This window comes from Lunatimonas lonarensis, assembly GCF_000390185.1.
Lineage (GTDB): Bacteria > Bacteroidota > Bacteroidia > Cytophagales > Cyclobacteriaceae > Lunatimonas > Lunatimonas lonarensis.
In genome coordinates, this window is sequence record NZ_AQHR01000049.1 from 1 (window position 1) to 115,343 (window position 115,343).

Sequence of the window (115,343 nt, forward strand, 5' to 3'; positions counted from 1 at the left end):
TTTTTTAACTTAACCTCTGGTACCATTTTAGGGGAGTATTATATAGTTTCATTTTTTAGCGTTTGAACATAGACAATTTTATTGTTTAATTGTCTATGTTACTTTCATTGTAAGCAAACATCTTTTCAACATAGACAGTCAACCTGTCTATGTGTCTATGTTTAATATTTTCCTTTTTCTCGGTTTTGCTATCACTTTTTCTTGTAATGCTGATCCAACTCCTTCCAGATATAGGCACTATAATTTGGTCTCTTAAAAGACTATTGATTAAGCTTTTTGATCATTTCGTCAAAATCACTTTCATAGTTTCTTACCATCTTCGGCAGTATGTGCAAAAATTGCACATACTGAATCTGCTTCCAGCTCTTTGGTTACGGAAATATTTTTCACATGCTTCGTAACCACAGTCCTGTCCACTCCAAACAAAGACGCAATAGCTTTTTGGGACAGCCAAAAAGTACCTTTCTCAAAATAGACAGAAACCTGTACCTTTTTTTCGGCTACTTGGTATAAGAGTAAATTTCGTACCTGCATCAGTTTTTAATTTTCATATGTCTTTAATTGTTTTTCAATGGTCACAACCTGTCCCGGTTTATCGGGATGGAATCTCGCATGGTTGATAGTCCAAGTTTATATCGCTTGCGACTCGATCGATTTTAACTCTCCAATATAAACTTCAATATCTCAGGACTCAGCTCCTTAAACATCCCCATTCACTTCAGGATCAGACTGTTTGACTTAATCTCATTGATTACTTTTAAATGAACGGCGCCCTCATTTTCACAATGAACTGCCTCCTACAAACAGTTTTCCGCGACTTGTAATTACATACTGTTGATTAGGATCGTTTGCTTGTTCCATTGTGTAGTCCAACAATCTTTTTTCCCTTAGTGGCTTTTAATATAATCGTTCCGAAAGCGTTCCTTGCTTCTAAAACCTAACTTACCTGCTAATTCTTCTAAAGACATGGAAATAAGTGTCAGCAATAAAACGCTCAATAAGATCCTTGCACGTTTTTTTAAGAGCTTCCCACTTTTTTCAGTCCAACTCCCCTCTTTTTGGAGTTCATCAACCGCTAGGTTATTGTTTATCAGGAACCTAATATTTGTCAACTCCCCACTTTTTTCTGGCCAAGTTAGAATATTGAAAAAGGCCCGGATATTTGGATTCTTTGGTTCTGCGTCAAAAGTCTCCAGGTCTAAAGGCCCCGTAAATCTCCTCCGATTAAGAAAAGCGGAAACGGTATCATACAAGGTGTCAGGGATTCCATGTTGAGCCTCTTTAACCTCAATACGGAGTCCTTCACCTTGTACTAAAACTCGCTCTAATTCTCTTTTATCCATTTCTTCGTTTAGGTGGCTTTACGGTTTATTCCCTTGCTCGGGTTTGAACCCTGCTGATAAGTATTCGGGTTTTGGGCATTAGTTTAAGTTTTCTGTTCTAAACAATAGAAGTTAGTTTCATAGTTTTTGCCGTCTTCGGCTGTTTTTTCCAACAATGGGATAAATGAACTATTTTCCAACTTCCGTTGAAAGTAATCTAAGAGTGAAACTTTTTATCATCCAACACTTCTATATTGGTGCGGTCGTGCGCTTCTATTTTATTCCATAGTTTACTCATACGATTCGTCTTTTGGTCAATTAGCGGCCAATCACCGGCCCATTCGGCCCATTAGCGGCCAATTAATTCAGGGTATATTTTGCTCCTCGTCCTTTGGCAGTTGGAGCAGTAAAAATTCCTAATTCTACCAATTTACTCAACTCTTCAGTTGCTGTAGTTTTCCTAACGTCATTTAGCTTTTGGTAATCAGTATTCGAAATGGATGCATGTGCTTTAGCGAAAGTGACGGCCTTAATCTGTCTGTCATTCAATCCTAATTTTCTAAGCTGATCTTCGCTCAAATAATCTTTGAAAAGGGTGACGAGTACACCTCCATCAAGAGGCTTAATTTCTGGTTCAGGCAGCTCAGCATCTAAGCAAGATTTATAAATCTTCAAAGTTCCTCTACCCCAAGAATCAATATATCCTGCTTTAAAACAGGCATCTGCAATGATTGGATTACGCGGTCTTGAGCTATGGTTCCTTTTTAATGCTTCATAATCCAGCCCCTCTGGAAGGCTACCTTCATTCCAAATTGTGAGTTTGTCATCATACACCCGCATTTGGACAGAACTACCCATATAATTTCTGTGCACCAGCGCATTGAGTAGCATTTCGCGGATTGCTGCTACAGGGTATTCCCCTTTTTCAATCCGTTGTAGTCCTTTGAAGTCTATTCGTTTGGTGAGAAATTTCCTATTGAGTTGCTCTGTAACTCCTGATAAAAGCTGTATTAGGTTTCCTTCTTCAACCTCGTGAAAAATTAAATCTTCATCAGCTCCTGTAAATCGACCAATTTTCACTAAAATATTGGGATAGAATTTATTTGGATCTTTCCCGAATAATATGATAGCACCTCTCTTTAACTTTCCATCCTTTACTAAACGAAGCTTTTCTAAAATTTCAAAAGTACCCAGACCTGACACTTCCGGCATGCGGCCACTAATTACTGCGTCCTCTAAAAATCTCTTGAAACTGCTTTCGTCTATATCATCAATAGACGCTCCTTCTTCCACAACGTCATCCCAGGTTTTCCCGGCTTTTTTAAGAAGAAAGTCATTGAGTTGATTACCGGTTAATTCTAACTTGCTACTTCCCGATCGGTAATAATACCGTCCACGAAGTGAAACGGGCACAGAATAGGGTTTGGTAATGATTTCTATGAACTCCAAGTCATTTTCGGTTTGTAAATTTATATCACAAATAATCCCTAAACCATCTTTTATTCTATTGGGGAGTGTTTCTAAAAGCTGTTGGGCATCTTCCAAACCAATTACATTGCCGTCATCGTCCTTGCCAATATAAATAGTGCCGCCTTTGGCGTTTGCAAAACCACAAATCCATTTCAGATATTCCTCCCGCCAGGTTTCTTTCCATTCTATATGTTGGGATTCTTTGGTCATTGTTCTATAAATTACTTCAGGGGAAATCAACTCTCCAATATCACCTTCAATATCTCCGGACTCCTTTCCTTGAACATACCCATGCGCTTCACGACCTCATTTTCAGGATCAGACCATAGGGCATGCAGCTGCTCGATTATGGCTTCTTTTTCTGGATCAGACAAGACTTCAAAGTCCCTACCCTGCATCACTGCTTCTATATCCCGCTCCACAAATTCCAACACATCTATACCACGCTCTTTCATGTGGTCTGGGAAGTAGAGGTTTAGAATTAGTGAATCAATAATACTATCAAGTAGCGAGATTTGTATGCTTGAAATTTGTTTTGATTTTTCAATAAGCATAAAATCTACTAACTGAGTTAATGCTGGAATAAATTGATCATTAACCTTTATTGGCAACCTTTTTAAATTATTTGGATAAACATCAATAAAACCACCATATACGGACTCATAATAAAAATCAATTAGTTTACTATTCAATATCGAAATTAAATATTTCAAACTTAAACGTGAATCATTGTTGTAATTTGAATGTCTTAAAGGTAATGTACTTCTTTTTATTATTATCAAACACTTCTCAGAAGTATGTATTCCCAAATTATCAAGAATTGCAAGTATTCTTAAAAGACCTGAGCTTCTTCTAATTATAATTTTTTCACTATCAAATAATTCGGGGAATTTTGGTGATCGCATTAACTGTGGTGCACTATAATCTAACCAAGTATCTATTTTTGGAAAAGAGTATCTACCTTCTTTTGATTTCTTAATTGCAGACCCCTCAATATATGGTTTCAATCCTTGAGTAAAAGTGTTAGAAAGAACTTCAAATTTACTCCTTCCTGATATTGTAAGACCGTTTTCTCCTCTACTTTCCTTCCCGTGAATTTCAGCTCCTGTTGATATATAAAATAATTCATCTAATGGGAATGTATTTACTCTTATTTCATCTAAAATCTCAGCGATTGAATCCAAATTTTCAGTTCTAAACATATGTTGACTAGTTTTTCTATATTTATCAACATCAATTTGGTATTTCTCAAGAAAGTTGTTGTCAATAAAATCCCTTATAGAAACACTATAAGACATTTTATTTGTTTTTTGAATTATTGGTATGCAAGATGGAACTGTAGCATTCTCAAAAATTTTTTCATTATGTAAATCAACAATACTCAGCAAATGAAATTCATTTAATATTAATGTTCTAATTCCTTCGGCAAAGGGCTGATTCAAAAACCCAAACGGAATAATGAATGTGAAAATCCCATTTTGATTTAAAATATTAAGTGATTTCTCAGCAAAGGCTATATATAAATCCCACTTACCTTGAAGAGTCTTATAGGATGTGTCTTTATTGAAATAATTCCTGTCATGGATAGACATATTATTGGCGCTGACATAAGGCGGATTTCCAATTACCACATCAAAACCATCTTTAATCTCAGGATAAAAAATGGTTGGTTCAAAAAAACTTACGCTTTCATTGTTGAAGATATTTTCAAAGCTCTCCCAATTTTGAATATCCCTCTCATAATTCTGAATCTGCTCTACATATTTTTTCTGTTTGGCGGCAGTTGAGGTATTTTTTTCTTTTTCCAGCCTATTCTGAAATTGCCTAACAATGTTCTTATTGACTTCCACTATTTCATGTATTACCCCGGCTATCTGCTCCTTTTGATTGTTTTTTTCTTCCGGGTCACTGATGCTAAAATACTCTTTGGTAAGCTGCTGAAAGCGTGGCAATAAATTCCGTTCTACCATATAGGTTTCTGCCACTTCATTATTTGGCGCACCTATCAAGGTATTGGCCGCTATCAGTTTAAAGTCCATATTGGGTAGTGGCTCAAATCCTCTATTGGGTTCACTTTCCTTTTCTGTTTGGTCCACCAATAGCGAAATGAAAAAACGCAGTTTACTGATCTGAATGGCGATGGGCTGTATATCTACACCATAAATACAGTTTTGGATCAGGTAAAGCTTGCGCCCGTAGTTCAACTCATTATTGCGGAAGGCTTCCTCTATTTTGTTTTTGCTTTCCTTTAAGCTTCGTATCACCTGTTTTCTTACACCTGGGTCACTAAAGCCCTCTGCCTCTGCTATCAGTCGGTTTACCCGTTCTATTTGGGTTTCTTTCCAAAGTTCATTTTCAGGATCAAGTTTGTGCAGCACATCCACCAGCTTGAGCAATATACCCATAGGGAATGCCCCTGATCCGCAGGCAGGATCTAATATTTTGCAATGATCGATCAATTCCACAATTTCTTTGGTACTTTCCTGATCAAAAGGATTGACATCTCGATGCACATCAAATAGGGCGTTTAATTTTTCGTTTAGTTCTTCTTCTTTTCCCAGCCAAGGGGACTCACTTGTACCTTCTATTTGTTTTCGTTCCCTCCTTGATTCCTTGCCGGTAAAATCATAGATAATTTCTTCTGTATAATTCTCCTCTTTTAAGAGTCCGTTTTTCAAATAGGCCTTTAGACTTTCATCTACCATGTAATTGACGATCTCTCTTGGGGTATAAAAAGAGCCCGTTTGCTTTCTGGCTGTTTCTCCCGTTTCGGGATTATAACTGGCCAGTAGGTTTTCAAATACTTTTCCCAATAGTTCGGGGTCCAGTGCGATGTCCTCTTCAAGGGGTGTATTTTCTTCTATGGTAAATTTGTACACATCAAAAAGCGAGATGATACCTTTTGTCTTTACAGCTTTCCACTTATTTTTATCTGAGGCATCTTTAAAATATTCGCTAATGTCAGCCTGCTCTTCGTCTCCGAAAAAAAGCTGATTGGGGAAAACAGGCTGGTTTTTTTTATGTCTTGTAAACCCATCTTCTACTATTCCTTTTTTCTTGTCATCCAGGCAATCAAATAATCCGCCATTCAGAAATGGGACTTTATTGAACAGATTTTCTATTGTTTCTTCGGCATCCAAAAACTGGTCTTCATATCGATAATATAAAGGATTTCCATCTTGTTTAGGATTCTTTTTGTTTTTACTTATCCAGCTACGCTGCTCTACAGGCATGTTTAGCGTAGCAAAAAACAAGTTTTGCAGAACGGCGGTATAGTATTGGTTCGACTCATTATCATCAGCCTTAAATTGCTTAAGAATAGATTTGAGTTCAGCCGGATCAAATAATTTTTGGCTTACCAAGCCCTTTTCCTTCATAAACCAAACGAAAAGTATCCGTGAAATAAAGCGAATTAAAGATTCAGAGCTGTGTTTATCAGCATCAATGTTTTTGGAATTAGGGAATGTGACATTTTGCTTTGCCCACAAATACCATTTGAAAAGTTCATTATAGAAATCTTTATTAAGCTCCTTGGTATTTAACACCTTTCTCCAGTAGTCGTGCAACGCTTGGAAGCTTTTTATTTTTGTAGGGTCGATACGAAGACCAGAAGTATTCTTATCTCCCACAATAATTTTCCGATGGGCCGCATGGGGTTTATTTACGTCAATATCTTTTAATAAAGAAACCTTGCCAGCCTTTTCCCCTTCTCGGTTTTTATACACATAGGCAGTCCGCTCAGCATTGGCGAAGGTGATCTTTCCATTGTATCTAAAAATCACCGCTACCGGAGCTCCCAAACTTTTTCGGTTAAGCCAACGGGTAATTTCGGCCAAGCGGCTTCGGGTTGGTGTTTGAGCGCTCAGTTCCACGCCAAATACCAGGATGGATTCGTATTTCCCTCTATCCAGTTCCTGTTCGGCCTCCTCCAGGGTACTTTCATCTCCTTCTGCATGGAAAGTCTGATCGGATAATTTCCCTCCAAAATAGATGGCCTCTATATCGCTGAGCTTGTCGGGTGAAAGATCCTTCAATACTGCAGAAACAGGAAGGGCTCTTTCTGTTTGGGTTTTGAGATTTAAGGACAACTGTTCCTCAAAAAAACGGCGGATGCCTTTCCCTAAATTGGCTTCGTCTTGAAAATATATTTTTAAATCCATGTCTTCATAGTGTAATTATTGAACAGCAAACCAGCAGATCAGGTCAAAATTTTCTGCTTGGTACTTTTGATCCAAGAAAGCCTGCTCTTCATCATCCTGATCGTCTTTTTTGTCAAAATTCAAGTCTCCTGCAAAAATATTATCTATGGCATTTTCGACCTCCCGACCTGCCTGAATATCCAGCCAGCTTAAGAGCGTCTCTGAATAATGCTTCAATACTTTTTCCTCCCCGGCATCAAGGCCTCTTGGCAAAGATCTGTTTTGAGCCTTTTGGGATTGAAGCACAGCGAGTATTTCTTTGGGGTTTTTGAACACCATTTTCTTTCCCTTATCCAAGTACATCAAATGCAGTTCTTTATACTCGTGATCCATCACCCCTGCAGCTTTGGCAGGATATCCCATCAAGGCAATCATTCCCTCGGGAATGGACTGGTTAAACAAGTCCGGATTGGCTTTGAAGCCCGTGAAAACGCCATTGGGTATGGCTTCCAGTTCCTTTTTCTTACTTTGAAGCAATTGGAAGAGTTCCTGTCTGAAATTCTCCATGGACAGGTCCGCAAAAGAGAAATTTTTGATATCACCTTCCACTTCTTCGATCTTCTCCGTCATCTGACGGAGCATTTTGGCTTTCTGGATTTCCTGAGCCTGCTCACTTTTGGCCTTTTCCCCAATCCGCTCATTGAAACCTTTGGGCACCTCCGCACCTGCCAGTTTCATCGCAGCAACCCGTACTTCCACTCTATGCTGTAGATTGAGGTAGGTATTGATATCCTCCGTTGGCCAAAAGTTCACAGCAGAAACTCCATCTTGCATATTCGGCGAACCGATACGGTCTATCCTACCAAATCGCTGCACGATCCTCACCGGATTCCAATGCACATCATAGTTTACCACCAAGTCTGCATCCTGCAAGTTTTGTCCTTCTGAGAGGCAGTCTGTGGTAATCAGGATATCGATTGGGTTTTTAAGTTTTTCATTCACCGAGGACTTATGGCTGTCTATGTAATCTTTCCAGGCCAAAAAATTATCCCAAGAAGAAATGGCTTCATTGGGGTGGAAATCCGGCCATTCTTTTTCCATAAAGAGCTTGGTGTATGGGGCAAATCTTTCCAAAATGGGCTCGAAGTCTCCAAAAGGAAGTTCTTCGCCTGCTACATAGGATTTGGACCCGGTAACTACGGCCATTTTACCAAAGCCTCTCTTTTGGAGTTCTTCATACAGATACATGGCAGTATCTTTGAAAGAGGTAAATATGATCAGTTTTTTGTTGCTGTTGTTCTTTTGGGACTGCTGCTTTTCTCGAATGATTTTGATCAAAGCCTCCAGTTTGATGTCCTTACTTTGGTCACCAGTTTCAGCTTTTACTTCGTTTTCGAAGGTTTCCAGGTTTTCTTTTAAAGTTTTCAATTTGGCCACATCCAATTCCAAGTCTTCGATAAAGAAATCAAGATTGCCCAAGGCCTCAATATCTGAAAGCTTGATTTCTCTTTTGCCCAGCGTATATTCTTCCTCTTCTTCTTTTTCCTCTTCATCTAGCATGGATTCGATATCCAAGGTAACCTGATTGGTTGCCGTCTTCTTATTTTTATACTGAACTGCGATGTCCAAGGCATTCTCGTGATGGGCGAGGATTCTTCCCACAGTCACTTGGAAAGACTTCCAGGAAGATTCAAAACGCTTGATCATCAGGATATACATCATCTTGACCAAAAATCTATCCTGAATTCTGGCATCCTCTACGGCACTGACCTTGACCGAGGAGGAAATAGCATAGATACTTGGTTTATAACCTGCCAATACATCCGGAAGAGCAGCTTCCAGTGATTCAAAGCTATTGATATCTCCAATATTCCTGGGGGAGCAGTATTTATTGATGGAACCATTATTTTGAGGGAATTCCAGTCCGTCAATTTTGATCAGTTCCCTTGTCCTGGACACAACCATGGCATCTGTCATTCGCATAAAGCTATCTCCCAATCTACTGATCAGGTGGTCAACATTCTCATCGGCTTTATTGACCCACTCTATAAATTGCTTGTCCGCATCTTTGAATAATTTGTCCAAACTCGGCACACCGAGTGTTTCCCTGAATCCATTATTCTTGCCTTTTACAAAGAACTTAAATTGGTTTTTGATGTCCTTGAGCTTGGTATTGATGGGTGTGGCTGACAAGAGTAATACTTTCACATCCTGATTTTTTTTCAGGATTTCATCCATGAAAAACTGATACCTGGAAGAACTGTCATTTCTCAGGTTGTGTGATTCATCTATGACAATCAGTTTTGGCCGGTCACTTTGGAAATAATCCTCAATCTTGTAACCATCTGGTTTTCTTTCCAATCGGTCATCCTGAAGATCAGAATGCCAACGAATCACATAATCCAACTTATCAACTTCAAACCTTGAGTTTTTCTTTCGTTGATATTTGGTCCAGTTTTGATGTAGTTTTTTGGGACAGATCATGATGATTTCATAATTCCGCATCTGGAAAAACTTCATCACAGCCAATGCCTGCCAGGTTTTACCCAAACCTACCGCATCTGCCAATATTGCTCCATTGTAGGATTTGAGCATTTTGATCAGGCTGAGTACACCTTTTTGCTGGAAAGGGTAGAGCGTCTTGAATATGACAGTATTCTCCAGACTTCCTATCTGAGCCCTAAACTCTGGATCATGATCAAACTTCAAAAAATCGTTTTTAAACAGTTCGTACAGAACTTTATAGTAAAGTTGCTCAGGTGTGTATTTTTTATGATAATCTCTGATCAGGGAGATCAGGTATTCTTTAAAGGGAATTTTCTTTCCTTCAATCACGACCTCTTCTTTGGCATAGCTATGGTTCCAGAGGTCTTTGAACCAATCCTGTAATTCCCTGTAATCATTATTGCCGCCAAAATCAGCCGTGTTCAATTCAATATTCGACGAGAATTTAAGCCCCAAACCCGCCTCTGTCATATTGGAGCTTCCCACAACCAAGAAATTTTTTTGCGGATCATTTTTTTCTTCTTCAAATAAATAAGCCTTGGCATGGCAGAAATTCGGTTTAAGTGTTTTCACTTTTACCTTGTCCTGTTTCAAAAATTGGATTGCCAAATCAGAGTCCCTTAGAGAATTGACCCCGCTTTTCAGGCTGAGGTTATCTGATAGTAATTGATAGACTTTTTCTTTGGTACTTTCTGTGGTAGCCAAGTCACCTATCACCAAATTATACTCGGTCACAAACTCATCAAAATGTTCATGAAAGCGCGCCAGTCCAGATGGTGAAAAGTACCCAGTCACCACATTCATTTTGCCATTTCCCCTGAGATATTTTTTAAAGAATTCAAAAACCTTAGTTGGATGGTTCTTATTGGTGGATTTATTGTCAAGCAGCATAAAACAAAAGCCTCTAATCTCAAAAATTCCTTTTCGAACAAATCTAACCAAATTGCGGCATAAATCCCGCCGTTGGTATCGATATTAACCCTACGGAAAGGCAATTTTGCCGAACGTGAATTGCCTGACAAAGGCGTTCTTCTGGTAGAAGCTTTTTATCAGGAAGGAGCCACGCCCACTGAGCCCATTGCCCCGCCCCCTCCCAAACCAATAACCCCCTAACTTTTTGTCTCTAAGCTGTTTCGATTCCTGAAAAAAGTTGTAAATTTGCACTCCGTTCGGGTGAACGGCCCTTTGTGGGGAATTCAAAACAACTAAAAACCTCAACCCCAAGGCCCAAGGGTTGTTGATATTCAGGGCCATAGATTATTATGCCAAATAACGAAGATTTTAACTGGGACAAGTACGAAACCAAAGGTTTTGGAGAAGGCTACACCAAAGCAGAGCGCGCCGAAATGGAAAAGCTCTACGACAAAACCCTCAATGAGATCACCGAAAAAGAAGTGATCACGGGTACGGTGGTAGGCATCAACGACAAGGACGTCATCATCAACATCGGCTTCAAGTCTGATGGCCTGGTTCCCCTGAGCGAATTCCGGGACCTGGAAAACCTCAAAATCGGGGATGAAGTAGACCTCTTTATCGAAGAGCAGGAAAACGCCCTCGGACAACTTGTCCTCTCCCGTAAAAAAGCCAAAATGGTGAAAGCCTGGCAGCTGATCGAAGACGCATTGGAGTTTGACAATGTGATCGAAGGATTGGTGAAAAGAAGAACCAAAGGTGGTCTGATCGTAGACATCTACGGTGTGGAAGCCTTCTTGCCGGGATCCCAGATAGACGTGAAGCCAATCCGTGACTTTGACATCTATGTGGGCAAGAAAATGGAAGTGAAAGTGGTGAAAATCAACCACGCCAACGATAACGTAGTCGTTTCTCACAAAGTCCTGATCGAAAAAGATCTGGAAAAACAAAAAGCGGAAATCCTCAACAACCTGGAGAAAGGCCAAGTGTTGGAAGGTGTGATCAAAAACATGACCAACTTCGGTGTATTCATCGACTTGGGAGGTGTAGACGGCCTATTGCACATCACCGACATCTCCTGGGGACGTATCAACCATCCAGAAGAAGTGCTTAACCTGGACGACAAAGTTCAGATCGTGGTACTTGACTTCGACGATGACAAGAAGCGTATCTCCCTCGGCATGAAGCAGCTTACGCCTCATCCATGGGATTCCCTATCTGCCACCCTGGAAGTTGGTTCCAAAGTGGAAGGCAAGATTGTCAATGTTGCGGACTACGGTGCGTTCCTGGAACTTGCCCCCGGCGTAGAAGGATTGATACACGTATCGGAAATGTCCTGGTCGCAGCACCTGCGCAACCCAGCCGACTTTGTGAAAGTGGGTGACGAGATCGTAGCGGTTGTATTGACCCTGGACAAAGATGACCGCAAAATGTCGCTGGGCATCAAGCAGCTTACCGAAGATCCATGGACCAAAGCGGAAATGGGAAGCAAGTATGCTGTAGGCACCAAGCACAAAGGCATCGTAAGAAACCTGACCAATTTCGGCCTGTTCCTCGAACTGGAGGAAGGAATCGATGGATTGGTTCACGTATCTGACCTGTCCTGGACCAAGAAAATCAAGCATCCTTCCGAGTTTGTAAAAGTCAGCGAGGAACTAGATGTAGTGGTGTTGGAACTGGATCTGGACAACAGAAGGCTGGCCCTAGGCCATAAGCAATTGGAGGAAAACCCTTGGGATACCTTCGAAAGCGTATTCCCTGTAGGATCCGACCATAAGTGTACCATCATCTCCAAAAACGACAAAGGTGCGATCTTGGAGCTTCCTTACGGACTGGAAGGCTTTGCTACCACCAAAAACCTGGAAAAGGAAGATGGAACACAGGCAGAAGCTGGAGAAGCACTGGACTTCAAAGTGATCGAATTCTCGAAAGACGACAAACGTATCGTGCTTTCCCATACCGCCACTTTCAAAGAAGATGCTTCGTTGAAAGGCAAGAAAGCCGCCGGCAAGAAAAAACCTGCCGCGACCGAAACAGCTACTCCAGCTGCGGAAAAGTCAACCTTGGGAGATTTGGATGCACTGTCCGCCCTGAAAGAGAAGATGGACGAAGAAGCCAACAAAAAATAATGAGGCTTTAATAACAGTAATATGAAGCGCTGAGGGACTCCTTCAGCGCTTTTTTTTGGGGGTTAGGTTTATCTCACCAATCAGTTCGCCGTCGTCCCGGATCATTTTGGCTCGCAGATCATCCTTCGTACAATCCAGTTTGATAATCGTCCGGTTACCTGAGATGGGCCCTCCCCCTATCATCACCGGAAAGCGATGATCCCCATCGGAAGGATGTATGCCATATCGGTGGGTATGTCCGGACAGCATTAAATCTACCTCTCCTTGATTCAGCAAATCCCCAAACATCTCCCGGCAGTGGGTAGGTCCGTGCCAATCGCCGGAATGCCATAGAGGAATATGAATCAGCACCAACCGAAAGGATGAATTTCGGAACTCCTCCGACCTGATTTCCTTTTTCAGCCATTCCCGCTGTTCTTCCCGGTATGGATCAAAAGCCACCATCCCCTTGTACTCCCAGTTATCATCCGACTTATCCTCACCCCCATCCAACACAACAACTCTCAGTGGGCCTCGGCTAAACGCGTGGTAGTACTTTTCATCCACAAAAGAGAAGTACTGGGGTATATGACGGGCAAACGCGCCACGTACTTCGTGGTTACCCTGCACGAACAAAAAGGGGACTTCCTTGGCAAACACCTCCACACAGGGACGTAAAAACTGACGGATTACCTGCTCTTCCGACTCCGTATTGTCAAACACGTCTCCATTGAATACCACCAGATCAAAATCCCGTTCGTTTCCGTGGTATCCGAACCTATACAGCATCTCCGGGATCGTCTGTGATCGCTCGTGGTGATCGTTAAACACCAACATCCTAAAACGATCCTCCCGCAGCTCTGGCGTTTGAAAGGTATAAATCGGACTTGTATAGGTCTCGCCAAAGTAAAACTGCGAACCACTTACCCGCACGATCTCGGTAGAAACAATCCGGTACTTGTGGAACCTCCCGGATTTGATCCCCTTCAGTCGGATTTTATTTATTCGGTTGTTGCCCTGAATCAAGCCATTATGAACCTCGAAAAACTTCCTGTGAAGGTGATTCCCATCGCCATACTCCACCCAACTGAAACAGTTCCGATCGGTAATCCACATAATGGTGGCCTCGTCGTGCAGGACATTTTGGAGGTAAGGGCCCGCCTGCACATGCAAGGGGTCGCGATCCTCCCTAGCCGGGAGAGCCGAGGGAGATAGTACACTCAGCGAGCCCAAAGCGGTTATCTTCTGAAGAAAAGATCGCCGGCCGGCCGCCGTGATAGGAGAATTTTCAGCATTTTCTGGCATAACAAAACAATCAAAGACGTAAATTTACCTTTCCAAAATAGAAAATTTCCCTATCGAAAAAAACAAAGATTGGTTCTAAGGGCAAATTACTATCTTTAACAATTACCTAAAACAAAAAAAACATGAACTACCGTAGCATGCTGGCCTATTGGTTGGTGTTTTTGTGGCTGGGGCTTTCCGCTTCCGCCCAGACCCAATCCTACCAGGCTCCCGGGCTTGAAAAGGAAGGCGCCTGGACGATGGTATTGATCCCGGACACACAATCTTACGTCAAATTCAAACGGAATCAACCCCTATTGGACCTGATGGTCAATTGGGTGGATGAGCATATTGACCCACTAAATGTGAAATTGGTACTGCAAGTCGGGGATTTGGTGGAACAAAACGGTCTGATGAACCCGGACGGTACGGCCGCCAATCAAACCGGTACGCAGCAATGGGAGGCCGTTGCCAGGTCCTTTGCTACCATTGACCACAAAGTCCCCATGATAGCTACCACGGGAAACCATGATTTCGGTATCGTGAACATCGAAAATAGGCAGACATCCTACAACAAGTACTTTCCCCTCGAAAAAAACCACCATAACCACCGCATGATACGGGATGTCGCACTGGATGAAAACGGGATGCCTACCCTGACCAATGCCACCTACGAATTCACGTCGCCGGAAGGGAGAAAATTCCTGGTTTTGGTACTTGAGTTTGCGCCAAGGGAAGCGATGCTGCAGTGGGCAATCGAAACCATAAACAGAGACGCCTATAAAAACCATACCGTCATCTTGCTGGCACACTCCTACTTGGACAGAAACAGCGACCATATAGAGACAGAAGGATACCCCATCACAGACCGAAACTACGGCAAGGCCATTTGGGAAAAACTCGTCAAGCCCTCCAAAAACATCCAACTGGTTTTTTCGGGGCATATTGGTGCCCCGGATGATAAAGCCGGACATGTAGGATTCCGTACCGACACCAATGCCGGAGGGAAGAAAGTACATCAAATGACCTTCAATGCCCAGGCGCTGGGCGGTGGGTGGCACGGAAACGGCGGCGATGGTTGGTTGCGGCTGTTGGAGTTTCAGGGAAATCGGGTATCCGTACGTACCTACTCACCCCTGTTTGGTATTTCTCCCAGTACGCAGCACCTTGCTTGGGGTTCGGACGCCTTTGCTCCCTTTTCGTTTGAGCTGGATGACTGATTAATGGAAAAAAATGGCTACCAATGTAGCGTTGGGTAAGATTTTTGCGTCATAGCTTTAGAAAGCTAAACCAACTATACACAATCATGACGAAAAAGATTACCGTTGCGCTGCTGGCGCTTGGCCTATTGGCCTATGCCTGCCAACCGGACCAAGACCCACCGCAGATCCAGTCACTTGCGCATACCGAATGGGAGGTGACCGGTTATTTGACAGCATCCGCTTCAGCCATGCATAGCAGTCCCATTCGATATAAATTGGCCTTTTTGAGCGACTCCACCTTTCTGCTCAAGCTGGACGCCAATGTGTTGACAGGCAAATTCGCATATGGATCGGATGGAAGTTTCCAGATTTTGGAAACCAAAAAAACGAAAGATTGCTGTGACAACGAATACGCACTGGAAATGGAGGTCATTTTCAAAAGTGCAACCGAATTTATCATTCGCCAAGATAGAAGTACGTTAATGGGAGACGGTGAACTCTACCTAAGAAGAAAATAACGTTTAGTCGATGAACGTATACCGAATAGTCGCTTGGTTATTTTTGGTAGGGATATAGTTGTCCTGCGGCGAGGAGGACGATATCATTGCCTGCAATGCGTTCCCGACCGTTGACAACGCACTCTACGTGCAACTGGTTCACGACGTCCAGATATCCCAAGTGTCCATCCTGTCTGGATGCCTGGAAATCCGGTATGCGTACCAGGGCTGTGAGGAAAACAGGGCAGCCGCGTTGGTATTTGATGACCGTGTGGGCTATAGTTCCCCTCCAACGCGCTGGGCCAGACTATTTATGGAGGAAGCAGGCGACTGTGCACAATCCCATTCCAACATCTTGCGAGTGGATCTCTCACAGGTGCAGGCGGCTGATTTTAACAGTATGCAAATCATCTTGGAGGGATGGCCTGATCCGGTGGTATACACCTACTAGTTTATACAAAAAAATCCTATATGCTCGAACAATTTACTTGGATCAACGAACCCAAACACTGGGAAATCACCGAAGGCACATGCCATATGAGCACCGATCCAAAAACAGATTTTTGGCGGAAGACCCACTACGGGTTTGTTCGGGACAACGGACACTTTTTGTATACCGAACTCTTTGGCAGTTTTGAAATGAAGGTAAAAATCACCGGTAGCTACCGGGATCTCTATGACCAAGCCGGGCTGATGCTGCGCCAGGACGAAGCCAACTGGCTAAAGACCGGGATAGAATACGTACACGGACAGCAGCAGGTGAGTGCTGTAGTGACCCGAAACTATTCCGACTGGTCGGTCAGTCCGTATGCTGGCAATCCCCCCCACCTTTGGCTGAGGCTGACCCGCGAAGGCGACTTTGTGGAGATTCACTACTCGCCCGATAATATCCGGTACGACCTGCTGCGCATCGCCTATATGACGCCATCTGAATCGATTTTCGCGGGATTGATGGCTGCCTCTCCTGATGGGGAGGGATTTGACGTAGCCTTTTCTGATTTGCAGATTACGCAGTAACGGTACAAGATGATCGCATGTACGCCGGCCCGGTAAAGATCTGCGGAGTTTTTCACCATTATACCAGCTTGCTATGGAGAAAGGGAAGCCATTCTTCGGCATGTCGCTCGGCATATTCCGCCAAAAAGTAGGAAAGTGTGGGCCTAAAGGGCTGCTGCCGAAGGTGCATGCCAGCCTGTTCCGGTGTTTTGTCACCCTTCACCGTATTGCATCGATGGCAGGCAGTCACCAGGTTGTTCCAACTGGTTTTACCACCTTTTGATTTGGGCACGACGTGGTCAATGGTCAGGTTTTTGGACGACCCACAATATTGGCACCGCATGTGGTCCCGCTTAAAAATATTGATTCGATTGAGCATGACACCCCGGTAGGGAATGTTTTTGTATTCATACAATCGGATCACCGCTGGATAATGAAAATCCCTGTCCACCGTCCGAATCTTCAGGTAGTCAAACGTGGCGATGGGAACGGCCTTTTCAAGAAGAGTCAATATGATTGCTTTTTGAACATTTACCACGGCTACGGGTGTATGGTCTAGATTCAGTACCAATACTTTCTTTTCCATTCGCTCTATCATACAGACAATCGCTTGACGACTTGTTGAACCCGATTTTTAGGACAAATGTTTCGTTGTTAATGGGACTACACCAAACAGGTAATCCGTATTCAGCAGTGCAGCATCCCGGATTGATTTTCAACCAAATGACCTCATTTTTCTCCACAGCAGGTTATAGCACCATCCGCTGAAGATCCCGCTTGGCATCCTTCTCCTTGATGGATTGGCGCTTATCGTGGGTCTTTTTACCCTTTGCCAAGGCTATTTCAACTTTCGCCAGGCCACGGTCATTTATAAACACTCTCACAGGAACAATCGAAAGGCCTTTCTCTGAAAATTTGCTCTCCAATTTATTCAACTCTTGGCGGTTTAGCAACAGTTTTCTTTCCCTGACCGGATCGTGGTTATAGTAGACGGTAAGGCTGTAGGGTGCGATGTGCATCTGCTTGATAAAGAGCTCTCCCTTTCGAAAGTAACAGTACGCCTCCGTGAGTGAGGCCTTCCCTTCCCTCAGTGATTTGATCTCGGTTCCGCGCAGGGTAATACCCGCGACATACTTGTCTATAAACTCGTATTCGAAACTTGCCTTCTTGTTTTTTATGTTGATGGTTTTTTCAAACCTATTTGTTTTTGCCATGGTCTCCAATTTTCATTTTTGCAGAAGGACTAACGTCCAAATCACAAAATATTCCTTTTTGATACTTAAAATGCCCAGCCATGGCGATCATGGCTGCGTTATCTGTACAATACTCCAGGCGGGGAATAAACACCTGCCATCCCAGTTTCTCCGACAGCCCAGCCAACGCTTTTCTCAAGCCCTGATTGGCGGAAACACCGCCGGCGATTGCAATTTGATCGATCCCATACGTTGTGGATGCCTTCATCAGTTTTAACAGCAGCATTTTGATAAGCGTATATTGAATCGAGGCACAAATATCCGGAAGCCGCTTTTCAATAAAACCGGGATCACCCTGAACCCTGTCTCTGAGAAAATACAGCACCGCCGTCTTGATACCACTAAATGAATAATTCAGTCCTCTCATACTGGTGATGGGAAATACAAAAGCGCCTGGGTTTCCCGTTGCCGCAAGCTTGTCTAGGTGAGGGCCTCCCGGATAGGGTAATCCAAGCAACTTTGCCGTCTTGTCAAAGGCCTCCCCTACTGCATCATCCAGTGTTTCCCCAATCACTTCCATATCCAGATAGTCCCGGACGAGCACCAACTGGGTATGCCCTCCACTCACTGTTAGACAAATAAACGGAAAGGAAGGTTTGGGATCCTCTATAAAATGGGCCAAAATATGGGCTTCCATGTGGTTTACCTCGATCAAGGGAAGGTCTAGGGCAAATGCAAAGGACTTGGCAAAGGAACCACCCACCAGCAGCGAGCCCATCAATCCAGGTCCCCGGGTGAACGCGACGGCACTCAACTCCCCTTTGCTGATACCCGAATCGGTCAATGCTTCATGGACGACGGGTACCACGTGTTGCTGATGAGCCCTTGACGCCAACTCGGGAACCACCCCTCCATATTTCTCATGGACAGATTGTGTGGCTATTATATTATTGAGTACTTTGCCATCAGAAATCACCGATGCAGACGTTTCATCACATGAGGACTCGATAGCTAAGATATTTACCGTCATTTGGTTTTGCGATTGGAAAAGAAGGCGAAAGTTACGGAAATTTTGCGTAAAGCACTTAGGCTGCTTTCCAGGGTGACCCTGTTCTTTTTGCTGCTGTTTCTTTTGATTGTCGGTCTGCTCCAAATCCCCTATATACAAACCGCTATCGCCGGATACATCACTTCATTGATCTCCGAAAAAACAGGCTATAAATCAACCATCCAATCTGTGAATATCCGCTGGTGGGATGCGGTCAGTCTTCGGGATGTGACGGTTTATGACCTAAAGGACAGCTTGATGGCGGAACTGGACGAGGTCTATATCGATTTTTCGATCAAAGGCCTGTTGGATGCCCAGAATCCCGGACTGGACGAAATTTCCCTCAAAAAAGGGAATGTCCGCCTTATTACCCACCCCGGCGATATCCAACTTAACATCAACGTATTCCTCGAACGCTTAGGCCAATTGGTAAAGCGGAACAAAGCGGAAAGGAAATCTACCCGTTTCCTGATTGACGCCATCAATTTGGAAAATACCTCTCTGGATATTTTGGACTACAATGTCGTTTCGCAAGCGAATACTTTTGATTACAGTAGGCTGAGGTTTCGGAAGCTTGTTGCCAAAGCGAGGGATTTCCGCGTATACGCCGATACCCTGTCCTTTGATCTAAGTTTCCTAGAGGGAACCGAAGCCACCTCTGGGATTCCGATTGAGCAATTGCGTACGTCTTTCACCTACAGTTCTACAGGAATGGAATTGGCCAAGCTTTACCTCAAGTCCAACGAGACGGTGATCAAAGACTACCTCCGCTTTTCCTATGAAAGCGCATTGAGCCTTCGAAACTTCACGGAAGAAGTGCAGCTTTATGCAAGTTTGGACGCGGCGGCGTTGCATTTGCCAGATCTTTCCTATTTCTCTTCCAATTTTCCGGATATCGATGATGTGCTGTATTTGAGTGGTGACGTAGAGGGCAGCATCAAGGAGCTGCATTCCGATGAGCTGTTGCTACGTTTTGGTGAACGTAGTGCCTTGTTTGGAAAATTCAACATCCGGGGATTGCCCGATATCTCGGACACCTACTTTAACCTTTCCCTGGTTAATTCCACCCTCATTCACACCGATCTGAGCCCCTACGTAAGTGCGGAGGCCCAAAAAGAATTGGATAAATTCCGGGATATTCGTTTCAACTCGGATTTTTCGGGTTACCTGTCGCAGTTTTCGGCGAGTGGTGAATTCCGTACCCGCATAGGGACCTTGCGGGGGCGGGTTAACGTTAGGTATTCAGACAACAACACCCCTTACTACCATGGGAATATGGAAGCGGTCAATTTGGATATCGGTATTTTACTGGAAGACAGGAAGCTTTTCCAAAAAGCCAGTTTCAGGGGCAATTTCAAAGGGTCTGGATTAACTGCGGAAACTGCTCTGATTGAACTGGACGCAACTTTCAGAAACCTCGGCATCAACGATTACAACTACACGGGAATCAGCACAAACGCGACGGTCGGAAAAGAGCTGTTTACCGGTCGATTGAATGTCAAAGACCCAAATTTGGTCATGGAGCTTGATGGCACGCTGGATCTTCGAAACCAGAAAGATTCCGCCAACCTGATCCTAAAATTGGACACTGCCTTTTTACAGGAGCTAAAGCTTACCGAAAACAACCTGTTCCTAAGCGGAAGCTTCGAACTCGATACCAAAGGAATAGACCTGGACAACATAGAGGGGGTGACGCGGTTTAGGGATGTGCTTGTGAGTTATGAGGGCAGGGATTTGTTCCTAGACTACTTTCTTTTCCAATCTCTCTTCACTGACGACTCCCGCGTAATTTCGTTCAATTCAGACCTGTTGGTGGCTGGTATCACCGGCAAATTCAAGGTTGCCCAACTAATCAGTGATGTCCAAGAGCTTTGGGGAGACTACCTTGCCATTCTTACGAATGACGAGAGAAAGACACGGATCTCCAAAGGTGACGAAGAATACTACATTGACCTGTACGTGGACCTTAGAGATCCAAATCCCATTATCAATTTGCTGGAACCAACGCTATACATTTCCAATCAGACAATCCTGGAGGGGGCTTTCTACCAAACCACTGACAACACCGTATTCAATTTCTTTGCGGCCATCGACACGATATACTTCAACGGCAATTATTTCCTGGACAACAACATTGACTTCAACACATCCAAAACAAAGCGTTCGGACGATGTGTTGGCTTCGTTTTACCTGTATTCGAAGCAACAACAATTGCGGTCGGGCCTTACCTTCCACAATTTTGCGTCCGAGGCTATTTGGAACGAATCGAAAGTCGACTTGCGCCTCGGACTTGACCAGCTTGCTACGGATAGTTACGTCCGAATCAACAGTGAAATTCTTTTGGAACCCGGAAACACTGTGATTACGCTGGAACCTTCTGAAATCAAACTGTTGGAAAACTTTTGGGAGTTTGAACCGAACAACGGCATTCTGCTAAAAAAAGACGAGGTAGTCTTTGATAATGTAAAGCTTTTCAACGAAAACCAGTTTATATCCGCCAATGGAAAGATCAACTCCAATCCCGCCGAATCATTGGACATCATCGTCAAGGATGTCAGCTTGGATTTTTTGAATTCTTTCGGCAAACTTCAGTACCAGGGAATTGCAAATGGAGAGATCATTCTCACCGAATACCAGCGCAAAGAGGGGTCAGAAGGATACCTAACCATTCGGGACATCCACATAAATGATTTTTTGATTGGTGACATCGATGCTTCGGCATTTTTTGAAAACGAGTCCATCTTCATCCGGATAGACAATTTTAGAGAAGGAAAAAAGTCCATTGAAATCCGAGGTACCATGGACGATCTCGAAAACACACTCAATCTAACCGCCATCTTTGAAGAAACAAACCTCGCCATTTCCGAACCCTTCCTGACCGGCTTGGTCTCCGATTTGGATGGTACTGCTAGCGGAAGATTACAAATCTCAGGCACACTTGGCAAGCCTGAAATCATCGGTCAGGGAGCGATCAACGAAGGGCGGTTCAAGTTCGATTACCTAAACACTTACTACTTAGTGGACGGCGATGTATTGTTTGATCCAAACGAGATCAGCTTCCGCGCTGTTACCCTCCGCGACGTCAACAACAACCGTGCATCACTATCCGGAGGGCTGACACATGACAATTTCTCAAACTTTATCGTGAACCTCAATGCATCCCTGTCCAACATGCAGGTGCTCAATACGTCCCTGGCAAACAACGAACTATTCTATGGAACCGCATTTGCATCGGGGACTGTATCCGTTTTTGGTGCCTTTAACAACCTCGAAATTACGGCAAACGCCACCTCCCAACCCAATACCCGGATCTACATCCCCCTTACAAGTAGTGAAGGCCAGACCCAGGAAGACTTCATCACCTTCATCAATGTACACGATACAGTAGGTATGGTGTCCGCTGCACGGCAAGCCGACAATTCAGCCATTAGCAATCTCACGCTAAACCTAAATCTGGATATAAACCCCAACGCCTATATTGAGATTCAAATCGATCCGAGGACAGGTGAAACCATTCAGGGACGGGGAAGGGGTGTCCTTAACCTGAACGTAGATACGCAGGGGAACTTCAACATGACAGGCAACTATGAAATCGTGGATGCATTGTATAATTTTTCCCTATACAACATTATCAACAAGCGTTTTGTCATTGAGCCGGGTGGGCGAATCACCTGGTTCGGCGATCCCTATCAGGGAACTATGAACATACGGGCAAGCTACGAAGAAAACGTTTCTATGATCGGACTACAAAACAACCCGAACGCGTCCGAATTTGAAACCGCCGAATTAAAAAGACGGTACCCGGTAAAAGTCCTCATGACGCTGGAAGGGCAACTGCTGTCTCCGGATATTTCTTTTGCTTTTGACTTTTCGGCCTTTCCCGAGGGCAGTGAGCTGCAAACCACCATTTCCGCTTTCCAAAACCGGCTAGCAAATGACGAGCAGGAAAAAAACCGCCAAGTGTTCTCCCTAATCATGCTGCGAAGGTTTTCACCTCCGGGGCAGTTTAGTGGAGCAGGCATCGGCTTTTCAAACCTAAGCCAATTGGTGTCTTCCCAGTTAAACAGTCTAATTTCACAGGTGGACCAAAATCTGGAAATCGATTTTGACCTGACGGCACTGGACGAAAGTGCACTGGAGACTTTCCAGCTTCGCGTGGCCTATACTTTTCTTGACGGACGGCTTCGGGTAACACGGGACGGTGGTTTTACAGATCTTCAGGGAAATGCCGATTTCAACACCATTGCCGGAGATTGGCAGGCAGAATACCTGCTGACCGAAGATGGCCGCTACCGCGTGAGGGTCTATAACCGAAACAACTTCAATACGCTGACGGCCCTGAGCATCAACAACCGGGCACCCAACACGTATGGCGTGTCGATATCGCAAAATCTTCTGTTCAGTTCATTCAAAGAACTCTTTCAAAACATAGCCAGGAAAAATCGAATGTCCCCCTTATTTATAGACGACGACAATATCCTGAGAGACCGCATCGAAATCGACTTGGACGAGTTGGCACCCGAGCTATTTAAGCCGGATGTAGAGACAGAACGCCCACCAATACAGATTCTGGACCGTCCGGCAGATTTCTAAATAATTGAAACATTTCGGCAGAACAATGATTTATATTGGATGGAAAAAATCACTTTATTCTGGTTCAGAAGAGACCTAAGGCTGGAGGATAACGTAGGGTTGTACTATGCGTTTAGCCAAGAACGCAACGTACTGCCTTTATTTATTTTTGATACCGAGATCCTGAATAAACTGGAGGACAAATGCGATGCCCGGGTCGGTTTTATCCATGCCCAGCTTCAAAGACTAAACCAGGAATTGGCTGCTTTTGGCAGTACCCTTTTGGTAAAGCTTGGAAGTCCGTTGTCTGTATACGAACGTCTTATGAAAGAATACGACATTCAATGTGTGTACACCAACCGCGACTACGAACCCTACGCCAGAGAACGAGACAAAGCCGTGGGCGAACTTTTGAAATCCCGCCAAATTCCGTTTTATGACTTTAAGGATCAAGTGATTTTTGAGCAGAACGAGATCTTGACAGATTCGGGCCAACACTACAAAGTGTATACGCCCTACAGCAGAAACTGGAAAGCAAAGCTACAGTCGACCAAGCTGACCCCCCTCCACTTGGACGCCAACCGGAAGGGTTTTTACCAGACCAAGCCCTTTGCCATTCCGAGCTTGATGGATATTGGTTTCGAACCCTCACCTATACAAATCCCCCCGATCGAAATCAATAAGCCGCTCATTCGACAATACGACAAGACCAGGAACTATCCGGCGACAGCAGGCACAACTCGCCTAGGCATTCATCTTAGATTTGGCACTATCAGCATTCGAAAGCTGGTGTCTGAGGCCACTTCACTTAATGAGACCTATCTCAATGAGCTGATTTGGCGGGAATTTTATATGATGATCCTCTACCACAACCCAGAAGTGGTCACCCAATCATTCAAAAAAGCCTACGACGCAATCCCTTGGAGAAACAACGAAGCGGAGTTTACCGCCTGGTGTAATGGCAAAACAGGCTACCCAATTGTAGACGCCGGTATGCGTGAACTTAACGCTACTGGGTACATGCACAATCGGGTACGTATGATTACGGCCAGCTTCCTTACCAAACACCTGTTGATCGACTGGCGTTGGGGGGAGGCTTATTTTGCCAAAAAATTACTGGATTTCGAGCTGGCGTCCAATAACGGTGGATGGCAATGGGCCGCCGGAACTGGAACAGACGCCCAACCTTACTTCAGGATATTTAACCCCAGTTCCCAACAAGAAAAATTTGACAAGGACGGGGCTTATATAAAGAAATGGGTACCGGAATGGGGATCAGAAAGCTATCCCAAACCAATTGTTGACCACAAATTCGCACGCGCACGCGCGCTGGAAACCTATAAAGGTGCGCTTTAGCCGCTTGCACCGGCAAGCTTCTCAGTTGTCGTCGGGAAAAACCGTATATTTTTCGTGATTTTTTCTGTTCTTTACGAGAAGAAATCAACTTGCTGGTTACTGAACCGAAAGAAATGAATATAGGCGATAGAGTACGACTGCTTCACGGAAAAGAAGAGGGCATTGTTTCAAAGATTTTACTGGGCGGAGAGGTGGAAATTGAAATTGAAGAAGGCTTCCGCATTCCCGCGTTGAAATCAGAGGTCGTCGTGATCAGCGAAGTTGAGGATAGCTATTTCAAGAAAGAAAAAGCCCAACCTACCTCCAACCTCAGCAAAACCGCAGATCGGATCCCAGCGGACAACGAGGCCGGTCTTTTCCTTGCCTATATTCCCTACAATGATCAAAATCACGGCGTTTACCTTGTAAATAACCGAAAGAAAGACTTCCTTTTTTCGGTATCGGAAATCCATGGAGATAGCAGCAAAACCCTAGCTGCCGGTGTGGCAAAGACAAACTCCTCGAATCGGGTAGACGAGAAATCCATCAAGGATTTTGAAAGCTGGCCGACATTGTTGATCCTACTTATCCCCATAAACAGTAGGATCGAGAAAACCGAAAAACCATTTGAACGCCGGGTCAAGTTTAAGGCTTCCGCCTTTTTTAAAAGCAAAGGCAAATCCCCGATCCTGAACAAAGATGGATATGTCTTTCGCTTGGATCAGACCATGTCCGATCTGGATGTACAACAGTTGAACCGGGATCTCAACCCAACGGATTCCGGTGAAAAACCTATTGGCAGGCAATTTACCCGTCCCGAAAAAGAAATCGACCTGCACATCGAAAAGCTAAGCACAGGGCATGAATTTCTTAGCAATTCGGAAAAGCTTAGGTTACAAATGGAAACCTTTGAAAAAAACCTGAATTACGCCATCGCAACGGGAATGGATGAGATAACTTTTATTCACGGGATCGGAAATGGGGTTTTGAGAAAAGAAATACACCGCTACCTCAGTCAGCTAACCCATATCAGCTACTTCAAAGACACCCATAAAAGCAACTTTGGCTATGGTGCCACCCTAGTCAAAATCCACGAGTAGCCATGGAAAACCATCAGGTCAAAACCCTTGCCTATTTTGAAATGCACCTGGAGGAGGGCAAATCACTTTTTGAGGATCTCACACGCAAAATACGCTCGAAAAAGGCGATAAATCTTGAAAGCAAACTATTTTTCTTTCAAGTCTACCTGGAACTCTTGGGTAAAATCCATTTCAAGGAAAAAACGTTGCGTCTGACTCATTTTAGCCCATTTGACCTGATTTTCCGCAGTCTAAAGCGAATTCACCATATCAAGTTGATCGAGCAAAAACTGACTGATTTACAATCTACAACCGGGGAACATTATCCAGCTTACGGGCACGAAATCGGGCAACAGAAAAAGGCAATTTATACAGATGTATTCGATACCCTCGTAGCAGCCCCACTCAAAATTTGGGAGGATCTTTATGTGACCGTGTTTAGCTATTCAAAAGGCCTAACGCCTCTTCAGCTGAACACCGCAAGTACACAGATTATCAACGAGGAAACCGAATTTGCCAAATTTGACCTGTTGCAGGGGTCTACCCCTACCGCCCTCAAGAATGTCTACGAGACACTTCAGAAAATCACCCAGTTGGAGAACTTGCGACAACAGGGCAGGTTAAACCCTGTGTTTACGGACCTAGTCCACGAAAAAATCCGTATTCTCACCGAATCAAACTATGCCTGGTATCAAAACCATCTGTTTTTTCAACATTTCATCCATTTTCTCTCCGACACGCAATACATGGAGAAGAAACACCTCCTTCTGGCAAAAAAGGTCAAAAAGGAACATAAAGCACTTACCGAACAGGCGTTGAAGCTGAGTACGGAACTATTTACCCATATTCTCTAATCAGACAACCGGTTCATAACGCATCCAATGCTGCTGACAGATCCTTTTTGAGGTCTTCGGCATCTTCTATGCCAACGCTCAGTCGGATCAGCGAATCAACCAACCCCACCTTTTCCCGCTCTTCCTTGGGAATGCTGGCATGGGTCATAGTGGCCGGGTGCCCGCATAGCGATTCCACGCCACCCAGTGATTCCGCGAGAGAAAACAAGCGGAGGTTCTTCATGACGGTAAATGCGGACTCGGTACGGTTATCCTTTAACGTAAAGGATATCATCCCTCCAAAATCTTTCATTTGTTTCAAGGCAATCCGATGATTTGGGTGTATCTCAAATCCTGGCCAATACACCTTGTTAACCTTGGGGTGATTAATCAGAAAAGCAGCGATCGTTTTACCGTTTTGGCAGTGGCGTTCCATTCTTACATGGAGGGTTTTGATACCTCTGAGCACCAAAAAACAATCCTGTGGTCCGGGTACTGCCCCACAGGCATTTTGAAGAAATGCCAATTCCTGTCCCAACCGCTCGTCGTTTACCACAATGGCCCCCATTACCACGTCCGAATGGCCCGCTAGGTATTTGGTGACAGAATGCATCACGATATCCGCACCCAACTCCAAAGGAGTCTGCAAAAAGGGGGTCGCGAAGGTATTGTCTACGGCCAGCAGTATCCCTCGCTCCCGGGTGATAGCAGCTATGCCGGCTATGTCTACGATATTCATCATGGGGTTGGTAGGGGTCTCTACCCACACCAATTTGGTACTATCGGTCAAGTGCTGATGCAAATCCCCGACATTCTCCATGGAAACAAATCGAAATTTTATACCATACCGGCCAAAAACCTTCGTGAAAATCCGGTAGGTTCCCCCATACAGATCGTTCGTGCTTACCACTTCGTCACCGGGCTTCAGTAGCTTGACGATCGCATCTATCGCGGCCATCCCCGATGCGAAACAAAGTCCGATCTTTCCGTTTTCCAAGGCCGCCAGATTATCCTGCAAAACCGTCCGCGTGGGGTTATGGGTCCTCGAATATTCGTATCCCTTATGGTCTCCCGGAGCCTGCTGCACATAGGTAGACGTCTGAAAAATCGGCGTCATGATAGAACCTGTGGATGGGTCTGGGGATATCCCTGCATGTATGGCTTTAGTGGCGAACTTCATGAGTTGCGAATTACGGTTAAGACGATTTGAACTAAGCCAGACAAGGGGGCCATTAAGGCAATTCATCTGGTAAAACTTTCGTAGTTTTGCCCAAAGATGAAGAAAAAACCGACTTTTTTCAAACGTATCCAAGACATTTACCACACTAAACCGGATTTCTTTTGGTCGGTGGCGTGGGTAGCTCTCATGCCAAGTGTCGGTTCCTTGATAAGCATTCGGTATTTGCTTTCCAACTACGAAGACTGGTCCTACCCTTGGGTAGATTCTCCCTTCTTCATTTTTACCTTTACCCTGCTGGCCGCCATCTTTATGGGATTTGCGTTGATTCCAACCACCCTGCTTGCCGTATTGACGGGGTCAATTTGGGGGTGGCAGGCCTTTCCCTACCTGGTGGCAGCCTACACCCTGGCCTCAGTTCTTGGATACCTTTTGGGTAAAACGATAAGTGCGGATCTTTTGGAAACCTTGCTGGGGCAGTATCCAAAAGCCCAAAAAGTAGTCGCTGAGAAACAAAACCGGATGGGCAACCTGATATTTTTTATCCGTATCAGCCCTGCTATTCCATTTGCTTTTTCAAACATCCTATTCGCATTGCTTTCTACCGGATTGCAAAAAGTCATCTGGTTTGGCCTTTGGGGCATGCTTCCCCGAACTACCCTGGCTTTCTCATCGGGGGTATTTGCAGAAAGCCTCTATAACGCCATCAAAAACAGGGGCATGGATTCGACGATGGACCTGCTGCTGCTATTCACTTTTCTATTGATCGGTATCCTTGGAATTTGGCACTTCTTTCGAAGCAAGAGTTAAGGATGCTCCCTCGTCCTACTATGCGGCTTTTTTACTCTCTATCAAGTCTTTTGAGCCTGTACCCTTCGTTCCTCAGCAATTGGATCAATCCGTTTTCTCCTCCAAGGTGCCCCGCACCTACTGCGAAAAAAACCGACCCGTTCCGCATCCATTCCCCCATGGGATCCACCCAATTGTGATTGCGGTCGTTCAACAATACATCTTGGTAGTCACGGTATTCAGGACTCTCCGAAACCATCTTAACCAATACCTCAATATCTTCCTCTCGGTAAGCTTTGATTAGTTTCCTGAACTCCACCCGACCTTTGTCCAAATCCGACGCATATTCATAAAAACTTCGGTACTGTTCATCTAGTGGGATCTGGTCAAAAACCGACAGTTGATCTTCGACAGACTCCAATCCATAAATTTCTTTCTTGGCAGACTTGGCAAGTTTGATTAGCTCGCCCTCGTAGGATTTCGTCTCGCATTCCAAAAGGCTTGGATAAATCAGCGACATCAGCATGAAAGGTCGTAGCTTTTTCAGCATCCCTATATCCACACCGGTACGCTCCATAAGAAGCGACCGAATCTTTGCGTACTCATCTGCAGACAAAAAATCGGTGATGGATTCTCCCCCTTCATTATGCATCTTGGACATCATGGAAAGTGCCAATGCTGGGTCATCCAAATCTACCTCAAGCACCAGGGCATTCGAGTCGGCAAGCTTCTCCACTACATTGGCACCCATCTGAAATTCTGAGTCGCAAAGTAGATGTACTGTACCTAAAAGGTAGGAAGGCCTTGAAAGGCCTTGTCCGGATATTTCCCAGAAAACGCCTTGCGCTCCCGCAAAAAATGGAACCAAGAACGAAAACACCAACACAACCCTGACCAACACAACTGCCATACCTCTTTATTAATACAAGCCCTCAAAAACTCAGCCACTAAACGTTCGATCAAGGTGCTGATCCTTCGCCTTAACCTCTTCAAACTCCAAAAATTGCTCCCAAAAAGGTTCTCCGGGCAATGCTGCCCGCAGGTATAATCGCTCTTTCTTGATAGGATGGTCAAATATCAGGTGAAAAGCATGCAGATTGATTGAAGCATCTTGGTTCGGTCTTGAAAAACCATATTTAACATCACCGCGAATAGGACAACCCATGGATGCCAACTGTACACGTATCTGATGGGGTCTTCCACTGATGGGCCTAACCTCCAGCAGCCAATGATCATTCAGCTTTCCGAGGCGTTTAAAATTCAATTCAGCTTTTTTTGAACCCGAAACTTCGGATTTATGAGCCATTACCACATTTCGCTGTTCATCTTTTACCAGCCAATGGGTTAGTTTCCCTTTTTCTTCCTTTGGCTTTTGTTTTACGACCGCCCAGTAAATCTTGTGAATGTCCCTTTTCCTAAAAAGGGCCGTCATCCGTTCCAATGCTTTGGAAGTACGGGCAAAAACGACGATCCCGCTAACCGGGCGATCCAGCCGATGCACAGGATGCAGAAAAACCGCTCCCGGCTTCTGGTATTTCTGGGCAATATAGTCCTTACAATAATCTGTTAGCGTCTTGTCACCGGTCTTATCACCCTGAACAAGTATCCCAGACCGCTTATTGACTACTAACAGGTGGTTGTCTTCGTATATGATATTGAAAGGCTTCGTCATGGGTTGGTAGCTTGATAAGCAAAGGTACTGAAATACAGAAACAACTCCTGTTAATATTCGGAAGTAAAATGAAACGATATATCCGGGAAATTATCCTGAACCATCTGAAGCCAAGCTTTGCTCTCGGCCATAAAGACCCATTTACCATCTTTGTCCTTCGCAATGTGGCGTTGCTTTGACCGGATGAACTCATCCAGCTTCTTCCTATCCTTGCTGTAGATCCAACATGCCTTGTAGAGGTTCATGGGAACAAAATCAACGGTGGCGTTGTACTCGTTTTTCAAGCGAAACTGAATCACCTCAAATTGCAGCTGTCCCACGGTACCGACTACTTTACGGGATCCAATCTCAAAGGTAAACAGCTGGGCCACCCCTTCTTCCATGAGTTGCTGAAGACCTTTTTCCAGCTGTTTGGTTTTCATGGCGTCTTTGTTGACCACCTCCCTGAAAATCTCCGGTGAAAAGCTTGGAATCCCCTTAAAGTGAAGGTTCTCTCCCTCTGTGAGTGTATCCCCAATCTTAAGGTTACCGGTATCGTATAACCCGACAATATCTCCAGGAAATGCCTCGTCGACAATTTCCTTATCCTGGGCCATGAACGAGGTAACATTGGAAAACCGCAATGCCTTTGTACCCCTTACGTGGTTGTAGGGTTTGTTACGCTCAAACTTACCCGAACACACCCTCAAAAACGCAATTCTATTTCGATGCTTTGGATCCATATTTGCGTGGATTTTAAAAATAAACCCAGAAAACTGGCTCTCCTCGGGATTCACCTCACGTTGATCTGTGGACCTGGTCTTGGGAGTCGGTGCGATTTTTATAAACGTATCCAACATCTCCTGGATTCCGAAGTTATTGACAGCCGATCCAAAAAACACAGGCGCGACTTTTCCTTGCAGATACTCGCTTACTTCAAATTCCGGATACACCCCCTCGATCAACTCTACATCATCCCGCAATTGGTTAGATAATGTAGTACCAATATAGTTGTCCAATCGGGGATCGGATAAATCTTCTATCGTGATTCGATCATCGGAAACCTTACGCTGGCTCGGAGAAAACAGGTTTAGCTGCTTATCGTACAGATTATAGACGCCCTTGAAGGATTTCCCCATCGAGATTGGCCAGGATAGCGGCCTCACGCTGATGTTCAGTTTGTTCTCCACCTCATCCAAGAGTTCGTAGGGATCGCGTCCTTCTCTGTCCAATTTATTGATGAAACAGATCACAGGGGTATTCCGCATCCTACATACTTCCATTAGTTTTTCAGTCTGTATCTCTACGCCCTTAACGCAGTCGATTACCATGATCACAGAGTCAACGGCGGTCAGGGTTCGGTAGGTATCTTCTGCGAAATCCTGGTGACCAGGTGTATCGAGCAGATTGATTTTCATCCCCTTATACTCAAACCCCATAACGGAGGTAGCCACGGAAATCCCCCGCTGCTTTTCGATTTCCATCCAGTCGGATTTTGTGGCGGTATCGATCTTATTGGACTTCACCGCACCGGCGGTCTTGATAGCCCCTCCAAAAAGCAACATCTTCTCCGTCAAGGTGGTTTTACCGGCATCTGGGTGGGCAATTATGCCAAAAGTCTTACGCTTGTGGATCTCTTGAATTAAACTCATTTTTCAACAGGGGTATTTTAAGGCTGCAAAGGTACGGAAAATGACCATAAAAACAGGCTACCCCAGTAAGTACTTGTGCATGAGGAATACAGGCACCGAAAAACTGCTGTATATGGGCCCTTTGGGTTAGCCTACCAAATCGTTTCCTCTTTGAACTGAACGGGTTCCGAAACACCCCGAAGGACAATCCGAAAAGTAGTTCCTTTTCCCAGTTCCGAGCTATTAACGAAAACCCTACCCTGGTGATACCCCTCAATGATTCGCTTGGCCAGTGTCAGTCCCAATCCCCAGCCGCGCTTTCGGGTGGTAAATCCCGGATTGAACACCTTTTTAAACATCCCTTTCTCCATTCCTTTGCCGGTGTCCGCAATGTCGATGAAAACAAAACGCTCACTTTCTTTGACAATGTCAATGTGTATGGTACCCTGTCCCTTCATCGCATCCACGGCATTTTTGCAGATGTTTTCCACTACCCATTCAAACAATGGCTTGTTAAGTAATGCCTCAATGTGTTCGGCGTGGGAATTTAGGTGGATCTCAACCTTGCTGGAAATGCGGGGCCTAAGGTAGCTTATGGTCTCCTCTACTGCCTTGAATACATTCTCAGCCTTGATGATCGGCGTGCTGCCGATATTGCTAAACCGCTCGGTTACTACCTGAAGCTTTTTTACATCCTTGTCCAGCTCCATGATCACCTCCTTGTTCTCTTCCCAAACGGGGGAGTTTTTGAAGTAATCTATCCAAGCCATCAAGGAGGCGAGAGGCGTGCCCAGCTGATGGGCTGTTTCCTTGGTCAAACCAGCCCATAACCTGTTTTGCTCCGCTACCTTGGATTGGTTGAAAAGTGCGTAAGCAAGTAGCCCAAATACCAGAATAACCGATAACTGAACATAGGGATAGTACTTCAGCCGTGTCAGTAGTTCGGAATTCCGATAGTAGATAAAATAATCATCCAATAACTTGATAGGCTCATAAAGCGCTTTCATCTCAGCCAACTCAGCTCTCAACTGTCTTTCGATCTCATCCTCCGAGCTGTTCTTCTTAAATTTGATATTCTTATATTCGAGTGGGTTGCCGTTTGCGTCGGTGGTAATCACCGGAATGGAGCGGTTTTCCTGGATAATGTCCTGAAAGATAAACGTCAGGTTATCGGTGTTGACAGACGCGTACTCCAGTGCCGATGCATACAGATCGACCTGCCTTCTCTCCCTCTCCTTCAATTCCTCCACCAACGTATTGGTATAGTAAATGGAGCCAAAACTGATCACTAAGGAAAACCCAAAAATAATCCACTTGACATTTCCTTTATTATTGTAAAAATCCAAGGTGGTGAGATCTTGAAACGTACTTTTCATGTGTCTATAATTGTTTTTCAAAGGTCACATGGAATCTCGCATGGCTGATAGTCATCCCAGTGTGTGACGGCTACGTCATGCTCGATTTCACTTGGCTTTTATTGATCTGCTGCGGTAGGGCACATTAAATCAAATGCCAATCGAAATGATTGAAAACGGTTTTTCTCAAGTAACCTGAAAACCCTCAGCAGCTGACCGGTTTTACACAATTTGAGTTGGATGATCGGCTTCCTTTGCAAACACTCAATTAACTGTAAGGATACGGAAATATTGTCTTTTGGACAACAAATAAAAACAGAAGGAATCAATTCTCACGGATCCATCTCCAAAGCGTCTTGTAACTCACTTTTGACCCATGGATAAGAATGCCTATTCGGTAGATTTTACCCGCAGCCCAGGTCGTTGTCAGAAACCCAACAACCAACAGGGAAATCGAAATGGCCAATTGAATGAACGGAACCCCAAAACTCACCCGCCCCATCATCGCTACCGGGGAGGTAAACGGAATGATCGAAAGCCAGTAGGAAATCTTGCTATTGGGATCATCCAACACAAAAATAAACAACCCCATGTAAGCGATCAGTAGCGGGATGGTCACCGGGAACATAAACTGCTGCGCATCGGATGGGCTATCCACGGCAGCACCAATAGCTGCAAAAAAAGCACCATAGAGTAAGTATCCGCCGACAAAATAAATGATGAAGGTAACGACCAACAACGTAAAATTGATGTCCTGCAATACCCCCAACATACTTACAATCTCCGCATTATCGTTGATCCACTCAGTTGCTTCCGGATTGGAAAGCTCCATCAGCTGTTGCTGGGGCATACGCATGCCAAAATATCCCATAACCAAGGATGATACTACGGTAATTAGCACAATCCAAATCATGAACTGTGTCAAACCAACGGCACCTATACCAACAATTTTCCCCAGCATCAATTGAAAGGGCTTCAGCGATGACACCAAAATCTCAATGATCCTACTGGATTTCTCTTCAATTACCCCTTGCATGATTTGATTGCCATACACAAAGATAAAGGTGTAGATCAGAATACCGGTGATAAAGCCAATTCCGTAGTTTACCATCGAATTGGAAATTTTTTCACTACCTGACTGCTCCAACCGGATGGAGGTGACCGAAACGGAAGTCTTTAATCGTTCCAAAACAAGGGGGTCAATACCCGAGTCCTGTAGCTTTTTCTCCTCGACCTTGCTCTTAATCAATGATTCCAGGCTTTTAAGGATCGAAAGACTGGGGGTTTCTTCAGCGAAAAACGATACTTGAACCGGTCGATCCACCGAGATCTTGGGGATATAAAGGACACCAAATCGGCTATTGGCCCTCATGGAGGCTTTTGCTTCTTCTATTCCTTTGCCGATGTAGGAGAAAACAAACATCTCGTTGCTCTCGAGGTAAAACGTACCATTTTCATCCACCACTTCTATAATCCTCGCCTGTTCCCCTGGGGAGTCACTCAATCCCAACCAAAGGAACACGCCCAAGATCGACGGAAAAATAAGTGGCGTCAAGATGGTCGCCACGATAAAAGACCTCTTTTTTACACGGGCCAAATACTCCCGTTTGATCACCAACAAGATCTTATTCCCCATGCCCGTCTTTTATTTTTTGAATAAATATCTCGCCTATACTGGGAACCAGTTCTTCAAAATGATACACCTCTCCAAAAGCCATAAAATGTTGGATCAGTTGATTTACATTGCCCTCACCCAAATCCACGGAATATAGAATCGTATCGTCCTCCCACACAGGCGTGGGAAATTCCGGCAGGACATTTTCATCGTAGGGCTTAATCCGGACACGATACTGATTCGATCGGGACTCCTTTCTAATCTGCCTAACCGACCCGTCCAGTATCTTTCGAGATTTGTTGATCATCGCGATATGGTCACACAGGAGCTCTACTGACTCCATACGGTGGGTGGAGAGTATGATCGTGGTTCCGTTATTCCTAAGCGCCAGAATTTCATTTTTGATGATTTCGGCGTTTACCGGATCAAAGCCCGAAAATGGCTCGTCGAGAATCAGCAACTTTGGCTCGTGTATAACCGTGGCGATGAACTGCACCTTTTGGGCCATCCCCTTTGATAGTTCCTGTACCTTCTTATTTCTCCATGAATCGAGGTTTAACCGGGTTAACCAGCTGCCGATTCTGTACTTGGCTTCTTTACGGGTCAGCCCCTTTAACTGGGCAAAATAAAGCAGCTGCTCATCAACAGCCATGCCCTTGTATAGGCCTCTTTCTTCCGGTAGATAGCCGATACTGTGTACGTGTACCTTCCGAAGGGGCTCTCCATTGATACGAATGACGCCTGAATCCTTATCGATAATTTGGTTGACGATTCGAATAAGCGTTGTTTTCCCGGCACCGTTAGGACCCAGCAGTCCAAAAACAGACCCTTCCGCCACCAAAAGATCTATGTCTCTCAAGGCCACATGGCTACCATACGCTTTATTCAGTCCGCTGATTTCTAGTATATACAACTCCCTGTCGGTTAAAAAAGAACTTGATGCGTCGAGTGCCTAATCACACTATTTCAAAGATACTGAACCTACCGAAACATCTATCAAAAAGGTCATTAGATTTTTGGCATCCTGCTTATAACCTCGACTGACGTAGGTTTTTTCTCCAATTTCTTTGAGATGGGAGGGAACTTTGGTACGGCACATGGCCGTAGATTTGATTTTCACCAAATAGGGTAGGTCGCGATCGGGCAAGCTGATATTTACGGAACCCGCGCCAACCTTGGCGAACACCTCACTTCTCTGTGCCATCAGATCCGCAAAATTCAGGTTCACGGAACCATAATTCACATCGAAGATCATCTGCTTTGCATTGGATAGGTGCATGTCCTCTCCATAGAGTGCTCCCATATTGATAATCACGCTAAGCGTATCCATCGCAATGGAATTTGGAACCTGACTCGCATACCCGAGGAATACATCCGCAGACGCCGTTTTGATACGGCAATTGGAAACTGGTAAATTGGAGAAATCGATATGGGCCTTACCGATACCAAAATTAAGATTGAGATTGTATAAGAAATTGGGATCCAACCCAATGTTCCAAAGGTGGTCAAAGTCCGAATCCGTATTGGAAAAGAATCGATAGGAAAGACTACGCCCCAAACTCTCGGATTCGATATTTTTATGCTCCAGCTTTGCGATCAGCACCCCGTCGGTCACTTCATGGGTAAAGGATGGTAGGATATTTACCTTCCCCAGCTCGGCTGTAGCAAATACTGGTTTACCATAATAACCTCTCTTGAAACTCGAAACGCCTTTATAACAGGAAAAATCAAATTCTACTAGATCAAACCCCTCCCTCTCTTCAACCACAAACTGCTTCGAAATCTGGGCCAGCGATTCTGATTCAAAGCCGGCAACCATAAATAAGCAATGAAGGAGAAGTAAGTTTTTAAGCATACGCAATTAGTACGTTCGGTTTAGAAAAAGGTTTTGAAAAAACACAGTCCTAAAACGGAATCAACATACCAAATGTTATCAAAAAAACTCTTTTACCTTATCGAATATACTCTTTTCTGATTTTCCCGGATTTGGCCTAAAGTTCTCTGAATTCCTCAAGGTCTCCAGTAACTGTCGCTCCTCTTTGTTCAGCTCCTTGGGAGTCCACACGTTTACGTGGATAAGCTGATCTCCCTTTCCGTATCCGTTAAGCTCCTTGATCCCTTTACCCTTCAGTCGTAAAATCTTACCGCTTTGGGTACCCGGCTCCAACTTAATCTTCACCTTGCCTTCTATCGTAGGCACTTCAACAGAAGCCCCCAAAACTGCGTCTATAAAGCTGATGTAGAGGTCATACACCACATTATTGCCATCTCGGATGAGCACTTCATCTGCTATTTCCTCGACTACGATCAGCAAGTCCCCAGGAATCCCTCCCGGAATCTCGTTCCCCTTTCCAGAAAGACTAAGCTGCATTCCTTCTCCCACTCCGGCCGGAATGTTTATGGGAATAACTTCCTCTGACACCACCAGTCCTTGGTAGTCTGCGTTGGCAGGCTTCTTATCAACAATTTTACCACTTCCCTGACAAGTCGGACAGGTGCTCGCTGACACCATTTGGCCAAGCATGGTATTGACTACTTTTTTGATCTGGCCCGAACCCTGGCAAGAAACGCAATTCTTGAACGTAACGCCTTCGGCGACCTTTTGCCGCTTGACCTTTATCTTCTTTTCTACACCATTTGCAACCTCACTAAGACTAAGTTTAAGCTTTACTCGTAGATTAGTGCCCTTCTTGGTACGTCGTGATCCGCCTCCACCAAAAAAGGAATCGAATCCACCTCCACCAAAAATATCACCAAACTGGGAGAAAATATCCTCCATGTTCATTCCGCCTCCACCATAACCGGCAGATCCTCCAACGCCTTGATGGCCAAACTGATCGTATCGCTGACGTTTTTCGGGATTGCTCAGCACCTCGTAGGCCTCAGCGGCTTCCTTGAATTTATCCTCTGCTTCTGGGTTGTCCGGATTTTTATCGGGGTGGTACTTGATGGCCATTTTCCGATAAGCCTTTTTTATTTCCTCCGCTGTCGCTCCTTTGGTTACCCCCAGAACCTCGTAATAGTCTCTTTTCGCCATGGTTTTATTGTCCTATAACTACCTTTGCATACCTTACTACCTTGTCTCCCAAGAGATAGCCACGCTCCACTACGTCTACTATTTTCCCCTTCAGATCCTCGCTTGGCGCAGGAATCTGCGTGATCGCCTCGTGCATGTCTGCATCAAAAGCCTTGCCTACCAACTCTTCCATAGGCCGTAGGCCTTTCGATGTCAGGGTCTTTACCAGCTTGTTGTATATCAGTCTCTTACCTTCGTCAGGAGTATCAGAAGTCTCTTTTTCATCAGCTTTTATTGCCCGCTCAAAATCGTCCAGTATGGGCAGGAGTTCCTTGATTACATCCTCAGAGGCTGTCTTTATCAGCTCAAGTCTCTCCTTCGATGTTCTCCTGCGATAATTTTCAAACTCCGAATATAACCTTAGATACTTTTCCTTTAGATCCTGATTTTCCGCTTTAAGCTTTTCTTCCCCATTATCGGTTTGGAGGCTACCTTCCGACGAATCGGCATTCGTTTCAGATTCCATATCAGTTGTAGACCTATCTTCCTGATGAACAGCATCCTTCAAAATCTCCTCCTGTTCCAAATTATCTTTTTCCTTCATACTAACTAATTCCGTTAAAAGTTTCCTACGCTATAACAATTAACCTGCCATAGCGAAAAAACTGACAATCTGGCACTATTCATGCAACCTTTGCCAGATCATGTCCTTCAGCCGATCCAAATTCTTTCCGGTGATAGCCGAGATAAATACGTATGGAATTCCCTCGGGCAATTCCTTGGTCAAAGCTGTCGTCAATTCCTCATCCAATAAATCTGACTTCGAAATAGCCAACAGCCGCTGTTTGTCCAAAAGTTCCGGGTTGAATTTCCTCAATTCTTCGGTAAGTATCCCAAATTGGGTTGAGATGTTATCCGCATCAGCAGGAATCACGAAAAGCAAAATGGAGTTGCGCTCTATATGCCGCAGGAACCGCAAGCCCAACCCTCTGCCCTCCGAGGCTCCCTCAATGATCCCCGGTATATCTGCCATCACAAAGGATCGGTCGTTCCGGTAACCCACCACGCCCAGGTTTGGAACCAGGGTGGTAAAAGGATAGTCTCCGATTTCGGGCTTGGCTGCGGATATGCTCGCCAAAAGGGTTGACTTCCCGGCGTTTGGAAACCCTACTAGGCCTACATCTGCCAATAATTTCAATTCAAGAATAATCCACTCCTCCACGCCAGGCTCTCCGGGCTGCGCAAAGTGGGGGGCTTGGTTGGTAGCTGTTTTGAAATGATCGTTTCCCATACCACCTCTACCTCCTCGCGTAAGGACAAACTCCTGACCATCATCCGTTATCTCGCAGCGTTGCTCCCCTGTTTCGGCCACCCTTGCCACTGTGCCCAGGGGCACTTCCAATATCACATCCTGGCCCTCGGCTCCCTTTCTCCGTCCTCCTTCACCTCCCCTGCCCGGTTCGGCTATCACATGCTTTTTATACTTTAGATGTAGCAGGGTCCAAAGCTGGGCATTGCCTCTTAGGATAACGTGGCCACCACGCCCCCCGTCGCCGCCATCCGGCCCGCCCTTGGGTACGTGTTTTTCCCTCCGAAAATGAACCGAACCCGCACCACCTGCACCTGAGCGGGAACAAAACTTCACGTAATCAATAAAATTGGAATCTGCCACTTCAGTTAGTCTTTTTTAATCACCCGCTTCTCTAAACGAGCCTAATGGATACCGCTGCACAAAACTGATACACCGGAAATTAAATAAAAATTGGCTAAGCGGATTCACCTAGCCAATTTAAACACAAAGGTACCGGATTTTTCCGGTTATCAATAGTTATCAATTACCTTGCAGATTGAGGAAAAAATCCCTTCTATCGTGCCAACGCCTTCTATACGGCTAAGCTTGCCCTGCTTGTCATAGTAATCTGCAACGGGCAGCGTTTCCTCCAAATACACCTTAATTCGATTACTAATCTTTGCCTCGTCCTGGTCATCAACGCGACCCGATGTTTTGCCTCTTTCTTTGATTCGTGTCCTTAGCTCCTCCTCTGGAACCTCCAGCGAAACCATACCCGAAATACCCGTACCCTTTGCCGTCAGAAGCTCATCAAGTGCCTTCGCCTGCGCAACGGTACGCGGAAAGCCATCAAAGATAAAACCGGTAGGATCCTTGGTTTGGTTGATCTTGTCATCTACCATACCTATTACCACCTCATCCGGAACCAGATTGCCCTCATCCATGTATTTTTGGGCAAGCTTCCCCAGATCGGTTCCTTCTCCTAGGTGCTTCCTAAAAAGGTCCCCTGTGGAGATGTGGTCAATCTTGTACTTTTCGATCAGCTTTTCACTCTGAGTACCCTTCCCCGCACCAGGAGGTCCAAATAAAACGATATTAAGCATTTTTATTTCTAAATTTTAACGGTTAACAACATCTATTCCTCTAACACATAAATTTCAGGCAAATTTCGACCAAAACCAGCATAATCAAGCCCATATCCAACCACAAATTTATTTTTGATAGAAAAACCTATATGGTCTAATTTGACAGTAGGTACTTGAAGTGCATCTGGCTTATGGAGAAGCGCTACCAGAGCTATGTCTTTTACACCCTTGGATTCGAGTACCTTGACCAAGTATTCCATACTTCTCCCCGTGTCGACAATATCTTCTATTACAATTACCCTTCTTCCAGTTAGGTCATCACGGAGTTCTATCTCCGTAGCAACATTGCCCGAGGAATTCAGCCCCTCATACGAAGATATCCGGATAAACGCTACCTGAACTGGAATTTGGAGTCGCTTTACTAGGTCTGAGAAAAACATAAACGCTCCGTTTAACACGCCCAAAAGCACCGGCGGTTCCGAAATGTACTCAAGGTTTATCTTATCGGCGATTTCATCCACACGAAGTTGGATTTCCGAAGCACTGATGAGAGGCACAAAATTCCTGTCTAAAACTTGAATCATAAGTCTTTTGGCGCTGCGGATTCCCCGCCCTTGACAAATATAGCCATTATATAAGGTAAACAAAAAAAATCCTCAGACTACAATGCTTCCAAGAGAAATCTGTACATATCCTGCATAGCCTGTAAATCCGAAACCATGACCCGTTCAGCAGAAGTGTGCACATTTTCCTCGGGTGCTCCAATGAAACACCAATCCACCGGGAAGGGAGAATGATGCACCTCTCTGCCGTCACTGCTGCCGTATGCCTCCACCTCCAACTGATATGGAATCCCACTTCTCTCCGCGAGTTTGATGATCCTTTCCACAAAAACCCTTCTGGGAATGAACCGATCCCGGAGAGAAATGACGACTCCGCCGCCAGGCCGCACTCCCTCTGATGCCCAGGTCATATCCGAGATCAATGCTTGCTCAATACGCCATCGCTCGTAAATATACCTCATCAAAAGCGGAATGGCCCCGCCCCCATGCTCCTCAAAGGTCGTGAATACCACCAAACCATTGGAAAGACTCTCGCAGAGGCGAAGTGCATTGTATACGCCCAACCTGTTGTCCAGATAGGCCGCCTGAATATACTCTTCGGTAATCTCCACATGTTGTCGGTAGGTTAAAATCGTACCTGGCATTATCTGCCTGCCAAAATCATGGAAAAGGTTTCCATCCTCTATCCTCACGCTACATTCAATTTCACCATAGCTATCCGAGCCCACCAAAACATCCCCATCTACTACTTCGGGCCCACCCACAGGCACAAGTTGATTCTCATATCTAGCCATAAATCCGACGGTGTCCAAATGCGCAAAAACAGCGGTTTTGGGCTCACCAAAGGCCAAAATGAAATTATCTTGAAGATTTTTACCAAAATGAATTTCTGGCGTAACCTTCCAACTGCTTCCACGTTGTAACACGTATTCCAGAAGGAAGCTGGTAAGCCTGCCTTCATCACCGGAAACACCAGGTATGGCTAATAATTCAACTAGAAATTCGTCCGATGACATGAGAAAGCAAAATTTATGGTCAAGAAAAGAATTATTAATGTAAATTCGTAAAACAAAACGCAGAATAGTTTAGAGTTCTCATAAAAAATTCTACATTTGTAATTGGAATTGCTACTTCGAAACAAATCTAAATTCAAAACAATTTAAAAACTGAAAGTTGAAAAAAAATTTTTTACCATGAAAAAAATACTATTATCAACACTAATAGCTGGCGCATTAGGGTTTGGAGCCCAAGCGCAGAATGACTTCAACAAGTGGTCTATTGATGTGAACGCAGGGTTCAATAATGCAATGGCTCCTATGACACCTGGCTATTATAGCCCCAACCCGCTTAATATTGGGTCGGCGGATATAGGCGTTAGGTACATGTTCAATGAGAAGTTTGGAGCGAAGTTGGATTACGGTTTCGGATCTTTCAGCAATGAAGCTAACACCCCTTCGTTTTCATCCAACTACTACCGGGTTAACCTTCAGGGTGTCGCTAACTTAGGCCGCATCATGAGTTGGGAAACCTTTACTCGTCGAGTGAACCTCTTGGGTCACTTCGGCGCAGGTATCGGACGATTAACGCCTCAAGAAGGTACTTTCGCAAACGAAGCGGACGATCAATACAACTTCATCGTTGGATTGACCGGACAGATAAAATTAGGCGAGCGAGTGGCATTGAACGGAGATGTCAGCACCATATTAGCGGGCAGGCAGGATCTCTCGTTTGACGGCAACTCACGAATCATCCGAACTACTCCCGGCCACTACGGTGTAAACGGAGTTTATTGGACTGGTACACTCGGCCTTTCTTTCTACCTTGGCAGCGGCAGTACGCATGCTGACTGGTACATCAGAGATAGCCAGTATGCCACAAAGCAAGAACTTGCTGACCAGATTGGTCAAATTAGGGATATGCTGAAGGATTCGGACGGCGATGGCGTTCCTGACTACCTTGACAAAGAGCCTAATACCCCAGCAGGTGCTCGCGTAGATTCTCACGGTAGAACACTCGACTCCGACGGAGATGGTATTCCTGATCACCTAGACAAGTGTCCTTTCGTTCCTGGTCCAGCTTCTTTGGATGGATGTCCTCCACCTGATACAGTTGAAGAAGTTGATTGGTTGAAAAAAGCGATCAACGACGGTTATGTGAACGTGTACTACGCATTTGACAGCGCTAAGCCACTTGGCTACTCGTCGTCTGCAATCAATTACGTAGCAAACTTCATGAAACGTAACCCAGGCGTCAAGGTAGAATTGAAAGGTTTTGCTGACGAACTTGGTCCTGAAGACTACAACATGAAGTTGTCTGAGCGAAGAGCTAAATCAGTATACGATATCCTGATCGCTGCTGGAATCGATGCTTCTAGAATCTCTTACAAAGGCTACGGCGAAGATACCAGCGTAGACAAGAGGTCTGCTGATGCACGTCAATTGGCCAGAAGAGTTAGCTTCGAAGTCAAATAAGGTCAGCTGACAGAAATTGCAAGAACCCGATCTTTTTAGATCGGGTTTTTTTATTTAATTTTCGTCCATGTTTGTATTGAATCGCCACCCTTCCATCGCCAATAATTTCTTGGCAGAAATGAGAAGTACAACGCTCCAGCAGAATAGATTGGTATTCCGAAAAAACCTGGAAAGATTGGGGGAGATAATGGCGTATGAAATTTCGAAGGAGTTAACGTATTCTGACAAGCAAATCGATACACCACTGGGAAAGACTACCATCCCAATACAAATTGACCCACCTGTAGTTATTGCAGTGCTAAGGGCTGCCATACCCTATTTTAATGGGGTATTAAACTTCTTCGACAAAGCTGAAAGCGGATTTATTGGGGCATTTCGGAAAGAACAAACAGACAATGAACCGGTGGAAATTGAATTGGGATACAGCGCTGCCCCATCGTTGGATAAGCGTCAAGTGATCATCGTAGACCCTATGTTGGCCACAGGAAAATCATTTGTAGAAAGTGCAACCGCCCTCCTAAAATACGGGCGACCGGATACTTTTCATCTGCTTTCTGTGATAGCCTCTCCCGAAGGTGTCGATTTTATCGAAAAAAATTTGAGACTGCCCTTCAAAATCTGGACTTGTGCATTGGACGAAAAACTTGATTCCCATTCCTACATTGTACCCGGTCTCGGGGATGCAGGAGACTTGTCCTTTGGTAGTAAACTTTCCCGCTAAATCTTCATGATTCCATATATCTTATTGGTTTTGGGTCTGTCTCTGCTGCTAGTAGGCGGAAAAACGCTGGTAGACGGAGCCTCAGCCATTGCGGCCCGCCTTGGCCTAAGTGCCGGGCTTATTGGGCTTACCATTGTTGCATTTGGCACATCGGCTCCTGAACTCTTGGTATGTGTCACCGCTGCTTTAAAGGGTAATAGCGATATCGCTGTCGGAAATGTCGTAGGATCCAATATCGCCAACATTACCCTTGTATTGGGAATTACGGGATTGGTATTCCCTGTAGTAATCACACCGTCTATCCTTCGGATGGATTATACATTTACGATGATCACGACAGTCCTATTTTTTCTACTGGCACTCAACGGTGTCATTTCATTTGTAGAAGGGCTGGTTCTGGTTACTCTGTTTGTCCTTGTCAATATGTATTTTTTCAAAAAAATCGGACGGGTGGAGATTTCCGACGAAGAAACCGTGCAACTGAAAAAAAAATCGGTTTGGATATCAATTGGATACGTGCTACTGGGTGTGGGTGGACTTTACCTCGGTTCTGAATTATTTGTGGAAAACGGCGTGATAATCGCAACCTCCTTAGGAGTGAGTGAGCGGATCATCGGCATCACGGTGATTGCAGTAGGCACTAGCCTTCCTGAACTTATCACATCGGTCATTGCCGCTATCAAAAAAGAAACCGATATAGCCATTGGCAACGTATTGGGAAGCAATATGATGAACATTCTTTCCATCATAGGAATCACTGCGCTGGTACGTCCCATCCCTATTTCTGCAGACTTCATCTACAACGATTTTATCTGGATGATTGCCTTTACGGCAATTCTTTTTCCCTTAATGCGTATTAGATACGCTATTTCCAGAATAGATGGAGGCATTCTTTTGGTTGGCTATGCGGTATACATCTTTTTCCTTCTATGGTAGAATACACCGTTACCTTCTTGGGAATCTATTTCCTCTGCCTTTTCAAGTTTATTGCCGGGCCGGTTTTGGGTTATGCTGCCGGGTATAGCGTATTGGAGATCGAACTGGTGACAGTCTCGGGGATGATGACCTCAGTAGTTGCCTTTACTTTCCTGGGTGAATGGATCAAAAGAACATGGACCATCAAAGTGCGGCAGAATCCAAAGAAATTCTCCAAACGGACTAGAAATATCATCCGAATATGGCAAAAATTTGGCGTATGGGGAATTGCGGCGCTAACACCAATCTTACTGACACCCATTGGGGGAACAGTGATCTTAACTTCATTTGGCATCCCCAAAAGGAAAATCTTGCTCAGCATGCTGGTAAGCGGTTCAATTTGGGCGTTTGTTTTTGGGATTTCTATTCATGAAATACTACACATCCCATTTTTTCAAAACCTTTTCGACTTTTAAAAAATGAAAGTGTGGAAACCATCCCACACTTTCGCTTTTTTATTGGTCTTTCAAAATCCGATACTTACAAAACACTCCAAATAGTAGCCTTCAGTAAAACAGGGGTAAAAGGCCGCACGAGGTCAATCTGCTCTCCTTTCAAAAACAAATCTTCCCTAATCTCAGAGGGTATGATCTGTATCGAACGGTCGTATGCAGCAAATGAATACGCAATGACCTCGATCTCTGCATCCTGCCTTACGCCCAACAGGCCTCTGTCAAGAAACTGCAGTCCACCGGTAGAACCAATCGTAATGGACGGTCGGGACGCTGGATTAGAGTCGAAAGTGACTTGGGAATCCCCTAACTGAAAAAGCTCGAAATCGAATACGACGACACTGCTATTTACAGAGGGATTCTTTTCGGTATCTCCGGCATCCAATATTCTACGGAAAATCCCTTCAGCAATTTCTTCAAAACCTTCCAAATCATTGGCTTCTATGTAATCCAAAATCATTTCCTTTTCCCTTGCCTTCATCTCGTCCAAGGTATACTTACGCGCAATTTTCAATCGAATTACTAAGTTTGAATTTGAAAGAATAAGCTGCTGATAGCCATAACTTCCAAAGGCCAAGTACGAAGGAGCATAAACCATCAACTCTTCGCCAACTCTGGACAAGCCCGCAGCATAGGCAAAAACTACCGGCCAAATTCCATCCATGGACTGTTTAAAAATAATCGGTTCTTTGCTCTCGTCCATATAGGATTTGACAAGCTGACCGTCCAGGGATCTGATTTCGAAATATACGCCCACATAGTCATCGTTCTGTATCTCGGCCCCGTCAGGATTTTGGGTTGTTTTTTCGTAGAAAAAGCCAGATTGTGTTCTGGTGGCGTTTATTTGGTTGTTTTCTATGTAACGCTCTAGAATTGCGTCGTCTCTCGCTATTATCCGCTCCAATTCAGATTCTGACTCCCTCAAACAGGAAGAAAACAACATGGCAATTAAGGAAATAGTAAGAAATTTATATAGGTGACTCATAATGAATAATATATGGTGATTAACTTAACAATTCAACAAATAGAAACGTAGCCCTTATCAAAGAAGTTATTTTTTCAAATGGAAGTTCATCCGCAGATTCAGACCTGTTACGGAGAATTGCTGATTGACAAAGGTAAGATCTCCCAGCGGAAGCTTATAGAAGGGCTCCAAAGAAATAAACATCCCGTTTTTCAGATTATATTCGTACCCAACGGATAAATTCAACATACCTCCCAAATCTGCCCCACCGCTTCCTTCGGGCCGAAATACCGAAGTGAACTGCTCGACAGAAGGAACAAAGCTCAACCCCTCAGCGGTCGATGTGAAGAAAGAGGTAGTTTCGAAGGTCTCCGTAGCCGCCTGGTCCAAATACACCATACTCGACAAACCGGTTATCAAAAATATTCCAGCATTCTTTCTTTCCAATACCATGTATTTCAAGTTGACGGGGAAATCCAAGCTGGCAAGGCTTAATTGGGAAGAAGATCCTAGGTAGTTGGTACTTGCCCGAATATTATCTACCATCGCTACCTGGTACGACTGCCTACTGGGATAGGAGGAAGCCATCACCACACTGGGCGGCATATCAGGGCTCAGGTTCTGCCGGGCATAGGTCATCCCAATATCCAACTTCATCCGTCGAGACAGCGAAAACTCAGACATGATACCGGCACCCAGATTCATACCGTTTATCGCATCGGAACTTGCCTGAGGAGCCAATAGCACACCCAATTTGACCGGTGCAGCTTGCTTAGGCAAGACAGGACTATCAGCAGCCTTATCCGCTGCGGATAGCCATCGATCGATGGTTTCCTGGGCCTGGTCTACTTCTATACGGACAGGCACTTGCTCTGCCAAGTCCAAAGCCGGATCCACCGATTTGTACGGGGTTGGCAATTCAGGACTACTTCCCCTATCAACCCCTAGATCTTCTGTAACTTGCCCTGCTTGCAAGGAACCTAGGGTCGCATCATTGGACTTTTCGACACCAGCCTGCGCGACCGTCACTTTATCAAGGGATGAATTCGGGGATAAGGATTCAGGCCTATCTGATTCCGAGGCCGATGACTTCTGCGGTGAACCCACCGAAATTTGCTGGTCGCTTTCTTTCGTTTCCAACACAACACTTTCACCAGGCTCTGCTAACGTTACGGTACCTGATTCCTCCACGCCAACAGCTGACTCATCCCTTGTTGCCAATTTTTCTAAGTCATTATCAATATCAAGTTCCCTTGGCCAGAAGACCACACCCAACAATAAGCTAGCAGCGATCCCTGCCGTCACTAGTGGCCAGATAAAGGCAAAACGCTTTGGTTTAGCCGGCACCTGAAAATAGGCCTCGGATAGCTTTTTCCATTGAGCAGGATCATAGGGCTCTTCGAACCGATCGAAGGTGTCCCGGATTTTCTCCGTCAATTTTTTATCAAACTGCTCTTTCATTCCTGACATGGTTTAAAGCAATTATTTTCTCTCTGAGCATATCTTTAGCTCTGGCCAAATAGGTACGACAGGTGCTGGAGGGAATATTAAGGTGGGCAGCTATCTCGTTATGCTTATAGCCTTCTACTTCAAACATATTGAAGATAATTCGAAGTGTATCGGGCAACTCCCGCAACAATGCCAAGATATCTTCGCGCGACAGTTCATCCAAAACATTGAAATGCGATGCTTCGACTTCCAACAGCTCCACATCCATCATCCCTGAATGTTTTAGGTTCCTCCGGTAATAGTCCACGGATGTGTTTATCAATATTCTTCGTAGCCATCCCTTGAAGGAACTGCCCTCGCTGTACTGTCCCAACTTGTCGAAAACCTTCATGAAGCTGTCGTTGACGATCTCACAGGCTTCTTCGCGATTTCCCGAATAGCGTAGTGCCACACTCATAGCATAGCCATAAAAGTGCTTATAAAGCCTCTCGAGTGACCTTGGATCTCCTTTTCTAGCTTCCTGTATGAGATCTTTCTCCAAAAGATTCGATGATTTTATGGCGTTCTTATTGCGTAGACGTCGGTAGGCCCGAAAACGCTACAAAACTAATGAAGTTTTTTTTAAAAGTTTTTCTGTGCCAGCCGAGGGTATGGGACAATATTCGGGAGTGTATGTTTTTATACTTCCGATTATCTGCTATTTTTAGGATTCCAAACAAGAACATTGTACGGGATTCCGACGTTACCTTTCTGCGAGTATATGGGAACTACCATGAGATACCTGATTATTTTCTGCTTTATTTGTTTGGGTAGTCTCCCTGCCCATGGACAGCGGGAGGATGCCGGCAACTACGAATACGATAGGGAAGTACTGTTTGGCATAAATAAAAACACGAACGGTGGTCTTATCGGTGGCATAAGTTTTAAGATCGGCAGCAGCATCGATGACAACCTGTTTCAATTCTTCCAATTGGAATTGGCAAACGTAAAGAACCCAAAAGAAGTGCGTTACAACACCGCACTGGGAAATAGTTTTATTTTTGGCAAATCAAATTACCTATATTCCATCCGCCCTCAGTACGGACGTGAAATCATCATGTTCAAAAAGGCACCCCATCAGGGCGTGCAGGTTTCTGCCCTGGCAGCCGTTGGTCCCACCCTTGGACTGATCGCCCCCTATTATATAGAAGTCTACCTAAGCAGAACCGAAACCATCAGGCAGCAATATGATCCGAATCTGCATCAAAGCAGGTTCGATGTATTGGGCCCAGGAAGGCTTTTTGAAGGCATCGGGGAATCAGAGTTAGCCTTTGGTGCCCATGCCAAGGCGGCACTTTCATTTGAATTTGGCTTTTTTAAATCAAATGTTACCGGTCTGGAACTCGGTTACCTGTTAGAGGGTTTTGGTAAGGAAATCGTACTCATGCCGACCACTGAAAATCGTCAGATTTTTCAATCGGTGTATTTTACGCTGTTTTACGGATTCAGGAGGTGACCCTCTTAAGAAAAGTCCGAATACAGTAATCGTACCACTTGACTCAACACGGATTATGATAGAATTGCCGGTTATTTCAGTAGAACAGACTAAAAGAAAAAAACCTGACTGGTTGCGGGTTAAACTCCCTGTAGGAAAAGAATATGCAGCTGTCCGCAAGTTGGTTGACGAACATAAACTCCATACTATCTGTGAAAGTGGAAATTGTCCCAACATGGGCGAATGTTGGGGTGCGGGCACCGCTACCTTTATGATTTTGGGCAATGTATGCACCAGATCCTGTTCGTTTTGCGCGGTGGCAACGGGTAGGCCACCCGAATACGACACAGATGAACCTCGGCGGGTAGCCGAAGCCATTCGATTGATGAAAGTAAAGCATGCGGTGATCACTTCCGTAAACCGGGACGAACTAAAGGACAGAGGTGCCGAAATCTGGTATCAAACAGTCGTAGAGACAAAAAGACTTTCCCCAGAGACAACGATTGAAACCCTCATCCCGGACGTAAAGTCAAACTGGGACGCCCTGATTCGTATGATAGAAGGGGGGCAGGAAGTGGTATCCCACAACATGGAAACTGTGGAACGACTATACAAAAGGGTACGTCCCCAGGCCAAGTATGTACGTTCATTGGAGCAGATCAAGCGTACAAAAGAGTTTGGAAAGCGAACTAAGACAGGCATCATGCTTGGTCTAGGTGAGACTGTTGACGAAGTCCATAAGGCTATGGATGATTTGGTTGCACATGGCTGCGATATTCTTACCTTGGGCCAGTACCTTCAACCAACAAAAATGCATATTGAGGTAGCTGAATTTATCCATCCAGAACAATTTGACTCCTATCGGGACGAAGGACTAAAACGAGGCCTGAAATATGTGGAGTCCGGGCCGTTGGTTCGGTCTTCCTACCACGCAGAACGGCATGTAAATGTATAAACCAAGAAAGGTTTCCTGATCCTAGGAACCTTTCTTGGTTTATGTGGCTAATAAATTGCTAAATATGCAAAGCGCGGTTGTCAGTTGCCGCTAGACATGCCTCCCTAAATACCTCTGTATAAGTAGGGTGGGCATGTGACATGCGAGCGATATCCTCAGCGGATGCCCTAAACTCCATGGCAACGACCGCCTCGGCTATCATATCCGCGACCCTAGGCCCGATCATGTGCACACCCAAGATCTCATCTGTCTTCGCATCTGCCAATACCTTTACAAGCCCGTCCAAATCTCCGGAAGCACGTGCCCTTCCCGATGCCATAAATGGAAACTTTCCTGACTTAAAAGAAACACCCTTTTCTTTCAACTGCTCCTCGGTATACCCAACTCCTGCCACTTCCGGCCAAGTATATACTACATTCGGAATCAGCAAATAATTGATATGGGGCTTTTGGCCGACTAGTTGCTCAACGACAAAAACACCCTCTTCCTCCGCTTTGTGTGCCAACATAGCTCCTTTCACCACGTCTCCAATCGCATAGATGTTCTCTGCGGATGTCCTCAAGTGGTCATCCACCTCAACCTGTCCTCTTTCGGATATTTTTATACCAGCAGCTTCGGCATGTAGGCCATCCGTATAGGGCCTTCTGCCAATTGATACCAATACATAATCTCCGGTAAGCTGCACTTGCTCCCCTTTAGGACTATCCGCTGTAACAGTTACTTCCTCACCATTTCGCTCGACAGCAGTGACCTTATGCTTCAAATAGAACTCAACACCCAACTTTTTAAGGGACTTCTGAAGCTCTTTTCCCATGGCTCTATCCATCGTAGGAATCAGAGAGTCCATGAACTCAACCACAGAAACCTTTGCACCTACCCGCGCAAACACGGATCCTAATTCGAGACCAATAACCCCACCTCCGATTACAATCAGATGCTTAGGGATTTGGGTAAGATTCAAAATTTCAGTGGATGTAATGATTCGCTCCTTATCCAGTTTTATAAAGGGAAGACTTGCCGGCTTGGAACCTGTGGCAACGATAATATACTTCCCTTTTATTTCTTCAGAAGCACCATCTTCCTTGGTTACCTTTACCGTGTTTTTATCCAAAAAAGACCCCATTCCATGATGGACGTCGATTTTGTTTTTCTTCATTAGGTATTGTATACCATCCACATTTTGCTTTACTACCTCTGCTTTCCGGCTGATCATCTGTGGCATATTCACCGAAAGCCCTTTGAGGTCAATTCCATGGGATTTGAAGGCATGGGCAGCATTATGGTAATGCTCGGAAGAATCAAGTAAGGCTTTGGAAGGGATACATCCCACATTCAAACAGGTGCCACCAAGGGTTGGGTATTTCTCTACGATAGCCGTTTTCAACCCAAGCTGGGCAGCACGAATAGCGGCCACATATCCTCCAGGCCCGGAGCCTATTACTATTAAGTCATACATAGTTGATCTATTTATCCCCTACGTTTTCATCAATGAGCAGGGGTGTGATTGAATGAAAAAACCTCTTGAAGCTCGTCACTTCAAGAGGAACACCTAACGGGTTAAATTAAACTCCTATCAACAGGCGGGTTGGGTCTTCCAACAACTGCTTCACCCGAACCAAGAAACTAACCGACTCCCTTCCATCGATAATTCGGTGATCATAAGAAAGTGCCAGGTACATCATCGGAAGTATCTTCACTTCTCCATTTACCGCCATGGGACGTTCAACGATATTATGCATCCCTAATATCGCAGACTGGGGAGCATTGATAATAGGCGTTGACATCATTGACCCGAAAATACCCCCATTTGTAAGCGTGAATGTACCTCCTGTCATTTCCTCTATGGTAAGTTTTCCATCTCTGGCTTTTACGGCCAGCCGAACTACCTCCTTCTCTACCTCAGCAAAGGACATTTTCTCCGCATTTCGAATTACGGGTACTACCAATCCCTTCGGTGAAGAGACAGCAATAGAGATATCACAGAAATCATGATAGATGATCTCATTCCCGTCAATTTGTGCATTTACTGCCGGCCATTCCTGAAGGGCAACACAGGCAGCCTTTGTAAAAAAGGACATAAAGCCCAAGTTTACCTGATGTTTATCTTTGAATTGATCCTTGTATTGTTTTCTCAGATCCATGATTGGCTTCATGTTTACCTCGTTAAATGTGGTAAGCATGGCTGTTTCGTTTTTCGCTGCCACCAAACGTCTGGAAATCGTACGCCGTAGAGAGGACATCTTCTCGCGTCTTGCCGCACGACTTTCTGCTGCTGCCACCTTTTCAACTTGCGGTGCTGTAGGAGTAGCTGGCTTTGCAGAAACTGGCTTTGCAGGTGGCTTTGCATTTTCCGCATCCTCTTTCGTGATCCGTCCGTCTTTTCCGGTGCCATTTACAGCCGACGTATCGATCCCCTTCTCTGCCAATATCTTCGCCGCCGCAGGGGAGGCATGACCCGTAGCGTAGCTTCCCTTCGAAGAAGCTGATTCAGAATACACAACAGGTGCTTCACCGCTTGCTTTGGTTGTATCGGAGGATTTTGGTGCCGACGCCTCCTCAATTTGACAGATCAATCCACCGATCTCCAACGTATCCCCTTCCTTGGCCACATGGCGTAGGATTCCCGAGGCTTCGGCAGGAAGTTCAAACGTAGCCTTATCGGAATCGACCTCAGCAATGATCTCATCCAAGTCTACGTACTCGCCGTCGGCCTTCAACCACGTGGCCAGCGTAACCTCCGTAATGGATTCTCCGACAGTAGGTACCACCATGTCCTTCACCGAACCTGCTGATTTCTGCTCCACGGGATCGGGGCTTTGCTCATTGGAAACCAATCCACCTGAAGATTCTGGCTTGCTCGACTTGCCTTCGGCATCGATCTCACAGATAACTGCACCAATTTCCAGCGTCTCCCCTTCTTGCGCATTGATACGCAATATGCCAGATGCTTCAGCTGCCAGTTCAAAAGTTGCCTTATCAGACTCCAGTTCACAAATCACCTCATCCATTTCTACATGGTCGCCATCATTTTTAAACCATTGGCCTATGGTTACTTCGGTAATGGATTCCCCTACGGCGGGGACTTTAATTGCTATACTCATGTGGTCTTTGCTTAATCTCCGAGCGATCCATCGCCCAAAAACGTATTCTTTAACTGATTAAAATCACACTGAAATAACTTGAACCTATTTGATGTACAAGGCCCTTTCCAGAATCTGCCTTTGTTCCTCCACGTGCACCTTATTAAAGCCAGTGGCCGGCGATGCACTTGGCTTTCGGGCAACCACATTCATGGACGGAATATCTTTGAACAGGTTGCGAACCATAAACGACCAATATCCCATGTTCTCAGGTTCTTCCTGAACCCAGAGCACCTCTGATCCTTCATAGCCACTTAGTGCCTGGAGCAATTGGTTTTTGGGAAGTGGATGTAACTGTTCCACTCGGATGATAGCTACATCTTTGATTTTCTCCTTTTCTCTCAGTTCGTCCAGTTCATAATAGATTTTGCCGGAGCACAAGATAACTCTTTTTACCTTCTTTGGATCCACCGTGTTGTCCAAGATCGTCTCTCTGAATCTACCAGCGGTAAATTCCTCCACAGGAGAAAACACCTTGGGGTGTCTCAACAGCGATTTAGGGGACATAACAATGCAGGGTTTCCTAAACTCCCAGGCCATCTGCCTTCGCAGCAGGTGGAAGAAGTTGGAAGGTTCGGTCACGTTGGCAACCACTACGTTATTTTCAGCCGCCAGCTGAAGGAAACGCTCCGGACGGGCATTAGAATGTTCCGGTCCCTGGCCTTCGTATCCGTGGGGAAGCAGCATTACCAAACCGTTCATTTTTTGCCATTTCGACTCGCCCGAGGTGATGAACTGATCAATCATGGTCTGGGCACCGTTGGCAAAATCCCCAAACTGCGCCTCCCAGATAGTAAGTGCGTTGGGATTTGCCATCGCATACCCATACTCAAAGCCCAACACCGCATATTCCGAAAGCAGCGAGTTGTAGATATAAAACTTGCCCTTATTGTCTTTAAGTTCTTTCAGCGAATTGTAGGGCTTATTGGTAACCGCATCGTGGATTACGGCATGCCTGTGAGAGAAGGTACCCCGCTGACAATCCTGACCGGTAATGCGTACCGTTCTCCCTTCCAATAGCAGTGACCCATAGGCCAACAGCTCGGCTGCCGCCCAGTTAAGGGACTTGGACTTAAAAAACATGTCCTTGCGTTGCTTCACCTGCGCCTCTATCTGTTTGATTGGTTTGAATCCTTTCGGGATGAAGGTCAACGCTTCGGCTACTTTAGCAATAAAATCCTCTGTGATCCCCGTTTCTGGAGACAGCTCAAAATCCTCCGTCTTCGCACGCCGCAGTTCAAGCCATGCTTTTTCAAAAGCCGAATAGGTATAGGGAAGTGGCTTCTCCTTTACCATGTTTAAGCGATCCTGCAACAGCTGACGAAACTCCTGGTCCATCTGCTTGGCCAACTGCGCATCTACCGCACCTTTTTCCATGAGTTTCTTGTTGTAGATCTCACGCGGGTTTGGATGCTTGGAAATGACATTATACAACTCCGGCTGGGTAAATTTGGGCTCATCGGATTCGTTATGGCCATGCCGGCGATAGCAAACCATGTCCACAAAAATATCCCTATTGTACTTTTGTCGAAACTCAACAGCCAACTTGGCCGCAAAAACTACTGCTTCCGGATCATCTCCATTTACGTGGATGACAGGCGCATCGATGATTTTTGCGACATCCGTACAATAAATTGAACTCCTGGCATCGTCAAAATCGGTTGTAAAACCAACCTGATTGTTGATCACAAAATGGATCGTGCCACCGGTGTAGTAGCCCTTCAGATTTGCCATCTGAGTCACCTCATATACAATTCCCTGCCCCGCCACCGCGGCATCTCCATGTATCAGGACGGGAATCATTTTTCCGGCATTCCCATCGTACTGATGATCAATCTTTGCCCGAACAAAGCCCTCCACGACCGGATTAACCGCCTCAAGGTGGGACGGATTCGGCGCAAGCTTCAAAATCATCAGCCTATCGCTTGGCGTCGGCACCTCACTTGAAAAGCCCATGTGGTACTTAACGTCGCCATCCCCCATGGTCAAGTCAGGCTTAGCTGTACCTTCAAACTCCGAAAAAATCTGCTCATAAGTTTTCCCCATGATATTGGCCAAGACATTCAGGCGACCTCTATGGGCCATACCGATCATTACTTCATCGACGCCGAGCTCTGCCCCTTTGTTTATCAGCGCATCAAGAAAGGGGATGGTGCTTTCTCCACCCTCCAGCGAAAACCGTTTCTGCCCCAGGTATTTTGTATGAAGAAAATTTTCAAAAACCACCGCTTCATTCAGCTTGGCCAAGATTCGCTTTTTCTCGACTATCGGCGGGTTGAATTCCAACGCCTCCTTTTCGATCTTGATTCGGAACCAATCCAAAATCTCCGGATCACGGATGTACATATACTCAAACCCCATACTGCCTTCATAGATCGTCTTTAGGGATTCGATGATCTTACTCAGCTTGGCGTTGCCTATCCCTATTTCGTTGCCCGCCTGAAACTCCTTTTCCAGATCGGATTTATCCAGCCCAAAGTCAGCCAAATCCAAAAGTGCTCGCCGGTCGCGCCGTTCCCTAACGGGATTGGTCTTAGACCTGAGGTGACCGCGGGATCGATAGGCATGGATAAAGGCACGCACCTTGATTTCCTTTGGCAGCTCCTCCATGTCCATGATAGAACCCTTGGTGGCCAAATTCCCATTCTCAGCTACGTTGGAACCCTGTACGGACGCTTCAACGGCGGGATCCCCGTCTTCGCCAAATTTGGTGATGGCAAAATCAAAGCCGTCAAAAAAGGCCTTCCAACTCGGATCAACCGATTCTGGATTCCGCTTGTAGTCATCATAGAGCTCGTCTATGTATGCGACGTGTGCATTGGAGATGTACGAATATTTATCCATCGTTTGTTTGTTTCAGAAATACAAAGCTATATAAATTTGATTTTTTTTGAAAACCGCTTATACGCATACACAAATACATCTGATTATCAGGTAAGTTAATTTTAGAATTCAGACGGTTATTTTGTGAAAATAGAATTTTCACCTGTTTTTGTTAGGTATGCCCGATTAGAAAATAGTTGGTTTGGAAACACGGTCTACAAATCCACTTTTTTCAATAAAATAAACGCGAATATTTTACAGTTTATACGGAAAAGTGCATGGGTCAGGATAATCAAACACAAAACCGGTTGCCAAAAACTTGGCAGAAGAAACCAACTTCCACGTGGCGTTTTCATTCCCATAGGAGACTGGTGGTGCAAAACCAAGTTGCTTTGCATTTGCCTCGTACACCTCCCTCTTGGCAGGATGTAACGGAGCGGTAATGTTATAGACCTCACCCCAGAGGTCGTTTCTGATGATCCAATGAACGGATCTTACCGCATCGGATCTATACACATAATTGGCCGGAGCATGGCCTACCACATCCAATCTTCCTGAAAAATAACGACCCGGAACCCGGTTGTCTCCAAGCAAGCCTCCAAAACGAATAATCGTCAGACGGTCGCCAAAAAAGGACTGCATTATCTTTTCACCTTTGTGCAGCACCGGGTTACCCGTATTTTCAGGGTTAAGCAGCAAGCCCTCCTCTACCTCTCGATTCAAATCGGGATAAACCGAGGTAGAACTCACATAAATAGCCCGCTTCACGCTCCCCTTGTTTACCATTTCAAGCAAATACCCCAGCTGATCTATGTGGAAATCATCCGACCTGGTTCGCCTGGCGGGAGGTATGTTTACGTACAAAACATCTGCAGTGAAAAGCTCCTCAAAATCCTCCCCTGAAGGTTCCGGACCAAGGGAAAGAAGCCTTGCATCAATCCCATTTCCCTGTAGGATTGACCTTTTTTCAGGCTTGGTGGTCGAACCAATGACCTGATAACTATTTTCAACGAGCAGGTGTCCCAGTGGTTCACCTATCCATCCCAATCCCAAAATGCTTACCTTCATAACTTGACTCCAAAACCGTAGCGAATAGAACGTAGTGCCATAAAAAAGGGCTGAAAAAATCAGCCCTTTCGTTATTGCCTTTTAGGCATTGTTCCGAATACAAAGTCCCAAATCGGCGTACTCACTCCAAACGCCACATCGGGGTCTTTATAGTGGTGAATGGCATGGTTGACCCACAAAACCTTCAGGAAGTTTTTTGGCGGCTGAAAGGCATGAACGATATAGTGAACCCCTAGGTATGCCGCGTAACCCATCAAAAATCCGGGCAGAAAATAAAAGGTATATTCGCCCATGATGAAATTGAAAACAAAGTAAAGGATCACTGCATACATTGCCGAAATAAAGGGAGGCATGGCCAATCGATCCTTATCCTTCGGATAATCGTGGTGAACCCCGTGAACCGAATATTGTAGCTTGTCTTTAAATTTGGAATCGGGCTCCATGTGATACAGGTAGCGATGCATGATGTACTCTACCAATGTAAAGGCCAAAAATCCACCAATAATCAATAGGACCGCCCCCAAAACACCAATGTCAGTAGTTGAAATACCCCAATAGAGGGAATAAGCACCAAAACCCAAAAACATGGCAATGGGCACACTAATGTGTGTTCTACTGATTTTTTCAAGCACAGGATTGGCAAACATACGTGCTGTACCACTGTTATCCGGCCTGTCTAATCTCCCTATTTTCTTCATCCTTCTGATCGTTAATCTAAGTTTAAACTGATAACCAACGCACTGACAAAATACTTCCCCCTCTACCTTCAATCCTTCCTTTCACAAGGATGCAAATGTAACGTATTTGGCACCACTTGAGGTTTCATTTTTCCATTAAAATAAAAATGATATTTGTCATTTGGCAAAGGCCACCGCCGCATCTTCCACCGTCTTACGATAAAACGCTTCATAAAGTGGAAGTATTTTGGAGACATCAAAGTCTATTGCCCTGTTAAGAGCATTTTCCTTAAAACGAGGCAGATTTTCGTCCGAAAGGATGTCCAAGGCCCGTTCGGTCATTGTTTCGATGTCACCCACCTCACATACATACCCGGTAATCCCATCCAGATTCAATTCGGGTATCCCCCCTGCATTGGACGAAAGCACCGGAACCTCACACGCCATCGCCTCTAGGGCCGCCAATCCAAAACTTTCCTTTTCGGAAGGCATCAAAAACAAATCCGCCAATGAAAGAACTTCTTCCACTGCCTCCAACTTACCCAAAAACCGCACATCTTCCCATGTTTCGTATTGCCGGGACAGGCGTTCCATTTTGTCCCGCTCGGGACCATCTCCCACTAACAATAATTTTACGGGAAGCACCTTCCTGACCTTTCTGAACACTTTCAAGACATCCTCCACGCGCTTTACCTTCCGGAAATTGGAGGTGTGGACAAGAAGCTTTTCCCCGTTGGGGCAGATGGCTCGTTTGAAATGTTCCTTTTTCTGCCTTTTAAACCGCCCTAAATCGATGAAATTGGGAATAACCTCTATGTGTCGCTTTACATCAAAATGCTCAAGGGTCGCCTTTCGTAGATCTTCAGAGACCGCGGTAACGCCATCCGACTTGTTGATGCTAAAGGTAACCACGGGCTCGTAACTTGGATCTTTACCTACCAAGGTGATATCTGTCCCATGTAGCGTGGTCACCACGGGGATATGAATCCCCTGTTCTTTGAGGATTTGCTTAGCCATGTACGCCGCTGACGCATGGGGAATCGCATAATGCACGTGCAGAAGATCGAGCTTTTCATATTTAACTACATTCACCATCTTACTCGCAAGCGCAAGTTCATAAGGTGCGTGGTCGAATAGCGGATAGCTCTTTATGTCCACCTCGTGGTAAAAAAGATTCTCGTTAAAAAAATCCAACCGGGTAGGTTGGCTATAGGTTATAAAGTGTATCTTATGGCCTTCTTTTGACAGTGCTTTACCCAATTCGGTAGCAACGACACCACTGCCACCAAATGTGGGGTAACAAACAATCCCAATCTTCATAGTGCTCTGCATTAACTCAGGGGCTTAACATCAAAAGCCTTGGCTTTTGTTCAAATACCGGCCAAAAGAAACGGTCTGGAAAAGGATTTGTAGATAATATCGTGAACTTCAGCGCGGATCTTATCTTTATTTATCAGATTATTGCCCGCACTTGGGTATACTCTGTTTGAAAGAAAAACGAAAACCAACTCATTTTCGGGATCTGCCCAAACGGCCGTCCCAGTAAAACCGGTGTGTCCAAAGGACGACTTGGGGGCCAGCTTTCCTACAGCTGCCCGCTTCGTCGGATCTGGTTCCGGACGATCCCAACCCCAGCCTCTGCGTATGTAAGGGGACTGCTTGTCGGTAAAAGTCCGGACCGTCTCTGGATCATAGAAGGAAAGATGCCCGTATTGTCCTCCCTGAAGTGTCATCTGCATCATCACCGCCAAATCATTTGCCGTGCCAAACAGGCCTGCGTGACCTGCCACTCCTCCGAAGATGGCCGCCCCCGGATCGTGTACATAGCCCTGCACTAACCCTTTTCTAAATGACTTGTCCTCCTCCGTGGGAGCTACGTTCGACGGATCCATCAATCGGTGCGGATGGTATCCCAAACGATGCAAGCCGAGGGGGTCAAAGAAATTCTGCCTCAGAAAGTCATCCATTGGCTGCCGCGTGAGCCCTTCGATCATTCGATGCAATAAAAACATACCCACGTCTGAATAGGTGTAGGAATACCGGTAATTGTCCCGGGCCCCTGACCGCTTCAGGTTCGATTCTAAGGTCCATTTCCAGACTGAATCGGGAAGCGAACGGTGGGCAAACATATTCTGGGATACCGGTAAGACAAAATCCTCCGATGGGAAGGTGCTATAGTATCCTTCCTTCCAATCCCCCCCTTGGATGGTTTGCTCATGATAAGGGATCCACCCCGGCAAACCTGCCTCATGGGTCATAATATCCCGGATTCGCAACTTTTCTTTATTTGTGCCGCGAAGATCTGTCAAATAAGTACCAATGGGATCATCCATCCGGATCAACCCCCGACTGTACAAAAACATCATGACCTGCGTAGTGGCCATCACCTTGGTAACCGAGGCCAAATCATACACTGTACCAACCGTCACTTCTTTGGATTGCTCGTAGTCAAAATGGCCATAGGCCTTCTCAAAGACTACTTTGCCATTTTTGGCCACCAACACTACCCCTCCTGGAAAAGCCCGCTTCCGAATAGCCGCATCCATCACCCCGTCAATTCCCAACAGCACACGGCTATCCATACCTACTGCCTCCGGTTCGGTATAAGCTAGCCTAGGTATAGCCACGGTCTCGCATCCCATCCCTTGAAGCAAGGTGTTGCTCAAACTCACCGGAAGGGTACCCGTGGCAGGCCTTGCACCAAACAAGACCTGTGGCACCAGCCGTTCCGTCATGTCATTTCCTTCATAGGCCAACACCAAATTGGGGAACGACTCAAAATTCCTAGCCGCATAGGCGTTACCGAAGACAACGGGAATCACGGTATGGCTTTGGCTAAGACGTTGCAAAAATGCCACGTCTGCTGGCTGTATGCCAAAATTCCGCCCAGGGTTATTGGTCACCCCCATCACACCCACCACAATGGTCGTATACTGTTTAAGGTTTTCTTCCAGCGCACGGAAATTATCCAGATTGCTGTTTGACCTCAATGTGTAGTGGGTAAACTTACCGTATTTACTTAGATACTCTTTAAACACATCCCCTCTGGCACCTATGGTCAATGAGGCCATTTTTTGCGTGTCTACATGTTTGATAGGGATATCTACCTGATCGTTTTTGGCAACCGTAATGGATGATGCATACAATTGCTCTATCAATGCTTTCGTCCCAAACGTACTTATCCTTTCAACCAGCCGGTTGGGGTTAATCTGCTGTGGTTTGTTCAATCCCGCCACATACTTCGCATTTAGGATCTTTCGTATCCTTCGGTCTATGTCATCCTGATTAAGTTCTCCCTTACGTACAGCCTCCAAGATCAAGGCTTTTGACCTAGGAACGTTTTCGGAGTATAAAAGAACATCGTTTCCGGCCTTCAATGCCATCAGATCCACTTCACCGGGAGGATATAGGTTACTAACCCCCTTCATATTCAGCGCATCGGTAAAAATAAGCCCCTCAAACCCCATCTCTTCCTTTAACAACCGGGTCACCACCTGGCTCGACAGCGTAGTGGGCTGCTTCGGACTGCTTCCCAAACTGGGCACATGCAAATGGGCCACCATTACACTCATCAACCCCTCATTAAAAAGCTCCCTGTATGGAAACAAGTCCACATCCATAATCTGATCCCGAGAATTGTAGATGACCGGGGTCGTGTAATGGGAATCTGAACTGGTATCCCCGTGCCCGGGAAAGTGCTTGGCGTTAGCCAATATGCCGTTTTCCTGCATGCCCTTCATGTAGGCAACGGATTTTCTACTTACCAAGTGCTTCTCCTCACCAAATGACCGGTAGCCAATTACCGGATTGTCCGGGTTGGAATTCACATCTACCACTGGCGCAAAATTGATATGCATGCCCATTTCCTTAAATTGTCGGGCTATCTCGCCGCCCATCTGATAGATCAGTTGGTCGTTTGGACTGGCACCCAGTGTCATCTGTTTGGGAAATTGCAGCACGCTGTCTAGCCGCATACCAGGGCCCCACTCTGCATCCATCGCAATAAAAAGGGGCACGCCTGATACCGACTGAAAATGATTGGTCAGCTGGGCTTGGCGTGCAGGACCGCCCTGAAAAAAAATCAGTCCTCCAAGCTTTTGTTCCCGGATAAGTCTTGTGAGCTCATCTTTGTGTCGTTGGTCCTTGTTGGAATAGGCAGCTACCATAAAAAGTTGGCCCAGTCTATCTTCAAAGGACATGCTGTTGAACACGCTGTCCACCCACCTGGCCTGATCTCTGGGGTTCGCACTTACCAGCGGATCCCGTGGCACCTTATCCCAGCTGCCTCCACCGAATACAACCTGTACCCAGCAACTCAGAACACACAAAACCGCACAAACTTTTTGACACATGGAACCGTTTAAATTTTATCCGTACTGAATTTAAGGTTAGCTTTGTAAGCACGAAGGCTTTGATCAAACGTACATATTTTCAACCTATCAACCTATCAAAAGTTGATAAACCGTTGAAATTTTATGTCAAATAAAGCCCCTAAGTACCGTTTCGGACAGAAACTCAGAAAACCCGTCCAGCATGGTAAGAGACGGGAATTGCCACCATTTATATATATTATAGAGCCCTTGAGTTTTCCGATTAGTTCTTGGATGGCCAAGTTGCTTCGGCGGGCAGATCATTCAACCTAGCTAAGACATGAAGTTTCCATCAATATTCAGAGTAAACCAACCCCATCGGTTCCAGATTACACCAAGGCACTATGATCCCGTAAAGGAAGAAATACAGCAGCGGACCGAGCGAATCAAACGAGAGCTTCAACAAGAAGGTCTCATTCATCCTGACGAAGAGGACGCCGAAACAGGTATCAGATACCATGGAGGTTCACCCATCCGTGGGGCGTTTACCCAGGGAAGCCCCATAAAAAGAAAACCGAGCAGCCTATTCGAAAGTACCGGAATGATCAGGTTGATCATCATGGTATTGTTAATCGGAGGGTTTGGAGGGTATATCTACGTGGGGCCGGATTTCTTATACTATATGCTTTATTTGGGGGTGACCGTAGTGGCTTTCTTCGCATTGTTTAGACTAAAATCCGTCACCAAAAAATGAGTGACCTCATCCAACTTCTTCCCGATGCCATCGCCAATCAAATCGCGGCCGGTGAGGTAGTGCAGCGGCCTGCGTCCGCCTTAAAAGAACTGCTCGAAAACTCGTTGGATGCCGGTGCCAAGCACATAAAGGTGATCGTAAAGGACGGAGGAAAGCAGCTTATTCAGGTAATCGATGATGGAGGCGGTATGTCCATTACGGATGCCCGGATGTCGTTCGAGCGCCATGCCACCTCCAAGATCCGAAAATCGGAGGACCTGTTCTGCATCCGTACCTTTGGTTTCAGGGGGGAGGCACTTGCCTCCATTGCAGCGGTGGCACAGGTAGAAATGAAAACCAAACGCGGACAGGATGAGCTTGGCACCTTGCTCTGTGTAGAAGGATCTGAGGTAAGGAAGCAGGAACCCGTTCAGTGTGCCAACGGCACCTCCATCGCCGTCAAAAACCTGTTCTTCAACGTACCTGCACGGCGTAATTTCCTTAAATCCAATGCCGTGGAAACCAAACATCTGGTGGAGGAATTTCAACGCATCGCGCTTTCGTATCCGGAAGTCTCCTTTAGCTTTTTTCAGAATGATATGCAGCTTTTCAGCCTGTCACCCGGAAAACTCAGCAAGCGAATAGTCGGTGTACTTGGTCAAGGATACCAAGATCAACTCGTCGTCTGCCAGGAGGAAACGTCCCTTCTTCGTATCAAGGGATATATCGGAAAGCCAGGCAGCGCCAAAAAAACCCGGGGAGATCAATACTTCTTTGTAAACAATCGCTACATAAAAAGCAGCTACTTACACCATGCCGTCGTAAATGCATTCGAAGGGCTGATGGCTGCAGATCAGCATCCCTTTTATGTGCTGTTTTTGGAAATCGACCCGAGCCATATAGACATCAACGTACATCCTACCAAAACCGAAATCAAATTTGACGATGAGCGCACGGTGTACGGCGTGCTAAAAGCAGCGATCAAGCAGGCCTTGGGAGCCCATTTGGTGGTGCCCACTATTGATTTTTCGGTTGATGCCAACTTCACGGACTCCTGGCAAAACAACCGCCCTCAAAATGAGACCGTGCAGTCTGAAAACTCCTATAGAAACTTTCAGTCGCCGGGCTTCCGAAAGCAACACGTCAGTGGCTGGGAGAAGCTCTTCGACAACCCCTCCATTCCAAGCCAAAAGGAGGAGGATTTGCTTTTGCATCAACGTCAAACGGCCACTGAGACCGTCACATTCGCCAGCCGTGCCAATCAACAGGATGAGCCCGATAGGGCGATCCAAGACCAAAAAATCACGGGCAACACATTCCAGGTCGCTTCCAAATACATTGTGGCCCAGGTATCATCCGGCTTGCTGGTATTTGATCAGCAGGCCTGTCACGAACGAATTCTCTATGAACGGTTTGTTAGGCAACTTAACCACGCTAAAGGGGCCTCCCAACAGTGCCTTTTCCCTCAAACCCTAAACCTGAGTCAGGCGGATTTCATATTGGTCATGGAACTTCAGGAAGAATTGGCAAACCTCGGCTTTATCGTAAGCTCTTTCGGAAACACCACGATCATCATCAATGGTGTTCCCGCAGACGTTGCCATCACCAACGAAAAAGCACTGTTTGAATCCCTACTGGAACAGTTCAAGCACTTTAAATCCGAGCTTTCGTTGGACAAACGGGAAAACTTAGCCCGATCGCTGGCCAGGCGTTCCTCGCTGAAGTCGGGCCAAAAGCTAAGCTCCCAGGAAATGGAAAACCTCGTAGGGCAGCTATTCGTGTGCGAAAACCCAAATTATAGTCCCACAGGGAACAAAACCTTTGTGAAATTGGATTTATCTAAAATAGACAGTTTTTTCAACCAATAACTCCTCCGAATTTATGTTTCGACCGTTAACCCCTACTGTGAAAAACATCTTGTTGATCACCGTAGGTATGCATATCATTACCGTGTTTTTCATGCCGCAGCTGAAGGGATGGTTTGCATTGTACCACATAGAATCTCGGTTTTTTCTCCCGTTCCAATTTGTCACCTACATGTTTATGCATGCCGACTTTTGGCATCTGTTCAGCAACATGTTCGGTTTGTTTATCTTCGGCCCTCTTTTGGAACAGTTCATGGGTCCGAAAAAAATCATTATTCTCTGGATGGTATGCGGTATCGGATCAGGCGTTCTGTATTCCGGATACAATGTCTATCGGATCAACCAACTCAACCACCAGATCGAAACCTTTTCGGAAAACCCAGATCCAGAGGTTTTCAACCGCTTTGTGTCGTCAAACAGGCACCTCTTCAATCCAAGTATCTACGACTTGGTGGATTCATACAGCCGAAATCCGGACAACCCGGAATTGATAGATCGCGCGAAAAGTAGAATGCTGGCAGTCAGAGACCGGCAGGTAAATATCCCCATGGTGGGTGCATCTGGCGCACTATTTGGGGTATTGATCGCCTTTGGGATGCTGTTTCCAAACACCCAGCTTTTCCTGCTCTTCCCCCCCATGCCGGTGAAAGCAAAATACCTCGTGCTGTTTTATGGACTATACACGGTATATCATATATTTGTAAGTAATCCCGAAGACAATGTCGCTCATTTTGCCCACCTGTCCGGGCTGGTTATCGGCGCAATCTTGGTGACGAATTGGAAACGGGATAGACGAAATTTCTACTGACATGTACGGAGGATTTTGGTATAACATAAAAAACGCCTTCAGCCAAAAAAACAACGGGCTATACAAATTATTGGCCATCAATATTTTGCTCTTTGTTGTATTTATGGTTTTGCGCGTATTCCTCACACTAAGTGGTGCAGGGGAAGGATACCGTTCGTTGATTTCATTTTTTATGATGCCGGCATCCGTGCCCGCTTTCCTTTCCAAACCCTGGACGCTGTTTACCTACATGTTTTTGCATGAGGGGTTCCTTCACATTTTGTTCAATATGCTGTTCATGTACTGGTTTGGCCTACTGGTTCATGATTTCCTGGGAAGCCGAAAACTAGTCAACCTATACGTACTGGGGGGTCTCGCCGGCGGTGTATTTTACATGCTGATCTACAACATCGCTCCCTATTTCAGCAATCAGGTAGAGGGATCACTTATGCTGGGTGCCAGTGCAGGTGTCTATGCGATCGTTGTGGCAGCGGCCACGCTACGTCCCAACACAGAGTTTCACCTATTATTACTCGGCCCGGTAAAAATTAAATACATTGCCATTTTCTACGTGTTGATTGCATTTGCCAATTCTGCAGGCAGCAATGCTGGCGGGGAGATTGCCCACCTGGGAGGGGCTTTCATGGGCTACTATTATATCCTGCAATTAAACAAGGGGAAAGATATCGGCATTTTTATACAGGTGGTTGGAACCTTCTTCGAAAAGCTTTTCTCCAAAAAAACCAAAGTAAAAGTTACCTATAGAAGGTCTTCAGAGGAACCTCGTTCAACGTTTTCGCAAACACCACCTGCCCCCAAAAGCAGTTCCTCAAAAACCGATGTAACTACCCAAGAGGAGATAGACCGAATCCTGGACAAAATTGCGGAGAAAGGGTATGACAACCTTAGCAAAGAGGAAAAACGAAAGCTTTTTGACTTCAGTAACAAATAGCTGACCTTATTTGCTTTACCAAAAAACTGGCTTACCCGAGGGTCACGAGATCATTCTTATTGGCCAATTGTCCACAGGCGGCGTCAATATCCTGACCCCTCGATTTCCTAACTTTGGCGACGATATCAAACCTCTCCAACACCTGCACGTAAAGATCCAGCTTGTCCGGGTCTGCCTGTTGGAATTCCCCATCATCGATGGGATTGTATTGGATGAGATTCACCTTTGAGGGAATGATTTGACAGAATTTCGCCAGTGCCAAGGCATGGGCTTCATCATCGTTTATCCCCTTCCAGACCACGTATTCATAGGTGACCTTTCGCTTTGTTTTGCGGTACCAGTACCGCAACGCATCCGCTAGGTCCTCCAGCGGATTGGAATCGTTAATGGGCATCAGCCTACTCCTGGTCTCATTAATAGCCGAATGCAGGGAAACCGCGAGGTTAAACTTCACTTCATCGTCGGCCAGCTTGCGTATCATCTTACATACGCCCACCGTAGAGACGGTAATGCGCTTCGGAGAAATACCAAGCCCCTCCGGAGAGGTGATCTTTTCGATCGCCTCCAACAGATTGGCGTAATTCAACAAGGGCTCTCCCATTCCCATAAAAACAATATTGGTCAGTGGCCGGTCAAAATAAACCTTGGCCTCCTCCATGATTGCCGCCACCTGATCAAAAATCTCGTCCGGGTGCAGGTTACGCATGCGCTTCAATCGCGCAGTGGCACAAAAATTACAATCCAAGCTGCAGCCTACTTGGGAAGACACACAGGCCGTGATCCGCTTGGGCGTTGGGATAAGCACCGACTCCACAATCTTGCCATCGTACAGCTTCACCGCATTTTTTATTGTGCCGTCCACACTGCGCTTCATCTGATCCACCCGAATGTGGTTGATCACGAAGTGCTGCTCGATACGTTCTCTCGTAGCTTTGGACAGGTTGGTCATTTCTGCAAAATTCTTCAACCGTTTGTTCCAAAGCCAATCGTAAACCTGCTTGGCCCGAAATTTCTTCTCTCCTATCGAAAGAAAAAACACTTCGAGCTCCGCCAAGCTCAATTTCCTAATGTCCCTTTTTTGCTCTTGTTCCATTGTAAAAAAACTCATGCTACCTCGCATCGAATGCGGGCCATCATTTGCCATTTAACCATCTCGACGCTCCATAAGTTCAGCCAAGACTGCTTGCAATAATCTTCTAAAGTGCAGTCCCCAAGTTTCCGGGCACCTCTTTTCGTACAGGAAACCTCGCACCTGTTTCCGTCAACCTGTCAAAAAGCCGTTGCTGGAATTCATCCGCTAGTTCCGGCATGATGTCGGAAAGGTTATTCACTTCTTCCGGATCCCCTTCTAAGTCAAATAGCTCCCTTGTCTCCGTTTCATAATAGTAGATAAGCTTCCACTTACCCACTCGAAGCGCCGAACCGGGCCTCCAGGCACTCCCGTGGTAGTGCGGATAGTGCCAAAACAACTCCTCCCGATCCCCAATTTCCCGGGATGGATCAGTCAACAGAGGAACCAGGCTAACGCCGTCATGTGGCTGATGGGAAATCTCGGCAAGGGAAAGCATGGTGGTGAAATAATCCATGCTAACTACGGGATAGTCTATCACCCTGCCAGGCCGGGCAACGCCTGGCCCTGAGATCAACAGGGGCACCCGAATCCCACCTTCGTAGCACCACCCCTTCCCTGCCCGCAACGGCCCGTTTGCCGTGGGGGCACCTTCCTGAAAAAGCGTAGAAAGCCCTCCATTGTCAGAGGTGAAAATGACCCAAGTATTCTCGTCCAAACCAAGCTCAACCAGCGCTTCCATTATTCGTCCAACGTTCTCATCCATCGCAGCTACCATGGAAGCATACCCCGTATTGTCCTGTATCAGCTTGGTCACACCATCGACACCCTCCTTACGATAGCCTTCCAACGCCGATAGGTTTGCCATTTCCTTTTTCTGGAGATATCGCTCGTGATGGCGGGGCACGGCTTGAATCGGTGTATGAACGGTGTAATAGGAAAGGTAAAGCAAAAATGGCTTATCCCCGCTTTCTTTCATCAGCCGGATGCTTTCCTGTGTGAGTCGATCTGTCAGATATTCCCCTTCCGGCCCGTCCTCAAGTCGGGGATTTCCATAGGGAGAAAAATAACCATTGGCCACCCCCTCCTTCAACTGGGGAGCACCTACGCTCCAACCCCCAATATTGATATCAAACCCCTGGTTTTCGGGCCAGTACTTCTCTTCTTCACCCAAATGCCACTTACCGACAAAATACGTGTGGTACCCCCCTTCTTTAAACTTCTCGCCCAAGGTCTCCTCCTCTAGTGCCAACTCATGGCTTATCTGCGGAGTGATGATAGGTCTAATGGCCGCATCCCTATCAAATCCGGGAATCCAATCGGTAATATTCAAACGGTTGGGATGCTGCCCGGTCATGAGTGCTGCCCGGGTAGGACTGCACACCGGATGGGCAGCATAGGCTTGGCTAAACCGCACCCCCCTTCGCGCCAGAGCATCCAAGTTCGGTGTATCGTAAAATGTCTCAGGCCAGTTTGCCCCTATATCCGCCCAGCCTAAATCATCCACCAGAATAAACACAAAATTCGGCCTCTTTTCAGGTACGGTATGGCAGGAAACGAGGATCAATCCCGCCAGTAAAAGACAGATAATACTTTTCATAATTAGGTAGAAAATAGATAACAAGCCAATCCCCTAGTTGGGAATAAGCAAAAATAAGGAACCAATCTGGATATCTACGCCAACGCTGTCAATCCAAAGGAAAATTTCCTGTAGACAAAGGATTGACAGAATATGTCAAAATGTCTGATTTAGAGAATTCAAAACAAGAAAATCAGCCAAACTTTCCGATAATTTCGTAAAAAGCAGATTGGTTGAAAATTTGAACGAGGCTACTAACGCATCAAGAAACAATAAACAGAGGAAGCAATGGACTTTAAACAATATACCATAAAATCTCAGGAGTCAATCCAAAAAGCACTGGAGCTATGTACGGCGCAACAACAGCAAGTGATCGAACCTGCCCACTTGTTAAAAGCCATTTTACTGGAAGACGGAAATGTGTCTGACTTCCTACTCCAGCGGCTTGGGATTAATCCCAAGCTGTTGATACAGAAATTGGATGAGGGCATACAGCGTTTACCAAAAGTAAGCGGACAGCAGCAGCCCTATGTATCCCAAGCATTGGGGCAAGTCTTTCAGAAGGCAAAGGACTACATGAAACCTTTTGGCGATGAATTTATCGCTGTGGAACACTTGCTGTTAGGGATATTAGCAGGAAATGATCCCACCGCCAAACTACTGAAAGAACTCGGTATAACGGAAGAACGCCTAATAAGCGCAATCAAGGAACTAAGAAAAGGAAATAAAGTGACTGATCAAAACGCAGAATCAACTTACAGGTCGTTGGAGAAATACTCCAAAAACCTGAACGAGCTCGCCAAAAAGGGTAAGATAGACCCGGTAATTGGCCGGGACGAAGAAATCCGCAGAGTACTACAGATACTTGCGCGGCGAACAAAAAACAACCCCATTCTATTGGGAGAGCCCGGCGTCGGAAAAACGGCGATTGTCGAAGGCCTGGCCCAGCGAATTGAAAGTGGGGATGTACCCGAAAACCTCAAATCCAAAACGATTATTTCGTTGGATATGGGCCTATTGGTCGCAGGGGCCAAGTACAAGGGAGAGTTTGAGGAACGGCTGAAGGCGGTGATCAAAGAAGTAACCGACTCCGACGGGCAGATCATTCTTTTCATTGACGAGATCCATACGCTGATAGGTGCCGGCGGAGGTGGAGAGGGAGCCATGGACGCAGCCAACCTGCTCAAGCCAGCCCTGGCACGGGGAGAATTGCACGCAATCGGTGCGACTACACTGAAGGAGTATCAAAAGTATATAGAGAAGGATAAGGCACTCGAAAGAAGGTTTCAGCAGGTAATCGTAGACGAGCCGGATGCCGCAGACGCTATCTCCATCCTGCGGGGGATCAAAGACAAATACGAGCTGCACCACGGTGTGCGGATCAAGGATGACGCCGTCATTGCCGCGGTGGAGCTATCCCAACGCTATATATCAGACAGGTATTTGCCCGATAAGGCCATTGACCTGATGGACGAGGCGGCGGCTAAACTCCGAATGGAAATTGACTCTCTTCCTCAGGAACTTGATGAGTTAAACCGCCGGATCATGCAGCTCGAAATTGAGCGGGAAGCGATCCGACGCGAAAAAGACAAGGACAAAGAGGCCATCCTAAGCAAGGAAATCGCCGAGCTTTCCGAAAAACGCCAGGTGATCCGAGTCAAATGGGAAAGCGAAAAGGCCGTAATCCAGGGGATACAACGGGAGAAAGAAAACATCGAAAAACTACGAATCGAGGCCGAGCAAGCCGAACGGGCGGGAGATTTTGGCAAAGTAGCCGAAATACGCTACGGAAAGATTCTGGAAAGTGAAGCCAAACTCAGTTCCTTCCAGCAGGAGCTTAAGAAAATCCAAGAAGGATCTTCACTGCTCAAGGAAGAAGTGGACAACGAAGACATCGCCGCGGTGGTCTCCAAATGGACAGGAATTCCTGTTTCCAAGATGATCCAAAGTGAACGTGAAAAACTACTTCACCTAGAGGATGAACTTGGCAAGCGGGTAGCCGGTCAAAAGGAGGCCATCACCGCCCTGTCTGATGCCGTGAGAAGAAGCAGGGCAGGGCTCCAAGACCCAAAACGCCCCATTGGATCCTTTATCTTCCTGGGAACCACCGGTGTGGGAAAAACTGAGCTTGCCAAGGCCCTTGCGGAATACCTCTTTAACGACGAAAACGCGATGGTTCGGATCGATATGTCCGAATACCAGGAGCGCCATGCCGTGAGCAGGTTGGTAGGTGCCCCTCCCGGCTATGTGGGCTACGACGAGGGCGGCCAACTAACCGAGGCGGTGCGAAGAAAGCCCTACTCGGTGGTACTTCTAGACGAAATAGAAAAAGCGCATCCAGACGTGTTCAATATTCTTCTACAGGTACTCGACGACGGTAGGCTGACCGACAACAAAGGGCGGCTGGCCAACTTCAAAAACACCATCATCATCATGACTACCAATATCGGGTCAACGCTGATCCAAGAGCGGTTTGACAGCATGGATGAATGGAATAAGGAGCAGGTGATGGAAAACACCAAAAATGAGGTGTTCTCACTTCTGAAAAAATCGGTACGACCTGAGTTCCTAAACCGAATTGATGAGGTGATTATGTTCGAACCCCTAAGTAGGGCCATCATTCGTAAAATTGTCGACATACAGTGGAAGGAAATCCAAGGAAGGCTGTCTGAATCGGGAATCGAACTGGAAGCAACCTCCGAGGTATTGGACTACCTGGGTGAAGTGGGGTTTGATCCACAGTTTGGTGCAAGGCCTCTAAAGCGTACCATGCAGCGATTGATACTGAATGAACTGTCCAAACAGATTCTAAGTGGCTATATCAAAAACGACAGCGCGGTATTGGTAGATCTGGATGCGGATAAGCAGGTGTACTTCAAAAACATCGACGAAGTGCCGATCGCAGACTAGAAACCCTATGATTGGGCAGGCTGTTTCGCTTTTTTTGATAGCCCCCGAGAACGTAAAGAGTTTAGGGTCAACCAGCCTTCCTTTCGGTGTTTTAGCCGAAAGGAAGGCTTTTTTTGGTTAGGGCAACGGCACGGGACAGAACTCGGTCTCCAACTGATGTTCAGTCTTCATCCACCGCCCCCACCACACCCATTTCGGCCATACCCCATATCCTAAAAATCCGTACCTTTGCGTCGATTTGGCACTAATCCGAAAAGGCCTTAACAACCCCATCCCAAAACCCACCATGGAAAACAACTACATTCTTCGAAACCTCCGTTATATTTTTGAGCTTGGTGACGACAAGATGATATCCTTATTCGCACTCGCCGGAAAAACCGTATCGCGGGAAGAGGTAAGCAACTGGCTGAAAAAAGAGGATGATCCGGACTTTAAAAGCATCTATGACAAAGAACTAGCCTATTTTTTGACTGGCCTCATCATAAAAAACCGGGGCAAACAGGAAGGCAAGACTCCTTTGGTTGAAAAAAAACTTAGCAACAACGACGTCCTCCGCAAGCTGCGCATCGCGTTAAGCCTACAGGACGAGGACATGCTGGAGATCCTTTCGCGGGCCGGCCAACACCTCAGCAAGCACGAACTGAGTGCGTTTTTCCGAAAACCTACCCAAAGCCAGTATCGGCCCTGCAAGGATCAGGTCCTACGTAACTTTATCAAAGGGCTTAAACTGACGTACCGAAGAGAGGATAGTTCAAAACCCGAAAGTCTGGAGGGATAGGCTAAACATTGATCAGGCTTTGATTTCCCGGCAAACTACGCTATTTATTACTTCTATAGTCTTCCGCCCTTTCAATTTGTCCATCCCTCTTGTAATACGTCCAAATGCTGTCTTTAGCCAAAATAACAGACCGAGTAGTAACCCCGCAATTGCCCAAAAAACGGGAAATAGAATTACATATCCCAAAGAAGCACTTTGATCTCGTAGCATTCCAGAAATAAAGTACATAGTGATAGCTGAATATGCTATTGCAAATAGCAGTAATGCTTTATCCAATTTCCGACTTCTAGTATCGTTTGTCATTGTCTTTTTATAGGGGTTCACCAACTCAGACCTAGTACTTTTTCCGTCTATCTGCAAACGCCAGTTCTAGCGAAAAAAGAAAAGGCTGCCCAACTTTTCGGACAGCCTATTGATTATCATCCAGTACCGTGAGGTCATTAGTTGCTATACCAACATGCCCACCGCAGCCTCCTCTTCCTGCTTCAGCCTAAGAATAAAGTCACTAAGCACATTCATGTAGTTGATAAAGGCTTCGTAGGGGCTCTCGTAGGGACTAAAATACGCGTGGATATCTCCATCTGAGAAAAACTTGGTACACATGTAATAGAAGTGGTCACTTGTCTGCAGGTAGTTCCAGTCTCGGTGTATCTCGGGATCCTTTGATCTCTTCACCCGCGCTTCGAGCTGATACAGCTTGTCAAATGCCTCATCCTGTAGATCGTTCCCTAACCAGGCCGTCAGATCGCGTTCCTCATCTGCCCACGAGATGGGGGTGGGGACATGGATCATTCCGACAGGTGCTACTTGGCCAATGACTTCCGATGGGGTCGCAAAACCAAAATCCGAGGAAGCGAACACGGCTTCCGGCAAATGCCTCATAAATTCAAAAATACCCGTTTCGGCCCACTGATGCTCGCCAAAGGTTTCATAATCCATGAACAGGTTCAACACGTCCTCGTTGGCGGGGATCTGATTGATCCAACTGACAAATTTCTCCGTTGTCAGCGGATAGTCGGACCATTTCGGTTCGCCAAACCTAAATGCTATATCATCGCTCAGCCTAAAATTCTTCAAAAGCACCTTAAGCTTAGGCTCGATGGCATTTGCATAAAGGTAATTGGGGCTCTTCCAGCCCAGAATATGCTTCGCACCTTCGGTCAAGACTCCCTCGAACCCCAGGTCATAAACCATCTTCCCAATCTTATCTGAGTAGATAAGCTCGGTGTTACGAAAGACCTTTGGTGTATATCCGTTGAAAAGCTCCTTTATACGCTGCTGATGCTTGCCTACCATATCCCTAAACTCGGATTCACTTTTCAGCGCACATAAAGCGTGTGCGTAGGTCTCGCTGAGCAGCTCCACCTTTCCGGTAGCCACGAGTCTCTGAAAACTGGCCAACACCTCCGGTGCATACGCCTCCATTTGATCCAGTATCGTCCCCGATAGGGAAAAGCACACCTTAAATCGGCCTTGGTGCTTTTCAATAAGCTCCAAAAGGAGGGCATTCATGGGCAGGTAACATTTTTCAGCCACCTTTCTCATGATGCTTCTGTTCGAAAAATCGTCCCAATATTGGTGATCTTCCCCTATTTCAAAAAATCTATATGGCTTCAGCCTATAGGGCTGGTGCACCTGGAAATAAAAACAGATAGATCTCATAGTTTACTGATTAACGGTTTCCTTATATACTTTTATTACCTTCAATGCTACATGCTCCCATTTCAATCGTTTCAGTTCTTCCCTTCCCAGCTCTTTGAACATTCTCGAAATGCCATCATAATGCAACAAGGCAAAAATGGCATCCGCCATCGCGTCAATGTCCCAGAAATCTACCTTCACCGCATTTTGCAACACCTCTGCCACCCCAGACTGCTTGGAGATGATCACAGGGGTATTGTGCCTCACTGCCTCCAGCGGCGATATCCCAAATGGCTCGGAAACCGAGGGCATCACATAGACATCGCTGATGGCAAACATGTGATCCACATCCTTGCCCCTGAGGAATCCCGTGAAATGAAACTTCGTCCCAATGCGAAGCTCTGCCACCCGCTGTATCATCCTGTTCAGCAAGTCTCCCGATCCGGCCATTACAAACCGAACGTTGTCGTCCTTACGGAGAACCTTTGCGGCGGCCTCCACAAAGTATTCCGGTCCCTTCTGAAAGGTGATCCGCCCCAAAAAGGTAACGATTTTTTCCGGCACTTTCTTTACCTCTTTTGACTTGATGGCACTGGTATCCAGTACCGCATTGTGGACCACCACTACTTTATCCTCGGGGATCCCATAATTGGCCACAATGGTGTTTTTGGTGAGCTGGCTTACCGCTATGATCTTGTCGGCAGCCTCCATTCCGGCCCGTTCGATTTCATATACCTGCTGGTTTACAGTCTGACCCGAACGGTCAAACTCCGTGGCGTGAACGTGGGCAACGAGTGGTTTGCCACTGATGCTCTTGGCCGCGATTCCCGCGGGAAATGCCAGCCAGTCATGGGCATGGATAATATCGTGGTGTTTGTCTTTGGCAATCTGGGCCGCAACTAAGGCATACCTGGAAACCTCTTGAATCAGGTCTTTTCCGTACTTGCCGCTAAACGAAAACTTGGTCGAAAAAACACTGTCCTCAAGGTTCTCCTTACCCTCCTTTATGCCTTGGGTGAACGAGGCATACTGCTCGGGACTTAGGTAGGGGATCAAGAATGACCCCACTTCCAGGTAGGTAAGGTTCTTCCACACGGATCGAAAACGCTTTTCGCGATAATCGATTTCCACGTCACTTGCGTTCACAAATTCGGCCAGCGGATCCTCATCCCCCCATAGCTTGGGCACGACAAAAATCATATCCTGGTTATGGTGTGCCAGACCTTTTACCAAGCCATAGCAAGCTGTACCCAACCCCCCAGATATATGAGGAGGAAACTCCCAGCCGAACATTAATACTTTCATGAAATACTGGTTAATATTTGTTTATTAGATACTGCATGCGCAACAATTCACCCACGCTCCACGCTTGGGAAATCGATCCCTTTGGCCGGTGCGGGGGATCGCCGTCGTATATTTCGGCCACAGTCCCGATCCCATACTGTGTCATCACTTTGTCAAAACTTTTCACGATATTTTCAATAAATCGTTTCCCTGATTTACCGTGTAGTGTGAGATAGCCCTCCGCAAAATGGCCCATAAGCCAGGGCCATACCGTTCCTTGGTGATACGCATTATCCCGCTCATATTGATTTCCCTGGTAATATCCCTGGTAACGAGGGTCACTGGGTGCTAGGGTCCTCAATCCGCGCTCAGTAAACAAATTTGCCTTGATTACCTCTAGGACACTATCTTTTTGGTCTTCCGTCAGCATAGTATAGGGAAGAGAGGTAGCAAATACCATATTGGGTCTGATCGACCAATCTTTTTTACCGTCATCCACTACATCTGCCAGATAACCCTTTTTTTCATTCCAAAACTGTTTCAAAAACGACATTTTGACTGCCTCGGCCAACTCCGCCTTGCTTTCGTCTCCGCTAAGTTCATAGTAGAAACACAAAGCATTGTACCACAACGCATTAATCTCAACGGGGCAGCCTTTTCGCTGGGTGACAGGCCCATCTACTGTTACAGCATCCATCCAAGTCAGGGCAATTCCGTCCTGCCCCCCATAAAGCAGTCCATCCTCTTGCACATGGATGTTAAATTCGGTACCTTCCATCAAACTTTCGATGATTCCCTTACACTTCGGTAGGTAACGTTCCTTCACAGTCTGGACATCTCCCGTGAAGATCACATATTGCTGCAATGCCCAGAAATACCAAAGTGGCGCATCAATTGAGTTCATGTTTGTCATGACACCACTCCCCACATTGGGAAACAGAGCACCGATCAAATCCTTGGACATGGTGTCCATGACCTCTAAAAATGTCTCTTTGTCTTCTATCGTCAAGGTAAGACCCGGCAATGCAATAAAGGTATCCCTACCCCACCAGCCGAACCAGGGGTAACCGGCTATCACGCGGGTCTCCCCGCCCCTTCTGCTTATGAACTGGGTGGCTGAATTTTTTAGGCAATTTTCGAAGTTATCCCTCGGAATCCGCCTACTCACTTCATCGGCAAAGGCTTTTAGCAAGGTGTCGGGCTGAACATCTTCCAACCCCGCCGAAAAAACGACACTTTCGCCATTTTCTATACCAAACTCAAAAAAACCGGGCACGTACAAATCCTCCTGATAGTCGTACCCCCGTTCAATCTCGCGTATATACTCTATATTATAATACCAATCGGGAGCAGCTACAAATTCGTTGCCCTTGGACAATTGCATGGACAGCTCACTGTAGGCCTCGTAGGGCTTTACTCTGATACCACCGTCTATCCGCTGAAACCCCTTGTTCACGTAGGTGTTGGCCTTGCACAATCCATGGTATCCCCTAAATGCCAAAAAGGGGCTCAGCCGAAGAGTTACAGGAGAGTGGGAACTGACCAAGGTATATTTTATCATAACCCTATCCGCATGGGTATCCAGAATGATCTCCTTTTCCAGAACCACACCGCCTACCCGATACGTCAATTTGGGATTGGGCTCGGAATCGTAATCCTCGAGGTATTTGTGGCCACGCGGAGAATAATTCCCCGGGTATTTATTGATCCCTAGATTGAAACTACTTCCCTTTTGGATCACCGTTTCGTGCACATTCGAAAGCAGCACGTGTAACTGCGTGTCGATTTGGGGCTGAGGCGCAACCAACAAACCATGGTATTTCCGGGTGTTGCAACCAATTATCGTCGTACTTGTATAGCATCCTGAGCGATTGGATCGTATTATTTCTTTTTCAAGGGAGTAATTCAGATTTATCAGCTGTGTTTTATCAAAATGTATGTAGCTCATCTAAATTCAAAGTTTGTTGGTTTTTATAAAAATAGGGGAAAGCATCCGAAAGAAAAATTAATCCAAAAAAAAATAAAGGCTTCCCTCGGGGAAGCCTGTTTGCAGTTCATCGATTCTCGTTGAGGCTAGATTCCTTTTGTAACTCCTCAAAATTACGCAGCGATTCCTCAAATTTTTTCATGTAGAGATGTATGTCCTTGATATCCACTGTTTTTATACTGGGAAATACCTTACTAGGACTCAATAAAGTAAACATAGTCTGGTCGTTTTAATCCAAAAGAACATTATCAAATAATATGCCAGCGACTATTAATCGGTAATGCTAAAAAAAAGCCCTTCCCATGAACCATGGAAAGGACGTTTGGGTGAAAGACCGGGTTCGAACCGGCGACCTCTGGTGCCACAAACCAGCGCTCTAACCAGCTGAGCTACAATCACCATTTTCAAGGTTACAACCCTGTTGTTGTAACAGAGTGCAAAGGTAATATGGTTTTCGAATTAAGGCAATAGGTTTCATTATTTTCTTTCAAAATTCAGCCGCATCCCTTTGCGCTCCTCGTGGAACGTCCCATTTTCGTACGCCAAGTGTCCAGAAACGATCGTGTGGGTCACCCGACTTCGAAAGGCCTGTCCCTCAAAGGGAGACCAGCCACATTTGTAATGGATGTTGTCAGTAGAGACAGTCCACGGGGAATCCAAATCAACCAAAACCAGATCGGCGTAGAAACCGGGACGAACAAATCCCCTCTTTTCTATCTCGAAGAGAATAGCCACATTATGACTGGTTTTTTGGGCGATCATTTCCAGGCTGAGTTTTCCCTCGTGGTACATCTCAAGCAAAGCCACCAGGCTGTGCTGCACCAACGGTCCACCGGAAGGAGCCTTGAGGTAAGATTGGGCCTTTTCATCCTTGGTATGCGGTGCATGGTCCGTAGCAATCACGTCTATGTTGCCATTGATTACTCCTTCCAATATCTGTTGGCGGTCTGATTTGGTCTTTACCGCCGGATTCCATTTTATAAGATTCCCTTTGCTCGCATAGTCTTCGTCCGAAAACCAAAGGTGGTGAATACAAGCCTCGGCTGTAATGCGTTTGCTCTCCAATGGGAGACTTTCGTCAAAAAGTCCCACCTCCTTGCCGGTACTGATATGTAATACATGCAGTTTCGTCCCATGTTTTCTGGCCAAATCCACCACCCGCTTTGACGCATCGTAACATGCCTCCGCAGAGCGTATTTTTGGGTGGTAGGCCACGGGTATGTCATCGCCAAACTCCTGCTGATACCGCTCCAGGTTCTCTTTGATCATATTGTCATTTTCGCTGTGGGTCGCTATCAGCAGCCGGCATTCTCTAAATATTCCTTCCAGTGTCTCCGGATTGTCTACGAGCATATTGCCGGTGGAGGAACCCTGAAAAACCTTGATACCGCATACTGTCTTGGGGTCAACCTTCAGTAGCTCGGCCAAGTTGTCGTTTGTCGCACCCATGAAAAACGAATAATTGGCCAGGGATTTATCGGCGGCTATTTGGTATTTTTCTTCCAACAGTTCCAAGGTCACCGTTTGGGGCTGGGTGTTGGGCATCTCCATGTAGGAAGTAATCCCGCCAGCCACTGCCGCTTTGCTCTCCGTATAAATGTCCGCTTTATGGGTCAGCCCCGGCTCCCTAAAATGGACCTGATCGTCTATAAGGCCGGGAAACAGGTACTTGCCATCGGCATCTATAACACTATCTGCTTCATAATCAGGCAATCCAGAACCGATCGCAAAGATCATCCCCTCCTTTATAAACACGTCTCCTCTGTTTATCTTGCCCTCATTCACTATATTTGCATTTCGGATCAATATCGTCTTCATGGTATTGCTGTTAGGTACTCGTTCCTTTTCCGATCTAAAATTATAAAAATCATGCCCGATACTCTGCAAAGTTTTGAGAATTTTAAACTCAACAAACAACTTTTGACAGCCATTGCGGAGGCCGGGTATACCAAACCCACCCCCATACAGGAACAGGCCATCCCTTTGGCCCTCTCCGGCCATGACCTGCTCGGCATCGCCCAAACAGGTACGGGAAAAACCGCCGCTTACCTCCTTCCCATTCTCTTCAAGCTCAAATACTCTCAAGGCGTCCATCCCCGGGCACTGATCCTGGCTCCTACCCGGGAGTTGGTGATGCAGATCTCGGAAGAAGTAACCCGATTTGGTAAATACACCGGCCTTCGAAGCGTAAGTCTATACGGCGGAATCGGCCCAAAAAGCCAAATCGAAGCCCTGCAAGCAGGTGTAGACCTGATTGTATCTACCCCGGGACGGTTCCTGGACATCTATGCAAAGGGAGAGGTGTTCACAAGAGACCTCAAAACCATGGTGATGGACGAAGCGGACAAAATGCTGGACATGGGGTTCATGCCTCAGATCCGGTCCATTTTGGAGGTTATCCCCGTCAAACGACAAAATCTGCTGCTATCAGCAACCTTTAATGCCCGCGTTGAAAAACTATCCGAAGAGTTTCTGGAATTTCCGGAGCGCATAGAGATTGCACCCCAGGCGACCACTGCAGAGAGCATCACCCAATGGAAATACTTCGTTCCGAACCTAAAAACAAAAATCAGCCTGCTGGAATATCTGCTGAACCACGAGAAGATGCAGCGGGTCATTGTTTTTACGAAATCCCGAAAAACCGCCGAAGCCGTATTCAATTTCCTGGATCGGAAAGTGACCGGGGAGGTGAAGGTAATCCATGCGAACAAGGGCCAAAACACCCGTATCAACTCCATGGATATGTTCAAAGCGGGAGGAGTACGTATCTTAGTGGCGACGGATGTGGCTTCCCGAGGCTTGGATATCTCCGAAGTATCCCACGTGGTCAACTTTGACGTCCCGCTGATTTACGAGGATTATGTGCACCGCATCGGACGTACGGGACGCGCCGACAAAGACGGCGAGGCAGTGACTTTCATCAATCCCGCCGAAGTTTACCACTTTGAGCGCATTGAAAGCATCATACGAATGGTGGTTCCTGAACAGGCCATTCCGGATGAGGTGGTCATTGCACCGACGCCATTTGAGGAAAAGCAAGCCTATGAACGGGAGATCGACCTACAAAAACGAAGGGAAAACCCGGAATTTAAGGGCGCATTTCACGAGAAAAAGGCGAAACCCTCCCCAAACCCCTTTGCCCCCAGCGAAAAGAAAAAGGGGAACAAAAACTCCAAAGCCAAGAAAAACCGAAACCAGGCTAAAACACAGTCGAAATACAAAAAGAGGTGACAAAGCCCGGTTCCTTGGGGTGAGTGCATTTATCTTATACGAGTAGCAGACCGGCCTGCCTAAGTTTCCCCATGGGCTTACTCATCCAAAAGGGTTCAAAATCGCCAAGTCCAAGACGCTCAAACGATTCCTTGGCCTGCTTCCAGGTAACCGTCTTCCGGTTTCGGGGATGAAGGGTGGGCAGCAAGTCCATTAGCCACAGGCCGGCCTCCCTATCCACGGTAAACCTATGCTGGGCCGTCTTGGTATGAACCACCATTTCCAGCCTTGCGGCGGGCTTGCCTTTTCCAGCCTTTGTAAGTTCATTCACCATCGGCAGAGAGGCCAGCCATACCAGCTTCCCGTTGGGGAGAGGCTGATGGTCATAATGGTCCAAACAGGTGGCAATAAAATTTGGTGATACCTTTGTCCGGGGAATCTTAAAGTCAAACCACTCCTGTAGCGGCATTTCAAAACCAACCCCATGCATAAAATTATAGAGGGATTTTTTTAGGCCAAAGCTAAATTTGGCATGATCCACACCAGTCTTGTCTCGGTAAGGAACTTCATTGTCGGCAAAGCTTATCTCCGGCTTTTCCGGAATAAGGTTATAGGCCTCGGGGTTTTGTCCGATTGGGCTATGGGCGGTCAGCGCAAAGCGGTGCCAAAATCCCGATTGTAGGACACCCTGTTCGAATAGCTGGCGTACCATTTCCAAGCTGTCTACAGTTTCCTGCACGGTTTGCGTGGGGTAGCCGTACATCAGGTACGCGTGCACCATGACGCCCGCCTCGGTGAAGTTCCTCGTTACCTGGGCCACCTGCGTCACGGTCACTCCCTTGTCTATCAGGGCAAGCAAACGGTCTGAGGCCACCTCCAATCCCCCTGACACCGCTATGCAGCCGGACTGCCGCAAAAGCCGGCACAGGTCAGCCGTGAAACGCTTTTCGAAACGGATGTTGGTCCACCAGGTAACGGTTAGTTGTCGGCGAAGTATTTCCAACGCCACCTCCCGCATCAATGCAGGGGGAGCGGCCTCGTCCACAAAGTGGAACCCATGCTCTCCCGTCTGTTCCATGAGCACTTCCATCCGGTCCACGATTAGCTGGGCCGCTACCGGTTCATAAACCTTGATATAGTCCAGTGACACATCGCAAAACGTGCACTTCCCCCAATAGCACCCGTGGGCCATGGTCAGCTTGTTCCACCTACCATCGCTCCAGAGACTGTGCATGGGATTGGCCATCTCAATCACGGAAATATATGCGTCCAGCCTTAGGTCGCTATAATCCGGGGTGCCCACTTCAGCAAACCGATAGTCCGGAAGCTTGGAGGTATTGTTGTAAAAAACCTGCCCCTCCTTAAGCATATAGGTGCGTTTGAGCGCAGGCAGCAAGTCTTTGGAAGCTTCCCTAGTCCGTACGTGATCAACCAGCAACTCAAGGGGACGCTCCCCATCATCCAAGGTGATAAAATCAAAGAACAAAAAAACCCTCGGATCCTTTAGCGAGCGAAGCTCGGTATTGGGAAACCCCCCACCCATACAGGTGACCAAATGAGGGAAACGCTCCTTTATCCAGCCCGCGCAACGGAAGGCACTGTATAGGTTACCGGGAAAAGGCACGGAAAAACACACCATCTTTGGGTCGACCTCCGCAACGCGCTTTTCCAGAATACCCAGCGTAATGTCGTCTATAAAGGTAGCAGGCTGCCGTAGCGCATCGTACAAGTCGTCGAATCGGCTGGCACTCTGTCCCAGTGACTCCGCATACCTACTAAAGCCAAAATGAGGATCCACGCACTCCACGATAAAATCGGAAAGGTCCTCCAGGTACAGGGTGGCCAAATGCTTGGCCTTATCGACCAGGCCCATATGGCCAAAGGCCCAATCCAAGTCGTCCAGTTGGTCAAACCTAGACGCCCTGGGCAGAAAGTCCTCGCTGCAAAGCTGCCTGGCAAAGGGCAGGTTCTTGCCCTGCAAAAAACCGACTACCTGATCCAACGGCCCCAAGTAATCTTCTTTCATCGCCAACATCCGACGGGAGTTGGCACTTAGCTCCTTCAAATCCCCCGCTTTCTCAAATATCCGGGCGAAGGATCTGGCAGTAAAGACCTCCAATATCACCTCTATCCCCAAATCCATCTGATAGGAGGATATACCTCTGGTACCCAAAAACCCTTTGATGTAGGCCGTAGCCGGGTAGGGTGTATTGAGCTGGGTAAAGGGAGGGGTGATAAGCAGAAGCTCTTTGGACATGATTAAAGACACTGGGACTTGGAAACAAAGATAAATCAATTTACCTACTGAACCCGGCAATACCGTTAAATAGACAGTTGAATGATGTGCAAAAAACGTACAATCGGACGAACGAAAAGTCATCAGAATACCATAAAGTTGCACTATTTTTGCCATCAACGGACAAAAGGTTATCCTATGAAGACTATATTTATTTCCTACCTGCTATTTTTTATGTCCCTCGGTCTGATTGAACGGACATATGCCTGTGATCGGCATCCGCTGTTCAACCACCTGCCCAACCACAAGGTCAGTTTCTGCGAAGAAAATGCCTTTAATCGGCTAAAAATCAAAATGACATCTTCCGACGGATCGCTGGAAGACGTGACAAAAAGTGGGTATTTTATTGACAGTTGGTTTGAGTTTCAGGGGGAGTTTGAAAAAAGGCCCTCTGCTGCAGAGATAATTGAAAATTATAAAAACGCCGTGATTTCAAAAGGTGGATCGGTCAAGTATGAGAGTAGAGGTGAAGCCTACCTGTCCGTAAAGGTATCCGGACAGACTTGGTGGATTCGCGTATCTACAGACAATAGCGGCACCTACCGGGTAGAATCCGTGCGGGAAGAAGCCATGAAGCAGTCCATAATCCTATCCGCAGAAGAAATCAAACAGGAATTGCTAGACGCCGGCCGGGCCATCTTCTATGGCATTCTATTTGACACCGATAAAGCGGAAATAAAACCGGAATCATCCGAAACGCTGGAGGAAATTGCCCGCTTTCTACTGGCAAACCCCTCGGTAAATGTGTATGTGGTGGGGCACACAGATAATACAGGAAACTACGCCCATAATCTGGACCTTTCCAAAAAACGCGCGACTGCCGTAGTCGAACATTTAACCAAAAAAGCAGGAATACCCACCCACCAACTGGAGGCCATTGGCGTAGGCCCCGTCTCTCCCATCAGCCACAACCGTACGGATGCCGAAAAACAGAAAAACCGAAGAGTAGAGCTGGTAGTTAAATAGCCGAGTCGAAATCAGTTGTTTGTAGGGGGGAAGCAAGAATAAAACCAAGATTTTTTTGAAAAACTTAATTTTTTTTTCGACCGAAAACCGATCGTTTTTTAAAAAATCCAAAATAGGCCTCGATCGTCGGATTAGGCAATTTATCGGGGAAATATACAATTGCAGAAATCCTTATTTTTCATTATTTTTTGTTATAAAATTATAATTTATTAACCGATAGCTTCCGTATATCTACCCGATATTTTCCATATATAAAACTAAAAGCAAATGAAGGATACCATTTATAATAGCTAAAAATAATTCTAATTTAGCATCATAAATAGGCGAATTCAATTTATACCGTATTGTTTAATTGAATACAAAATTTACACATGTATTTGATTTTCAGACCATATTATTTGCATTTCAAAAAATTACTTTTTATGTTTAACTAGTTTTAAGCTATTTGCCAACTATTCCTGAAGGACTAGATTCGCTAGGAAACACTTCGTTGTTGATAGATAAACTAAATTTAGATATTCATCAAATTAAGTTTAGTTTAGAAACCTATCGATCTATCCTTCTTTTCATCTACTTCTTTAGTAAATTGAATGATTACATATTCAATAACATTAATGTGTTATGAACTACAAGAGTTTCTTTTTAACATTAGCTTTAGTATTGGCTTGGTTTGCTTGTGTCAACGAAGATGACGCATCTTTAACCCCTCCTTCGGTGCAAGTGCCGGAGAGAACCTTGGAGATACAGGGATTGGCCTCGTTGAAAATTTTCAACTCCACCACTGATCAAAACCCTTCCTTTTCAACGGATACGCAAATTGCCCAGCACAACAACCTATCTTTCACCGAGAGGCTGTTTGGCATATCCGAAATTTTCCATCAGGGCTTGAGGATACAGTTACAGCAAAAAATGCCCGAAAATGACCGAACCGAATTTGAAATAGACTTACCCAGTTCATTTATTGATCAAATAGATGCCGACAAAAGGGTTGTTTTGTTTGCCCAGGTTTACCAAGATGCTGGAAATGAAATTTTGGATTTCTTTATGCCCATATCCAGCCAATATAACCCTGGAAGTGGGACACTTACAAGTACGCTCCCCCGCTGGATTTTCACCAACAAGCGGGGGCCATCATCCAACTTTGAGGCTCGCTTGCTGGTCAAAATACTGGACGAATCATCTTTAAGCCAGGATAACAATGCATCTGCGAGAATAGGCTCAAGTCAATGTGAATCAGACCCTATCTGCTGCCCACTGGGTGGAGACCTTTGTGCAAGCAGCAGGGTCATCAGTGATTTTCTAAGCCCAACCATAGAGAATGGTGTTCCCAGGGTGCATACAGGTATAGACTATGCCGTACCGGAAGGGCATCCCATCGTAGCGGTCAATGATGGCATCGTCATCCAGGCCGGAGAGGTGCCCGGATATCAAAACACCATCGCCATCAGGCATAGTAACGGAACCACCTCTGTATATGCCTTTCTTTCTGAAATCTTGGTGTCCAGGGGAGAAACCGTAAGAAGCGGGGAGTTAATAGGAAGATCGGGTTCCCGGGGATCCGGCAATGAACCACACCTTCACTTTGAATACATAAAAACCGGTAACCCTTTCAGTGGCAGTGGGGGGCAGGAACCAATTTACATAGACCCATCTCCCTGTATGCTGGACGAATGCGGTAAAGCCCCAGCGGAACTTAATTTTACCCTGGAATCAGCTTCTGAATCCGGTTTGGCTGGTAAAGAGGGTGAAAAACTGAACAGTGCCCTGGTGGTAAAGCTGACAGAGGAAGGAGAACCTATAGGGGGCAAAAAAATTGAGTGGGCAGTAACCGAAGGTGGCGGCGAATTGGAGGATATTCAGAATTTCACCTCTTCTGACGGCATATCTACTGCCTCCATTATTGTGGGTGCTGGAGATAAGCAGACAGTTACCGCCACCTACCAAGATCAGGTAGTGACCTTCGACATAAGGAGAAAACAAGGGGTCATGAAATTACACTCGGGTGACGAACAAACAGGCAGTGTAAAAAGTCAGTCCGCGGAACCATTGGTCATCGAACTAACCGAGGATAACAATCCCTTTCCTGGAGAAAGTATTACCTGGTCAATCGTTCAGGGAGATGGTGCCTTGACGGAAGAAACCACCACAACTGACGAAGAAGGATTGGCAAAAACCCACTACGTATTTGGGGACGAAGGGGAAAGCATCATTAGGGCTAGCTATGAAGACCAAACGGTGGATTTTACCTTGACCGCGGCGGCAAACGTACTTTCCATTGTATCCGGAAATAGTCAGAGAGCCATTGAGGGAAGAAAACTGTTTCAGCCAATGGTAGTGAAAGTGGCTAATCAGCAAGAGGAAGGTATAGAGGGGGCCTCCATATCCTGGAGCATGGTGAGAGGTGATGGGGTTTTGGTAGATATGAAAAGGACTACCGATGAAACCGGGCTTGCCAGCGCCTCATTGGTTATGGGCAGTGATGCCACCCAGATTATCAGGGCTTCTTATGGTGACCAAGAAGTGGATTTCGAGATAAGCAAAGGCTCCATCAAATTAGAAATTATATCCGGGAACAATCAAAAAGCCATTCCCAACAGGGAAATACCAGAACCTTTGGTGGTTAGGCTTATCGACCAAGACGACAATCCACTTGAGGGTGAAGAGATTGAATGGCGTCGGGTCGCAGGGGATGGTACTGTTACAAACACCCAGTCTACCACCAATGAAGAAGGTAAATCCACGACCAGTTTTATCATGGGTACCCAAGAGACTCAGGTCATAAGGGCCTCCTACGGGAACACCACTTCGGATTTTACCATTACCAGAAATGAATTGAAATTGGTGATAGTAAGCGGAAACAACCAAACTGCAGATGTGGGGCAAAAGCTTAGAAATGATTTAGTGGTTCGGCTATTGGATGGTGAAAATAACCCCATACCAGACGAAGATTTAAGGTGGGAAAGAAAAGTAGGCAATGGGTCATTGGAAATCATAACCAGCACCACGGATGAAGATGGAAAGGTAACAGCCAACTTTATCGTAGGAACAGACCAAGAACATATCGTATCAGTAACCGTACCCGGCACAAACGTGCAGATAGAAATGATCATCAAACGATTACAGAAAAATTTAGTAATATTAAGTGGCAACAATCAAACAGCAGTTATTGGCGAGAAGATAAATAATCGTTTAGAAGTAAAATTGGAGGATGAAGATGGTAGGGGATTGCCAAACGAACCAATTGTTTGGGAAATACTCCGTGGTAATGGAGAACTAGTTTCTTTCACAGAATTAACAAATTCATTTGGCGTGGCTAATGCTCAGTATATTATGGGAGAAGCCAGAATTCACACAATCAAGGCCACATTTGAAGAACAAGAGGTGATTTTTAATTTGGAAAGGGAATATATTGCGCCAGAAATAAGCTTTTACGAAGTTAGTATTGTAGACACTAGTGAACTAGTCCCAAGTATTACTCCGGGAACGGCAACTAGTATAATATTTTCATTCTTTTACGAAGATAAGGATGGCGATCTATTATCTACAGATCATCTTGGGGTTAAAAGACTCAATTATAATGTATATTGTACTAGCGGTTGTGAGGACAACTTCCAAGGAAGGGTTAGATGGAGTGGTGGAACTATACCAATTGACGATCCAAGAGGTGTGGTTAACTTCCATAATGGAGATGATTACAGTGGTTCCTTTGGCTTATCTAGATGTTCAGTAGGAGGAGGGCCTAATAATGTCTCAAATTGTAAAAACCAAGTTTGGGAAGTAACGATAGTAGATCGAGCAGGCAACGAAAGTAATGTCGCAGTAGCTGTTTGGGATGGGGGTGGATAATATAAAATAAATAATTAAATTATTATTTATAATTGAGGAAAAAAAGTTTTTAAATAATAACAATTTAAAAATAAATAATCAATAAATATATAATTGAAAACAATTGAATTTGTAGTAAAATATTTAAAAAATGCGAATTCACATATCCTATCATTGAATTATTAATATAATAAAAATAAAATATATATAAAATTAATATATTTATATCCAGTATTTCAATATTGATAATTAAATTAAATAAATAGTAACATATAATTTTAGAATCCAAATTTAAATTTGGTTAAATTCAGGGTATTAAATAAAATAAAAACGATGCTATTTCAAGATGAAATAAAAAAAACTATTGGGATATTTTTAGTGACGCTAATACCATTTTTATTATTTGAAGATTATATAATAGAAAATATAAGAAATATATTTGATACTAATACAAAAATTTCATTTTTAATATTTGTGTTCATATATTTTATACTTCCATTTCTTATATTAGTGATTTTTGGATTATTATCACTGCTAAATAGGGAGTTTAAGGATTTAATTATATATAAATTAAATTTCTATTTAATGCCATTATATACATTTTTATTAATTCCTCCTATAATCTTCTTGTTTATACCTTACGGTATTTTAATAATTTTTGCATTAATAATAATATTAACTCTAATTGCAATATTATTAGTAATTAACTATAAATATAATAAAAATTTTAATACTGATCTCCATAAAATAAAAAATATCAATAAAAGTAATTATTATTTGTTAAATATAAAATCTGAAGCAATTTTTATCACAATATTAATAATAGTCATTTCTGGAATATATATATATTTTAATAATGATCTAATAAATGATTTTAACGAAAATCCGCCAGGCTTAAAAGAGGATATATTTAAAGAATCAGATGATATTTATAATTATATTCAAAAAGATAACGATACGATTTACCTAAGAGAAGCTATTTTGATTTTATCCGATAGCAACAAGATTTATAATAATAAAATATATCAAACGTTAGAATACAGTGAAACATTTTTAAATAAAACTAAAAACCACAATGTAGAATGGAATAAGTATATAAAATATGTAATTTTTAATGGCGTCAATATATTGTTATTAGGCTTGTTATGCTTAACATTATCATATTATATATTGTTATACAAGTGGACAGAATACGAACAAATAGAAATAATAAATATTGAATATAAAATTATAAATAACAAACATAAGTTCACAAAGTACTTAAATTCATTAAAGGAGTTAATTATCCTATTTACAATTTTAATCGTTCCTGCCTATTACTCTACAAATTTTGATAAAGACATTGTTGATAGTCCTTTCTTAAATATTAAAAAGGATAAACCCAAAATTATGGATATTAATATTACTTTACCTCAAAATGATAATATTGAAAAATATTTGGAAGCAATTTGGTCAGAGCAGCAGTATTTTCAACACCGATTTTATAATCCTAATAAAAATGAAAACGTGGTAAGATGGAGAAATCTATCTGAATACGAAACGAAAATAGGATTACCTATAATAATGGGAACACCGCCTCCAGATAGAAAAACAAGTGATAACAAAAAAATAAGGAAAATTATCTGCAAAAGTAAGAAAAAAAATGAATAAGCTATTTCCTTTGATGTTAGTTTTTACCTGCTTCACTCTCAAAATAGAAGGTCAACAATATTTTGAAATTTCGAGAGATAGCCATATCGAAAATGAAATAGATAAATTGGTAGAAATGGTTTCAGCATTTAAAATTTACGAATTTTCTTTTAGGGATAGAAATCAACTTGATGACAGAATATTTCAAGAGTCGTATTTTAATACCTGCAAAGCAAAAATTCTGCAATTAAGCAATTTGATTCAACCTACTGAAACTGATATTTCTAGGTGCAGATTGTCAAGATGGAACAAAATTATTCCGAACCTTGAACGACTAAGTGGGAAATTGTCTGAGCCCGAAGGAATAATAACTAAAAATATTTCAGAGAAAAGAAACAACAAGTATGCTCTTCTTATAACCGAAATAAATAGGTTTATACGAAAGGTTGATCTAATAAAAGACAATAACTTTCACAACAAAATTTCCGCTATACTTATAGATAAAGTCGATTTTATCAAGAAATCTACCCTACGAATGGATTTCTCATTGCGACTAGTAAATGCAAATTTACTTCAGAATCTGAATTACATTAAGAACATTGAAGTATTGACCCAACAAGTTCACACCTCAACAACCAACATAACTGAAAAAGTAAATTCCATACAAGATTACCTAGAAAGTAACCATACAACATTTTTTGGATTAGGCTTTACAGGTGCTCAGGAGTTACAGTCGGTCGACTTCTTCCAGTTTAAGACCATGCCGTCTAGCTTGGTTATCGGGAAATCGAGGTCAAAAGAACTGTTACGGCCATCCTTTACCTTTGCCACGACCTATTTTTACAATTTTACCGAAGAGCTGGGTGTTTCCGCTACCGCTGGGGGGTATATTGCCGAAATCGTCGGAGTAGAGTTCGGTGCAATCAGACCTAACCAAACCAGCCTTTCCTTCCTTAGCAGGGTATATTTTATTTACAATAAGCATATCCTATTCTCCGCAAACTACGACCCATTAAGAAAGTTTGGCGTCTCTGTTATGTATAGTTTTAAAAGGTAATAAAATTGGTCTGTATAAAAAATTGTTGAGTTAAATATTTTGCAGAAAGGAAGGGAAAAAGAGGATCGTGGTAGTCGGGATCGAAAAGGTGCGGGGAGGCGTGTCTCGCTGGTATGGCAGGGTGATCGAATCGGCATCCAAGGCCAATCTGGGCAGCTTCATGCGGGACCATATAGCAGCAGATCCACTGGTGAAGACGGACTGCTGGACCGGTTACAAAGGGATGGAGAATGAGTTTCCCAACCCGGTGCGTGAAAAGTCGGGCAAAAAGGGAGAGAATTTTGGTGCCATGCACCGTGTGATTAGGATGTTCAAGGCCTGGGTTAGGGGAACCCACCATTCAGTAGTGGCCCTGCAACCCTATATCAACGAATACACCTACCGGCTTAACCGGCAATTGATGAATGAAGTGGTATTCGAGAATCTGGTTGTGAGGATCCTGGCACAGGTGCCCTACCCCTACAAGGTATTTATTAAACACCTAATTCAATTTTCAAATCCAGTATTCAAATCGTAACAACAAATAAATATAAAAAAATAAATTATAAGTAATCATGAAAAGATTCATTCATTTACTCGGTCTTTTTTTTATAGCTTTGTGTTCATGTAATGAGGAAGAGCCTAGTATTACCTTCTCCTTAAACACATCCGTTTCACCAATAGAAGCTGGAGACATTAATATCAATCCGCAATTGGATAGATATGAAAATGGTCAAGTTGTCAACTTGAATCCGATAGCTAATGATCATTGGATATTTCAACATTGGGATGGAGATGCAAGTGGCGCAAATTCGCCCCTGACACTTACAATGGATTCAAACAAGTCAGTTGTTGCGGTATTTGTAAAAAGGGAATACCCTTTGAATTTAGTTATCGAAGGAGAAGGAAGCGTTATTGAAGAAATCATAACCAATCCATCTGGTAGGGAGTACCCCCACGGAACTACTGTGGAATTAACGCCCGTACCTGCTTCTGGTTGGGAATTTGAAAGTTGGGGAGGTGATATAAGCGGAAATAGTATTCCTCAAACCGTCACCGTAGATAGTGAAAAAAATATTGTAGTAAGATTCAAAGAGGTAACAAGTTTCTTTCTTCACGAAAACGGAATAACATGCATGTGCCCTGAAACAAACCCTGGTGATAAGGGCATCATTGATGGTGTCGAATATGAATCTGTGGACAATGAACTAGTGAGGCAGCGCAGGAATGAAGGGGCTGACATGACTAGGTTATGTACCTCATTGGTCACCGATATGAGTGACTTATTCGCTGGAACTATCGAAGGTAGCAATATTATATTTAATGAATTTAATCAGCCAATAGGAAATTGGGACGTTAGTAACGTTGTAAATATGTCTGGTATGTTTTTTATAAACTCTCAATTTAATAAACCAATCGGAGATTGGGATGTGAGCAATGTTACAGATATGAATTTGATGTTCGCTGACTCTCCATTTAATCAAGATATAGGAGATTGGGATGTAAGTAATGTTACAGATATGAGAGCTATGTTTAACGGCTCCTCATTTAACCAGCCTATCGGGAACTGGGATGTTAGTAAGGTGATTGACATGTCGAATTTGTTTTCTAGTTCAGTATTTGATCAACCTATTGGTAATTGGAATGTAAGTAATGTTACAGATATGAATTTTATGTTCAGCAATTCCCCCTTTAATAAACCAATAGGAAATTGGGACGTCAAGAATGTTAAAAATATGAGTTTTATGTTTGATAGATCTCCATTTAATCACCCAATAGAGGCTTGGAATGTGAGTAGTGTTTCTAATATGAGATCGATGTTCAATGCCTCTTCATTTAATCAATCCTTAGAAACTTGGGATGTGAGTAATGTCACAGATATGCCAAGTATGTTCAGTAACTCTCAATTTAACCTACCAATAGGAAACTGGGATGTGAGTAACGTTACAGATATGACTGGTATGTTCCTTAACTCTCAATTCAATCAAGAAATTGGAAACTGGGACGTTAGCAATGTTATAGAGATGTCTAGCATGTTTAGTGGCTCTCCATTTAACAAAGATATCTCAGATTGGGAAGTAAGTAATGTCACAGGAATGCGAGCTATGTTTAATAGATCACCATTCAACCAACCAATCGAAAGTTGGGATGTAAGTAATGTTACAAATATGAGATTTATGTTTGACCAAAACACACAATTTAATCAACCTATTGGAGATTGGGATGTGAGCAATGTTACAGATATGTTAGGCATGTTTTCTGGTGCGCAATTTAATCAGCCGATAGGTAATTGGAATGTTCGCCAAGTTGAAAATATGGATAACATGTTTCAACGTTCAAGTTTTAATCAAGATATATCCAATTGGTGTGTAAAAAACATTATAAATGAGCCAGTTGAATTTTCTGTTGATAGCCCCTTAATTATAAATTACAAACCAGTTTGGGGAACCTGCCCAGATTGATTAAAAAATAACGTATTTATTTGAATTTCAAGTTTATTTAGATGGAAAGTTGTTGTTCAAAAATACGCCTAGCAACTATTTCAATCTTCCCCAACTGGGAGGGTTTTCTAAACTTAACTTGTTGAAGGAAGTGAATTTAAGCTTTCCAAGATATTACCTTTGCTAAAAACTACAAGAACTCTTTAAAAGACTGGATTGAAAAACCCTGGCAGAGCCGGGGTTTTCGTTTTTTCTGTGCTGCCACATTTTTCATCCCACCTGGGTGTAGAATCGGCTACACCCTACTATCTTCTACCTCCTTTGCCATCGTAGTCCTCTTTATGCCATTTGCAATGGCTAACGAAAGAACCTATTGTCAAACAAATACCCGCCATTTGGAACACTTTTCGTCCAAGATTTGGTGATGCTTCATAACCATTATGGTCACGAAAAATACGACCCCGCCGGGGTCGTGGTATTCTTGTATCAAATCCAGGCTATAAACATGTGACCTCTCCGAGGTCTTACCTTGTCCAACATTCATCCAGCCAATTGCCACAAATATAGCCTATGGCAAACCTGTTGTAGACTTAGGCTCATCCACCAGGCCTAATCACCACGCGATCCCAAAGGGATCGTATGTTTATAGCATACGCACGTCAAATCCTCGGCACGACCCCGACGGGGTCGAATGCTCCTTCACTCGTTGGGTAAGTGTTGACTTCCCGGAGTGGATGGGCGTAGAACTTGATCGGGCTGCCCAAAAACTGGGGATCACGCGACAAAGCCTGATCAAGGTTTTTATTTCCGAAAAACTCAAAGAAAACGCTGTCAAACTAACTTCTGGGTCCTAGATGGGCATAGAGCCCTCTACACCCTACTATTTCTAATCTCCTTTGCAGCCGTAATCCCATTTATGCCATCTGCAATGGCTTACGAAAGAATATATTATAAAACAGATACCGACTAGTTTGTAACCCTTCCGACAAATCCATATTTTCAGCAAAATTGGGATTACACTAAAAAGATGTTAAATTTAAAGCAACTATGGGTAAAAAAACAATCGATTTCGGCGAAACCTTAGGGCGATATATTGATTTTGCAGTAAAGCAGGGCGGGTATAAAACCGAAGCTGAATACCTGCGGTATTTGGTTCGGAAAGATGAAGAGCAAAACAGGGAGTTTTTACTTACCAAAGCGGCTATTCAAGAAGGACTCGAGAGTGGTCTAAGTCCTAAAATCAGGACCGCAGAAGAAATCGTAACGCTCGCCAAGAAAAGAGCGCTGGGAAAAACCGGTAGACAAAAGCATGGCTAATTACGTTTTATCTGTCAAGGCAGATGAAGATGTGGACGCTATTGCTGATTACTCTTTAGGCAAATGGGGGGAAAAACAAACCCTCGTTTATTTTGAGGAGTTGATCAACTGCCTGGAAAAAATCGCTACTAGTCCTGATATCGGGCGAGACGCATCACATTTTTCCCCACACCTTAAACGATACAACTATAAATCCCACAGCATTTTCTATTTGCACTCCGAATCGAAGATTATGATTGTGCGTATTTTAGGACAGCAACAAGACTTTCAACGTCACTTATAATCGGCATCCTAGGAATTCACCCACCTGGGTGTAGGATTCTCTACGCCCTACTATCTCCTACCACCATTGCGCTCGTAATCCTCTTAGAGCCATATGCAATGGCTTAAGAAATAACCTATTAGCAAAAAGACTCCACCTATTTTGAACACTTTTTGGCTGAGATTTAAAGATGGCCCCAAAACAATTGTAGTCGCAAATAATACGACCCCGCCGGTGTCGTGGTCTTCTCGCATCAAATCCAGGCTATAAACATGTGACCTCTCCGAGGTCTTTCCTTGTACAACAACATTCATCCAGCCAAATGCCACAAATATCGCCTATGGCAAACCTGTTGTAGACTTAGGCTCATCCACAAGGCCAAATCATCCCGCGATCCCGAAGGGATCGAATGTTTATAGCATACACACATCAAACCCACGACACGATCCCGACGGGGTCGAATTCTCCTAAAACGTGGTTGTGGTCCAAACGGATGGTCTTTGCCCTGAAGCGCAAAAAGGTCTCTCTCTTGGAAAACCCCGCTCCCATAAAGAAATTCTTTTCTTCTATATGGTTAAAATGCCATGGGTGGTAAAGCTAGAATTCCGAATAAATTAATTAAGTTACCAAATTATCGTTATATTGTAATTTGAGAACTGGGCATCACTAGAAATAATGGGCAGTTCTTCAACCATCGCCTGACTAATAATCAATCTGTCAAAAGGGTCACGGTGATAAAGTGGGATATGGACATTTTTATTAATATGGTTCATTTCTATATCCAGCATTTCAATGTCGTTAGACAGCGTCTCTCTCACTAATTCTTCAAATGAAAAAGGTAACTTCAATTTACCGATATTGACTTTAATTGCCACTTCCCAAAAGCTGACTTTGCTTACAAACAAATCGTTTTCTTTATTTTTAATTATATCGGTAGCTGTAGCGGTTAATTTATCTGACTCACCAAAAATCCACAACAAAATCTGTGTGTCCAATAAATACCTCATTACATATAATCCTTAAACTCGTCCAAGGGTGCATTAAAATCATCCTCCATTTTAATTTTACCTTTGTATTTACCCAATTCCCGCTCCCCCTTTTGGGTTTTGCTTTTTTGGGTGGTTTTCTGCAGTATGGCAATAAGGTGCTGCTTTTCTGGTAATGACAATTGATTCGCCAATTTAGCCAATTCCTCAAATCGAATATTAAGCTTTATTTCCATTTTTTAATGTTATTTATCGCTATCCTAAAGTTACGAAAGACAAATCAATTTCTTTATGACTTCATTTAGAAACTGACAAAGCCTCAGCCAATGGATCCAGTTACAATAGGTAATCGTTTTGAAATCGAATATTTCAAGAACGTTTCATAATCCCCATTTTGTAAATAGGCTTCTATTTCAGAAATGGCATCAAGGATGTGATTCAAACGAGCACGGTCTCCAAGCCTACTTCGCATAAATCAGTTCTTTTTCAAGATCTACCAGCGGTTTGATATATTTGGACAAGCCGTTTGAAGAAACCAAATCGACCTTTTTATCCAATATCTTTTCGAGATCAATTTGCATCTGAATAAATTCCAAACCGATCTTTTTCGTGTAATCCAAATCAACTAATATATCTATATCACTTTGCATATCTGCCTCCCCTCGGGCATATGAACCAAACAGGTATGCTTTCAAAACCGGTCGGGTTTTTAAGTACGCTTTGATGCTTGCTATTTTTGATTCATCCAGCTTCATGGCTACAAATATAACGTTTTCTGTAATTTTCTACACCAACAGTAGGCAAATCAGATCTACTTAGGAGATGTAGTGAATTGCTATGGTCGAAGCGGCGAATTTACGTTCATCAAAAAATTCAAAAAAAGCATTTTTCAGCTTAGGCTTCACCAAATCGTTAAACGCAGTCCTTGTGAATTCGAACTAAATCAGCCTTTGCTTCCTCGGTAAGTCCCACCTAGGTGTAAAATCCAATACACCCTCCTATCTCCTAGCTCTTTTGCGCTCGTAATCCTATTTATGCCATTTGCAATGACTAACGAAAGAACCTATTGTCAAACAAACACCCGCCATTTGGAACACTTTTTGGCCGAGATTTGAAAATGGCTCCAAAACCCCAATTAGTAAGCTCCTCTAGCTCCGTGTAGTTTTAGATTCATCATTTGAACACGAACAATAGATGAAAAGCGATTTTTACTTATTGCAAAATTAGATGATAATATATGGTCAGCCGTTTATACCATTAGGAATAATAAGATACGAATTATATCGGTCAGAAAATCAAGGGAAAATGAAAAAGAAATCTATTTCAGCAGTTGAATTTGACGAGAAATTTGAAAACGGGGAGGATATAGTTCCTTACCTAAAGACAGATAAACGAACCAAGCCAGGGTTAAAGGCCCGTAGGGTAAGTGTTGACTTCCCGGAGTGGATGGTCGTAGAACTTGATCGGGCTGCCCAAAAACTGGGGATCACACGGCAAAGCCTGATCAAGGTCTTTATTTCCGAAAAACTCAAAGATAACGCTATCTGACCATCTTCTGGATCCCAGATGGGCATAGAGTCCTCTAAACGCTACTATTTCCCCCACCTGGGCATAGAATCCCCTACACCCTACTATCTCCTACCTCCCTTGCCATCGTAATCCTCTTTATGCCATTTGCAATGGCCTACGAAAGAACCTATTGTCAAACAAATACCCGCCATTTGGAACACTTTTCGTCCGAGACTTGATGATGCTCCAAAACCATTATGGTCGCAACTAGTACGACCCCACCGGGGTCGTGGTATTTTTGTATCAAATCCAGGCTATAAACATGTGACCTCTCCGAGGTCTTACCTTGTCAAACATTCATCCAGTCTAACGCCACATGCATTGCCCAGGTCAAATCTGTTGAGGAACGTCCATCCATAATGCCCAATCACCCCACGATCCCAAAGGGATCGTATGTGTATAGCATACGCACATCAAATCCACGGCACGACCCCGACGGGGTCGAATTCGCCTCTACGCTACCTTTTCCAAAAACGATGGAATTCCGCCATAAGAATTGGATCGGCTCAAAAAACCCATCCTTTTCGGTTTTGGCGAGACCCCAGATCGGCATATTGATTGCAGTACCTGTAAAAGAGGCCGTAGGTATTATTTTAAATTTCAACTATCTTTGAATTATGCCTGAACTGATTCAAAATAAACTAGATGAAATAATTGCAGCGTGTAAGCAACATCACGTTGAGGCAATTTCTCTATTTGGATCAGCTGCAAAAAATGCCATGCATGAAGACAGCGATATAGATTTACTGGTTGAATTTTCTGATGAAATTGATGTCCTGGAATATGCCGACAACTACTTTTCGTTGTTAGATCAGCTCCAAAAAATTCTGAATAGAAAAGTAGATCTCTTGTCCAGCAAATCACTTAAGAACCCCGTTTTAAAAGAACAGATTTATAAGTCAAAAGTGAATTTGTATGCAGCTTAAACTACTCAAATATGTATTGGATATTGAAAGCGTTATTGAGGAGATTGAATCTATTAAGCAAAAAACCCAAAATGACTTCCAAAATTTTTCTGATGATATCATTTTGCAGCGGGCAGTTGAGCGGGATTTAGAGATCATCGGAGAGGCGACACGGAAAATGACGGAGATCAACCCGGCCCTTCAAATTACAGCTTCTAAAAACATCATTGGGTTAAGAAATATTATTTCGCACGCTTACGACACAGTTGAACCTGAGATGTTGTGGGGAATAATTCAAAAGAACATTCCTGTTTTAGCTGATGAAATTCGAAAAATAAAAGGTCCATAGCCACTTGTCTTCTTTTCAGACCAAATCAACTTTAACCGTATCATGGAGAATGATCCAATTCCCCATCTAGGCATAGAACCGTCTATACCCTACTATTTCTAATCTCCTTTATAGACATTATTGTTTTTATGCCATTTGCAATGGCCTACGAAATAACCTACTGGAAAACAAATGCCCGCCACTTGGAACACTTTTTTTACCGAAACTTGAAGTCCGTCCCTAATTCTTCGGGGGGTTGATCATGATGTGTGCCCGGTGCGTGCCGGGATCCATGATCCAAGGCATACCCGGAGACTCCGGGCTGAGCGGTAGGCCAGTGCTCTCCTGCGTGGCCCAAGGGATATAAACGACATACCTTAGGTAGGGATTTTTCACCTCTCCAGAGGCAGGGTCAAAATCCTCCGCAGAGGCTGTAAGCACATAGAGCGTGGCTCCGTCCTTCGGCATTTTCAGTTTGCCGGACTTCACCTCCTCCTCCCGGATGTCAAAAATCTCCTTAAAACTCTTTCCCTGATCTTTCAACTCCCTGCCCCTTGCCATAAAAGGCTCCAAATCCCGGTGGTAACAGGAAACGCTAAAGCCATTGGCGGAGGGATCATCCGCGATGCAGATCATTTCATTTGAGCCGTTCCTAAGCGTTACGAATTTGCCATTCGCATCGTACCCATACACCTTGGCTCCCTCACGGGTACCCTCGGGTGCCGCCATAACGGCCGTTTTGATCTGCACTGCCCTATCCTGTACCGTCTGGGCACAGGCCGAATGAACGCCAAAAACGGTAAACAGGGCTATAAATACGCGGAATACGAAAGATGGAAAGAGGTCGTTGTTCATAATCAATGCAGGGTATCGGTTTATCAATGGATAAATATAGCGAAAAAACCATTCCCCAAAAACAAAAAGCCCCGACCGTCAGGGATACTGAGTCGGTCGGGGCTTTCTGGTAAGAATTCGATCTTTAGCGATCTGTACGGGTATTTACACGGTCCACCGGTGTTCTATGCTCACGGTTTGCCAGATCCCATGCCGTATGAAAGATCAATCTTGCCCTTTTTTCCATCAATTCAAACTCAATCTTGTCCACCGTATCGGTAGGCTGATGGTAGTCGTCATGCACGCCATTGAAATAAAAAATCACAGGGATGTTGTGCTTGGCGAAATTATAATGATCCGAGCGGTAGTAAAAACGGTTGGGATCGTCTTCTGCATCGTATCGGTAGTCCAGGATCAGGTTTGAATAGGTGATGTTGTTGTATTCGCTTATTATTTTAAGCTGGGAAGACAGCATCTCAGATCCGATCACATAGATATAGTCCTGGTTCTCCTGATTCTCGTACTCGTAATCGATACGTCCCACCATGTCTATGTTCAGGTTGTTGATGGTGTTTTCGAGGGGGAAAATCGGGTTGTCCGTATAATACTCCGAGCCAAGCAGTCCCTTTTCCTCTCCCGTTACATTCAAAAACAACACTGATCTTCTGGGCCTAAAGCCATCCTTCGCGGCCAGTGCAAAGGCCTCCGCTATTTCCATTACGCTCACCGTACCGGATCCATCGTCATCCGCACCATTGTTGATCTCTCCCTTACTGTTTACGCCAACGTGGTCATAGTGGGATGAAATCACCAGCACCTCCTCTTTTTTGTCGGTACCTTCTATGTAGGCCATCACATTTTCCGTGTCTACCCAGTTTTTCTTTTTTGTCACCTGAAAGGTAGCCTGCTGCATTTTCACGGATTCGGGACTGCCTTTTGCCGCTTCTTTCAACTCCTCCACGGGCGTCTGAAAAAGCTCGGACATTTTATCTGAACTCACCATAAAAATGGGACGCTGATCTGTTGGCTTATCGAACCCTAACCTGCCCCGGCCTGACAATGATTTATACCTATTGGCCAAGCGATCGAAATTTGCCTGCCCCTCCATGGTGACGACGACGATGCCGGCGGCTCCTTTTTCCATTATCTTGTCTGCAAAGGAGGCGGTTCGCTCACCGATCGCCCAAAGTCCCACCAACTTTCCGTTTACGTCAACCTTTGCGAGATTCTCATCAGTAGCCAAGCCCAAGAACACCAGGTCCACCTTGGAGGGCCTTCTCATATCTCCATCGCCGATGAATACAAAATCTTCGTTTTCAACCAGTTTTTTTCTTCCTACCTGAAGGGATACGTTGGTCCAAAGCACACTCGAAAGCTTAAACTTCTGAAAATAGTCCCCGTCAACCGGCCCTTTAAGATCCAGTGACCGATAAAAATCCCTAAGGTACTCCGCCGCAAGTTTCTGCCCTTTTTCTCCTGTATCCCGGCCTTCCAACTCATCCGAAGCCAAATACGTCAGGTGCCTCTCCAGGTCCTCCACCAAAATCGTGGACGCATACTTTACCGGATCGGCCAGCTGTGCGCTTGCACTAAATGACATAAACAGGGCGATCACACACCCTAATACATACTTATTTTTTACCATTACTAATTTGGGGGTTTAATTGGAACCTATTTCGAGGTTAATCACTTACTTTTTCAGGATGCAAGATGCCAAAATTGGTGAAACCAAAACACTTGCGATTTGCATGTGGAAACAATCTTTCCGATTATTTATTTTCTAACTTTGTGCCTTCAATTTGGGAACCAAGATGACAGCCGTCAAAATTAATCATATTTTCCGCTTCTATGAAAATTAATCTACACCCATCCACTAAATTCCTCCACAGACACATAGCTCCTTCTACGGAAGACGTTCAAAAAATGTTGGACCGGATCGGTTCTTCATCCCTGGACGAGCTTATCGATCAAACGATCCCCAAGCATATCCAACTGGAAAAACCCTTACGCCTACCGGATGCGCTGTCAGAAGATGACTTCTTGAAGAAATTTCACAAATTGGCCAAGAAGAACAAAGTTTTTAGATCCTTCATCGGTCTGGGCTATCATGACACGATCGTGCCGGGTGTCATTCTCCGTAATATCATGGAGAATCCAGGCTGGTACACCGCTTACACTCCCTATCAGGCAGAGATCGCCCAAGGACGACTGGAGGCACTGATCAACTTCCAGACGGTTGTCGTGGACCTTACTGGAATGGAACTTGCGAATGCCTCCCTTTTGGACGAAGGAACCGCCGCAGCCGAGGCCATGACCATGCTGTTTGCCTCCCGGCCCCGGTCCAAAAAACAGGCCAATACCTACTTTGTTGACGAAAAGGTTTTTGCCCATACACGTGACCTTCTCTGGACCCGAGCGCTGCCTCTGGGGATTGAACTGAAAATTGGCCCATTGTCCGAGTTGGATCTTACCGATCCAGGGCTTTATGGGGTCATGATACAATATCCAAATGCCGACGGCGAAGTGATCGACTATACTTCTCTCGTGGCCAGCGCAAAAGAACAAGAGGTTATGACTGCCTTTGCGGCGGACTTGCTAAGCCTTACGCTATTGAAATCTCCTGGAGAGATGGGGGCGGATGTCGTGGTAGGAACCACCCAGCGGTTTGGGATCCCAATGGGATTCGGCGGGCCCCATGCAGCATTTTTTGCAACAAAAGACGCGTTCAAACGCCAAATTCCGGGCAGAATCATCGGTGTATCTGTGGATAAGGCCGGAAAACGAGCCTACCGAATGGCCCTTCAGACCAGAGAGCAACATATCAAAAGGGAAAAAGCCACTTCAAACATTTGTACCGCCCAGGTGCTGCTGGCGGTCATGGCAGGCATGTATGCCGTATATCACGGCCCAAAAGGTCTGAAAGAAATTGCCTCCAAAATACATGGGCTGGCCGTGTTAACTGCTAGCGGGCTGAAGGGTCTGGGGCTGAATGTGGCAAACGACGCATTTTTCGACACCATCAAGATTCCCGTGAAGCCCTCGCTTATGGAGAAGGTGCGTGCCTTTGCCCTTTCCCAAAAGATGAACTTCCGATACGACGAAGAGTCCATCGTCATTGCTTTTGACGAAACCAAGGGCATACAAGACGTGCGAGATATTTTGGACGTTTTTGCAAAAAGCATCCAAGGCTCCTCCTTGGTAGCGCTTGATACGGATGCTGAACTGATGTCGCCTCTTCCCGATCAACTTATACGGCAAAGTGCCTACTTGACGCACGAGGTATTTAATCGGTACCATGCAGAGCACGAAATGCTCAGGTACATAAAACGGCTTGAATCAAAAGACCTCTCGTTGGTACATTCCATGATTTCGTTGGGCTCCTGCACCATGAAACTGAATGCCACAGCCGAAATGATCCCCGTAACCTGGCCGGAATTTGGACAACTGCACCCCTACGCCCCCCAAGATCAGGCAGCCGGGTACTATGAGCTTTTTCACGACCTTCGTAATTGGCTAAATGAGATAACTGGATTTGCCGACACATCACTCCAGCCCAACTCGGGTGCCCAAGGCGAGTATGCCGGATTGATGGTCATTCGGGCTTATCACCACCACCGAAACGAAAGCCACCGTGACATTGTGTTGATTCCCACATCAGCCCATGGTACAAACCCGGCTTCGGCTGTGATGGCCGGCATGAAAGTAGTCCTTGTGCCCTGCGACGACAAAGGAAACATTGACCTGGCATCCCTTCAGGAGAAAGCAGAGGCCCATAAAGACAACCTGGCGGGACTCATGGTGACCTATCCATCTACCCATGGTGTTTTTGAGGAAGCCATCCAAGAGATATGCCAGACGATCCACGACTTTGGGGGCTTGGTCTACATGGATGGGGCCAATATGAACGCGCAGGTAGGCCTGACCAGCCCTGGGCGTATCGGTGCCGATGTTTGCCACCTGAACCTTCACAAGACCTTCTGTATACCCCATGGCGGTGGGGGCCCCGGTATGGGGCCTATCTGCGTAGCAGAACACCTAAAGCCATTCCTACCGGGAAACACCTTTGTAAGTACTGGTGGGGACCATGCCATTTCAGCTATTTCGGCTGCTCCCTTCGGAAGTGCGAGCATCCTTCCTATTTCTTATGCTTACATTGCCATGATGGGTGGAGAAGGGCTGACCATGGCCACCAAGATTGCGATACTAAACGCAAACTATATCAAGTCCAGACTGGAAAGCCATTATCCTATCCTTTATACAGGCAAACAAAATCGTGCGGCGCATGAAATGATCCTAGACTGCCGGAGTTTTAAGGATTTTGGGATCGAGGTGGAGGATATAGCCAAGCGACTGATGGATTATGGATTCCATGCACCGACCGTTTCCTTTCCCGTGGCTGGAACCTTAATGGTAGAACCCACCGAATCGGAATCCCTCGCTGAACTGGACCGGTTCTGTGATGCCATGATCGCTATCCGCGACGAGATCAGGGAAATAGAATCCGGAATCTTCCCCAAAGACTCCAATGTACTTAAGAACGCACCCCATACCGCAACCATGGTCATAGCTGAAAACTGGGACCTGCCCTATTCAAGGGAAAAAGCAGCCTTCCCGTTAGATTATGTAAGGGAAAGCAAATTTTGGCCGTCGGTACGTCGGATCGATTCGGCCTACGGCGACCGAAACCTGATTTGTAGCTGTGTACCGGTAGAAGCCTACGCAGATTCGGAGTAACCAGTTTTTTCCCCTGACCAAAAAGAGGGCTTTTCCTGTGGGAGAAGCCCTCTTTTTTTGCCGTTTATCCTCAAAAAGAAGGTGCACTTAATCAATAAATAGACCTTTATATCAATAATTAAATCAGATATTTTCATATTAATTTTTTTTTGAATACTTTCGGACACACAAATTATATAAACCAATTTAACTATCATCTCTATGAAGCAAATCATTCTACTATTTGCCCTAATAGTCTTTACGCAAGGGTGGAGCTATGGGCAATCAGAAGTTACGGGAAAGGTTCTATCCAACGAGGACCGGCAGCCCCTGCCCGGGGTGAGTATCATGGTAAAAGAGACAGGCACCGGGGTGGTGACTGATGTAGACGGAAACTTTAGGATCAACGTACCTGCGGCCGGCAGAACGTTGGTTTTTTCGTTTATAGGGATGGCTACGCAAGAGGTGACGATCGGAAATCAAACCCGATTCGAAATTTCTTTGCGGGAAGAACAAAAAAGTCTTGATGAAGTGGTCGTGGTCGGGTACGGTACCATGGACCGAAAACGCCTAACCAGTGCGGTCAGCTCTATAAGCAGCGACCAGATTGAGAAGGATCCGCTCCCATCGCTGACCCAAGCTATTCAGGGAAAAGCGGGTGGAGTTCAGGTCACACAAAACTCCGGAACACCTGGCGGTGGGATCAGTATCCGGGTTCGGGGAACGACGTCGATAAACGCTAGTTCCGAGCCGCTGTACGTGATAGACGGGGTACCTGTAAACAGTAGCACAAACTTCATTGGAGGCCAGGATTTCAACTTTGGTGGTGCCGATCAGGGTATCAACATCCTAGCTTCTATCAACCCAAGCGATATCGCTTCCATTGAAATCCTAAAAGACGCAGCAGCCACAGCAATCTACGGTGCAAGGGCGTCCAATGGAGTGGTACTTGTTACGACCAAGAGGGGCCGTGCGAATGAAAGCCGGGTGAGCGTCAATGCTTATGCAGGGTTTTCCGAGGTTCCTAGGGAACGGTGGCTGCAGTTTATGAATTCAGAGGAATACGTAGATTACATCACCGACCTGTGGAGTTTCAGACCACAGGGAGGATCTCCGCTTCCTGCCTTACTGGACACGTCTATCGATACCGATTGGCAGCGTGAAACGTTCCGAACAGCCGCCATCCAAAACTACGAAGTATCGGCAACAGGCGGTAGCGACAAAACCCAATATTACACCTCATTTGGCTATTACAACCAAGAGGGGACGATCAAAAACTCGGGATTCCATCGGTACAGCTTCCGGCTTAACCTGGATCACCAACACAGTGACCGGGTGCAGTTCAATGCCAATGTAAACCTGACCAACTCATTCAACCGTCGGATTCAAGAGGAGAACTCCCGATCCGCGCCGATCAGAAACGGATTGGTGACTCCCCCTACAATACCCGTCAGAGATGCTGCCGGAAACTGGGCTTTTGATCCGCAGGTAACTTCCCGTGAAAACCCGGTCGCTTGGCTTACGCTTCCAACCAACACTGCGGAAAACCTTCGGATTTTGACCAATGCAGGCTTGACCTACAAAATCACGAAAGACTTGGTGTTTAAGACCAATTTCGGGGTAGACTTGAGCACGATTGAAGAAAACTTCTTCTTGCCCCCGAACGGCGTAGTTTTCAATCAAGGCATAGGACTAGGCGGTAGCCGGATCACCAAAGACCAATTGTGGCTGAACGAAAATTATTTCCAGTTCCAGAAAGAGCTAAACGAAAACAACCGAATCGATGCGATCTTAGGTATGTCTGTGCAGGAATCCCAGTTTTCGTTTACGGATGCCCGACGATCGAATTTCCCCTTTAATGAGATCCCCATCATCAGTGCCGGAGGTATCATTACCGGCGCGAACGCGACTGTACAGGAATGGAGTATCCTGTCGTATTTCTCCCGTGTGAATTATAGCATCCAGGACAAATACTTGTTTACGGCAAACTATCGAATCGACGGATCGTCTCGATTTGGAGCTCTTAACCGGTACGGACATTTCCCATCTGTCGCCTTCGCGTGGAGAATGGGGGATGAAGATTTCCTTCGGGGCAACGGTGTGGTTGAAAACCTGAAATTTAGAACCAGTTGGGGCTTGTCCGGAAACCAAGAGATCCCGAACTACGTGAATCAGATTCTGTTCTCCGGTGGGCAGGTATATAACCAACAGCCGGGATTTCTCCCCAATGTGTATGGAAGCGGTGAATTGGGCTGGGAGACGACAGAGCAAATAAACTTGGGCGTTGACTTCTCTCTTTTCAACAACCGCATCAGTGTATTGGCTGATTATTACGTAAAAAACACCCGTGATTTGCTGATTCGGGTTCAAATCCCCCGAACCTCCGGCTACATGAATACCTTCACCAACTTGGGTGAAATCCAAAACCGGGGCTTTGAGTTTGAACTCAAATCAAGAAACATGACGGGAGAGTTTATTTGGAACACCTCGTTGAACATGACCTTCAACCGAAACGAAGTGATGTCCCTTCCGGAGGGAGATATCCTTGGAGGTATAGGCAACTTCAACATTGCTAGAGAGGGCTTGCCGCTAGGTTCCTTTTTTGGCTGGGTAATGCATGGCGTCAACCCAGAAAACGGTTTGATCGACTTCGAGCGGATCGATGGAACCTTAGGGCCTCCAACAAGACAACAGGACAGGCAAATAATCGGTAATCCCAACCCCCGTCTCTTTGGAGGGATCACCAACGACTTTTTCTACAAAAATTTCGACTTCAGCGTAATGGGTCAATTTGTGGGCGGGGTCGAGTTGTATAACTACACCGCCTTCTACCGGTTTTCAGGCTTCAACCTTAGTGGAAACGGCGACAGGGCTTGGACCCGGAGATGGCGTCAGCCAGGTGATATTACCGACGTACCTCGTCCATCACCAGGCAGCTTGGATAACGCGGCGGTATCTACCAGATGGGTTGAAGACGGCTCTTTCTTCCGGCTTAGAAACATTACCTTGGGTTACACGCTCCCCAATACGATTACCGACAGGTTGAAGATCAACAATATGCGGATATATACCACCGTACAGAATGCCTTTGTCTTTACTTCCTATACCGGATATGACCCGGAAGTAAACGCAATGTCCAGTGATGGTATTGCCTATGGTACCGACCACAGCAATTACCCACAACCACGAATTTTTACCGGAGGTATCAACATCACATTCTAAGACCCAACTGACATGAAGAATATAAAATTAGCAATAGTAGGATTCTTATTGGCGGCAGGGTTTTCTTCCTGCGACGAATTCATCGAAAAGCAGCCAATCGACCAACTTAGCCAGGCTACGTTTTTCGCTGACGAGGCTACCACCCGGACAGCGATCATAGGTGCGTACAGAAGTATGACCACCAGTGCAAGCTATGGGCAAGCCTTTATTGTCATTCCTGAGTTCGCTGCTGGAAACATGGCCCATATCTCCAGCTTCCCGGAGTATGTAGAATTCCAGAATTTCAACATCCGAATCGACAATCCATGGACATTGAACATTTGGACAGCCTCGTACAACACCATCAATGCGGTGAACAATATCATTGCATTTGCGCCACGCATAGCGGGTTTTAGCAACAACACAGCACTGCAGAACCTAGTACGGGAAGCCAGGTTTATCCGGGCACTTTCTTACTTCAACCTGGTAAGGAGCTGGGGAGATGTACCACTGATTTTGGAGCCCACTACCCAGCAGACCACAAGTGCAGATCTGAGGGTATCCAGGAATGCCGCATCGGACGTATATGCCGCCATTATCGCAGACCTTACCCAGGCACTTGACTTGCCACTAAATGCCAGCGGAACCGCAAAAGGACGAGCAAATGGCATGGCTGCCAGAGCTCTTCTGGCGAAAGTGCAATTGTATGCGGGCAACTTTGCTCAGGCCGCCCAACTGGCGGAAGAAGTCCTGGCAAATGGTGCTTATGGCCTAGTGGAAAATTTTGCAACTATTTGGACTACGGAAAATTCATCCGAATCCCTGTTTGAGCTTCAATTTGATCAACAAACACCCAATACCTTTGTGACAAACGCCAATCCCTTATCGAGGCAGGAGTTCTTCGCCAGAGGTGCCGCCGAAGATGTTTTTGAGGCAACAGATCTTCGTAGATCGTTCACGGTCAGAAGGGCATTGGACGTGGCTGGCAACGAGCAATTCTACGTAGGAAAGTACCGGAATTTCAACCCCCCAACCCAAAACGTGCCGATTTTAAGGCTAGGTGAAGTTTACTTGATCCACGCAGAAGCTCGTGCAAAAGCAGACGGAAACGTAAGTGCAGGAGCCTTGGCGAGCCTAAATGCCATACGGCAGCGAGCAGGTATCAGCCCCGTTGCCAACCCTGGTTCGGTGGATGCCTTCACCAGAGAGGTTCAACTGGAAAAACGGAGGGAAATGATGTTCGAGTTTGAAACCTGGTTTGACCTTACCAGAACAGGGCTTGCGACGGAGATATTGGGGGTTCCTTCACAACAACGGTTTGTTTTCCCCATACCTCAGCTAGAACTTGATCTAAATCGAAATTTGGTGCAGAATCCCGGATATTAATTTCACTTATTTTGTAAAAAGTGCGTAGGCCAAATGGTCTACGCGCTTTTCATATATGTCCCTGGGATCGGTTGGTATATTTATTTCCTCCAATACTACTCCAGAAGCGTCCATCTTGATCCCTGTAAGGCAAATCCCCCGAAATGCCCCCGTATCCACATTCCATGAAGGTGGGCTTTCCGTAAACGCCGCCTTGCCACCGATCTGGGGTGTATGACCAATCACCTGGATTTTTCCTACATCGCGAAGAGTACCCCGGTTCCACAAAACTCCCTGCCGGTTCTCTTCATCAAACGGATTCTCAGTGAAAGAAACACCGGCATGGGACACCAACACATGTTGGTTCTCCCAGACAAGTCCCCTCTCCTCCAACCAGCCTCGCCAGGAAAGAATATCCAACACTGCCTCTGCAAACCCCAGCAAGGTTTCCCTGCCGCCATTTACAATCCAATGATCCCGTGGGTCTTTGCCTTGGAGGAATTTGATCATCATGAGTTCATGATTCCCCTTCAAAAAGACCACTCCATCGGGATGGGTCAACTCCAAATTTCGGGAAGTTTCTAAGCATTTATGGCTATATCGCCCCCGGTCTACCAAGTCTCCCACCTGAATCAGTAGCTCTGTATCAGGTTCCCAGTGTCCAAGCAAGGCCGAATAGGTGTGCCAACAACCGTGTACGTCTCCTATAATGAACAGATTCTTTTCCTTGTCAACCATGGTATATCTCCGGTTGGCACGACTTGACCCTAGCACCACTTAATGTCAGGGATTTGACGGCTGTACCGTGAATGTTTCAATATTTTGGTTAATTTTGCACCAATTTAGCCAGAAGTAACTTCTACTCAAAACCTAATTTTAGCATGCCTAAAGACAGCAGCATCAAACATGTACTGATTATCGGAAGTGGGCCCATCATTATTGGACAAGCCTGTGAGTTTGACTATTCGGGCTCCCAAGCCGCAAGATCGTTGAGGGAAGAGGGGATTATCGTTACCCTAATCAACTCCAACCCGGCTACGATCATGACCGATCCGGTAACAGCCGACAATGTTTATCTCCTTCCTTTGGAAAAAAAATCGATCGTCAAGATCCTCAAAGATCACCCCGATATCGATTGCGTGCTCCCCACCATGGGAGGCCAAACTGCCCTCAATCTAGCCATCGACTGCGATAAGGCAGGAATCTGGAGCAAATTCAATGTCAGAATGATCGGCGTAGACATAGATGCTATCGAGACTGCCGAAAACAGGGAAAAATTCAAGGCCCTCATGGAACGTCTCAATGTAGACGTCTGCGTAGGGCGAACTGCCACTTCCTTCCTCCAAGGCAAGGAAATTGCCCAGGAGATCGGCTTTCCATTGGTCATCCGCCCATCCTACACGCTTGGCGGAACGGGGGGTGGTTTTGTGGACAAACCGGAAAACTTCGAAAAGGCGTTGATGGCCGGGCTACAGGCATCCCCTACCCACGAGGTGTTGGTGGAGCAAAGCATTCTTGGCTGGAAAGAATATGAACTGGAGGTACTTCGGGACTCTATAGGAAATATGGTGGTCATCTGTTCGATCGAGAATTTTGACCCCATGGGCGTGCATACAGGCGACTCCATCACGGTGGCACCCGCCATGACGCTGCCGGATCCGGTGTACCAGCGAATGAGGACACTCGCCATCAAGATGATGAACGGCATCGGTAATTTCGCAGGTGGTTGCAACGTTCAGTTTGCCGTTAGCCCAGACAACGAAACCATTATTGGAATCGAGATCAATCCTCGGGTTTCCCGCTCCTCTGCACTCGCGTCCAAAGCTACCGGATACCCGATCGCTAAGGTGGCCGCAAAACTCGCCATCGGTTACAACCTCGATGAGCTCAAAAATTCAATTACCGGGAGCACCTCGGCCTTTTTTGAACCCGCCATTGACTATGTGATCGTAAAAATCCCCCGTTGGAACTTTGACAAATTTAAAGGTGCTGACCGTAGGCTGGGGCTCTCCATGAAAGCCGTAGGAGAGGTGATGGGGATAGGTAGAAACTTTCAGGAAGCACTTCAAAAAGCCTGTCAATCACTGGAAATAAAAAGAAGTGGACTGGGTGCTGATGGCAAAGAACTTCGCAACCAGGAAGAAATTCTTTACAGCCTCGCCAATCCAAGCTGGAACCGTCTATTTCACGTCTACGATGCGTTCAAGCTGGGGATCTCTTTTCGTACGATCCAAGACCTGACCAAAATCGACAAGTGGTTCCTGAAGCAAATCGAAGAACTCGTCCATTTGGACATAAAGATAGCCGAACATACCCTAGCCACCTTACCCTTCGAGCTGATGAAACTCGCAAAGCATAAGGGATATGCGGACCGTCAGATTGCCCACTTGGTGGGATGTCTCGAAAGTGAGGTGTTCCACAAACGACGGGAAGAAATGGGTATCAAGCGGGTCTATAAATTGGTCGACACCTGTGCGGCCGAGTTTGAAGCCCAGACACCCTATTACTATTCGAGTTTTGGAGAGGAAAACGAATCCCTGCCCTCTGACAGAAAGAAGGTAGTGGTCCTTGGATCCGGCCCGAATCGTGTGGGACAGGGGATCGAATTCGACTATTCCTGCGTACATGGGGTATTGGCTGCAAAAGAGAGCGGTTTCGAAACCATTATGATCAACTGCAATCCCGAGACGGTATCAACAGACTTCGACATTGCTGACAAACTGTACTTCGAACCGGTCTTTTGGGAACACATCTACGAAATCATCCTGCACGAGAATCCGATTGGTGTAATCGTCCAATTGGGAGGTCAGACGGCACTCAAGCTCGCCGAAAAGCTCGATAAATATGGTATTCCTATCATAGGCACCAGTTTTGAGGCACTTGATTTGGCCGAAGACCGAGGAAGGTTTTCGACCTTACTCAAAGAAAACGAGGTACCCTATCCCGAGTTTGGCACCATCCACAATACCGACGAGGCACTCGAACTCTGCAAGCGGATAGGCTTTCCCCTTCTCGTAAGGCCATCCTACGTGTTGGGTGGGCAGGGCATGAAGATCGTCATTAACGAAAAGGAACTGGAGGAACATGTGGTCAATGTACTGCGTGATATCCCGAACAATGAGATCTTGCTGGATCACTTTCTGGAAGGCGCCATTGAAGCAGAAGCCGATGCAATCTGCGACGGAGAAAATGTGTACATCATCGGCATTATGCAGCATATTGAGCCGGCGGGAATACATTCCGGTGACTCTTATGCCGTACTCCCTCCCTATAATCTGGGAGATTATGTCATGAGGCAGATACAGACCTACACCGAAAAAATCGCCCTTGCGCTGAGAACAAAAGGATTGATAAATATACAATTCGCCATCAAAAACGATATCGTGTATGTGATCGAGGCTAACCCAAGGGCTTCACGTACCGTACCATTTATCTGTAAAGCGTACGGCGAGCCTTATGTAAACTATGCTACCAAGGTGATGTTGGGCGTGAATAAGGTAACAGATTTTCAGTTTAACCCGACCAAAAAAGGGTATGCAATCAAGGAACCGGTATTCTCCTTCCACAAGTTCCCGAACGTAAACAAGGAATTAGGGCCGGAGATGAAGTCTACCGGTGAGGGCATCTACTTTATAGATGATCTTATGGACGATTATTTCCTTAAAATCTACTCGGAAAGAAACATTTACCTTAGTAAGTAACCTAACAGGGAGCAGTGGGGATTTTTTCACTGCTCCCTGTTTACCATCAATAAATACCCACCGCTGGGAAACGTTTTTGGAGCTTTCACGTGTTATTTATTTCGAAAGGCCTCAATTTTGGTTAACTTGATACCTAAAATAGTCTTTATGCCCGGACGTCTTTATACAGGTTCCCATTGACCCCGGACATATCGGATTAAATACAAACGCATGATTCTCAAACTAATCATATTCTTTATTGCCATTGGATGGGTTCTTTCCAGTTTGGTAAAGTTCTTTCTAAGAAGTAAGCTGAAACAGTTCGTAGACCAAGTAAATGAAACCCAACGTGCCGAAGCCAGCAGAAGAACAAGGCCAAAGGATGGCAACGTGAACGTCGATTACGTTCCTAAAGGACGTAACTCCTCAGGAGGCAAGGGCCAAGGAGGCGAGTATATTGATTACGAAGAAGTTAAAGATTAAATCGACACCTGTTTGTCCTTTTTGATTTTTTGGTTAGATTTATCCCATAAATGAAACGGGGGGTCTCCATACTGTTGCTTTTTTGTTTTTTTTTGTACCACTTTGGGTACTACGTATTCTATTTTGCCTACCAGCACTACCTAGAAGCTCAGTGGAGACAAAATATCACTTTGGAAGAAACCGATAACCATTCCGTTCTGGAGATTCCGATGCGGATTCCTTACCTAATCGATAACAAGGATTTTCACGAGACCAATATTCCTTTTGTGTTGGAAGGTGTTGCCTATCGAGGTATTAAAAAAAGGTTTGTGAACGATGCATTTCAACTGGTCTACGTCCCTGACCACGCAAAAATCAAGTTGGATTTAACCCTAAGAAGCTGGGTGATGTCGTTGGTACCGAACGAAGCGCAAGACCCTTCCAAAGAGGTGATGATAACATCCTCTTTTATAAAAGACTACCTGCCACCACAGCCACCCTTCTCTTTTGACAGGTTACCCGTAGGCGATACTATCGATAATTCCCTTTTTTTGACTTCTTTCAAGTACATAGATCTAGAAGTGACATCCCCTCCTCCCAAGTCTTAGATTTAGCGTGATTCCTTTTTCTATATACGAAAAAGAGCCCTAGCTGTTGAACATCCAATAGCTTGTTATTAATGCATTTGTGCCAAGCATGGCCGGCAGCAAAACCCGCTGTTGCCGACAATTCTCCTATTAGGATCCGCGGCAATATGCATCCAATCTATTCCTCTACAACTAATTTCATCCATTGTGAAAACCTATACTTATATCCTCGTGCTCGTAGCGAGCATATGCCTGTATGCCATTGAGCTGTCTGCTCAGGGCTGCGTTGCCATCCGGCAATTTTCCGGCGTGGGCAACTCGTTAAACCAAGGAGAGATCCTACAAAGGGGAGACTTCAATGTCGCTTTAAACTACCGGTATTTCAGGTCATTTCGGCATTTTCGTGGCACCCACGAAGAGCCCGACCGCATAGCCAACAATACCGAAGTCATCAACTGGTCCCATTCTGTAGATATCAATCTTAGCTATGCACTAACTGACCGGTTTTACCTTTCCGGATCCCTACCATTTGTTTACAATGAACGCAGCTCACTCTATGAGCATGGGCGAAACTCCAGACACATGAGTTATTCGGGCGGTATTGCCGATGTACGATTGGGTGTTGGGTACTGGCTTTTTGAAGGCGAAAAAGCCAAAAATGGAAACATGGCTGTAGGAGCAAGTATCAAGCTGCCTACCGGAAACTATCGGGCAAGTAGCACTTTCTACAACGTGGGGCCGGAAGGAAGGCCGGAGGTACGTCCGGTTGACCAATCCATACAACCTGGTGATGGAGGCGTTGGGTTGATTTTGGATACACAGGGGCTTCGTTTTCTCAATAATGGCTTTATCGTATACTATGATGGGTTCTACCTCATCAATCCGAGAGAAATGAATAGGACTAGAACCTTCCGCGAGACCCTCAACCCAATACTGGCCAACGAAGCCATCATGGCAGTACCCGACCAATATGCATTCAGGGCAGGCGTTTTCAAGTCTGTCGTCGCGCACTCTCTTGGGGTTTCGCTCGGAGGCAGAGTGGAGGGTGTGCCGGTACGTGACTTGATCGGTGGCAACGAGGGCTTCAGACGTCCGGGATATGTAGTTTCGGTTGAACCGGGAGCCAGCTATATGGTCAAAGACCTAACCCTTAGCCTTAATGTCCCTGTGGCGCTTATCAGAAACCGAACACGTAGCGTCACGGATATTGCCGCTTCTACCTCAAGCAATATGCGGCATGGGGATGCTGCCTTCGCAGACTACCTGATCAATGTGGGCGTTGCATGGCGGATAAACAAAAAGGAGCCCTCGTTATTTGATATCCGATAAACAACACAATTTCACCGGTTTTCTGATTATGAAAACCGGTGAATTCAACGCCCCCCATTTGCTCTTAAATCGTTCCGGCATTTTACGTCCAATGGAGGTATGGTTGCGTTGACCATGCCCAGTACCCGATGGGTTTCGACGGCCCAAAACATAAGACAAGAAGAATTGTCGCAATGAAAGTGGTTTTCCTCATCTTCATGGTCTTCAACCATATCTGTACCGTTATTGACCAATCCCATAAGATGGCCCAACTCATGCAAAACAATCGTGCTCTCTAACAGTGCTCTCCCCGGCCGCCTGATAATACCCGAATTTTCCACAATCCTTCTCCCAAATAAAACCATACTCGTACTCTGGTAAGCCGCTCCCAACGCAAAGGTATCCTCGTCATCCCGGGAGAAGTAACCGTCTACGACCAGAAGAAAAACCGTTAATATATTTCGTTCGTTGTACCGCTGCCTATGCTCGCGTTCCAGGGCCAACAGCTCTTGGACAGTATAACTTTGCTGACCAAGCGCCGGAATCTCGCGTTCACGAAAAATAACCCCGTCCGGCTTGTGCGTGTATGTCTCCAAAAACGAAACCATCTCGCCCAGCATTTGATTGGTAGGGCGAAAACCCTCCATGTATACCACCTCTATCTCCAAACGGGTGAAACGATCGGCGGAAA

89 protein-coding genes and 1 tRNA gene (1 of these 90 running past the window's edge) are annotated in these 115,343 nt (G+C 45.3%); 42 read left to right on the forward strand and 48 right to left on the reverse strand.

Annotated features, from left to right (window positions below; genetic code table 11):
- Positions 1-300 precede the first annotated feature (300 nt).
- The 5 genes from ADIS_RS07390 to ADIS_RS07410 all read right to left on the reverse strand — a co-directional run bounded on the left by ADIS_RS07390 (position 301) and on the right by ADIS_RS07410 (position 10,240).
- On the reverse strand, positions 301-534 hold the full coding sequence (locus ADIS_RS07390; RefSeq protein ID WP_010853780.1) for a hypothetical protein: 234 nt from the start codon (positions 532-534) through the stop codon (positions 301-303).
- Positions 535-887: 353 nt separating this feature from the next.
- On the reverse strand, positions 888-1,343 hold the full coding sequence (locus ADIS_RS07395) for a hypothetical protein (protein ID WP_010853781.1): 456 nt from the start codon (positions 1,341-1,343) through the stop codon (positions 888-890).
- A 339-nt stretch (positions 1,344-1,682) separates the two neighbouring features.
- On the reverse strand, positions 1,683-3,002 hold the full coding sequence (locus ADIS_RS07400; RefSeq protein ID WP_010853782.1) for an ATP-binding protein: 1,320 nt from the start codon (positions 3,000-3,002) through the stop codon (positions 1,683-1,685).
- Between the two features lie 26 nt (positions 3,003-3,028).
- Positions 3,029-6,952: an Eco57I restriction-modification methylase domain-containing protein gene (locus tag ADIS_RS22265; protein ID WP_010853783.1), complete on the reverse strand. Its 3,924-nt coding sequence runs from the start codon at positions 6,950-6,952 to the stop codon at positions 3,029-3,031.
- Between the two features lie 15 nt (positions 6,953-6,967).
- Positions 6,968-10,240 carry a helicase-related protein gene (locus ADIS_RS07410; RefSeq protein WP_162141565.1) on the reverse strand — a complete coding sequence of 1,091 codons (3,273 nt, stop codon included), beginning with the start codon at positions 10,238-10,240 and terminating at the stop codon, positions 6,968-6,970.
- A gap of 458 nt (positions 10,241-10,698) precedes the next feature.
- Here ADIS_RS07410 and rpsA point away from each other — a divergent pair, with 458 nt between their 5' ends.
- The gene (rpsA, locus tag ADIS_RS07420) at positions 10,699-12,477 is read left to right on the forward strand and encodes a 30S ribosomal protein S1 (RefSeq protein ID WP_010853786.1); all 1,779 of its coding nucleotides are present in this window, start codon (positions 10,699-10,701) and stop codon (positions 12,475-12,477) included.
- Between the two features lie 42 nt (positions 12,478-12,519).
- Here rpsA and ADIS_RS07425 read toward each other — a convergent pair whose 3' ends face one another.
- On the reverse strand, positions 12,520-13,761 hold the full coding sequence (locus ADIS_RS07425; RefSeq protein WP_081634884.1) for a metallophosphoesterase family protein: 1,242 nt from the start codon (positions 13,759-13,761) through the stop codon (positions 12,520-12,522).
- A gap of 122 nt (positions 13,762-13,883) precedes the next feature.
- Between ADIS_RS07425 and ADIS_RS07430 the strand changes: the two genes are divergently transcribed.
- The 4 genes from ADIS_RS07430 to ADIS_RS07445 all read left to right on the forward strand — a co-directional run bounded on the left by ADIS_RS07430 (position 13,884) and on the right by ADIS_RS07445 (position 16,456).
- On the forward strand, positions 13,884-14,960 hold the full coding sequence (locus ADIS_RS07430; protein ID WP_010853789.1) for a metallophosphoesterase: 1,077 nt from the start codon (positions 13,884-13,886) through the stop codon (positions 14,958-14,960).
- A gap of 86 nt (positions 14,961-15,046) precedes the next feature.
- The gene (locus tag ADIS_RS07435) at positions 15,047-15,460 is read left to right on the forward strand and encodes an META domain-containing protein (RefSeq protein ID WP_010853790.1); all 414 of its coding nucleotides are present in this window, start codon (positions 15,047-15,049) and stop codon (positions 15,458-15,460) included.
- Between the two features lie 58 nt (positions 15,461-15,518).
- Complete coding sequence (locus ADIS_RS07440) at positions 15,519-15,890, forward strand: hypothetical protein (protein WP_010853791.1); 372 nt, start codon at positions 15,519-15,521, stop codon at positions 15,888-15,890.
- Positions 15,891-15,910: 20 nt separating this feature from the next.
- Positions 15,911-16,456 carry a DUF1349 domain-containing protein gene (locus ADIS_RS07445; RefSeq protein WP_010853792.1) on the forward strand — a complete coding sequence of 182 codons (546 nt, stop codon included), beginning with the start codon at positions 15,911-15,913 and terminating at the stop codon, positions 16,454-16,456.
- A gap of 58 nt (positions 16,457-16,514) precedes the next feature.
- Here ADIS_RS07445 and ADIS_RS07450 read toward each other — a convergent pair whose 3' ends face one another.
- The 3 genes from ADIS_RS07450 to tsaD form a co-directional block, all read right to left on the reverse strand.
- Positions 16,515-17,021 (reverse strand): HNH endonuclease, encoded by a 507-nt coding sequence (locus tag ADIS_RS07450; protein WP_010853793.1) that lies wholly within the window; start codon positions 17,019-17,021, stop codon positions 16,515-16,517.
- Between the two features lie 163 nt (positions 17,022-17,184).
- The gene (gene smpB / locus ADIS_RS07455; protein WP_010853795.1) at positions 17,185-17,649 is read right to left on the reverse strand and encodes an SsrA-binding protein; all 465 of its coding nucleotides are present in this window, start codon (positions 17,647-17,649) and stop codon (positions 17,185-17,187) included.
- The gene (gene tsaD / locus ADIS_RS07460; protein WP_035805125.1) at positions 17,633-18,658 is read right to left on the reverse strand and encodes a tRNA (adenosine(37)-N6)-threonylcarbamoyltransferase complex transferase subunit TsaD; all 1,026 of its coding nucleotides are present in this window, start codon (positions 18,656-18,658) and stop codon (positions 17,633-17,635) included. The genes smpB and tsaD overlap by 17 nt, the downstream gene beginning before the upstream one ends.
- 42 nt (positions 18,659-18,700) lie before the next feature.
- Between tsaD and ADIS_RS07465 the strand changes: the two genes are divergently transcribed.
- The 4 genes from ADIS_RS07465 (at position 18,701) to ADIS_RS07480 (ending at position 26,516) form a co-directional block, all read left to right on the forward strand.
- Entirely contained in the window at positions 18,701-23,269 is a 4,569-nt protein-coding gene (locus tag ADIS_RS07465; protein WP_238325405.1) for a translocation/assembly module TamB domain-containing protein, read from the forward strand.
- 39 nt (positions 23,270-23,308) lie between these two features.
- Entirely contained in the window at positions 23,309-24,604 is a 1,296-nt protein-coding gene (locus tag ADIS_RS07470) for a cryptochrome/photolyase family protein (protein ID WP_010853798.1), read from the forward strand.
- Between the two features lie 113 nt (positions 24,605-24,717).
- Complete coding sequence (locus ADIS_RS07475; protein WP_010853799.1) at positions 24,718-25,683, forward strand: Smr/MutS family protein; 966 nt, start codon at positions 24,718-24,720, stop codon at positions 25,681-25,683.
- A gap of 2 nt (positions 25,684-25,685) precedes the next feature.
- Positions 25,686-26,516 (forward strand): hypothetical protein, encoded by an 831-nt coding sequence (locus ADIS_RS07480; RefSeq protein ID WP_010853800.1) that lies wholly within the window; start codon positions 25,686-25,688, stop codon positions 26,514-26,516.
- Positions 26,517-26,529: 13 nt separating this feature from the next.
- On the opposite strand, the gene ADIS_RS07485 is transcribed toward ADIS_RS07480, so the two are convergent.
- Positions 26,530-27,741, reverse strand: coding sequence for a cystathionine gamma-synthase (locus ADIS_RS07485; protein ID WP_081634887.1), 1,212 nt, complete (start codon positions 27,739-27,741; stop codon positions 26,530-26,532).
- A gap of 30 nt (positions 27,742-27,771) precedes the next feature.
- On the opposite strand from ADIS_RS07485, the gene ADIS_RS07490 reads away from it, so the two are divergent.
- Positions 27,772-28,482, forward strand: a complete 711-nt coding sequence (locus ADIS_RS07490; RefSeq protein WP_035805131.1) for a TVP38/TMEM64 family protein — start codon at positions 27,772-27,774, stop codon at positions 28,480-28,482.
- Between the two features lie 31 nt (positions 28,483-28,513).
- On the opposite strand, the gene ADIS_RS07495 is transcribed toward ADIS_RS07490, so the two are convergent.
- The 13 genes from ADIS_RS07495 to ADIS_RS07555 all read right to left on the reverse strand — a co-directional run bounded on the left by ADIS_RS07495 (position 28,514) and on the right by ADIS_RS07555 (position 41,684).
- A complete protein-coding gene (locus ADIS_RS07495) occupies positions 28,514-29,371 on the reverse strand; it encodes a TraB/GumN family protein (protein ID WP_010853803.1) in 858 nt (285 codons plus the stop codon).
- A gap of 30 nt (positions 29,372-29,401) precedes the next feature.
- A complete protein-coding gene (locus ADIS_RS07500; protein ID WP_010853804.1) occupies positions 29,402-30,133 on the reverse strand; it encodes an RluA family pseudouridine synthase in 732 nt (243 codons plus the stop codon).
- A gap of 50 nt (positions 30,134-30,183) precedes the next feature.
- Positions 30,184-31,764: a peptide chain release factor 3 gene (locus ADIS_RS07505; protein WP_010853805.1), complete on the reverse strand. Its 1,581-nt coding sequence runs from the start codon at positions 31,762-31,764 to the stop codon at positions 30,184-30,186.
- Positions 31,765-31,895: 131 nt separating this feature from the next.
- On the reverse strand, positions 31,896-33,119 hold the full coding sequence (locus ADIS_RS07510; protein ID WP_010853806.1) for a sensor histidine kinase: 1,224 nt from the start codon (positions 33,117-33,119) through the stop codon (positions 31,896-31,898).
- Between the two features lie 304 nt (positions 33,120-33,423).
- On the reverse strand, positions 33,424-34,734 hold the full coding sequence (locus tag ADIS_RS07515; RefSeq protein WP_010853808.1) for an ABC transporter permease: 1,311 nt from the start codon (positions 34,732-34,734) through the stop codon (positions 33,424-33,426).
- A complete protein-coding gene (locus ADIS_RS07520; protein ID WP_010853809.1) occupies positions 34,724-35,626 on the reverse strand; it encodes an ABC transporter ATP-binding protein in 903 nt (300 codons plus the stop codon). The genes ADIS_RS07515 and ADIS_RS07520 overlap by 11 nt, the downstream gene beginning before the upstream one ends.
- Positions 35,627-35,674: 48 nt before the next feature.
- Positions 35,675-36,568, reverse strand: a complete 894-nt coding sequence (locus ADIS_RS07525) for a hypothetical protein (RefSeq protein ID WP_035805133.1) — start codon at positions 36,566-36,568, stop codon at positions 35,675-35,677.
- Positions 36,569-36,646: 78 nt separating this feature from the next.
- Positions 36,647-37,750: a molecular chaperone DnaJ gene (dnaJ, locus tag ADIS_RS07530; RefSeq protein WP_010853811.1), complete on the reverse strand. Its 1,104-nt coding sequence runs from the start codon at positions 37,748-37,750 to the stop codon at positions 36,647-36,649.
- Between the two features lie 4 nt (positions 37,751-37,754).
- Positions 37,755-38,333, reverse strand: a complete 579-nt coding sequence (locus ADIS_RS07535; RefSeq protein ID WP_010853812.1) for a nucleotide exchange factor GrpE — start codon at positions 38,331-38,333, stop codon at positions 37,755-37,757.
- Positions 38,334-38,408: 75 nt separating this feature from the next.
- Entirely contained in the window at positions 38,409-39,401 is a 993-nt protein-coding gene (gene obgE / locus ADIS_RS07540) for a GTPase ObgE (RefSeq protein ID WP_010853813.1), read from the reverse strand.
- A gap of 149 nt (positions 39,402-39,550) precedes the next feature.
- On the reverse strand, positions 39,551-40,123 hold the full coding sequence (locus tag ADIS_RS07545) for an adenylate kinase (RefSeq protein WP_010853814.1): 573 nt from the start codon (positions 40,121-40,123) through the stop codon (positions 39,551-39,553).
- A gap of 32 nt (positions 40,124-40,155) precedes the next feature.
- Complete coding sequence (gene hpt / locus ADIS_RS07550) at positions 40,156-40,689, reverse strand: hypoxanthine phosphoribosyltransferase (RefSeq protein ID WP_010853815.1); 534 nt, start codon at positions 40,687-40,689, stop codon at positions 40,156-40,158.
- Between the two features lie 77 nt (positions 40,690-40,766).
- On the reverse strand, positions 40,767-41,684 hold the full coding sequence (locus tag ADIS_RS07555; protein WP_010853816.1) for an aminopeptidase M42 family: 918 nt from the start codon (positions 41,682-41,684) through the stop codon (positions 40,767-40,769).
- Positions 41,685-41,861: 177 nt separating this feature from the next.
- On the opposite strand from ADIS_RS07555, the gene ADIS_RS07560 reads away from it, so the two are divergent.
- From ADIS_RS07560 to ADIS_RS07575, 4 genes are all read left to right on the forward strand, one after another.
- A complete protein-coding gene (locus tag ADIS_RS07560; protein ID WP_010853817.1) occupies positions 41,862-43,139 on the forward strand; it encodes an OmpA family protein in 1,278 nt (425 codons plus the stop codon).
- Between the two features lie 67 nt (positions 43,140-43,206).
- Entirely contained in the window at positions 43,207-43,860 is a 654-nt protein-coding gene (gene upp, locus ADIS_RS07565; protein WP_010853818.1) for a uracil phosphoribosyltransferase, read from the forward strand.
- Between the two features lie 6 nt (positions 43,861-43,866).
- Positions 43,867-44,796: a calcium/sodium antiporter gene (locus tag ADIS_RS07570; RefSeq protein WP_010853819.1), complete on the forward strand. Its 930-nt coding sequence runs from the start codon at positions 43,867-43,869 to the stop codon at positions 44,794-44,796.
- Positions 44,790-45,251, forward strand: a complete 462-nt coding sequence (locus ADIS_RS07575; RefSeq protein WP_010853820.1) for a hypothetical protein — start codon at positions 44,790-44,792, stop codon at positions 45,249-45,251. Before ADIS_RS07570 ends, ADIS_RS07575 begins: the two co-directional genes overlap by 7 nt.
- A gap of 64 nt (positions 45,252-45,315) precedes the next feature.
- Here ADIS_RS07575 and ADIS_RS07580 read toward each other — a convergent pair whose 3' ends face one another.
- From ADIS_RS07580 to ADIS_RS07590, 3 genes are all read right to left on the reverse strand, one after another.
- Positions 45,316-46,272, reverse strand: a complete 957-nt coding sequence (locus ADIS_RS07580) for an FKBP-type peptidyl-prolyl cis-trans isomerase (protein WP_155907251.1) — start codon at positions 46,270-46,272, stop codon at positions 45,316-45,318.
- Positions 46,273-46,338: 66 nt separating this feature from the next.
- Positions 46,339-47,712 carry a hypothetical protein gene (locus ADIS_RS07585; protein ID WP_010853822.1) on the reverse strand — a complete coding sequence of 458 codons (1,374 nt, stop codon included), beginning with the start codon at positions 47,710-47,712 and terminating at the stop codon, positions 46,339-46,341.
- On the reverse strand, positions 47,696-48,241 hold the full coding sequence (locus ADIS_RS07590; protein ID WP_035805137.1) for an RNA polymerase sigma factor: 546 nt from the start codon (positions 48,239-48,241) through the stop codon (positions 47,696-47,698). Before ADIS_RS07590 ends, ADIS_RS07585 begins: the two co-directional genes overlap by 17 nt.
- 231 nt (positions 48,242-48,472) lie before the next feature.
- On the opposite strand from ADIS_RS07590, the gene ADIS_RS07595 reads away from it, so the two are divergent.
- On the forward strand, positions 48,473-49,195 hold the full coding sequence (locus ADIS_RS07595; protein WP_035805139.1) for a hypothetical protein: 723 nt from the start codon (positions 48,473-48,475) through the stop codon (positions 49,193-49,195).
- A gap of 55 nt (positions 49,196-49,250) precedes the next feature.
- The gene (gene lipA / locus ADIS_RS07600) at positions 49,251-50,129 is read left to right on the forward strand and encodes a lipoyl synthase (protein ID WP_010853826.1); all 879 of its coding nucleotides are present in this window, start codon (positions 49,251-49,253) and stop codon (positions 50,127-50,129) included.
- A 58-nt stretch (positions 50,130-50,187) separates the two neighbouring features.
- Here the strand turns inward: lipA and lpdA are convergent, their stop codons facing one another.
- From lpdA to ADIS_RS07635, 7 genes are all read right to left on the reverse strand, one after another.
- The gene (gene lpdA, locus ADIS_RS07605) at positions 50,188-51,585 is read right to left on the reverse strand and encodes a dihydrolipoyl dehydrogenase (RefSeq protein ID WP_010853827.1); all 1,398 of its coding nucleotides are present in this window, start codon (positions 51,583-51,585) and stop codon (positions 50,188-50,190) included.
- Positions 51,586-51,691: 106 nt separating this feature from the next.
- A complete protein-coding gene (gene odhB / locus ADIS_RS07610) occupies positions 51,692-53,230 on the reverse strand; it encodes a 2-oxoglutarate dehydrogenase complex dihydrolipoyllysine-residue succinyltransferase (RefSeq protein WP_010853828.1) in 1,539 nt (512 codons plus the stop codon).
- Between the two features lie 84 nt (positions 53,231-53,314).
- Entirely contained in the window at positions 53,315-56,113 is a 2,799-nt protein-coding gene (locus ADIS_RS07615) for a 2-oxoglutarate dehydrogenase E1 component (protein ID WP_010853829.1), read from the reverse strand.
- A gap of 234 nt (positions 56,114-56,347) precedes the next feature.
- Entirely contained in the window at positions 56,348-57,160 is an 813-nt protein-coding gene (locus ADIS_RS07620; RefSeq protein WP_010853830.1) for a Rossmann-fold NAD(P)-binding domain-containing protein, read from the reverse strand.
- Between the two features lie 71 nt (positions 57,161-57,231).
- A complete protein-coding gene (locus ADIS_RS07625; RefSeq protein WP_010853831.1) occupies positions 57,232-57,858 on the reverse strand; it encodes a sterol desaturase family protein in 627 nt (208 codons plus the stop codon).
- Between the two features lie 156 nt (positions 57,859-58,014).
- On the reverse strand, positions 58,015-59,157 hold the full coding sequence (bshA, locus tag ADIS_RS07630) for an N-acetyl-alpha-D-glucosaminyl L-malate synthase BshA (RefSeq protein WP_010853832.1): 1,143 nt from the start codon (positions 59,155-59,157) through the stop codon (positions 58,015-58,017).
- Positions 59,158-59,207: 50 nt separating this feature from the next.
- Positions 59,208-62,189 (reverse strand): glycoside hydrolase family 3 N-terminal domain-containing protein, encoded by a 2,982-nt coding sequence (locus ADIS_RS07635; protein ID WP_010853833.1) that lies wholly within the window; start codon positions 62,187-62,189, stop codon positions 59,208-59,210.
- A 298-nt stretch (positions 62,190-62,487) separates the two neighbouring features.
- Here ADIS_RS07635 and ADIS_RS07640 point away from each other — a divergent pair, with 298 nt between their 5' ends.
- Genes ADIS_RS07640 through ADIS_RS07655 form a run of 4 tightly spaced genes read left to right on the forward strand, consistent with a single transcriptional unit; the run spans position 62,488 to position 66,484 of the window.
- Positions 62,488-62,901: a hypothetical protein gene (locus ADIS_RS07640; RefSeq protein ID WP_010853834.1), complete on the forward strand. Its 414-nt coding sequence runs from the start codon at positions 62,488-62,490 to the stop codon at positions 62,899-62,901.
- The gene (gene mutL, locus ADIS_RS07645) at positions 62,898-64,748 is read left to right on the forward strand and encodes a DNA mismatch repair endonuclease MutL (protein ID WP_010853835.1); all 1,851 of its coding nucleotides are present in this window, start codon (positions 62,898-62,900) and stop codon (positions 64,746-64,748) included. Before ADIS_RS07640 ends, mutL begins: the two co-directional genes overlap by 4 nt.
- A 13-nt stretch (positions 64,749-64,761) precedes the next feature.
- Positions 64,762-65,553: a rhomboid family intramembrane serine protease gene (locus ADIS_RS07650; RefSeq protein WP_035805147.1), complete on the forward strand. Its 792-nt coding sequence runs from the start codon at positions 64,762-64,764 to the stop codon at positions 65,551-65,553.
- Position 65,554: 1 nt separating this feature from the next.
- Entirely contained in the window at positions 65,555-66,484 is a 930-nt protein-coding gene (locus ADIS_RS07655; protein ID WP_010853837.1) for a rhomboid family intramembrane serine protease, read from the forward strand.
- Between the two features lie 31 nt (positions 66,485-66,515).
- Here the strand turns inward: ADIS_RS07655 and rlmN are convergent, their stop codons facing one another.
- Positions 66,516-67,577 carry a 23S rRNA (adenine(2503)-C(2))-methyltransferase RlmN gene (rlmN, locus tag ADIS_RS07660; protein WP_035805179.1) on the reverse strand — a complete coding sequence of 354 codons (1,062 nt, stop codon included), beginning with the start codon at positions 67,575-67,577 and terminating at the stop codon, positions 66,516-66,518.
- A 103-nt stretch (positions 67,578-67,680) separates the two neighbouring features.
- The gene (locus ADIS_RS07665; RefSeq protein ID WP_035805154.1) at positions 67,681-69,153 is read right to left on the reverse strand and encodes a sulfatase; all 1,473 of its coding nucleotides are present in this window, start codon (positions 69,151-69,153) and stop codon (positions 67,681-67,683) included.
- Positions 69,154-69,420: 267 nt separating this feature from the next.
- Here ADIS_RS07665 and clpB point away from each other — a divergent pair, with 267 nt between their 5' ends.
- Positions 69,421-72,042: an ATP-dependent chaperone ClpB gene (gene clpB / locus ADIS_RS07670; protein ID WP_010853840.1), complete on the forward strand. Its 2,622-nt coding sequence runs from the start codon at positions 69,421-69,423 to the stop codon at positions 72,040-72,042.
- Positions 72,043-72,328: 286 nt separating this feature from the next.
- Positions 72,329-72,820, forward strand: a complete 492-nt coding sequence (locus ADIS_RS07680) for a YehS family protein (protein WP_010853842.1) — start codon at positions 72,329-72,331, stop codon at positions 72,818-72,820.
- A gap of 447 nt (positions 72,821-73,267) precedes the next feature.
- Here the strand turns inward: ADIS_RS07680 and ADIS_RS07690 are convergent, their stop codons facing one another.
- From ADIS_RS07690 to ADIS_RS07710, 5 genes are all read right to left on the reverse strand, one after another.
- A complete protein-coding gene (locus tag ADIS_RS07690; protein ID WP_010853843.1) occupies positions 73,268-74,482 on the reverse strand; it encodes a glycoside hydrolase family 57 protein in 1,215 nt (404 codons plus the stop codon).
- Between the two features lie 3 nt (positions 74,483-74,485).
- On the reverse strand, positions 74,486-75,766 hold the full coding sequence (locus ADIS_RS07695) for a glycosyltransferase family 4 protein (protein ID WP_010853844.1): 1,281 nt from the start codon (positions 75,764-75,766) through the stop codon (positions 74,486-74,488).
- Positions 75,767-75,776: 10 nt separating this feature from the next.
- Positions 75,777-77,693: an amylo-alpha-1,6-glucosidase gene (locus ADIS_RS07700; RefSeq protein ID WP_010853845.1), complete on the reverse strand. Its 1,917-nt coding sequence runs from the start codon at positions 77,691-77,693 to the stop codon at positions 75,777-75,779.
- A gap of 363 nt (positions 77,694-78,056) precedes the next feature.
- Positions 78,057-78,132 (reverse strand) — tRNA-His (locus ADIS_RS07705).
- A gap of 77 nt (positions 78,133-78,209) precedes the next feature.
- Positions 78,210-79,550 (reverse strand): dihydroorotase, encoded by a 1,341-nt coding sequence (locus tag ADIS_RS07710; protein WP_010853848.1) that lies wholly within the window; start codon positions 79,548-79,550, stop codon positions 78,210-78,212.
- 51 nt (positions 79,551-79,601) lie between these two features.
- Between ADIS_RS07710 and ADIS_RS07715 the strand changes: the two genes are divergently transcribed.
- Positions 79,602-80,963: a DEAD/DEAH box helicase gene (locus ADIS_RS07715; protein WP_010853849.1), complete on the forward strand. Its 1,362-nt coding sequence runs from the start codon at positions 79,602-79,604 to the stop codon at positions 80,961-80,963.
- A 34-nt stretch (positions 80,964-80,997) separates the two neighbouring features.
- Here the strand turns inward: ADIS_RS07715 and ADIS_RS07720 are convergent, their stop codons facing one another.
- The gene (locus tag ADIS_RS07720; protein ID WP_010853850.1) at positions 80,998-83,199 is read right to left on the reverse strand and encodes a B12-binding domain-containing radical SAM protein; all 2,202 of its coding nucleotides are present in this window, start codon (positions 83,197-83,199) and stop codon (positions 80,998-81,000) included.
- A gap of 177 nt (positions 83,200-83,376) precedes the next feature.
- Between ADIS_RS07720 and ADIS_RS07725 the strand changes: the two genes are divergently transcribed.
- From ADIS_RS07725 to ADIS_RS07765, 8 genes are all read left to right on the forward strand, one after another.
- On the forward strand, positions 83,377-84,204 hold the full coding sequence (locus ADIS_RS07725; RefSeq protein WP_010853851.1) for an OmpA family protein: 828 nt from the start codon (positions 83,377-83,379) through the stop codon (positions 84,202-84,204).
- Positions 84,205-84,825: 621 nt separating this feature from the next.
- A complete protein-coding gene (locus ADIS_RS22270) occupies positions 84,826-88,050 on the forward strand; it encodes a peptidoglycan DD-metalloendopeptidase family protein (protein WP_010853854.1) in 3,225 nt (1,074 codons plus the stop codon).
- 312 nt (positions 88,051-88,362) lie between these two features.
- Positions 88,363-89,679, forward strand: a complete 1,317-nt coding sequence (locus tag ADIS_RS07735) for a hypothetical protein (protein WP_010853855.1) — start codon at positions 88,363-88,365, stop codon at positions 89,677-89,679.
- Positions 89,672-90,715 carry a hypothetical protein gene (locus ADIS_RS07740; RefSeq protein ID WP_035805162.1) on the forward strand — a complete coding sequence of 348 codons (1,044 nt, stop codon included), beginning with the start codon at positions 89,672-89,674 and terminating at the stop codon, positions 90,713-90,715. Before ADIS_RS07735 ends, ADIS_RS07740 begins: the two co-directional genes overlap by 8 nt.
- 34 nt (positions 90,716-90,749) lie before the next feature.
- Positions 90,750-91,232 (forward strand): transposase, encoded by a 483-nt coding sequence (locus ADIS_RS07745; protein ID WP_081634886.1) that lies wholly within the window; start codon positions 90,750-90,752, stop codon positions 91,230-91,232.
- Positions 91,233-91,269: 37 nt separating this feature from the next.
- The gene (locus ADIS_RS22275) at positions 91,270-93,156 is read left to right on the forward strand and encodes a BspA family leucine-rich repeat surface protein (protein ID WP_010853858.1); all 1,887 of its coding nucleotides are present in this window, start codon (positions 91,270-91,272) and stop codon (positions 93,154-93,156) included.
- 1,026 nt (positions 93,157-94,182) lie between these two features.
- Positions 94,183-94,452: a ribbon-helix-helix domain-containing protein gene (locus tag ADIS_RS07760; protein WP_010853862.1), complete on the forward strand. Its 270-nt coding sequence runs from the start codon at positions 94,183-94,185 to the stop codon at positions 94,450-94,452.
- Positions 94,445-94,735 carry a type II toxin-antitoxin system RelE/ParE family toxin gene (locus ADIS_RS07765; protein ID WP_035805165.1) on the forward strand — a complete coding sequence of 97 codons (291 nt, stop codon included), beginning with the start codon at positions 94,445-94,447 and terminating at the stop codon, positions 94,733-94,735. Before ADIS_RS07760 ends, ADIS_RS07765 begins: the two co-directional genes overlap by 8 nt.
- A 602-nt stretch (positions 94,736-95,337) precedes the next feature.
- On the opposite strand, the gene ADIS_RS07770 is transcribed toward ADIS_RS07765, so the two are convergent.
- From ADIS_RS07770 to ADIS_RS07780, 3 genes are all read right to left on the reverse strand, one after another.
- Positions 95,338-95,709 carry a type II toxin-antitoxin system VapC family toxin gene (locus ADIS_RS07770; protein WP_162141566.1) on the reverse strand — a complete coding sequence of 124 codons (372 nt, stop codon included), beginning with the start codon at positions 95,707-95,709 and terminating at the stop codon, positions 95,338-95,340.
- An 11-nt stretch (positions 95,710-95,720) separates the two neighbouring features.
- Positions 95,721-95,936, reverse strand: coding sequence for a DUF2281 domain-containing protein (locus tag ADIS_RS07775; RefSeq protein WP_010853864.1), 216 nt, complete (start codon positions 95,934-95,936; stop codon positions 95,721-95,723).
- Positions 95,937-96,161: 225 nt separating this feature from the next.
- Complete coding sequence (locus ADIS_RS07780) at positions 96,162-96,455, reverse strand: nucleotidyltransferase family protein (RefSeq protein ID WP_010853866.1); 294 nt, start codon at positions 96,453-96,455, stop codon at positions 96,162-96,164.
- A 480-nt stretch (positions 96,456-96,935) separates the two neighbouring features.
- Here ADIS_RS07780 and ADIS_RS23695 point away from each other — a divergent pair, with 480 nt between their 5' ends.
- The 4 genes from ADIS_RS23695 (at position 96,936) to ADIS_RS07795 (ending at position 98,523) form a co-directional block, all read left to right on the forward strand.
- Positions 96,936-97,034, forward strand: a complete 99-nt coding sequence (locus ADIS_RS23695; protein WP_394330310.1) for a BrnT family toxin — start codon at positions 96,936-96,938, stop codon at positions 97,032-97,034.
- Positions 97,006-97,248, forward strand: coding sequence for a type II toxin-antitoxin system BrnA family antitoxin (gene brnA / locus ADIS_RS07785; RefSeq protein WP_010853867.1), 243 nt, complete (start codon positions 97,006-97,008; stop codon positions 97,246-97,248). Before ADIS_RS23695 ends, brnA begins: the two co-directional genes overlap by 29 nt.
- A gap of 638 nt (positions 97,249-97,886) precedes the next feature.
- The gene (gene mntA / locus ADIS_RS07790) at positions 97,887-98,195 is read left to right on the forward strand and encodes a type VII toxin-antitoxin system MntA family adenylyltransferase antitoxin (RefSeq protein WP_035805166.1); all 309 of its coding nucleotides are present in this window, start codon (positions 97,887-97,889) and stop codon (positions 98,193-98,195) included.
- Positions 98,185-98,523 carry a HepT-like ribonuclease domain-containing protein gene (locus tag ADIS_RS07795; RefSeq protein WP_010853870.1) on the forward strand — a complete coding sequence of 113 codons (339 nt, stop codon included), beginning with the start codon at positions 98,185-98,187 and terminating at the stop codon, positions 98,521-98,523. The genes mntA and ADIS_RS07795 overlap by 11 nt, the downstream gene beginning before the upstream one ends.
- A 219-nt stretch (positions 98,524-98,742) precedes the next feature.
- On the opposite strand, the gene ADIS_RS07800 is transcribed toward ADIS_RS07795, so the two are convergent.
- Both ADIS_RS07800 and ADIS_RS07805 read right to left on the reverse strand, forming a co-directional pair.
- Entirely contained in the window at positions 98,743-99,357 is a 615-nt protein-coding gene (locus ADIS_RS07800; RefSeq protein ID WP_035805167.1) for a hypothetical protein, read from the reverse strand.
- Positions 99,358-99,481: 124 nt separating this feature from the next.
- Entirely contained in the window at positions 99,482-100,981 is a 1,500-nt protein-coding gene (locus ADIS_RS07805) for a M28 family peptidase (protein WP_010853872.1), read from the reverse strand.
- A gap of 203 nt (positions 100,982-101,184) precedes the next feature.
- Between ADIS_RS07805 and gcvP the strand changes: the two genes are divergently transcribed.
- The 3 genes from gcvP (at position 101,185) to ADIS_RS07820 (ending at position 108,636) form a co-directional block, all read left to right on the forward strand.
- On the forward strand, positions 101,185-104,070 hold the full coding sequence (gene gcvP, locus ADIS_RS07810) for an aminomethyl-transferring glycine dehydrogenase (RefSeq protein WP_035805169.1): 2,886 nt from the start codon (positions 101,185-101,187) through the stop codon (positions 104,068-104,070).
- Positions 104,071-104,271: 201 nt separating this feature from the next.
- Positions 104,272-107,271, forward strand: a complete 3,000-nt coding sequence (locus ADIS_RS07815) for a SusC/RagA family TonB-linked outer membrane protein (protein ID WP_010853874.1) — start codon at positions 104,272-104,274, stop codon at positions 107,269-107,271.
- A 12-nt stretch (positions 107,272-107,283) separates the two neighbouring features.
- A complete protein-coding gene (locus ADIS_RS07820) occupies positions 107,284-108,636 on the forward strand; it encodes a RagB/SusD family nutrient uptake outer membrane protein (RefSeq protein WP_010853875.1) in 1,353 nt (450 codons plus the stop codon).
- Positions 108,637-108,642: 6 nt separating this feature from the next.
- On the opposite strand, the gene ADIS_RS07825 is transcribed toward ADIS_RS07820, so the two are convergent.
- Positions 108,643-109,353 (reverse strand): metallophosphoesterase, encoded by a 711-nt coding sequence (locus ADIS_RS07825; RefSeq protein WP_010853876.1) that lies wholly within the window; start codon positions 109,351-109,353, stop codon positions 108,643-108,645.
- 143 nt (positions 109,354-109,496) lie between these two features.
- Between ADIS_RS07825 and carB the strand changes: the two genes are divergently transcribed.
- The 4 genes from carB to ADIS_RS07845 all read left to right on the forward strand — a co-directional run bounded on the left by carB (position 109,497) and on the right by ADIS_RS07845 (position 114,673).
- On the forward strand, positions 109,497-112,316 hold the full coding sequence (carB, locus tag ADIS_RS07830; RefSeq protein ID WP_010853877.1) for a carbamoyl-phosphate synthase large subunit: 2,820 nt from the start codon (positions 109,497-109,499) through the stop codon (positions 112,314-112,316).
- A 210-nt stretch (positions 112,317-112,526) separates the two neighbouring features.
- Complete coding sequence (locus ADIS_RS07835; protein WP_010853878.1) at positions 112,527-112,778, forward strand: DUF4834 family protein; 252 nt, start codon at positions 112,527-112,529, stop codon at positions 112,776-112,778.
- Positions 112,779-112,828: 50 nt separating this feature from the next.
- Positions 112,829-113,365 carry a hypothetical protein gene (locus ADIS_RS07840; protein WP_010853879.1) on the forward strand — a complete coding sequence of 179 codons (537 nt, stop codon included), beginning with the start codon at positions 112,829-112,831 and terminating at the stop codon, positions 113,363-113,365.
- Positions 113,366-113,551: 186 nt separating this feature from the next.
- Positions 113,552-114,673 (forward strand): hypothetical protein, encoded by a 1,122-nt coding sequence (locus ADIS_RS07845; protein ID WP_010853880.1) that lies wholly within the window; start codon positions 113,552-113,554, stop codon positions 114,671-114,673.
- 44 nt (positions 114,674-114,717) lie between these two features.
- On the opposite strand, the gene ADIS_RS07850 is transcribed toward ADIS_RS07845, so the two are convergent.
- Positions 114,718-115,343 carry the 3' portion of a hypothetical protein gene (locus tag ADIS_RS07850; RefSeq protein WP_010853881.1) on the reverse strand. It continues 157 nt past the right edge of the window, so 626 of the gene's 783 nt are visible here — the last part of the coding sequence; its start codon lies off the right edge, out of view; its stop codon occupies positions 114,718-114,720.

Coding starts and splice junctions, on each gene's coding strand:
- ADIS_RS07695 (WP_010853844.1), bottom strand. CDS start 75,766: ATGAAAGTATTAATGTTCGGCTGGGAGTTTCCTCCTCATATATCTGGG.
- carB (WP_010853877.1), top strand. CDS start 109,497: ATGCCTAAAGACAGCAGCATCAAACATGTACTGATTATCGGAAGTGGG.
- ADIS_RS07690 (WP_010853843.1), bottom strand. CDS start 74,482: ATGAGATCTATCTGTTTTTATTTCCAGGTGCACCAGCCCTATAGGCTG.
- ADIS_RS07490 (WP_035805131.1), top strand. CDS start 27,772: ATGAAGAAAAAACCGACTTTTTTCAAACGTATCCAAGACATTTACCAC.
- ADIS_RS07535 (WP_010853812.1), bottom strand. CDS start 38,333: ATGAAGGAAAAAGATAATTTGGAACAGGAGGAGATTTTGAAGGATGCT.
- tsaD (WP_035805125.1), bottom strand. CDS start 18,658: ATGACGGTAAATATCTTAGCTATCGAGTCCTCATGTGATGAAACGTCT.
- brnA (WP_010853867.1), top strand. CDS start 97,006: ATGAAAAAGAAATCTATTTCAGCAGTTGAATTTGACGAGAAATTTGAA.
- ADIS_RS07780 (WP_010853866.1), bottom strand. CDS start 96,455: ATGAAGCTGGATGAATCAAAAATAGCAAGCATCAAAGCGTACTTAAAA.
- ADIS_RS07450 (WP_010853793.1), bottom strand. CDS start 17,021: ATGGAAAAGAAAGTATTGGTACTGAATCTAGACCATACACCCGTAGCC.
- rpsA (WP_010853786.1), top strand. CDS start 10,699: ATGCCAAATAACGAAGATTTTAACTGGGACAAGTACGAAACCAAAGGT.
- lpdA (WP_010853827.1), bottom strand. CDS start 51,585: ATGTATGACTTAATAGTAATAGGCTCCGGGCCTGGAGGATATGTGGCC.
- ADIS_RS07580 (WP_155907251.1), bottom strand. CDS start 46,272: ATGAGTCACCTATATAAATTTCTTACTATTTCCTTAATTGCCATGTTG.
- ADIS_RS07400 (WP_010853782.1), bottom strand. CDS start 3,002: ATGACCAAAGAATCCCAACATATAGAATGGAAAGAAACCTGGCGGGAG.
- ADIS_RS22270 (WP_010853854.1), top strand. CDS start 84,826: ATGAACTACAAGAGTTTCTTTTTAACATTAGCTTTAGTATTGGCTTGG.
- ADIS_RS07735 (WP_010853855.1), top strand. CDS start 88,363: ATGCTATTTCAAGATGAAATAAAAAAAACTATTGGGATATTTTTAGTG.
- ADIS_RS07625 (WP_010853831.1), bottom strand. CDS start 57,858: ATGAAGAAAATAGGGAGATTAGACAGGCCGGATAACAGTGGTACAGCA.
- ADIS_RS07505 (WP_010853805.1), bottom strand. CDS start 31,764: ATGAGTTTAATTCAAGAGATCCACAAGCGTAAGACTTTTGGCATAATT.
- ADIS_RS07525 (WP_035805133.1), bottom strand. CDS start 36,568: ATGCTTAAAAACTTACTTCTCCTTCATTGCTTATTTATGGTTGCCGGC.
- ADIS_RS07485 (WP_081634887.1), bottom strand. CDS start 27,741: ATGAATTGCCTTAATGGCCCCCTTGTCTGGCTTAGTTCAAATCGTCTT.
- ADIS_RS07560 (WP_010853817.1), top strand. CDS start 41,862: ATGAAAAAAATACTATTATCAACACTAATAGCTGGCGCATTAGGGTTT.
- ADIS_RS07425 (WP_081634884.1), bottom strand. CDS start 13,761: ATGCCAGAAAATGCTGAAAATTCTCCTATCACGGCGGCCGGCCGGCGA.
- ADIS_RS07555 (WP_010853816.1), bottom strand. CDS start 41,684: ATGTCATCGGACGAATTTCTAGTTGAATTATTAGCCATACCTGGTGTT.
- ADIS_RS07805 (WP_010853872.1), bottom strand. CDS start 100,981: ATGGTAAAAAATAAGTATGTATTAGGGTGTGTGATCGCCCTGTTTATG.
- ADIS_RS22265 (WP_010853783.1), bottom strand. CDS start 6,952: ATGGATTTAAAAATATATTTTCAAGACGAAGCCAATTTAGGGAAAGGC.
- ADIS_RS07655 (WP_010853837.1), top strand. CDS start 65,555: ATGTACGGAGGATTTTGGTATAACATAAAAAACGCCTTCAGCCAAAAA.
- ADIS_RS07430 (WP_010853789.1), top strand. CDS start 13,884: ATGAACTACCGTAGCATGCTGGCCTATTGGTTGGTGTTTTTGTGGCTG.
- ADIS_RS07835 (WP_010853878.1), top strand. CDS start 112,527: ATGATTCTCAAACTAATCATATTCTTTATTGCCATTGGATGGGTTCTT.
- ADIS_RS07700 (WP_010853845.1), bottom strand. CDS start 77,693: ATGAGCTACATACATTTTGATAAAACACAGCTGATAAATCTGAATTAC.
- bshA (WP_010853832.1), bottom strand. CDS start 59,157: ATGAAGATTGGGATTGTTTGTTACCCCACATTTGGTGGCAGTGGTGTC.
- ADIS_RS07715 (WP_010853849.1), top strand. CDS start 79,602: ATGCCCGATACTCTGCAAAGTTTTGAGAATTTTAAACTCAACAAACAA.
- ADIS_RS22275 (WP_010853858.1), top strand. CDS start 91,270: ATGAAAAGATTCATTCATTTACTCGGTCTTTTTTTTATAGCTTTGTGT.
- upp (WP_010853818.1), top strand. CDS start 43,207: ATGTTTGTATTGAATCGCCACCCTTCCATCGCCAATAATTTCTTGGCA.
- ADIS_RS07410 (WP_162141565.1), bottom strand. CDS start 10,240: ATGAATGTGGTGACTGGGTACTTTTCACCATCTGGACTGGCGCGCTTT.
- mutL (WP_010853835.1), top strand. CDS start 62,898: ATGAGTGACCTCATCCAACTTCTTCCCGATGCCATCGCCAATCAAATC.
- mntA (WP_035805166.1), top strand. CDS start 97,887: ATGCCTGAACTGATTCAAAATAAACTAGATGAAATAATTGCAGCGTGT.
- ADIS_RS07665 (WP_035805154.1), bottom strand. CDS start 69,153: ATGAAAAGTATTATCTGTCTTTTACTGGCGGGATTGATCCTCGTTTCC.
- gcvP (WP_035805169.1), top strand. CDS start 101,185: ATGAAAATTAATCTACACCCATCCACTAAATTCCTCCACAGACACATA.
- ADIS_RS07740 (WP_035805162.1), top strand. CDS start 89,672: ATGAATAAGCTATTTCCTTTGATGTTAGTTTTTACCTGCTTCACTCTC.
- ADIS_RS07500 (WP_010853804.1), bottom strand. CDS start 30,133: ATGACGAAGCCTTTCAATATCATATACGAAGACAACCACCTGTTAGTA.
- ADIS_RS07680 (WP_010853842.1), top strand. CDS start 72,329: ATGGAAAACAACTACATTCTTCGAAACCTCCGTTATATTTTTGAGCTT.
- ADIS_RS07545 (WP_010853814.1), bottom strand. CDS start 40,123: ATGCTTAATATCGTTTTATTTGGACCTCCTGGTGCGGGGAAGGGTACT.
- ADIS_RS07795 (WP_010853870.1), top strand. CDS start 98,185: ATGCAGCTTAAACTACTCAAATATGTATTGGATATTGAAAGCGTTATT.
- ADIS_RS07575 (WP_010853820.1), top strand. CDS start 44,790: ATGGTAGAATACACCGTTACCTTCTTGGGAATCTATTTCCTCTGCCTT.
- ADIS_RS07825 (WP_010853876.1), bottom strand. CDS start 109,353: ATGGTTGACAAGGAAAAGAATCTGTTCATTATAGGAGACGTACACGGT.
- ADIS_RS07515 (WP_010853808.1), bottom strand. CDS start 34,734: ATGGGGAATAAGATCTTGTTGGTGATCAAACGGGAGTATTTGGCCCGT.
- ADIS_RS07495 (WP_010853803.1), bottom strand. CDS start 29,371: ATGGCAGTTGTGTTGGTCAGGGTTGTGTTGGTGTTTTCGTTCTTGGTT.
- ADIS_RS07585 (WP_010853822.1), bottom strand. CDS start 47,712: ATGAAAGAGCAGTTTGATAAAAAATTGACGGAGAAAATCCGGGACACC.
- odhB (WP_010853828.1), bottom strand. CDS start 53,230: ATGAGTATAGCAATTAAAGTCCCCGCCGTAGGGGAATCCATTACCGAA.
- ADIS_RS07710 (WP_010853848.1), bottom strand. CDS start 79,550: ATGAAGACGATATTGATCCGAAATGCAAATATAGTGAATGAGGGCAAG.
- ADIS_RS07395 (WP_010853781.1), bottom strand. CDS start 1,343: ATGGATAAAAGAGAATTAGAGCGAGTTTTAGTACAAGGTGAAGGACTC.
- ADIS_RS07620 (WP_010853830.1), bottom strand. CDS start 57,160: ATGAAGGTAAGCATTTTGGGATTGGGATGGATAGGTGAACCACTGGGA.
- rlmN (WP_035805179.1), bottom strand. CDS start 67,577: ATGGAACAAGAGCAAAAAAGGGACATTAGGAAATTGAGCTTGGCGGAG.
- ADIS_RS07765 (WP_035805165.1), top strand. CDS start 94,445: ATGGCTAATTACGTTTTATCTGTCAAGGCAGATGAAGATGTGGACGCT.
- ADIS_RS07800 (WP_035805167.1), bottom strand. CDS start 99,357: ATGAACAACGACCTCTTTCCATCTTTCGTATTCCGCGTATTTATAGCC.
- ADIS_RS07570 (WP_010853819.1), top strand. CDS start 43,867: ATGATTCCATATATCTTATTGGTTTTGGGTCTGTCTCTGCTGCTAGTA.
- ADIS_RS07595 (WP_035805139.1), top strand. CDS start 48,473: ATGAGATACCTGATTATTTTCTGCTTTATTTGTTTGGGTAGTCTCCCT.
- ADIS_RS07510 (WP_010853806.1), bottom strand. CDS start 33,119: ATGAAAAGTACGTTTCAAGATCTCACCACCTTGGATTTTTACAATAAT.
- lipA (WP_010853826.1), top strand. CDS start 49,251: ATGATAGAATTGCCGGTTATTTCAGTAGAACAGACTAAAAGAAAAAAA.
- ADIS_RS07650 (WP_035805147.1), top strand. CDS start 64,762: ATGTTTCGACCGTTAACCCCTACTGTGAAAAACATCTTGTTGATCACC.
- ADIS_RS07815 (WP_010853874.1), top strand. CDS start 104,272: ATGAAGCAAATCATTCTACTATTTGCCCTAATAGTCTTTACGCAAGGG.
- ADIS_RS07615 (WP_010853829.1), bottom strand. CDS start 56,113: ATGGATAAATATTCGTACATCTCCAATGCACACGTCGCATACATAGAC.
- ADIS_RS07475 (WP_010853799.1), top strand. CDS start 24,718: ATGAATATAGGCGATAGAGTACGACTGCTTCACGGAAAAGAAGAGGGC.
- ADIS_RS07480 (WP_010853800.1), top strand. CDS start 25,686: ATGGAAAACCATCAGGTCAAAACCCTTGCCTATTTTGAAATGCACCTG.
- ADIS_RS07635 (WP_010853833.1), bottom strand. CDS start 62,189: ATGTGTCAAAAAGTTTGTGCGGTTTTGTGTGTTCTGAGTTGCTGGGTA.
- ADIS_RS07775 (WP_010853864.1), bottom strand. CDS start 95,936: ATGGAAATAAAGCTTAATATTCGATTTGAGGAATTGGCTAAATTGGCG.
- dnaJ (WP_010853811.1), bottom strand. CDS start 37,750: ATGGCGAAAAGAGACTATTACGAGGTTCTGGGGGTAACCAAAGGAGCG.
- ADIS_RS07820 (WP_010853875.1), top strand. CDS start 107,284: ATGAAGAATATAAAATTAGCAATAGTAGGATTCTTATTGGCGGCAGGG.
- ADIS_RS07840 (WP_010853879.1), top strand. CDS start 112,829: ATGAAACGGGGGGTCTCCATACTGTTGCTTTTTTGTTTTTTTTTGTAC.
- smpB (WP_010853795.1), bottom strand. CDS start 17,649: ATGGCAAAAACAAATAGGTTTGAAAAAACCATCAACATAAAAAACAAG.
- ADIS_RS07720 (WP_010853850.1), bottom strand. CDS start 83,199: ATGTCCAAAGAGCTTCTGCTTATCACCCCTCCCTTTACCCAGCTCAAT.
- ADIS_RS07725 (WP_010853851.1), top strand. CDS start 83,377: ATGAAGACTATATTTATTTCCTACCTGCTATTTTTTATGTCCCTCGGT.
- ADIS_RS07445 (WP_010853792.1), top strand. CDS start 15,911: ATGCTCGAACAATTTACTTGGATCAACGAACCCAAACACTGGGAAATC.
- ADIS_RS07640 (WP_010853834.1), top strand. CDS start 62,488: ATGAAGTTTCCATCAATATTCAGAGTAAACCAACCCCATCGGTTCCAG.
- ADIS_RS07390 (WP_010853780.1), bottom strand. CDS start 534: ATGCAGGTACGAAATTTACTCTTATACCAAGTAGCCGAAAAAAAGGTA.
- ADIS_RS07470 (WP_010853798.1), top strand. CDS start 23,309: ATGGAAAAAATCACTTTATTCTGGTTCAGAAGAGACCTAAGGCTGGAG.
- ADIS_RS07760 (WP_010853862.1), top strand. CDS start 94,183: ATGGGTAAAAAAACAATCGATTTCGGCGAAACCTTAGGGCGATATATT.
- clpB (WP_010853840.1), top strand. CDS start 69,421: ATGGACTTTAAACAATATACCATAAAATCTCAGGAGTCAATCCAAAAA.
- ADIS_RS07435 (WP_010853790.1), top strand. CDS start 15,047: ATGACGAAAAAGATTACCGTTGCGCTGCTGGCGCTTGGCCTATTGGCC.
- hpt (WP_010853815.1), bottom strand. CDS start 40,689: ATGATTCAAGTTTTAGACAGGAATTTTGTGCCTCTCATCAGTGCTTCG.